General features: G+C 69.0%; 110 protein-coding genes, 3 tRNA genes and 3 pseudogenes (1 of these 116 cut by a window edge). 67 read left to right on the top strand and 49 right to left on the bottom strand.

What is annotated here, in order from left to right:
* Positions 1 to 1580: the 5' portion of a GGDEF domain-containing protein gene (locus tag SALPAC2_RS0101165; RefSeq protein WP_018214800.1), read on the bottom strand. 13 nt of this gene lie to the left of the window's left edge; 1580 of the gene's 1593 nt are visible here — the first part of the coding sequence; the start codon lies at positions 1578 to 1580; its stop codon lies off the left edge, out of view.
* Between the two features lie 257 nt (positions 1581 to 1837).
* Positions 1838 to 3625 (bottom strand): carbon starvation CstA family protein, encoded by a 1788-nt coding sequence (locus SALPAC2_RS24255; RefSeq protein ID WP_018214798.1) that lies wholly within the window; start codon positions 3623 to 3625, stop codon positions 1838 to 1840.
* Between the two features lie 110 nt (positions 3626 to 3735).
* On the opposite strand from SALPAC2_RS24255, the gene SALPAC2_RS0101150 reads away from it, so the two are divergent.
* The 3 genes from SALPAC2_RS0101150 (at position 3736) to SALPAC2_RS0101140 (ending at position 6755) form a co-directional block, all read left to right on the top strand.
* Positions 3736 to 4539 (top strand): pyridoxamine 5'-phosphate oxidase family protein, encoded by an 804-nt coding sequence (locus SALPAC2_RS0101150; protein ID WP_018214797.1) that lies wholly within the window; start codon positions 3736 to 3738, stop codon positions 4537 to 4539.
* 264 nt (positions 4540 to 4803) lie between these two features.
* Positions 4804 to 6303, top strand: a complete 1500-nt coding sequence (locus tag SALPAC2_RS0101145; RefSeq protein ID WP_018214796.1) for a SulP family inorganic anion transporter — start codon at positions 4804 to 4806, stop codon at positions 6301 to 6303.
* On the top strand, positions 6303 to 6755 hold the full coding sequence (locus SALPAC2_RS0101140) for a MerR family transcriptional regulator (protein WP_018214795.1): 453 nt from the start codon (positions 6303 to 6305) through the stop codon (positions 6753 to 6755). The genes SALPAC2_RS0101145 and SALPAC2_RS0101140 overlap by 1 nt, the downstream gene beginning before the upstream one ends.
* A gap of 57 nt (positions 6756 to 6812) precedes the next feature.
* Here the strand turns inward: SALPAC2_RS0101140 and SALPAC2_RS0101135 are convergent, their stop codons facing one another.
* The 6 genes from SALPAC2_RS0101135 to betA all read right to left on the bottom strand — a co-directional run bounded on the left by SALPAC2_RS0101135 (position 6813) and on the right by betA (position 15355).
* Entirely contained in the window at positions 6813 to 7649 is an 837-nt protein-coding gene (locus tag SALPAC2_RS0101135; protein WP_026184283.1) for an SAM-dependent methyltransferase, read from the bottom strand.
* A 199-nt stretch (positions 7650 to 7848) separates the two neighbouring features.
* Positions 7849 to 8820, bottom strand: a complete 972-nt coding sequence (locus SALPAC2_RS0101130; protein ID WP_018214793.1) for an ABC transporter substrate-binding protein — start codon at positions 8818 to 8820, stop codon at positions 7849 to 7851.
* A 77-nt stretch (positions 8821 to 8897) separates the two neighbouring features.
* The gene (locus SALPAC2_RS0101125; protein WP_018214792.1) at positions 8898 to 10892 is read right to left on the bottom strand and encodes an ABC transporter permease; all 1995 of its coding nucleotides are present in this window, start codon (positions 10890 to 10892) and stop codon (positions 8898 to 8900) included.
* Complete coding sequence (locus SALPAC2_RS0101120; protein ID WP_018214791.1) at positions 10892 to 11971, bottom strand: quaternary amine ABC transporter ATP-binding protein; 1080 nt, start codon at positions 11969 to 11971, stop codon at positions 10892 to 10894. The genes SALPAC2_RS0101125 and SALPAC2_RS0101120 overlap by 1 nt, the downstream gene beginning before the upstream one ends.
* A gap of 167 nt (positions 11972 to 12138) precedes the next feature.
* Positions 12139 to 13614: an aldehyde dehydrogenase family protein gene (locus tag SALPAC2_RS0101115; protein WP_018214790.1), complete on the bottom strand. Its 1476-nt coding sequence runs from the start codon at positions 13612 to 13614 to the stop codon at positions 12139 to 12141.
* A gap of 64 nt (positions 13615 to 13678) precedes the next feature.
* On the bottom strand, positions 13679 to 15355 hold the full coding sequence (gene betA / locus SALPAC2_RS0101110) for a choline dehydrogenase (protein ID WP_018214789.1): 1677 nt from the start codon (positions 15353 to 15355) through the stop codon (positions 13679 to 13681).
* A 743-nt stretch (positions 15356 to 16098) separates the two neighbouring features.
* Here betA and SALPAC2_RS0101105 point away from each other — a divergent pair.
* From SALPAC2_RS0101105 to SALPAC2_RS0101090, 4 genes are all read left to right on the top strand, one after another.
* On the top strand, positions 16099 to 16827 hold the full coding sequence (locus SALPAC2_RS0101105) for an ABC transporter permease (protein WP_018214788.1): 729 nt from the start codon (positions 16099 to 16101) through the stop codon (positions 16825 to 16827).
* Complete coding sequence (locus tag SALPAC2_RS0101100) at positions 16824 to 18026, top strand: ABC transporter ATP-binding protein (protein ID WP_018214787.1); 1203 nt, start codon at positions 16824 to 16826, stop codon at positions 18024 to 18026. The genes SALPAC2_RS0101105 and SALPAC2_RS0101100 overlap by 4 nt, the downstream gene beginning before the upstream one ends.
* Positions 18023 to 18808, top strand: a complete 786-nt coding sequence (locus tag SALPAC2_RS0101095) for an ABC transporter permease (protein ID WP_018214786.1) — start codon at positions 18023 to 18025, stop codon at positions 18806 to 18808. The genes SALPAC2_RS0101100 and SALPAC2_RS0101095 overlap by 4 nt, the downstream gene beginning before the upstream one ends.
* Before the next feature lie 61 nt (positions 18809 to 18869).
* Positions 18870 to 19853, top strand: a complete 984-nt coding sequence (locus SALPAC2_RS0101090) for a glycine betaine ABC transporter substrate-binding protein (protein ID WP_018214785.1) — start codon at positions 18870 to 18872, stop codon at positions 19851 to 19853.
* 38 nt (positions 19854 to 19891) lie between these two features.
* On the opposite strand, the gene asnB is transcribed toward SALPAC2_RS0101090, so the two are convergent.
* The 4 genes from asnB to SALPAC2_RS0101070 form a co-directional block, all read right to left on the bottom strand.
* Positions 19892 to 22696: an asparagine synthase (glutamine-hydrolyzing) gene (gene asnB / locus SALPAC2_RS0101085; RefSeq protein WP_018214784.1), complete on the bottom strand. Its 2805-nt coding sequence runs from the start codon at positions 22694 to 22696 to the stop codon at positions 19892 to 19894.
* Positions 22697 to 23075: 379 nt separating this feature from the next.
* Positions 23076 to 24020, bottom strand: a complete 945-nt coding sequence (locus SALPAC2_RS0101080; protein WP_026184282.1) for an alpha/beta hydrolase family protein — start codon at positions 24018 to 24020, stop codon at positions 23076 to 23078.
* A gap of 100 nt (positions 24021 to 24120) precedes the next feature.
* On the bottom strand, positions 24121 to 25533 hold the full coding sequence (locus SALPAC2_RS0101075; protein ID WP_080636987.1) for a hypothetical protein: 1413 nt from the start codon (positions 25531 to 25533) through the stop codon (positions 24121 to 24123).
* 190 nt (positions 25534 to 25723) lie between these two features.
* Positions 25724 to 26971: an MFS transporter gene (locus SALPAC2_RS0101070; protein WP_026184280.1), complete on the bottom strand. Its 1248-nt coding sequence runs from the start codon at positions 26969 to 26971 to the stop codon at positions 25724 to 25726.
* Positions 26972 to 27579: 608 nt separating this feature from the next.
* Between SALPAC2_RS0101070 and SALPAC2_RS0101060 the strand changes: the two genes are divergently transcribed.
* Positions 27580 to 28407 carry a peptidoglycan-binding domain-containing protein gene (locus tag SALPAC2_RS0101060; RefSeq protein WP_018214779.1) on the top strand — a complete coding sequence of 276 codons (828 nt, stop codon included), beginning with the start codon at positions 27580 to 27582 and terminating at the stop codon, positions 28405 to 28407.
* Between the two features lie 168 nt (positions 28408 to 28575).
* Here SALPAC2_RS0101060 and SALPAC2_RS24250 read toward each other — a convergent pair.
* Positions 28576 to 29963: pseudogene (locus tag SALPAC2_RS24250) on the bottom strand (right-handed parallel beta-helix repeat-containing protein).
* A gap of 321 nt (positions 29964 to 30284) precedes the next feature.
* On the opposite strand from SALPAC2_RS24250, the gene SALPAC2_RS0101050 reads away from it, so the two are divergent.
* Positions 30285 to 31718 carry a nitronate monooxygenase gene (locus SALPAC2_RS0101050; protein ID WP_018214777.1) on the top strand — a complete coding sequence of 478 codons (1434 nt, stop codon included), beginning with the start codon at positions 30285 to 30287 and terminating at the stop codon, positions 31716 to 31718.
* A 167-nt stretch (positions 31719 to 31885) separates the two neighbouring features.
* Positions 31886 to 32155 carry a hypothetical protein gene (locus SALPAC2_RS25585; RefSeq protein WP_026184279.1) on the top strand — a complete coding sequence of 90 codons (270 nt, stop codon included), beginning with the start codon at positions 31886 to 31888 and terminating at the stop codon, positions 32153 to 32155.
* Between the two features lie 87 nt (positions 32156 to 32242).
* Here the strand turns inward: SALPAC2_RS25585 and SALPAC2_RS0101040 are convergent, their stop codons facing one another.
* Entirely contained in the window at positions 32243 to 33502 is a 1260-nt protein-coding gene (locus SALPAC2_RS0101040; protein WP_018214776.1) for a hypothetical protein, read from the bottom strand.
* A gap of 260 nt (positions 33503 to 33762) precedes the next feature.
* Entirely contained in the window at positions 33763 to 34455 is a 693-nt protein-coding gene (locus tag SALPAC2_RS24245; RefSeq protein WP_050563151.1) for a GNAT family N-acetyltransferase, read from the bottom strand.
* Between the two features lie 129 nt (positions 34456 to 34584).
* Here SALPAC2_RS24245 and SALPAC2_RS0101030 point away from each other — a divergent pair, with 129 nt between their 5' ends.
* Together SALPAC2_RS0101030 and SALPAC2_RS0101025 are read left to right on the top strand one after the other, a co-directional pair.
* Positions 34585 to 36090 carry a sensor histidine kinase gene (locus SALPAC2_RS0101030; protein ID WP_018214774.1) on the top strand — a complete coding sequence of 502 codons (1506 nt, stop codon included), beginning with the start codon at positions 34585 to 34587 and terminating at the stop codon, positions 36088 to 36090.
* The gene (locus SALPAC2_RS0101025) at positions 36087 to 36737 is read left to right on the top strand and encodes a response regulator (RefSeq protein WP_018214773.1); all 651 of its coding nucleotides are present in this window, start codon (positions 36087 to 36089) and stop codon (positions 36735 to 36737) included. The genes SALPAC2_RS0101030 and SALPAC2_RS0101025 overlap by 4 nt, the downstream gene beginning before the upstream one ends.
* A 133-nt stretch (positions 36738 to 36870) precedes the next feature.
* Here the strand turns inward: SALPAC2_RS0101025 and SALPAC2_RS0101020 are convergent, their stop codons facing one another.
* The 3 genes and pseudogenes from SALPAC2_RS0101020 to SALPAC2_RS0101010 all read right to left on the bottom strand — a co-directional run bounded on the left by SALPAC2_RS0101020 (position 36871) and on the right by SALPAC2_RS0101010 (position 38726).
* Positions 36871 to 37353: a glycine-rich domain-containing protein gene (locus tag SALPAC2_RS0101020; RefSeq protein WP_223874049.1), complete on the bottom strand. Its 483-nt coding sequence runs from the start codon at positions 37351 to 37353 to the stop codon at positions 36871 to 36873.
* 496 nt (positions 37354 to 37849) lie between these two features.
* Positions 37850 to 38127 (bottom strand): annotated as a pseudogene (locus tag SALPAC2_RS27680) (transposase); the annotation flags it as partial.
* A gap of 17 nt (positions 38128 to 38144) precedes the next feature.
* Positions 38145 to 38726, bottom strand: coding sequence for a maleylpyruvate isomerase N-terminal domain-containing protein (locus tag SALPAC2_RS0101010; RefSeq protein WP_018214771.1), 582 nt, complete (start codon positions 38724 to 38726; stop codon positions 38145 to 38147).
* A 305-nt stretch (positions 38727 to 39031) separates the two neighbouring features.
* Between SALPAC2_RS0101010 and SALPAC2_RS0101005 the strand changes: the two genes are divergently transcribed.
* Positions 39032 to 40318: an MFS transporter gene (locus tag SALPAC2_RS0101005; RefSeq protein ID WP_018214770.1), complete on the top strand. Its 1287-nt coding sequence runs from the start codon at positions 39032 to 39034 to the stop codon at positions 40316 to 40318.
* Positions 40319 to 40768: 450 nt separating this feature from the next.
* On the opposite strand, the gene SALPAC2_RS25580 is transcribed toward SALPAC2_RS0101005, so the two are convergent.
* Complete coding sequence (locus tag SALPAC2_RS25580; RefSeq protein WP_080636844.1) at positions 40769 to 41242, bottom strand: hypothetical protein; 474 nt, start codon at positions 41240 to 41242, stop codon at positions 40769 to 40771.
* 92 nt (positions 41243 to 41334) lie between these two features.
* Between SALPAC2_RS25580 and SALPAC2_RS24235 the strand changes: the two genes are divergently transcribed.
* A complete protein-coding gene (locus tag SALPAC2_RS24235) occupies positions 41335 to 41949 on the top strand; it encodes a sigma factor-like helix-turn-helix DNA-binding protein (RefSeq protein ID WP_018214769.1) in 615 nt (204 codons plus the stop codon).
* 1897 nt (positions 41950 to 43846) lie between these two features.
* Here the strand turns inward: SALPAC2_RS24235 and SALPAC2_RS0100995 are convergent.
* The 3 genes from SALPAC2_RS0100995 to SALPAC2_RS0100985 all read right to left on the bottom strand — a co-directional run bounded on the left by SALPAC2_RS0100995 (position 43847) and on the right by SALPAC2_RS0100985 (position 46727).
* The gene (locus SALPAC2_RS0100995; protein WP_018214768.1) at positions 43847 to 44599 is read right to left on the bottom strand and encodes a dienelactone hydrolase family protein; all 753 of its coding nucleotides are present in this window, start codon (positions 44597 to 44599) and stop codon (positions 43847 to 43849) included.
* A gap of 467 nt (positions 44600 to 45066) precedes the next feature.
* On the bottom strand, positions 45067 to 46290 hold the full coding sequence (locus SALPAC2_RS27160) for a tyrosine-type recombinase/integrase (RefSeq protein WP_162561277.1): 1224 nt from the start codon (positions 46288 to 46290) through the stop codon (positions 45067 to 45069).
* Positions 46290 to 46727: a hypothetical protein gene (locus SALPAC2_RS0100985; RefSeq protein ID WP_026184276.1), complete on the bottom strand. Its 438-nt coding sequence runs from the start codon at positions 46725 to 46727 to the stop codon at positions 46290 to 46292. Before SALPAC2_RS0100985 ends, SALPAC2_RS27160 begins: the two co-directional genes overlap by 1 nt.
* A gap of 248 nt (positions 46728 to 46975) precedes the next feature.
* Here SALPAC2_RS0100985 and SALPAC2_RS0100980 point away from each other — a divergent pair, with 248 nt between their 5' ends.
* The 36 genes from SALPAC2_RS0100980 (at position 46976) to SALPAC2_RS0100805 (ending at position 68591) form a co-directional block, all read left to right on the top strand.
* Complete coding sequence (locus SALPAC2_RS0100980; protein WP_223874050.1) at positions 46976 to 47275, top strand: hypothetical protein; 300 nt, start codon at positions 46976 to 46978, stop codon at positions 47273 to 47275.
* Positions 47275 to 47466, top strand: coding sequence for a helix-turn-helix domain-containing protein (locus tag SALPAC2_RS0100975; protein ID WP_018214764.1), 192 nt, complete (start codon positions 47275 to 47277; stop codon positions 47464 to 47466). The genes SALPAC2_RS0100980 and SALPAC2_RS0100975 overlap by 1 nt, the downstream gene beginning before the upstream one ends.
* Positions 47463 to 47747, top strand: coding sequence for a hypothetical protein (locus SALPAC2_RS0100970; protein WP_018214763.1), 285 nt, complete (start codon positions 47463 to 47465; stop codon positions 47745 to 47747). Before SALPAC2_RS0100975 ends, SALPAC2_RS0100970 begins: the two co-directional genes overlap by 4 nt.
* 68 nt (positions 47748 to 47815) lie before the next feature.
* Positions 47816 to 47998, top strand: coding sequence for a hypothetical protein (locus SALPAC2_RS0100965; RefSeq protein WP_018214762.1), 183 nt, complete (start codon positions 47816 to 47818; stop codon positions 47996 to 47998).
* On the top strand, positions 47995 to 48222 hold the full coding sequence (locus SALPAC2_RS0100960) for a hypothetical protein (protein WP_018214761.1): 228 nt from the start codon (positions 47995 to 47997) through the stop codon (positions 48220 to 48222). Before SALPAC2_RS0100965 ends, SALPAC2_RS0100960 begins: the two co-directional genes overlap by 4 nt.
* Positions 48222 to 48557 (top strand): hypothetical protein, encoded by a 336-nt coding sequence (locus SALPAC2_RS0100955; protein WP_018214760.1) that lies wholly within the window; start codon positions 48222 to 48224, stop codon positions 48555 to 48557. Before SALPAC2_RS0100960 ends, SALPAC2_RS0100955 begins: the two co-directional genes overlap by 1 nt.
* Positions 48554 to 48763, top strand: a complete 210-nt coding sequence (locus tag SALPAC2_RS0100950) for a hypothetical protein (protein ID WP_026184273.1) — start codon at positions 48554 to 48556, stop codon at positions 48761 to 48763. Before SALPAC2_RS0100955 ends, SALPAC2_RS0100950 begins: the two co-directional genes overlap by 4 nt.
* Complete coding sequence (locus SALPAC2_RS0100945; RefSeq protein WP_018214758.1) at positions 48760 to 49383, top strand: pentapeptide repeat-containing protein; 624 nt, start codon at positions 48760 to 48762, stop codon at positions 49381 to 49383. Before SALPAC2_RS0100950 ends, SALPAC2_RS0100945 begins: the two co-directional genes overlap by 4 nt.
* Positions 49380 to 49658: a hypothetical protein gene (locus tag SALPAC2_RS0100940; RefSeq protein ID WP_018214757.1), complete on the top strand. Its 279-nt coding sequence runs from the start codon at positions 49380 to 49382 to the stop codon at positions 49656 to 49658. Before SALPAC2_RS0100945 ends, SALPAC2_RS0100940 begins: the two co-directional genes overlap by 4 nt.
* A complete protein-coding gene (locus SALPAC2_RS0100935) occupies positions 49655 to 49978 on the top strand; it encodes a hypothetical protein (protein ID WP_018214756.1) in 324 nt (107 codons plus the stop codon). The genes SALPAC2_RS0100940 and SALPAC2_RS0100935 overlap by 4 nt, the downstream gene beginning before the upstream one ends.
* A complete protein-coding gene (locus SALPAC2_RS0100930; RefSeq protein WP_018214755.1) occupies positions 49975 to 50310 on the top strand; it encodes a hypothetical protein in 336 nt (111 codons plus the stop codon). Before SALPAC2_RS0100935 ends, SALPAC2_RS0100930 begins: the two co-directional genes overlap by 4 nt.
* On the top strand, positions 50307 to 51353 hold the full coding sequence (locus SALPAC2_RS0100925) for an AAA family ATPase (RefSeq protein ID WP_018214754.1): 1047 nt from the start codon (positions 50307 to 50309) through the stop codon (positions 51351 to 51353). Before SALPAC2_RS0100930 ends, SALPAC2_RS0100925 begins: the two co-directional genes overlap by 4 nt.
* Entirely contained in the window at positions 51350 to 51883 is a 534-nt protein-coding gene (locus SALPAC2_RS0100920; protein WP_018214753.1) for a hypothetical protein, read from the top strand. Before SALPAC2_RS0100925 ends, SALPAC2_RS0100920 begins: the two co-directional genes overlap by 4 nt.
* Positions 51884 to 52103: 220 nt before the next feature.
* On the top strand, positions 52104 to 52493 hold the full coding sequence (locus SALPAC2_RS27670; RefSeq protein WP_397540890.1) for a hypothetical protein: 390 nt from the start codon (positions 52104 to 52106) through the stop codon (positions 52491 to 52493).
* On the top strand, positions 52490 to 52843 hold the full coding sequence (locus SALPAC2_RS0100905) for a hypothetical protein (protein WP_018214751.1): 354 nt from the start codon (positions 52490 to 52492) through the stop codon (positions 52841 to 52843). The genes SALPAC2_RS27670 and SALPAC2_RS0100905 overlap by 4 nt, the downstream gene beginning before the upstream one ends.
* A complete protein-coding gene (locus SALPAC2_RS0100900) occupies positions 52840 to 53097 on the top strand; it encodes a hypothetical protein (RefSeq protein ID WP_018214750.1) in 258 nt (85 codons plus the stop codon). The genes SALPAC2_RS0100905 and SALPAC2_RS0100900 overlap by 4 nt, the downstream gene beginning before the upstream one ends.
* 94 nt (positions 53098 to 53191) lie before the next feature.
* Positions 53192 to 53995 (top strand): helix-turn-helix domain-containing protein, encoded by an 804-nt coding sequence (locus tag SALPAC2_RS0100895; protein WP_018214749.1) that lies wholly within the window; start codon positions 53192 to 53194, stop codon positions 53993 to 53995.
* Positions 53992 to 54489, top strand: a complete 498-nt coding sequence (locus SALPAC2_RS0100890) for a hypothetical protein (RefSeq protein ID WP_018214748.1) — start codon at positions 53992 to 53994, stop codon at positions 54487 to 54489. Before SALPAC2_RS0100895 ends, SALPAC2_RS0100890 begins: the two co-directional genes overlap by 4 nt.
* A gap of 14 nt (positions 54490 to 54503) precedes the next feature.
* Positions 54504 to 54740 carry a hypothetical protein gene (locus SALPAC2_RS0100885; protein ID WP_018214747.1) on the top strand — a complete coding sequence of 79 codons (237 nt, stop codon included), beginning with the start codon at positions 54504 to 54506 and terminating at the stop codon, positions 54738 to 54740.
* 9 nt (positions 54741 to 54749) lie between these two features.
* Complete coding sequence (locus tag SALPAC2_RS26635; RefSeq protein ID WP_018214746.1) at positions 54750 to 55406, top strand: hypothetical protein; 657 nt, start codon at positions 54750 to 54752, stop codon at positions 55404 to 55406.
* On the top strand, positions 55403 to 55714 hold the full coding sequence (locus tag SALPAC2_RS0100875) for a hypothetical protein (RefSeq protein ID WP_162561275.1): 312 nt from the start codon (positions 55403 to 55405) through the stop codon (positions 55712 to 55714). Before SALPAC2_RS26635 ends, SALPAC2_RS0100875 begins: the two co-directional genes overlap by 4 nt.
* A gap of 74 nt (positions 55715 to 55788) precedes the next feature.
* Complete coding sequence (locus SALPAC2_RS27155; RefSeq protein WP_027657285.1) at positions 55789 to 56091, top strand: terminase small subunit; 303 nt, start codon at positions 55789 to 55791, stop codon at positions 56089 to 56091.
* On the top strand, positions 56081 to 57604 hold the full coding sequence (locus SALPAC2_RS0100865; RefSeq protein ID WP_223874053.1) for a terminase large subunit: 1524 nt from the start codon (positions 56081 to 56083) through the stop codon (positions 57602 to 57604). The genes SALPAC2_RS27155 and SALPAC2_RS0100865 overlap by 11 nt, the downstream gene beginning before the upstream one ends.
* A gap of 80 nt (positions 57605 to 57684) precedes the next feature.
* Positions 57685 to 60888 (top strand): phage portal protein, encoded by a 3204-nt coding sequence (locus tag SALPAC2_RS0100860; RefSeq protein ID WP_018214742.1) that lies wholly within the window; start codon positions 57685 to 57687, stop codon positions 60886 to 60888.
* A gap of 13 nt (positions 60889 to 60901) precedes the next feature.
* Positions 60902 to 61075: a hypothetical protein gene (locus SALPAC2_RS27150; RefSeq protein WP_018214741.1), complete on the top strand. Its 174-nt coding sequence runs from the start codon at positions 60902 to 60904 to the stop codon at positions 61073 to 61075.
* Positions 61059 to 61640: a hypothetical protein gene (locus tag SALPAC2_RS24220; RefSeq protein ID WP_018214740.1), complete on the top strand. Its 582-nt coding sequence runs from the start codon at positions 61059 to 61061 to the stop codon at positions 61638 to 61640. The genes SALPAC2_RS27150 and SALPAC2_RS24220 overlap by 17 nt, the downstream gene beginning before the upstream one ends.
* A gap of 3 nt (positions 61641 to 61643) precedes the next feature.
* Complete coding sequence (locus SALPAC2_RS0100845; protein ID WP_018214739.1) at positions 61644 to 62078, top strand: hypothetical protein; 435 nt, start codon at positions 61644 to 61646, stop codon at positions 62076 to 62078.
* Between the two features lie 16 nt (positions 62079 to 62094).
* Positions 62095 to 62493 (top strand): hypothetical protein, encoded by a 399-nt coding sequence (locus tag SALPAC2_RS24215; RefSeq protein WP_018214738.1) that lies wholly within the window; start codon positions 62095 to 62097, stop codon positions 62491 to 62493.
* A gap of 12 nt (positions 62494 to 62505) precedes the next feature.
* Entirely contained in the window at positions 62506 to 62814 is a 309-nt protein-coding gene (locus SALPAC2_RS27145; RefSeq protein WP_033661737.1) for a hypothetical protein, read from the top strand.
* A 174-nt stretch (positions 62815 to 62988) separates the two neighbouring features.
* Positions 62989 to 63408 (top strand): hypothetical protein, encoded by a 420-nt coding sequence (locus SALPAC2_RS0100835; RefSeq protein WP_018214736.1) that lies wholly within the window; start codon positions 62989 to 62991, stop codon positions 63406 to 63408.
* Complete coding sequence (locus SALPAC2_RS25400) at positions 63408 to 64697, top strand: hypothetical protein (RefSeq protein ID WP_018214735.1); 1290 nt, start codon at positions 63408 to 63410, stop codon at positions 64695 to 64697. The genes SALPAC2_RS0100835 and SALPAC2_RS25400 overlap by 1 nt, the downstream gene beginning before the upstream one ends.
* 1133 nt (positions 64698 to 65830) lie before the next feature.
* On the top strand, positions 65831 to 66892 hold the full coding sequence (locus SALPAC2_RS25395; protein WP_162561271.1) for a hypothetical protein: 1062 nt from the start codon (positions 65831 to 65833) through the stop codon (positions 66890 to 66892).
* Between the two features lie 13 nt (positions 66893 to 66905).
* Positions 66906 to 67370, top strand: a complete 465-nt coding sequence (locus SALPAC2_RS24200; protein WP_018214733.1) for a hypothetical protein — start codon at positions 66906 to 66908, stop codon at positions 67368 to 67370.
* An 11-nt stretch (positions 67371 to 67381) separates the two neighbouring features.
* Entirely contained in the window at positions 67382 to 67522 is a 141-nt protein-coding gene (locus tag SALPAC2_RS27425) for a hypothetical protein (RefSeq protein ID WP_018214732.1), read from the top strand.
* Entirely contained in the window at positions 67500 to 68312 is an 813-nt protein-coding gene (locus SALPAC2_RS0100810; RefSeq protein ID WP_026184271.1) for a peptidoglycan-binding domain-containing protein, read from the top strand. The genes SALPAC2_RS27425 and SALPAC2_RS0100810 overlap by 23 nt, the downstream gene beginning before the upstream one ends.
* Before the next feature lie 12 nt (positions 68313 to 68324).
* On the top strand, positions 68325 to 68591 hold the full coding sequence (locus SALPAC2_RS0100805) for a hypothetical protein (protein WP_018214731.1): 267 nt from the start codon (positions 68325 to 68327) through the stop codon (positions 68589 to 68591).
* Here the strand turns inward: SALPAC2_RS0100805 and SALPAC2_RS0100800 are convergent.
* A complete protein-coding gene (locus SALPAC2_RS0100800) occupies positions 68523 to 68897 on the bottom strand; it encodes a hypothetical protein (RefSeq protein ID WP_018214730.1) in 375 nt (124 codons plus the stop codon). The genes SALPAC2_RS0100805 and SALPAC2_RS0100800 overlap by 69 nt on opposite strands.
* Before the next feature lie 38 nt (positions 68898 to 68935).
* Here SALPAC2_RS0100800 and SALPAC2_RS0100795 point away from each other — a divergent pair, with 38 nt between their 5' ends.
* Positions 68936 to 69196 (top strand): hypothetical protein, encoded by a 261-nt coding sequence (locus tag SALPAC2_RS0100795; protein WP_018214729.1) that lies wholly within the window; start codon positions 68936 to 68938, stop codon positions 69194 to 69196.
* Between the two features lie 9 nt (positions 69197 to 69205).
* Here the strand turns inward: SALPAC2_RS0100795 and SALPAC2_RS27665 are convergent, their stop codons facing one another.
* From SALPAC2_RS27665 to SALPAC2_RS0100765, 6 genes are all read right to left on the bottom strand, one after another.
* Positions 69206 to 69817 carry a hypothetical protein gene (locus SALPAC2_RS27665; protein WP_018214728.1) on the bottom strand — a complete coding sequence of 204 codons (612 nt, stop codon included), beginning with the start codon at positions 69815 to 69817 and terminating at the stop codon, positions 69206 to 69208.
* 236 nt (positions 69818 to 70053) lie between these two features.
* Positions 70054 to 70395, bottom strand: a complete 342-nt coding sequence (locus SALPAC2_RS0100785) for a hypothetical protein (protein WP_080636984.1) — start codon at positions 70393 to 70395, stop codon at positions 70054 to 70056.
* A gap of 208 nt (positions 70396 to 70603) precedes the next feature.
* Entirely contained in the window at positions 70604 to 71131 is a 528-nt protein-coding gene (locus tag SALPAC2_RS0100780) for a hypothetical protein (protein WP_018214726.1), read from the bottom strand.
* Positions 71132 to 71287: 156 nt separating this feature from the next.
* The gene (locus SALPAC2_RS0100775; protein WP_018214725.1) at positions 71288 to 71479 is read right to left on the bottom strand and encodes a DUF397 domain-containing protein; all 192 of its coding nucleotides are present in this window, start codon (positions 71477 to 71479) and stop codon (positions 71288 to 71290) included.
* A 212-nt stretch (positions 71480 to 71691) separates the two neighbouring features.
* Positions 71692 to 71922 (bottom strand): hypothetical protein, encoded by a 231-nt coding sequence (locus SALPAC2_RS27660; RefSeq protein WP_018214724.1) that lies wholly within the window; start codon positions 71920 to 71922, stop codon positions 71692 to 71694.
* Positions 71922 to 72104 (bottom strand): hypothetical protein, encoded by a 183-nt coding sequence (locus tag SALPAC2_RS0100765; protein WP_018214723.1) that lies wholly within the window; start codon positions 72102 to 72104, stop codon positions 71922 to 71924. Before SALPAC2_RS0100765 ends, SALPAC2_RS27660 begins: the two co-directional genes overlap by 1 nt.
* A gap of 126 nt (positions 72105 to 72230) precedes the next feature.
* Between SALPAC2_RS0100765 and SALPAC2_RS0100760 the strand changes: the two genes are divergently transcribed.
* Both SALPAC2_RS0100760 and SALPAC2_RS0100755 read left to right on the top strand, forming a co-directional pair.
* On the top strand, positions 72231 to 73310 hold the full coding sequence (locus SALPAC2_RS0100760) for a helix-turn-helix domain-containing protein (RefSeq protein ID WP_018214722.1): 1080 nt from the start codon (positions 72231 to 72233) through the stop codon (positions 73308 to 73310).
* A gap of 350 nt (positions 73311 to 73660) precedes the next feature.
* A pseudogene (locus SALPAC2_RS0100755) lies at positions 73661 to 74090 on the top strand (hypothetical protein).
* A 72-nt stretch (positions 74091 to 74162) separates the two neighbouring features.
* Here SALPAC2_RS0100755 and SALPAC2_RS0100750 read toward each other — a convergent pair.
* Positions 74163 to 74234: transfer RNA gene (locus tag SALPAC2_RS0100750), tRNA-Val, on the bottom strand.
* A 51-nt stretch (positions 74235 to 74285) separates the two neighbouring features.
* Positions 74286 to 74846 (bottom strand): TIGR02611 family protein, encoded by a 561-nt coding sequence (locus SALPAC2_RS0100745; RefSeq protein WP_026184269.1) that lies wholly within the window; start codon positions 74844 to 74846, stop codon positions 74286 to 74288.
* Positions 74847 to 75138: 292 nt separating this feature from the next.
* Here SALPAC2_RS0100745 and SALPAC2_RS0100740 point away from each other — a divergent pair, with 292 nt between their 5' ends.
* Positions 75139 to 75570, top strand: a complete 432-nt coding sequence (locus SALPAC2_RS0100740; RefSeq protein WP_011905498.1) for an SsgA family sporulation/cell division regulator — start codon at positions 75139 to 75141, stop codon at positions 75568 to 75570.
* Between the two features lie 197 nt (positions 75571 to 75767).
* Here the strand turns inward: SALPAC2_RS0100740 and SALPAC2_RS0100735 are convergent, their stop codons facing one another.
* Positions 75768 to 76544, bottom strand: coding sequence for a RhlG family 3-oxoacyl-ACP reductase (locus SALPAC2_RS0100735; protein WP_018214719.1), 777 nt, complete (start codon positions 76542 to 76544; stop codon positions 75768 to 75770).
* A gap of 223 nt (positions 76545 to 76767) precedes the next feature.
* Here SALPAC2_RS0100735 and SALPAC2_RS24190 point away from each other — a divergent pair, with 223 nt between their 5' ends.
* Positions 76768 to 77805, top strand: a complete 1038-nt coding sequence (locus SALPAC2_RS24190; protein ID WP_033661740.1) for a helix-turn-helix transcriptional regulator — start codon at positions 76768 to 76770, stop codon at positions 77803 to 77805.
* Here the strand turns inward: SALPAC2_RS24190 and SALPAC2_RS0100725 are convergent.
* A complete protein-coding gene (locus SALPAC2_RS0100725) occupies positions 77689 to 78699 on the bottom strand; it encodes a hypothetical protein (protein ID WP_018214717.1) in 1011 nt (336 codons plus the stop codon). The two genes, SALPAC2_RS24190 and SALPAC2_RS0100725, sit on opposite strands and share 117 nt — an antisense overlap.
* A 123-nt stretch (positions 78700 to 78822) precedes the next feature.
* On the opposite strand from SALPAC2_RS0100725, the gene SALPAC2_RS0100720 reads away from it, so the two are divergent.
* Positions 78823 to 80436 (top strand): hypothetical protein, encoded by a 1614-nt coding sequence (locus SALPAC2_RS0100720; RefSeq protein ID WP_026184268.1) that lies wholly within the window; start codon positions 78823 to 78825, stop codon positions 80434 to 80436.
* Positions 80437 to 80470: 34 nt separating this feature from the next.
* On the opposite strand, the gene SALPAC2_RS0100715 is transcribed toward SALPAC2_RS0100720, so the two are convergent.
* Both SALPAC2_RS0100715 and SALPAC2_RS0100710 read right to left on the bottom strand, forming a co-directional pair.
* The gene (locus tag SALPAC2_RS0100715; protein ID WP_018214715.1) at positions 80471 to 81799 is read right to left on the bottom strand and encodes a sensor histidine kinase; all 1329 of its coding nucleotides are present in this window, start codon (positions 81797 to 81799) and stop codon (positions 80471 to 80473) included.
* A 149-nt stretch (positions 81800 to 81948) separates the two neighbouring features.
* The gene (locus SALPAC2_RS0100710; RefSeq protein WP_026184267.1) at positions 81949 to 82608 is read right to left on the bottom strand and encodes a response regulator transcription factor; all 660 of its coding nucleotides are present in this window, start codon (positions 82606 to 82608) and stop codon (positions 81949 to 81951) included.
* Positions 82609 to 82703: 95 nt separating this feature from the next.
* Here SALPAC2_RS0100710 and SALPAC2_RS0100705 point away from each other — a divergent pair, with 95 nt between their 5' ends.
* Positions 82704 to 83816, top strand: a complete 1113-nt coding sequence (locus SALPAC2_RS0100705; protein WP_026184266.1) for a LolA family protein — start codon at positions 82704 to 82706, stop codon at positions 83814 to 83816.
* Positions 83817 to 84087: 271 nt separating this feature from the next.
* The gene (locus SALPAC2_RS0100700) at positions 84088 to 86352 is read left to right on the top strand and encodes a HelD family protein (RefSeq protein WP_018214712.1); all 2265 of its coding nucleotides are present in this window, start codon (positions 84088 to 84090) and stop codon (positions 86350 to 86352) included.
* Between the two features lie 78 nt (positions 86353 to 86430).
* Here SALPAC2_RS0100700 and SALPAC2_RS0100695 read toward each other — a convergent pair whose 3' ends face one another.
* The gene (locus tag SALPAC2_RS0100695) at positions 86431 to 86838 is read right to left on the bottom strand and encodes a hypothetical protein (RefSeq protein WP_018214711.1); all 408 of its coding nucleotides are present in this window, start codon (positions 86836 to 86838) and stop codon (positions 86431 to 86433) included.
* Between the two features lie 273 nt (positions 86839 to 87111).
* Here SALPAC2_RS0100695 and SALPAC2_RS0100685 point away from each other — a divergent pair, with 273 nt between their 5' ends.
* Positions 87112 to 87450, top strand: a complete 339-nt coding sequence (locus tag SALPAC2_RS0100685; protein ID WP_018214709.1) for a hypothetical protein — start codon at positions 87112 to 87114, stop codon at positions 87448 to 87450.
* A gap of 78 nt (positions 87451 to 87528) precedes the next feature.
* On the opposite strand, the gene SALPAC2_RS0100680 is transcribed toward SALPAC2_RS0100685, so the two are convergent.
* From SALPAC2_RS0100680 to SALPAC2_RS0100670, 3 genes are all read right to left on the bottom strand, one after another.
* A complete protein-coding gene (locus SALPAC2_RS0100680) occupies positions 87529 to 88602 on the bottom strand; it encodes a sporulation protein (protein WP_188115866.1) in 1074 nt (357 codons plus the stop codon).
* Between the two features lie 70 nt (positions 88603 to 88672).
* On the bottom strand, positions 88673 to 88888 hold the full coding sequence (locus SALPAC2_RS0100675; RefSeq protein WP_018214707.1) for a DUF397 domain-containing protein: 216 nt from the start codon (positions 88886 to 88888) through the stop codon (positions 88673 to 88675).
* Complete coding sequence (locus tag SALPAC2_RS0100670; RefSeq protein WP_018214706.1) at positions 88885 to 89757, bottom strand: helix-turn-helix domain-containing protein; 873 nt, start codon at positions 89755 to 89757, stop codon at positions 88885 to 88887. Before SALPAC2_RS0100670 ends, SALPAC2_RS0100675 begins: the two co-directional genes overlap by 4 nt.
* Positions 89758 to 90201: 444 nt before the next feature.
* Here SALPAC2_RS0100670 and SALPAC2_RS0100665 point away from each other — a divergent pair, with 444 nt between their 5' ends.
* Positions 90202 to 90453, top strand: a complete 252-nt coding sequence (locus tag SALPAC2_RS0100665; protein ID WP_018214705.1) for a DivIVA domain-containing protein — start codon at positions 90202 to 90204, stop codon at positions 90451 to 90453.
* Positions 90454 to 90497: 44 nt separating this feature from the next.
* Here the strand turns inward: SALPAC2_RS0100665 and SALPAC2_RS0100660 are convergent, their stop codons facing one another.
* A complete protein-coding gene (locus SALPAC2_RS0100660; protein WP_026184264.1) occupies positions 90498 to 92186 on the bottom strand; it encodes an RCC1 domain-containing protein in 1689 nt (562 codons plus the stop codon).
* Between the two features lie 208 nt (positions 92187 to 92394).
* Between SALPAC2_RS0100660 and SALPAC2_RS0100655 the strand changes: the two genes are divergently transcribed.
* Entirely contained in the window at positions 92395 to 92649 is a 255-nt protein-coding gene (locus SALPAC2_RS0100655) for a hypothetical protein (RefSeq protein ID WP_018214703.1), read from the top strand.
* 308 nt (positions 92650 to 92957) lie between these two features.
* Here the strand turns inward: SALPAC2_RS0100655 and SALPAC2_RS27655 are convergent, their stop codons facing one another.
* From SALPAC2_RS27655 to SALPAC2_RS0100640, 3 genes are all read right to left on the bottom strand, one after another.
* Complete coding sequence (locus tag SALPAC2_RS27655) at positions 92958 to 93239, bottom strand: nucleoside/nucleotide kinase family protein (RefSeq protein ID WP_223874055.1); 282 nt, start codon at positions 93237 to 93239, stop codon at positions 92958 to 92960.
* Between the two features lie 91 nt (positions 93240 to 93330).
* Complete coding sequence (locus SALPAC2_RS0100645) at positions 93331 to 95007, bottom strand: RCC1 domain-containing protein (protein WP_026184263.1); 1677 nt, start codon at positions 95005 to 95007, stop codon at positions 93331 to 93333.
* A 178-nt stretch (positions 95008 to 95185) separates the two neighbouring features.
* Positions 95186 to 96304 (bottom strand): CapA family protein, encoded by a 1119-nt coding sequence (locus tag SALPAC2_RS0100640; RefSeq protein ID WP_018214701.1) that lies wholly within the window; start codon positions 96302 to 96304, stop codon positions 95186 to 95188.
* 155 nt (positions 96305 to 96459) lie between these two features.
* Between SALPAC2_RS0100640 and SALPAC2_RS0100635 the strand changes: the two genes are divergently transcribed.
* The 3 genes from SALPAC2_RS0100635 to SALPAC2_RS0100625 all read left to right on the top strand — a co-directional run bounded on the left by SALPAC2_RS0100635 (position 96460) and on the right by SALPAC2_RS0100625 (position 100648).
* Positions 96460 to 97284 carry a universal stress protein gene (locus SALPAC2_RS0100635; RefSeq protein ID WP_018214700.1) on the top strand — a complete coding sequence of 275 codons (825 nt, stop codon included), beginning with the start codon at positions 96460 to 96462 and terminating at the stop codon, positions 97282 to 97284.
* A gap of 98 nt (positions 97285 to 97382) precedes the next feature.
* Positions 97383 to 99779, top strand: a complete 2397-nt coding sequence (locus SALPAC2_RS0100630; protein WP_018214699.1) for a phosphoketolase family protein — start codon at positions 97383 to 97385, stop codon at positions 99777 to 99779.
* A gap of 2 nt (positions 99780 to 99781) precedes the next feature.
* Positions 99782 to 100648 carry a universal stress protein gene (locus SALPAC2_RS0100625; RefSeq protein ID WP_018214698.1) on the top strand — a complete coding sequence of 289 codons (867 nt, stop codon included), beginning with the start codon at positions 99782 to 99784 and terminating at the stop codon, positions 100646 to 100648.
* A 68-nt stretch (positions 100649 to 100716) separates the two neighbouring features.
* Here the strand turns inward: SALPAC2_RS0100625 and SALPAC2_RS0100620 are convergent, their stop codons facing one another.
* Positions 100717 to 102597 (bottom strand): heavy metal translocating P-type ATPase, encoded by a 1881-nt coding sequence (locus SALPAC2_RS0100620; RefSeq protein ID WP_018214697.1) that lies wholly within the window; start codon positions 102595 to 102597, stop codon positions 100717 to 100719.
* A 202-nt stretch (positions 102598 to 102799) separates the two neighbouring features.
* Between SALPAC2_RS0100620 and SALPAC2_RS0100615 the strand changes: the two genes are divergently transcribed.
* Both SALPAC2_RS0100615 and SALPAC2_RS0100610 read left to right on the top strand, forming a co-directional pair.
* Positions 102800 to 103816: an Acg family FMN-binding oxidoreductase gene (locus SALPAC2_RS0100615; protein WP_018214696.1), complete on the top strand. Its 1017-nt coding sequence runs from the start codon at positions 102800 to 102802 to the stop codon at positions 103814 to 103816.
* A 42-nt stretch (positions 103817 to 103858) separates the two neighbouring features.
* A complete protein-coding gene (locus SALPAC2_RS0100610) occupies positions 103859 to 105580 on the top strand; it encodes a sensor histidine kinase (RefSeq protein WP_018214695.1) in 1722 nt (573 codons plus the stop codon).
* A gap of 32 nt (positions 105581 to 105612) precedes the next feature.
* Here SALPAC2_RS0100610 and SALPAC2_RS0100605 read toward each other — a convergent pair whose 3' ends face one another.
* Positions 105613 to 106251: a response regulator gene (locus SALPAC2_RS0100605; protein ID WP_018214694.1), complete on the bottom strand. Its 639-nt coding sequence runs from the start codon at positions 106249 to 106251 to the stop codon at positions 105613 to 105615.
* A 277-nt stretch (positions 106252 to 106528) separates the two neighbouring features.
* On the opposite strand from SALPAC2_RS0100605, the gene SALPAC2_RS0100600 reads away from it, so the two are divergent.
* Positions 106529 to 107503: an Acg family FMN-binding oxidoreductase gene (locus SALPAC2_RS0100600; RefSeq protein ID WP_018214693.1), complete on the top strand. Its 975-nt coding sequence runs from the start codon at positions 106529 to 106531 to the stop codon at positions 107501 to 107503.
* Between the two features lie 61 nt (positions 107504 to 107564).
* On the opposite strand, the gene SALPAC2_RS0100595 is transcribed toward SALPAC2_RS0100600, so the two are convergent.
* The 4 genes from SALPAC2_RS0100595 to SALPAC2_RS0100580 all read right to left on the bottom strand — a co-directional run bounded on the left by SALPAC2_RS0100595 (position 107565) and on the right by SALPAC2_RS0100580 (position 111435).
* Complete coding sequence (locus SALPAC2_RS0100595) at positions 107565 to 108557, bottom strand: NAD-dependent epimerase/dehydratase family protein (RefSeq protein WP_026184262.1); 993 nt, start codon at positions 108555 to 108557, stop codon at positions 107565 to 107567.
* Positions 108558 to 108737: 180 nt separating this feature from the next.
* On the bottom strand, positions 108738 to 110795 hold the full coding sequence (locus tag SALPAC2_RS0100590; protein WP_026184261.1) for a galactose-binding domain-containing protein: 2058 nt from the start codon (positions 110793 to 110795) through the stop codon (positions 108738 to 108740).
* Between the two features lie 452 nt (positions 110796 to 111247).
* Positions 111248 to 111322 (bottom strand) — tRNA-Val (locus tag SALPAC2_RS0100585).
* Between the two features lie 40 nt (positions 111323 to 111362).
* A tRNA-Gly gene (locus SALPAC2_RS0100580) sits at positions 111363 to 111435 on the bottom strand.
* Between the last annotated feature and the right edge of the window lie 115 nt (positions 111436 to 111550).

Raw genomic sequence — 111550 nt, 5'->3', positions numbered from 1 at the left:
TGCCCGCGGCTCACCTGGTTGCCGCCGGCCCGCTTCGCGGCGTACATCGCGCGGTCGGCGTCAGCCAGCGACATCCCGAGCGAATGGGCGGCGCCGCTGGCGACCCCGACGCTGACCCCCGTCCGCCACGGCGTCAGTCCGCGCACGGCGGCAACGGCCCGGCGGGCAACCTGTTCCGCGGCGGCGCAGTCAGCACCGGGGAGGATGGCGACGAACTCGTCGCCGCCCAGCCGGGCCACGAAGTCGCCCCTGCGGACGCTGGTGGTCAGCGCCTGTGCCACCGCGCGCAGCACCTCGTCCCCAGCGGCGTGCCCCTGCGAGTCGTTGATCCGCTTGAAACAGTCGACGTCCAAGGCGAGCACCGCGACCCGGTGGTCGTCGGTCAGTCCCGGCGCCGCTAGGTTCCGCAGGAAGGCGTCGAGCCCACGCCGGTTCGCCACCCCGGTGAGCGGGTCGGTCCGCGCCGCCCGCTCCGCCTGCTCATGCTGCCAGCGCAGCAGGTCGTACGACTGCATCGTCACCGCCGCGTGCAACCAACGGTGCCGTTGCCGCCACAACACCTCGGCGAGCGTGTCGCCGTAGGTGAGCCCGGGCCCGACGTCGCGCGATCCGTTCTTGGCCAGCAGTATCGCGTGCGTACGGTGCAGTGCCGCCGCGGCCAGCCAGCTGGGGTCGGGTGGCAGGTCAGCAACGGCCGCCTCGATGACCCGCAGGGCCTCGTCCCGCCGGCCACACCGATTGAGCGCCAGCGCGTGGAAGGACCGACAGAGCAGGAGCTCCGGCTGCTGGACCGACACACCGAATGCCTGGAGTTGGGCAAGGTGACGGGGAATCTCGTCCGCCGCGCCGGCCGGGTCCTGACGGTCGGCCCGCGCGGACGCCGCGAAGAGCAGCGCGGTGTGTCGCCACACCTCCGCCTTGGGCCCGGATGCCTCCGCCGCCGCCCGTACCGCGTTCTCCTCGGCCGCGGTGAGGTGCTCCGCCGCCTCCGCGGCCTGGCCGACCTGGTACAGCTCCAGGGCCCACATCAGGTTGAGTTCGGCGAGGTTACACAGCCACATCGCCCGGTTGCCGTTGTCCGGGTACGACACCGGACCGGTGGTCTCGTAGGCCGCCTGGAACTGGGGCGCAGCCAGCTCGTACAGGCGCAGTTGGGCGTACCCGATCGCAATCCCGGTGTGCGCGTTGCCGGCGATCACCGGATTGGGCTCCCCGGCGAGCAGGGTGGTCTCGGCGGCGACCAGATCCCCCAGCACCACGGAGATATCGTGCTCGCGAAGGTCCAGGTCGCCGAGGCGCAGCCGTCTGGTGGCGCGCAGGGACAGCGCGCAGGAGCGCCAACCGGTACTCCGCTCCCGGTCCGCGGCGGCGAGCATCAGGTCGGCAGCGGTGACGGCGGCCGGCAGGTCACCAAGTCGGGTCAACGCCACGACCCGCACGAAGTGCATCGCCGCCGGCCCGTCGCAGATGTCACCGGTGGGCTCCCGCAGCGCGGACTCGGCGACGGCCAGCACCTGGGCCGCGGCACCGGCCTGCGCCTCCTCGAGGAGGTCCAGGGCCTGGAGGGTCACATCATTCATCCGGACTCCTCGAAACAGCCTGACGCCACGGGCAACCACCATTGTGTGGCCTCGTGACCATGGTCTCGTCAATCCTGGGGAGCGGAATTGATCCAGTTGTCGTTGCGGGGCATCGGATTCCCGTCAACCGGTGCGGTGAAGCAGGGAACCGCCCGGTGGACGCCGCGGAACCGCCCGGTGGGCAGCACTGGGAATTACCCGGTGGGATCAGCCGGACACGGCATCGGTCTCACCGACGGGGCAGCTCGACAGCCTGCTCACCGCTGTGGCGGGTCGAGGGCCTGTCGGGCGTCGGATTCGGTTCCGTGCTCGGCCCCGCTGTTATCCGGCGCGGGGCGCGGGCCGGGGATCGCCCCCGACTCGGTCCTCGGCCCGCCGGCCCGGCGCAACGCGAGCGCCGCCTCCACGATCAGCCAGACCGCGAGCACGAAGATGATCGCGTCCAGTGGCGCCAGCACCCACTCGTCGGCCCGGACGAACTCACGGAGCTGCACGATCAGCGCCCATGTCGTCATCGCCAGCAGGAAGACGAGCGGTACGACGACCGCTACCGGGTTCCGTCGGCGCCGCAGCACCCAGACCGCGATCACGGCCAACGCCAGACCGGCGGTGAGCTGATTGGTGGTGCCGAAGAGCCGCCACAGGACCCCGAAGGTGTAGCCGGCGTCCCCACCGCCGGGTAGCAACGCGAGCGCGAGCGGTGCGGCGATCGCCAGCAGGCCCGCCAGGGTCAGATTCCGCGCCACCCGCCGCCAGCCGACCAGTTCGGCGATCTCCTGGACGATGTAGCGCTGCAACCGGACGCCGGTGTCCATCGTGGTGGCCGCGAACGAGATCACGACGACCGCGGCGAAGACGGTCGCGAGTTGGAACTCCACCCCGAGGTTGGCGGCGAAGCTGGCGATGCCGTTGACGAAGTTGCGGGTCGCCCCGCCCGATGCCGCTGCGTGGGTGGCGTACAGGTTGTCCCACTCGGCCCGGCTGGCGGCCACCCCGGCCGTAACCGCGATGATCGAGCCGAGGGCGAGGCTGCCCTCGCCGAGCGCGCCGGCATAGCCCACGTACCGGGCGTCGGTCTCCCGGTCCAGCTGTTTCGCGGTGGTGCCGGAGGCCACCAGCGAGTGAAAACCGGATATCGCCCCACAGGCGATGGTGATGAACAGGAACGGGAAGATGCTCGGCGAGCCAGCCGGCACGTCGTTGACCAGCGGAGCCACGATCCGGTCCAGCCCGACCAGCACGCCGACGAAGATGACCGCCAAGGCGATGAAGAGCTGGTGCGAATTGATGTAGTCCCGTGGCTGCAGCAGTAGCCAGACCGGCAACCGCGAGGCGACGAAGGTGTACGCGAAGAGAATGATCACCCACAGGTCGCGTGGCTGGGCGAACCCGAGTTGGTCGGCCAGTCCCGTGATCTCGATCGGCCAGATGTTGCCCACCCAGATCAGCACGTAAAGGATGATCACGCCAGCGATCGAGGGCACCAGGGCGGGGCGCCGGGTTCGGTAGATGTACTGGCCGATCGCGATGGCGAGGGGAATCTCCACGAAGATCGGGATAACCGCGCCCGGGTACGCGACGAGCAGGTTCCCGATCACCACCGCGAAGACCGCGTTGACCAGGGTGAGCAGGAAAAAGATGATGATCAGGAAGAGCGCCCGGGCTCGCTTGCTGATCACGTCCGCGGCGAGGGTCCCAATGTTGCGGGCCCGATGCCGCACCGAGACCGCCAACGCCCCGAAGTCGTGGACACCGGCCGCGAAGATGGTGCCGAGCACCACCCAGGCCAACGCCGGCCCCCACCCCCAGAACACGGCGATCGCGGGACCGACGATCGGAGCGGCTCCGGCTACCGAGGTGAAGTGATGGCCGAAGAGCACGTGTCGATTGGTGGGGACGAAGTCCACCCCGTCGGTCAGCTGGTGCGCCGGAGTGACATAGGTGGGGTCCAACCCGTACACCCGGTCGGCGAGGTAGCGCGAGTAGTACCGGTATCCGAGGGCGAACATCACCATGACCACGGCGACGACGACTACGGCGGGCATTACTGCCTCCCTGCGGTCGACCTGGGCGGAAGCGCCCCTCCCTGATCAGAACCTCGACCCGTAATGTAATGGGGGTCACAAACACCCGTCAATCGACGACACTAACTGCCATGAGCGTCGACGCAGCGACCCAGCGCGCGATCCGGGCGGCAACCGTGGGAGAACTCGCCTGGCTCGACGGCGCCGGCCGCCCCCACGCCCGGCCGGTCACCCCGCTGCTGCTGGACAACGAGCCAACGATCGCGTTCCCCTACGCCGAGGTGGCACTGGCCCGCCGGCTGGCGACCGCCCCCCACGCCGCGCTGGTGATCTCGGACGACCGACTCACCGGCCGGGACTGGCAGCCGATGGTGCTGCACGGCCGAACCCGGCTGATCGAGGACCCGGACGGCACGCTCTTCGCCGACCGGCTCCTCGAGCAGGAGCTGCGCAAGTACCCGCCGGCCCGGGCGCTCCTCGACTCACCGCTGCTGCGCCGCGAGCACTGGTGGTACCTGCCCCGGCTGATCGTGACGCTTGAGGTCACGGCGAGCGCCCCGGTGGGCGTCCGCCGCGACGGGAACGGCGAGGTGCTCGTCGTCGGCACCGCGGACCGGCGGCTGGCGGTGGCGACCGTGCGCCGGCTCAGCGGAGGCGAACCCGGCATCCGGGTGGCGGGTCTCGCCAGCGGGCCACTGCCGACAGGAGCGGCGGTCCTGCTCGAGCACGACTTCTCCCGCCCGGATCTGGAGCGGTGGACACCATGGTTGACGCGCGGCCGGCTGACCGGCGACCGGCTGGCCGTCGCGGAGGCGCCCGACCGCGCCCCGCTGGCACCCCCGCTCGGGGTCTGGCAGCGGCTGACCCGGCACCGGCGGCTGGCCCGGGCGTGCCGCCGCGCCCTGGACGGCGAGGCTGCCGCCCGCCGGGCGTAGCGCACCAACGCGAGCCAGGCGCACCCGAGCGGCCAGCAGGTGATGCCCATCACGTAAGGCCAACTCTCCCCTCACCGAAGGGTAGAGTTCGGCCTCGGTCGTCGAGGTGCGGCTGCTGGCCCCTCACGACCCCTCTCGGGCAAGGTCGCCCGGATAGCCCCAGGTCTTCCCAATCCAGACTGTTTGTATACGAAATTCGGCACGTCCCGAGTAGGACGTGCCGATCTGTGTGCGCCCCATGCACACCCGAGTGGAAACGGCTGTATGTCTTCTGAGCTGCCCGCGGTCACCCGGCCGCGCCTGTCCCGCCCGTCCTGGCTGACACCGAGGGTTCTCCGTACCGAGGTGCTCGCCGGTCTGGTCGTCGCCCTGGCGCTGGTTCCCGAGGCGATCAGCTTCTCGATCCTCGCCGGGGTGGACCCCCGCGTCGGGCTGTTCGCCTCCTTCACCATGGCGGTCGTCATCGCGATCTGCGGCGGCCGACCGGCGATGATCTCCGCAGCGACCGGGGCGATCGCTCTGGTCGTGGCACCGCTGGCGAAGGAGCACGGACTGGACTACCTGATCGCCGCGGTCATCCTCGGCGGCGTCTTCCAGGTGCTACTGGCCCTACTCGGGGTCGCGAAACTGATGCGGTTCATTCCCCGCAGCGTGATGGTCGGCTTCGTCAACGCGCTGGCCATCCTCATCTTCTCCGCACAGGTGCCGTACCTGCTCGGGGTGCCGTGGCTGGTCTACCCGCTGGTCGGCCTGGCCCTGGCGATCATGATCGGGCTACCCCGGATCACTCGGGCCGTACCCGCCCCGCTGGTGACGATCATCGTCCTGACCGGGATCACCGTCACCGCCGGCATCGCCGTACCGACCGTAGGCGACCAGGGTGAGCTGCCCAACAGCCTGCCTACCCTCGGGCTGCCGCAGATCCCGTGGACCGTCGACACCCTGGCCCTAATCGCTCCGTACGCCCTCGGCGTCGCGCTGGTCGGGCTGATGGAGTCACTGATGACCGCCAAGCTGGTGGACGACATCACCGACACCCACTCCAACAAGACCCGCGAGTCCTGGGGTCAGGGCGTCGCCAACATCGTCACCGGCTTCTTCGGCGGTATGGGTGGCTGCGCGATGATCGGCCAAACGATGATCAACGTCAAGGCGTCCGGCGCACGGACCCGGCTGTCGACCTTCCTCTCCGGCGTGTTCCTGCTCATCCTGGTGGTCAGCCTCGGTGATGTGGTCGCCGCGATCCCGATGGCGGGCCTGGTCGCCGTGATGATCATTGTCTCGGTCTCGACGTTCGACTGGCACTCGGTGGCCCCGGCCACGCTGAAGCGGATGCCCTGGGGCGAGACGCTGGTCATGGTCGCCACCGTCGCCACGACCCTGGTCACCCACAACCTGGCCATCGGCGTGGTCATCGGCGTCCTCACCGCCATGGTGATCTTCGCCAACCGGGTCGCACACCTGGTGGAGGTCACCAGCGTGCTGGACCCCGACGGCGGGAGCCGCATCTACTCGGTGCACGGCGAGCTGTTCTTCGCCGCCAGCAACGATCTGGTCTACCAGTTCGACTACGCCAACGACCCGCCGCACGTGGTCATCGACATGACCCACGCCCACGTCTGGGACGCCTCGTCGGTCGCGGCACTGGATGCGATCACCACGAAGTACGCGGCTCGCGGCAAGACCGTGGAGATCATCGAGCTGAACCAACCCAGTGCCGCCATCCACGGCAACCTGGCCGGCACCCTCGGCGGGGGCCACTGATGCCCGGCTCGGTGCCCGGTGGTCCCGCACCCGGGGCCGCCGAGCGCCCGGCCGGCGCCGGTCCGCTGATGCGAATCGGCGCTGTGGCCGAGCGGGTCGGGCTGAGCATCCGCACCATCCGGCACTACGAGGACGCCGGGCTGATCATCCCGTCGGCACGCAGCGAGGGCGGCTTCCGCCTCTACACCGACGCCGACCTGGAGCGTCTCGCGGTGGTCAAGCGGATGAAGCCGCTCGGGTTCAGCCTCGACGAGATGCGGGCGCTGCTTGCCCTCCTGGACGCCCTGGTCACTGCCGGTGCCGCGGACCGGCCCGCCCTGCTTGACCGGCTCGGCCTCTTCCACACCGTCGCTGTCTCCCGGGTGGAGACGCTACGCGAACAGCTCCGCACTGCGGAGGGCTTCGCCGGCGCCCTGCGCCACCAGCTCGACCAACACCGGTCCCACCACTGACCCGGGCCGGGCCGGGCCGGACGGAACCGGCCCGTTCGGCCGGGGTGGCGCTGCTGGTCAGGGCTTGCGGGCAACCCCGCAGTAGCCGTCCACGACCTTCGGCGAGCCGTCCTCCGGCCGCCAGTGCCCCAGCGGCACGACACCCGGCTCGACCAGGTCAAGGCCATCGAAGAAGGCGGTGAAGTCGGCGACCTCGCGCAGGTGGTACGGCGCCGCACCGCTCTCGTTGTACTGCCGATGGGACTCGATCACCCGCTCACTGGTGGCCGTGCCGTCGGACATGGCCAGGAAGCTGCCCGCCGGCAGGAACGAGACCAGAGCGCGTACGGCGTCCCGCGCCTGGGCGGGATCCCCGACGTGGCCCATGACCCCCAGCATCATCAAGCCGACCGGCTGGCTGAAGTCCAGCGTCGCCCGGGCCTCCCGGATGACCCGCTCCGAATCGTGCAGGTCGGCATTGAGGTACTGGGTGGCGCCCGCCGGGTCGGTCAGCAGCACCCGGGCGTGCGCGAGAACCATCGGGTCGTTGTCGACATAGACGACGCGGGCCTGCGGTGCGATCCGCTGGGCGACCTGATGGGTGTTGTCGGCGGTCGGCAGGCCGGTGCCGACATCGAGGAACTGACGGATCCCCGCCTCGTCGGCAAGGTAGGTCACCGCCTGGCGCAGGAACGCCCGGGAGTAGCGAGCGGCCTCGACGATCTCCGGGAAGATCGCTCGAACCTGGTCGCCGGCCGCCCGGTCCGACGCGAAGTTGTCCTTACCTCCCAACCAGTAGTTCCACACCCGCGCCGAGTGCGGCACCGACACATCCAAGGTGGACGTAACGGCTCCGGTCCAGCGCAGGGCGGTCCGCTGCTGGGCGATCTGCGACTCGGCCTGGTTCTGCGACACGTCAACCCCCCGGTTGTCAGCTACGCCAACGGTCACGCCGTAGCGTAGCGGCACGGTGACCCTTGCGTGGTCCCCGCGAATCCGGGCCAGCGGACGGCGACCGCGGGGCGCTGCCCGGCGGCAGAAGGTCGAGAAAGAGCTGTGCGGTGGCGCCGGGGTTACCGGCGCCACCGCACAGGTCTTACGAGAAAACGATGTGTCAGCTCTGCGGCAGCCAGGCCTCAACCTTGTCCTGGTTGGCCTCGACCCACTTCTCAGCCGCCTCCTCCGGCGACATGTTGTCCTGGGCGATGTACCGGGCCACCAGGTTCTGGTCCGCGTTGGTCCAGTTGAAGTTGTCGACCAGCTGGTAGGCGGGCCCGTTGGCGTCGGCGAACGACTTGCTCACGATCTTGTCAAGGTCGTACACCGGGTAGTCACAGGCGACCTGCTCCGGGTCGGCGTCGCAGCCCTCCTGGTACTCGGGCAGATTCACCTTCACCAGTTCGACCTCGGAGAGGAACCACTGCGGGTCGTAGAAGTAGCCGAGCACCGGCTCCTTCTTCTCCTCCGCCTGACGGAACGCCTGGATCAGGGCCGGCTCGCTACCCGCGTAGACCACCTGGTAGTCCAGCTCCAGGTTCTTGACCAGGGCTTCGTCGTTGGTGACGAAGGACGGGTCACCGTCGAGCAGCTGTCCCTTGCCGCCGGACTCCGTGGTCTCGAAGAGGTGGGCGTACTCGTTCAGGTTGTTCCAGTCGGTGATGTCGGGGTACTCCTCGGCCATCCACGGCGGCACGTACCAGCCGATGATCCCCTCCACACCGGTCGAACCGGCGCTCACCGCGGTCTTCTGATCCTCGATGTACTTCTGCTTGAGGTCGTCGTGGCCCCAGTTCTCCACGATCGCGTCCACCTGACCGGTGCCGAAGCCCTGCCAGGCGATCTCCTCCTTGAGGTCCTTCTTGACGACCTTGCAGCCGAGTTCGGTCTCGGCGACGTGGGCGAGGACGGCCGCGTTCGCCTCGTACCCGACCCAGGGGTTGATCGCGATGTTGAAGGTGCCGCAGCCGTCCGCTTCGGCTACGTCCGTCGACTCAATCTTGGACCCACCGCACGCGGTGAGCGTGAGTGCCGCCACCGTGGACAGCGAGACACCCGCCAGAACTCTCTTGTTAACAACGGATCTCATTACGGTCACCCTCCAAAGGTGTTGTTCGTCGGTCAGCTCCGGCCCGCGGTCCCCCGCGGACCGGAGCGATGGATGAGTCAGGACTGGGCGGCCGTGGAAGCGCGGTCCGACCGTTGCCCGGCGGCCCGTGCGATCCGGTCCAGCATGATCCCGAGTACGACGATCGCTGCGCCCGCCGCCAGGCCCTTGCCGTAGAGCTGCCCCTGGGAGAAACCGGCGACGACCTCGTAGCCGAGCGCACCGGCACCGACCAGGCCACCGATGACCACCATCGACAGCACGTAGATCAGCCCCTGGTTGGTGGCGAGCAGCAACGACTGCCGCGCCATCGGCAGCTGGACCTTCGTGATGGTCTGCCAGGTGTTGGAGCCCGCGGCGGTAGCCGCCTCCACCGTCGACTCCGGAATGGCACGCACCCCGTCCGCAACGATCTTGATGGCCACCGGCGCGGCGTAGACGACACCGGCGACGATCGCGCTGAAGCGGCTCACTGAGAAGAGGGCGACGACCGGGATCAGGTAGACGAAGGCCGGCATGGTCTGCCCGGCGTCCAGGACCGGCCGGATGACCCGATCGGCCCGGTTACTCCGGCCCATCCACACGCCGACGACCACTCCCAGCGTCACCACCAACAGCGTGGCCACGAGCGTCATGGCCAGCGTGACCATGCTGGCGTTCCAGAGCCCACTGCCGACCAGCAGCCCCACGCAGACCGCGGCGACGGCGGCGGCCCGCAGGTTGCCGACCAGCGCGGCGAGCAACACGATCACCGCGCCCATCAACCACCAGGGCGACTCGGCCAGCAACGCCTCCAACGGGTTGAGCAACGCGATGGTCACGCCGTCCTTCACCGCCGAGGTCAGGTCCGCGAGGTGGTGCTGCGCCCAGGTCGTCACCGTGGTCGCCCCCTGCGACAGATACTCGCCGAGCTGGCCGCCCTCCGGGAACTCAGAGGCCCACAGGTAGGTGTAGGACAGGTACGAGCAGACCGCGGCGACCAGCCCGAACCCGGCCAGGAGCAGCCGGCGGATCCGGGGATCGACCTCACCGCCCCCCTGCTCGGCGCGGACGCTGGCCGCCGTCGTGACCCGGTCCAGGACGATGGCCATCACCACGATCGCCACCCCCGCGTTGAACGCGGTACCGACGTCGGTGGTCTGCAGGGCCTTGATCACCGTCTTACCGAGGCCGGGAGCGTCGATCAGGGCCGCGACGGTCACCATCGCCAACGCCGCCATGATCGTCTGGTTGACGCCGAGCACGATCGTCCGCTTCGACAGCGGCAGGAGCGCCTTGGTCAACCGCTGCCGCCGGGTCGCGCCGAACGAGTCGGTGGCTTCCACCGGCGGTGCGGGCACGGAACGGATCCCGTGCGCGGTGATCCGGATCGCCGGCGGCATGGCGTAGATCAGCGTCGCGATCGTCGCGGAGGCCGGGCCGATCAGGAAGACCAGGGTCAGCGGCGCGAGGTAGACGAAGGTCGGCATCGTCTGCATGAGGTCCAACACCGGAGTGATCAACCGATGGAACCGATCCGACACCCCGGCCAGAATGCCCAGCGGAATGCCGAACAACAGCGACACGAAGACCGCCACCAACGTCAGCGCCAGCGTGTCCATGCTCTCCTGCCACAGCCCCTGCAGGCCGAAGAGAATGAACCCGCCCGCGGCGAGCAGCGCCACCCGCCAGTTGGCGAACACCCAGGAGACGTAGGAGACGAGCGCGACCACACCCAGCCACCCGAGCACCGGCACCGGCCGCCCGTACGCCGGCTGCGCGATGAGCCCCTGGACGAAGGTCACCAACGCGTCCATCACCGCGCGGATCTCGTTGAAGAAGTACAGGAAGAGCGGGTTGCTGTTCCGGCTGGCGCCGACCGAGTCGTTGACGTCGTTGAGCCAGTGGTGCAGCTCGGTCAGCGTGGCCCGGGGCAGCTCCAACATGTCCTGGCCGCGCAGCAGGGTCCAGGCGACGAACCAGAGCGCGAGGACGCCCACCACCGCGAGCGGCTTGGTGATTCGTCGACGTGGGGTGGTCCGCGTTGACGCGCCGGTCATGGTCGTCGTGGCCATCAGGCGCCCGCCTGATTGCCGGCGACGATATCGAGGACCTCCTCATGGCCGACCACGCCCAACAGTTCCCCGTTCTCGACGACCCGCACCGGCCGGTCGGCGGCGAGCACCGTACGGACCGCGTCCCGCACGATCATCCCTGGACCAAGTTCGGGGCCGTCCAGCTGATCGCTGTCCCGGGACGGACGCATGATCCACCGCAGGGTGAGCACGTCAGCGCGGGGCACATCCTGGACGAAGTCGCGCACATAGTCGTCGGCCGGCGCCCCGACCAGTTCGTCCCCGGTCCCGGCCTGCACCACGTTGCCGTCGCGCATGAGCAGAATCCGGTCGCCGAGCTTGAGCGCCTCGGAGAGGTCGTGCGTGATGAAGACCATCGTCTTGCCGACCTGGCGGTGCAGCCGGATGACCTCGTTCTGCATGTCGCGCCGGATCAGCGGGTCCAGCGCGGAGAACGGCTCGTCGAAGAAGAGCACGTCCGGGTCACCGGCCAACGCCCGCGCCAACCCGACGCGCTGCTGCATCCCGCCGGAGAGCTGGTCCGGGTACGCGTTCTCGTAGCCGTCGAGGCCCACCAGGTCGATGACCTCGTTCGCCCGGCGGATTCGCTCGGCGCGGCCGGCGCCCCGGATCTCCAGGCCATACCCGACGTTGTCGACCACCGTTCGGTACGGCAGGAGACCGAAGTGTTGGAAGACCATCGAGAACTTCCGGCGCCGGAGCTCCCGCAGCCGCCTCTTGTCGGCCCGCAGGATGTCCTCGCCCTCGAAGACCACCTCCCCGGCGGTCGGCTCGATCAGCCGGGTCAGACAGCGCACCAGTGTGGACTTGCCGGAGCCGGAGAGCCCCATCACGACGAAGACCTCACCGGGCGCGACGTCGAACGACACCTCCCGTACCGCGGCGGTACACCGGGCCCGCTCCCGTAGCTCCCGCCGGGACAGCCCCGCGAGCTCGGCCGAGCCGGGCACCCGCTCCGCGTTCGGGCCGAACACCTTCCACAGGTTCCGGACCGAGATCACCGGAGTCTGGGCTTCATTGACCTGCCCGCGCGGCTCAACCGCCGTATCCGCGCTCATGCGGCCCACCCCGCCCGGTCGTTACGCCGCGACCTCGGCACGCCCGTGCAGCACCGGGGTGCGCACGCGGGGATGGGCCCGCCGGGACGGCGGTGATAGTCGGTGGGGACAGACATGGCTGACTCGTCTCTTTCCTCGGGCGACGGTTACGGGACGGCGTGGGGGCGCTAGCCGCGGAACCAGTGCTGCGGACGGGGATCGGTGTTCTGCCAGATGTGCTTCATTTCCCGGTACTCGTTGAGCCCGGTCGGGCCCAGCTCGCGGCCGTTGCCGGACTGCCGGAAGCCGCCCCACTCCGCCTTCGGTACGTACGGGTGGTAGTCGTTGATCCAGACCGTGCCGTGCCGCAGCCGCTGCGCGACGCGCTGGGCACGACTGGCGTCGCTGGTCCAGACCGCGCCAGCGAGGCCGTAGTGGGTGTCGTTGGCGATGCGCACCGCCTCGTCCTCGTCGGTGAAGGTCTCGACGGTGAGGACCGGGCCGAAGGACTCCTCGCGGACCACCGACATGTCCCCACGACAGCCGTCAAGCACCGTCGGTAGGTAGTAGAAGCCGTTGGCGAGACGGTCCTCGTCGGGGCGACGGCCGCCGCAGCGCAGCACCGCACCCTCGGCGATTCCGGCCGCGACGTACGACTCCACCTTGGACAGGTGGGTGGCGGAGATCAGTGGGCCGGTCTCCGCCTCGGTGTCGAAGGGCCCACCGAGACGAATCCGACGGGCGCGATCCACGACCGCGTCCACGAAGGCGTCGTGGATGGACTCCTCGACCACGAGCCGGGTACCCGCCGAGCAGACCTGGCCCGAGTGCAGGAACACCGCGGTCAGCGCGAAGTCCACGGCGGCGTCGAAGTCGGCGTCGGCGAAGACGACGTTCGGGTTCTTGCCGCCGAGCTCGAGCGTCACCCGCTTCACCGTCGCCGCGGCCGCCGCCATCAGGCCACGCCCGGTCTGCAGACCCCCGGTGAACGAGACCAGGTCCACGTCCGGGTGCTCGGCCAGCGGCGCACCGACCTCGGCACCGGCGCCGAGGACCAGGTTGGCCACGCCCGGCGGCAGCCCGGCCTCGTCCAGCACCCGCATCAGCAGGATCGCGGTCGAGGGGGTCAGCTCGCTGGGCTTGAGGACGAAGGTGTTTCCGGCGGCGAGCGCCGGGGCGACCTTCCACGAGGTCTGCAGCAACGGGTAGTTCCAGGGCGTGATCAGCCCGCAGACACCGATCGGCTCGTACTCGACCCGGCTGATCGCGTCACTGCGCCCGGTGTCCACGACGCGTCCGCCGTCAGTGTCGGCGAGGCCCGCGTAGTACCGGAAGCAGGCGGTCACGTCGTCGATGTCGTACTCGCTCTCCACCAGCCGTTTACCGGTGTCGAGCGACTCCGCGCGGGCGAACTCCTGCTTGTCGCGCTGGAGGAGGTCGGCGACCCGGTGCAGCAGCGCACCGCGTTCGCCGGCCGGGGTTCGCGGCCACGGCCACGGCCCCTCGTCGAATGCCTTCCGGGCCGCGCGGATCGCCGCGACCGTGTCGTCCCTGGTCCCCTCGGCAACGGTGACCACCGGGGTGCCGTCGGCCGGGCAGCGGATCTCCCGGTGCCCGCCGGCTACCGAATCCCGCCACTCTCCATCGATGTAGAGGTCCTTCACGCGCAACTCCCCGATGCACTCGTCGAGTGGTTTCCTGGCCCAGCTCTGCCTTCGCGACCCGGCATCATGCCACCGCCGACGAACCGTGGTCGTGCCGGTAGTAGTCGAGCGGCGACGGCGCCAGCGGCGTGTTGCCCAGGATGAGGTCCGCGGCCTTCTCGGCGACCATCATCACCGGGGCGTAGATGTTGCCGTTGGTGACGTAGGGCATCACCGACGCGTCCACCACCCGCAGCCCGGTCACCCCGTGCACCGACATGTCGGTGGGGTTCACCACAGACATGTCATCGGTCCCCATCTTGGCCGTGCAGGACGGGTGCAGCGCGGTCTCCCCCTCGCGGGCGACCCAGTCGAGGATCTCCTCGTCGGTCTGCACCTCGGGCCCGGGAGAGATCTCACCACCGCTGAACGGTGCCAACGCCGGCTGGCCGAGGATGTCGCGGGTCACCCGGACCGCCTCCACCCACTCCCGCCGATCCTGCTCGGTGGAGAGGTAGTTGAACCGCAGCGCCGGATGCACCCGAGGATCCCGATTTACGATCTTGACCGTACCGCGGGCGTCGGAGTACATCGGCCCGATGTGCACCTGGTAGCCGTGGTCCCCGGAGGGGGACGAGCCGTCGTAGCGGACCGCGATCGGCAGGAAGTGGAACATGAGGTTCGGGTAGTCGACGGTGTCGTTGCTCCGGACGAAGCCCCCCGCCTCGAAGTGGTTGGTGGCGCCCAGACCCGTCCGTCCGAACAGCCACTTCGCGCCGATCCACGGCGCGTACCGCCAGTTCAGGTAGGGCTGGATCGTCACTGGCTGGGTGCAGGCGTGCTGGATGTAGACCTCCAGGTGGTCCTGCAGGTTCTCGCCCACCCCGGGCAGGTTCGCGACGGTGTCGATGCCCAGGCCGGCCAGTTCATCGGCGTTACCCACGCCGGAAAGCTGCAGCAACTGCGGCGTGTTGATCGCGCCACCGCTGAGGATCACGTCGTTGGCGTACACCCGGTGCGGGGTCGTCCCCTTGCCGCGGGTGTATTCGACGCCCACGGCGCGGGTGCCCTGGAAGATGACGCGGGTGACGAACGCGCGGGTACGCACCTCGAGGTTGGGTCGCTTCATCGCCGGGCGCAGGTAGGCCTGGGCCGCGGAGAAGCGCCGGCCCCGACTTACGTTCCGGTCGAACGGGGCGAAGCCCTCCTGCTGGGCACCGTTTACGTCGGTGGTGCGCGGATAGCCGGCCTGCTCCGCCGCCGCGAGCATGGCCTGGATCACCGGATTGTCCGCGGAGCCGCGCTCCAGCACCAGCGGGCCGTCGTGGCCACGGAACGGGTCGTCCGGATCCGCCCCCAGCGCGGATTCCATCCGGTTGAAGTACGGCAGACAGTGGGCGAAGTCCCAGGTCTCCATGCCCGGGTCGGCGCCCCACCGCTCGTAGTCCAACGGGTTACCCCGCTGGAAGATCATCCCGTTGATGCTGCTGGAACCACCTAGCACCTTGCCCCGGGCGTGGTAGATACGCCGCCCGTGCATGTGCGGCTCCGGCTCCGAGTTGTACTGCCAGTCGTAGAACCGGCTACCGATCGGAAACGGCAGCGCCGCCGGCATGTGGATGAAGACGTCCCATGGGTAGTCGGGACGGCCCGCCTCCAGGACCAAAACCCGGTTGCCCGGATCGGCGGAAAGCCGGTCGGCGAGCGCGCTGCCGGCAGAACCGCCACCAACGATGACAAAATCGTAACGTTGGGTTGTCACTTCCACTCACCTCACTCAACTGGCCGCGGAACTCGTCGAACCCGGGCATGACGGCAGGACGAAGCGGCGACTTGATGGCATGGCGCACGTCACTCCACAGTCGCGTCCGTCCGGTGCGTCCGCACCGGCTCACGACCGGCCGCGCGCTCCCGACCGGTTCGGGGGTCGAACCGGATGCGTGCAGGGATGCAACCTTACCTCGCGTTTTCCGCCGCCCCGCCAACCCGCACGCCTCTGAGCTGCACGTACGGAAGAGATCACAGGACGAGCATCACAAAATAACGTTCTTGCACCTTGGCCGATCGACTCGGGACGGCACGGGACAGCACGGGACGATCGCCCCAGCCACCACGGCGGTGTACCCCTGGCCACCGAGGCAGCTCCGCGCCGCGACCACCACCCGGCGCGGCCGCAACTGCGGACACAGATCGACGGGCGCCATCCACACGTTTCGCCCGCTCTATCCCACATCCCACACTCGATGCCCTCGAGGGCGCCCAGTCCTTGGTGTGACGTTGAGTTAAGATTGTGATCCGAATTGACGAGGCGAGGGAGGACGGCGGCTTCGAACCGACGCGAGCCCGGGCTCCCTGAGCCGCGCGGCTCAGCCCCTGGTCGGGCCCCCTCGCCACCATCGGCTGATCACCACTCGCTGATGGCTGACCCGCTTTCGCTACGGCCCACCCAGCCGCTCCTTGATCTCCGGGCCCACGATTGCCACAGCAGGAGGTGACAGGTGACACATGACGTTCCTCGAATATCTACAGAGTCGGCGTGAGCTGTTACTCGCACAGACCCTCGAACACGCGACAATTGTGCTGATGTCCGTCGCCTTGGCGACGGTCATCGGCGTCTTGGTCGCCCTCTGGACCTACCGCAACCCCCGTACCCGGGCGGTCGCGACGGGCATAGCCGCGGCCATGCTCACCATCCCGTCCTTTGCGCTACTCGGCCTACTGATCGCACCACTCGGGCTGGGATACACGCCCACATTGGTGGCCCTCACCATGTATGCCCTGCTACCGATCCTCCGGAACACCATTGTGGGCCTGAGCGAGATCGACCCGGCCCTTACCGAGGCCGCGCGGGGAATCGGCATGAGCCGACTCCGATCTTTATCTACTGTGGAAATTCCGCTCGCCTGGCCGGTCATCCTGACCGGGATCCGGGTGTCCACCCAGATGACGATGGGGATCGCCGCGGTCGGGGCCTATGTCGGAGGCCCAGGGCTGGGCAACCAGATCTTCTCCGGCCTGGCCAACCTCGGTGGCGTGAACTCCCTGAACCAGGCGCTGGTTGGAACGGTCGGCGTAATTGTGCTGGCACTCACCGTCGACTTCGCCCTCGCTCTGTTGGGCAAGCTCACCCGGGCCGGGCACCGACCGAAGCTCTTCCGCCCCCGGCCGGCCCGCCGCCCGACGCTCACGCCCACCACCGCAGTCCCTTCCCCCTCCCTGGGAGGCCGAGAATGAGCCACGACGTAATGATCGACCTGCAGCAGGTCAACAAGTTCTACCGAGGACAGAAAGCCCCGGTCGTCGAGAACATGTCGATGACGATCCAGCAGGGCGAGATCATCGTCTTGGTCGGCCCCTCCGGCTGCGGCAAGACCACGACCATGAAGATGATCAACCGGTTGATCGAGCCCAGCAGCGGCCGGATTCTCATCGACGGCACCGACGTGACCGCGCTGGACGGCAACGACCTGCGCCGGCAGATCGGTTACGTCATCCAGCAGGTGGGGCTCTTCCCACATATGAGCGTCGCCACCAATGTCGGGCTGGTGCCGAAGATGCTCGGCTGGGACGCCAAGCGGATCGAGGCCCGCGCCGACGAACTCCTCGACCTCGTCGGCCTTGAGCCGGCCATCTACCGCAACCGGCTGCCCCGCCAACTCTCCGGCGGGCAGCAGCAGCGCGTCGGGGTGGCCCGGGCACTCGCCGCGGATCCGCCGGTGATGCTGATGGACGAGCCCTTCGGTGCCACCGACCCGATGACCCGGGACCGGCTGCAGAACGAGTTCCTCCGCCTGCAGGAGCAGCTACGCAAGACCATCGTCTTCGTCACGCACGACTTCGACGAGGCGATCAAGATGGGTACGCGGATCGCCGTCCTCGGCGAGAGGTCCAAGATTCGGCAGTTCGACACCCCGGAAAACCTGCTGGCGAGTCCGGCGGACGACACGGTTGCCCAGTTCATCGGCCGCGGTGCCCGGCTCAAGCAGCTCGACCTGCGCCGAGTCGACGCGATCACGTGGGAGGATGTCCCGCTGATCCAGCCGGACAAGACCACCAACGGTGCAAAGCGCCAGCTGGAGCAGACCGAAGGCTCCTCGGCGTTGACCGTCGACGCCGACAACCGGCCGCTGCGCTGGGTCAACGCCGATGAGCTGACCGCTGCCGCGGGTGCCCTTGACGGGGACGCCGGCCAGACGGTGACGACGGTCGAGCCGCAGGCGACGCTCCGCGACGCCCTGGACGCGATGCTCGCCTCCCGCGACGGCGCCGCGGTCGTGGTTGACGAGCGCGGCCGCTACGCCGGCACGGTGACGCTCGACGGCCTGATGCAGGTGATCCACCACACGCCCGAGCGAGGCACATCGGGCTCCGGGGTTCCCGACCAGCGAGTGGGCGCAGCCCCCGCCGCCGAGCTCGCCCCGGAGCAGCGATGAGCAGCGCCACCGAAGCGCAGGCCGCAGCGACGGTGCTCACCCCGCCGTCCCGTTGGCGCGGGCTGCTGCGGCGACACGCCACGATGCCGTTGATCCTCGCGGTGGTGCTGCTCGGCACCTACCTCTGGGTCAGCGCCACGAATCTGGACGACATCGAGCAGCGTTTCCTGAACGCCGACTACCTGCTGCGGACGGCCGGGGAACATGTGACGCTCGCCGCGCTGACCACCGTCCTCGTCGTGGCGATCGCCGGTGGGGGCGGCATCCTGCTCACCCGTCCATCCCTGCGGTGGCTTACTCCGTTCGCCACCGGCCTGGCCAACATCGGCCAGGCGACGCCCGCGATCGGGCTGCTCGTCCTGCTGAGCATCTTCCTCGGCATCGACTTCTCGACCGCCTTGATCTGCCTGGTCGCCTACTCTGTCCTCCCGGTACTCCAGAACACCATTGTCGGGATCAACCAGGTAGACCGCCATCTGATCGAGGCGGGTCGGGGCATCGGTATGTCACCGCTGGCCGTCCTGCTCCGGATCGAGCTTCCGTTGGCCGTTCCGGTGATCCTCGCCGGGGTACGGACCGCACTCGTCCTCGCCGTCGGCGTGGCCACCCTCGCCACGTTCATCGACGCGGGAGGTATGGGTGCGCTGATCGTGACCGGGATCAAGCTCCAGCGCGAAACGATCCTCGTCACCGGAGCCGTTCTGACCGCGGCCCTGGCGCTGACGCTGGACTGGCTGGGCGGAGTGATCTCCGACCTGCTCCGCCCCCGTGGGCTCGACTGAGCGGCGTCATCCCCGCACCTACCCACCACCCGACACTCGCACTAGCCCAAGGAAGGTAACGATGCGAAATCGAACTGCACTCACCCGCCTGGTGACCGGCTCCGCGGTGGTCGCCCTCGCGCTCACCGGCTGCTCGGTGACGACTGAGGACTCCGGCGCCGACGTCGCGGTCGGCGAGGGATCGATCAAGGAGGACGCCACCCTCAAGGGACAGAGCATCGCGGTCGGCTCCAAGGACTTCACCGAGAACATCGTCTTCGGGCACATCACGATGCAGGCGCTGACCGCCGCTGGCGCGGAGGTCGAGGACAAGACCAACATCAAGGGTTCGGTGAACGTCCGTAAGGCGCTGCTCAGCGGCGAGGTCGACGTCTACTGGGATTACACCGGTACGGCGTGGATCACCTACCTCGACCACACCGACCCGATCCAGGACTCCGCCGAGCAGTACGCGGCCGTGGTCAAGGAAGACAAGGAGAAGAACAACGTGGTGTGGGGGGCGTACGCTCCCGCGAACAACACCTACGCCATCGCGCTGCGGGAGGACAAGGCCGAGGAGTGGAACCTCACGACCGTCTCTGAGCTCGCCGAGTTCGCCAAGAGCAACCCGCAGGAAGCGACGTTCTGTCTGGAGACCGAGTTCGCGGGCCGCAACGACGGCTGGCCCGGAATGACCGCGGCGTACGGGATGGACGTCCCGGCGGACAACGTCAAGGTCGTCGACACCGGCGTCGTCTACACCGAGACGGAGAAGGGCGAGGCCTGCAACTTCGGCGAGGTCTTCACCACCGACGGCCGGATCAGCCACCTGAACCTGCGGGTACTGGAGGATGACCAGAGCTTCTTCCCGATCTACAACCCGGCTCCCACCCTCAACGGTGAGACCGCCGAGTCGTACGGCGCCATTCTGACGATCCTCGAGCCAGTGATCGCCAAGCTCGACGACGACACCCTCCGCGGGCTCAACGAGAAGGTGGACGTCCAGGGCGAGCCGGTGGCCCAGGTCGTCTCCGACTGGATGAAGGCTGAGGGCTTCATCGGCTGAGGCACCTCGACCGGCGCACCACCACCGCCGATGCCCCCCTACCTCGGGGTGGCATCGGCGGTGCCGGTTCGGCCCCCGGTGTGACACACCCGGTGGTCGCCACTGACGCCCGCTGCCCCGCGTTGATGCTGGGCCACCACCACCGCGAACGGCGTCTGCTCCCGAGCCTGGCCGAGTGGGTTGTCGACGAACGCCGCCCCCAACGCCGCGGCCGGTAGGTCGGCGTCCTGGCCCAGGATGTCCTGGCCGAGGTCATTCGCATCGATGATCACCGTGCCGCCGAACCGCTCCGCGACCTCGGCGGGCAGAGCCGCCCGGATCGCCGACGAGATGTCCCGGGCAACCCGATCCGGATCGTGCGGTGCCAGCTTCGCCGATACGTTCGCCGGATAGGCCGAGTACTCGGTGGGCCCGTCGATGGCGCGTACGGCCGGACCGGCGACCCGGTAAAACAGCCCCCGCCGCCCGACCACCTTCCCCGCTGCCCCGACCGCGGCGGCGGCCAGGATGCGGGGCAGCCCCGCCTCCTGGATGGCCAGCTGCATCGTGGCCGGATGCCCCAGCCCGATGCCGTACGGGGTGCGCAGGACACTTCGCGACAGCAGACGCGCCCAGGCCCCACTCCGGACGTCGGTCACGTGGAAGATTCGTCCCTGTGCGACCGCGACCACCTTCTCACTGACGAACAGGTACCAGGGTCCGGCGGTGGCCAGCTGCTGGATGGAGAACGGCACCTCCGCCCCCTGTTTGTAGAACTCACCGACCCGATTGACGGCGAGCGCGGGGACGTCGTCCCCGGTCGCGATGAGGTCGGTACGCAGCGGAAACCGGGCCCAGGCGCCACTGGGCGTCAGCAACTCCTTCCCCTGGTTGGGTACGAAGTCCGGCTTCGGCAGCGGCGGCGGGTCTGCACTCCGGTCGGGGTCCGAGCCGGTACCCCGCTGGGCCGCGACCCGGGCTGGCTCCACCGGTTCGGCGGTGCCTGCCGCGCTGGTCGGCTTCGGGTCGATGAACTCGCGCAGCCACAGTTCGACGTTGAGCATCCGCCAGAACGTCATGGTGTCCACACCGCCCCGACCGGCGACGTAGTCCTCGAACGCCTGGAGCACGGCTGGCTGGTCGAAGTAGGGTCGCGCACCGAACGACTGGGAGGCGAAGATCAGATACACGTCGTTCTTGATGCGCTGGAACCAGCTGTCCTCGGGCGTGGTGAAACCGATCTTGTTGCGCCGTCGATTGACCAGCCGGGGCAGCAGGTCAACGGTCGCGTCCCGCAGTGCCCGCTTGTTCCAGCCGTGGTGGATGATCGCGGACGGGTCGAACGACCACACGGTACGCACCAGAGCGGCGTCGAGAAACGGCACCCGACCCTCCACCGAGAATCGCATACTGTTCCGATCCTCGTAGCGGAGCAACGCGGGAAGGCTGTGCCGGAAGAGGTCGGCGGCCAGTCGGGCCTTGATGTCGTTGCGCACCGAGGGGAAGCGCTCGTGCCGATAGGTTTCGGCGAAGTCCCGACCCAGCAGGTTGGCGGTCGGTGTCCGGCGCCGACGACCAACGATATCGGTGAGCCGGGTGCGGCCCAAACGCCAGAGCACATCGACGGAGCGGAGCAGTTCTCCGGCCATCCGGCCACCACGCAGGCCGCGCAGGTGCACCAGATAGTAGGGCAGGTAGCCCGCGAGCAGCTCGTCGGCGCCCTGGCCGTCGAGCATCACCGTCACATGTTGACTCGCCTCCCGCATCACGCAGTACTGCGCGTATGGTCCGGTGGAGATGACCGGTTCTTCCTGGGTCCGGATAAAGTCCCGCAGATCAACCAGAAAACGGTCCGCCCTCGGGCGCACCTTGTGCACCTGGAGCGCCTCGCCGCAGGTGGCCGCGACGGCGTCGACGTAGCGTTCCTCGTCGTTTCGTTCCCCGGGGAAAACCGCGGAGAAGGTCTGTTGCGTCGCGCCAACCGGTCGGCAGGTCTCGTCGGCGAAGGCCAGCATGCGATGGATGCTGGCCACCACGGTCGAGGAGTCCAGCCCGCCGGAGAGGGCCGTACCGACCGGAACGTCGCTGACCAGTCGAGCTCGGATCGCTCGGTCCAGCACCGTCCGGAACCGTTCCTGGGCGGACCGGTCGTAGGGGGTCGGCGCAGCTGCCAGCGCGTCCATGTCGTCGTAGAGGCGGGTGTAGGTGGAGCGTTGGATCGCACCGTCCGAGGTGAGCAGGGCGATCTCTCCTGGCATCAACCGGGTGACCCCGTGGAAGAACGTCCGTGGGGTGTCGTCGTGGACCCGGAACCGTAGGTATCGGTAGATGGTGTGGTCGTCGGGTTTGGGGGTAACCGCACCGGCGGCGAAGAGGGGACGGATCTCGCTGGCGAAGAAGACCCGTCCGTCTCCGTCCTCGGCGAGGTACAGCGGTTTGATGCCGAACTGGTCCCGGGCCAGCACCACCTCGCCCCGCTCCAGGTCGGCGATGGCCAGGGCGAACATTCCATTGAAGCGGTCGAAGGCGTCCTTACCCCACTGGATCCACGCGGCGAGCACCACCTCGGTGTCACATTCCGTGGTGAATCGATGGCCGAGATCGCTCAACTCCGCGCGCAGTTGCCGATAGTTGTAGACCTCGCCGTTGTAGCTCAGCGCCCACCGGCCGTCCGCCGAGTGAAACGGTTGTTTCCCACCGGCTCGATCGATGACCGCCAGCCGCCGGTGCGCCAACCCGATCAGCCCGTCGGTCAGGTAGCCGTCGCCGTCGGGGCCCCGGTGAACCTGGGCGTCGGCCATTCGGCGGAGCACCGGCTCACCCCAGAATGCGCTGATGCCGATGTAGCCTGCTATCCCGCACATGGAAGATCACCCCTAGGTTCGCCACTGGCGCCGTCGCGCGCGGTAGCGGCAGAGACGACCAAGGCGAGCAGGAGGCCGGCCGCCAACTGTGGCCGGGTACGGGCGGGACGCTCCGGTGCACCCCCCTGGTCGTGGTCCTGAAACTGCATCGCGGTGCCGGTGCCTTCCCCTGAACGACCAGGAACTCCGCCGACCGGGGCAACCCGGCGTGGTGTCCCTCGGCTACCGGACCGGCGGTAGCCGACAGTCCAACGCTAAGCCGACACCAACCCCATACGAACATGAACCCGAAAACTCGTCCCAAAAGTCGCTCGGAGTAGCAAGTGGCACCCAACCAACCTGGTCGAACGCCCAAACCACGGAAAACGCCGCCTACTCGCTACTTCTCGACCACGCTTCCCGGAGGCGTGGGCGAGGACTCCAGCTCCCTCCTCGCCCGGCTCCAGGCATCGCCGTCGACCCCGAGCGCGGTGCGGAGGTAGGCGCCGACCATGGCTCCCACCGCCGAGACCCGGACGGGGTCCTCATCCGTGGTCTCGGCCGCACCGAAGCCGACGATTCCACCGAGGCTGTGCTCGCCCCCGAAGACGGTCAGCAGGGACTTCGGCCCGGGAGACAAGGTGTACGAGTCCCGGTGCCAGGAAGCGCCAACAACATTGAGCGGCCCGCAGTCCTGATCGCCCGCGACCACAAGCGCCGGAGTGGTCATCGTGCTGAAATCAGACGTCTGCAGCACCGGGTACTTTTCCCTCGCGTACGCGCTCAGGGCATCGCCGCCCCGGCCAAGGCCCGAGAGGATGGCTCCGGCCCGAACGCGGCGGTCGGATAGATCAACAATCGAACCGTCCTCGGGGTCGTCAACGCGACGGCCGAGGAGGAGGGAAGCGGTGTGGCCGCCCGCCGAGTGCCCGACGACCGCGATCCGTTCCCGGTCGACCCGTCCCTCGAGCGTGGGCACCGCGGCCTCGACCGCGTCGAGATTGTCGATGACGAACGACAGGTCGGTCGCTCTCGAACGCCAGTAGAGCGGAGCCTCGGCAGCGTCCGCCTCGCGTAGCCCGAGAGCCAACGAGTCCAGGTGCGTTGGCTGGACGATGACGAAACCGCAGGCCGCCAGGATCTCCACGAGCGGGTCGTACCCGCGCCACGAGGAGAGGTTGGACGGCCCGTGGTTGTGCGAGAACAGGACGACTGGTCGGCGCGAGCCAGTCACTGGCGCCGATACCCGTAGTTCGAGATCCACCCTCCGGGCGGGTGCCGGGATGACGACGGGAGCAACGGACAGGGCCGGAACGGCCCGCCCGGATCCGGACGCACGATTCATGTCGAGATACCTCTTCTCAGGACGTGAACCCGGCTGACAGCGAGGGCCGAGAGGCCGGCCACCGACGAGCACGCAAACTCGGATACGGCATGGTGGGCGGCTATCCGGCGCAGCCCGCAACAGCGACGCAGTTGTTCGGCCGGTTCTTGATCACGATGGTGCCGGTAGCGGTGTGCAGGTCCACCGTGCCGCCGTCGTTGACGACTCCCCCACCGTCGGTGACGGCGAGATTGTCGACCACCTTCGTCGCCGCGAGGCTGACCGTCCCGGAGTTGTGAATGCCGCCACCCCGGTCGGCCCGATTACCGAGGATCCGGGTACGTCGTACCACCGTCTGCCCCGCGTTGAAGATTCCACCGCCGGCGGCAGCCATCGCGGTGTTGTTCTTGATGATGCTGTCCTCGATGACGACGTAGCTTCCTCCGCCGATGTCCCCCTCGACGAAGAGGCCACCGGCCAGACCGGACAGTGCGGTGTTGCCGGTCAGGCGGACCCACCGCAGGGTCAACTGCCCGCCGAGACCAACCCGGACGCCACCGCCGTCGGAATGGCTCGAATTTCCGGTGATTCGAGTGCCGGTAACCGTGCCGACGCCACCGGAGACGAACAACCCACCAACAGACTGCGCCCAGTTGTCGGCGATGCTGCCGCCCTGAATGGTCACGCCGCTGTCGGAGGCGAAAACGCCGCCGCCGAGGTCGGCGATGTTTCCACGAACGTGAGACTGTACGAGTGCCAGCGGGCCGGCGCTGAAGATCCCACCGCCGCGCTGGTTCCCGATATTCCGTTCGACACTGGAGTGGCGGACCCGGGCGGTGCCGTTGTTGGCGATACCGCCGCCGAGGATGTCGGCGATGTTGCGATGGACGCGGCTGTGGTTGACGGTCAGCACGCCACCGGTGTGGACGAGGATCCCCCCGCCGCCCTCGGTCGCGTGGCCGCCGGTGATCGTCAGCTGGTTGAGGGTTAGCTCACCGCCGGCGGTCACGGCGAGGATCCGGAACTGGTCGACCGCGGCGGCCCGCTCGATGGTGGTGTTCCTGCCGCCGGTGAGGGTGATCGGAGTGGTGATCGCGGGCAGCCCAGCGCCACCGAGGTCGGCGGTGAGCAGGTAGGTGCAGCCCTCGGCGAGGTCGAGCACGGCACCACCGTCGGCGTTGGCCAGGGTGATCTCGGCGATCAGCCGATCCGGGTCGCAGGGGACCGGCTTGCCGGCCCGCCGCTCCCCCTGCTCTCCGTCGTCCTTACCGGCGTCACTCCGGTCGGCCGCACCACTGCCTTCGTCCCGACGGTCGTCGACGGGTGGCCCGTCAGCCGGGGTCCCGGACGCGCCAACGGCCGGCAGTGCGCGCCTGACCGTCTCGCCGACCGGCGTCACCACAACCCCGACGGTGGCGAGCGCCACCCCGGTCACCCCCGCCAACCCGACAAACCACCGCCGCCGCCATGGCCGTGCTGGCTTCTCGCCCGGCCGGTCGGACGGCTCTCCCTGGGCGTGGCGCTGATGGTTCATCGCGGTCTCGATGTCCTTCCCCGTGCACGGCAAGGAACCACCCGGTCGGGTGTCGGTCGAGGTCACTCCTCAGCTACCCGCCGGGTGATACCAGCCACCGCACGCTAAACAAAGGGAAGCGACACGAAGCCCTAAATGAGATTAAATCCACCAATCCAGATGAACGTGAATACCTCTTACGCTCTCCTGGCTACCGGCTCCGTACCGGGCTGGGACTCGGCTGGGACTCGGCCGCGACCTGGCCCGTCCGACCGCCGAGAGTCCGGCCGATCGCGACAGCTGCCGCCACCGAGCCGAGGGCCAACGTCAGTCCGGCGCAGCCGAGAATGGTGGACCGGGCGCCGAAGCTGGTGATCATTGGCCCGCCGGCAAGGGTGCCGAGCGGCACGGAGAGCGTCGCGATCGCGCTGTACGCGGCGAGCACCTGCGCTCTCGTACCCCCCTCGGTTCGGGCCTGCAACAGGGCCATCGTGGTAGCGGGAAAGGGGGCCCAGACAAGCCCACCCACAGCGAACATGACGAGCGCCACCCCCGTTGGCGCCCCGGCACCCAGCGGCAGCAGGGCAAGGCCCCAGGCCAGCACGATGGTGATGGTGACCGGCCACAGCCGCCAGCGCCGCAGGTAGCCAGCGGCGACCCCGCCGACGAGCGCGCCGGCTCCGAAGACCACCCAAAACGCGGCGAGCGTTCCCGCCGAGTCACCGGACGCCGCCCCAACGTGGACCGGCAGCGCCACCAGGATCGGCCCGTAGAGGAAGAAGAAGCCGAAGGTCAGGATGGAGAGGCCACGTATGCCGCGGTCGCGTGCGATCGCAGCGAAACCAGCAAGACCGGACGGACTCCGTGCTCCGAGCGGAGCGCGCTCCGCCTTCGGTACGGCGAGCAGGTAGGTGATCGCCAGGACGGCGAACGTCGCGGCGTCAATGGCGATGACGACGAGCGGGCCGCCCAACCCGATGATCAGTGCTGCGAGGGCCGGGCCGACCAGGACTGACGCCTCGACCAGGAGACCGATGAGCGCGTTACCCGCCAACCGGTGTTTCGGCGGGAGTAGCTCGGCGACAAGGGTGAAGCGACCGGCCGACCCCCACGACCGCAGCAGCGCGGAGAGTCCGAGCAACACCGTGTACAGCCAGATGTCCAGCACTCCGGCAAGATGCGCAACCGGAATCAGCGCCAGCATCACAGTCCGCAGAACCGCATCCCAGGCGGCCAGTTGGGCACCGCCGCGGCCGCTGAGCCACCGACCGAACAGCACCGATCCGAGCGCCCCCGGCAGGGTGTACGCGGCGATCGCCACCGCAGCCCAGGTGGCCTTACTCTCCGGCGGAGCCAACTGAAGGGCGAGCCAACTGACCGCGACCAGGCTCATGCCGTCGCCCAGAGCTGACAACACGAACCCCGGGAAAAGTCTCCGCAGAATGCGGTGCCGCAACACCGGCCAGTAGGGCGAAGCCCGAATAATAGTAGGCACTCCTTTTTGACAAACCATTCGGGAAGCATTACACCGCCAGTTACCAATCGCAAGAAAGTTAGCGCTCAGCAGAGCTGAAGCTTCGACTGAAGCGAATGCCGGCGCTGGCCCCGTCCCGGCGCCCCCACCGAACATGAAGGGAGCTACAAGCATTGCGGCTGCGACACGCCTGATGGTCACCGACCAGCCCGGCGCAGCACCCGCGACCAAGAATTGGATTCACATCTCGTATTAATGTCCGCCTGCCAGCCACAGAGCAATCTGCGACAATACTTTGATCATACCCAGAGCTACGTTGCCGCTAGAATCGATTAATCACCAGCAGGCCGATATGAATTGTCTCTAGATCGTGATTCAGCGCGGGCAATAATCTCACTGATCACGCCGCAAGCGCTGGGCGTACCCACCGATCACATTGCATCTCAATTGAGGGAGGGGCATGTCCGACACCAACCCGCACCCGGTCCCGAACGAGGACCCGGAGCAGCACATCGGGACGCAGACCCCGGATCCATGGCTCGACCCTGAGCAAACCGACTGGCCGGTCGTGGAGGTGAACATCGATGGCATGGATGGTGGTACCGAACCTGGACGAAGCCCGTGATCAACTAAACAGGCGATTCCCCAAACGGGACACCAGATCGGACGGCTCGATCGGCGACACCTCACACCAGAGCGCCCCATCGAGCCACAACCCGGACCGGACCGGTCGGCCGGAGTATCGCGACGGCGACCACCTCGACGAGGTACGGGCTCGAGATTTCGACGCCGACCTGCGCGACCCGGGCGGGGTCACGATGGAACAGGTCGTGCAGCTGTGGGTGAAGCTCGCTCGCTCGGGCGCGCTGTGGTGGGTGCGGTACATCATCTACAAGGGCCGGATCTGGCACCGCCGGCACAACTTCACCACCCACACCTACACCGGCTCCAACCGGCACACGGGCCACTGCCACGTGAACTCTGACTTCACCCAGGCCGCCGACACCGTGCGGGGCACGAACTGGCGGCTCGACCAGCTCGGCAAGCCGGGACCCGTCGAGCCCGAGAAGCCGACACCGGTCCGACCCGCACCGGGGCCAGCGGTGTCATTCCCCCTCCCCAGCGGCTACTACTTCGGCTCCCGGAGCGGAGGATATCGATCGGTGTCTGGCTACTATCGGCGGAGATTCAACGGGAAGTCGGACCGACAGTGGCTCGCCATCTGGACCAAACAGCTCACCCGCCGAGGCTGGTCCGCCGGCAAGGGCAAGCGCTACCTCCGCAGGAACGGCCACGACGGCAGGTACGGACCGGAGCACCGCGAGCTGATCAAAGCGTTCCAGGCGGATCAGGGCCTCAGCAGGGACGGACTACTGGGCCGCAAGACGTGGGATGCCGCCTACCGCAACCCCATTCGCTGATCATCCTGCCGTGACGCAACAGCACGGTGCTGGTCACGCCCCCGACCCGACGAGGAACGAAGGCAGGATCAGACGCGCGCCACGGCCGTCGGCGGAGACCGTGGGAAGGGGTTCCGCCCCACCGCGTGCTCGCGGTGGGGCGGAACCCTTGGTGCTCTGCTCGGAGTGTCAGCCGGCGCAGCCGGGGACGTCCACGCAGTTGTTGGGTCGGTTCTTGATGACCACGGTGCCGGTGGCGGTGTTCAGCTCCACCGTGCCGAGGGTGTTGAAGATACCCCCGCCGTCGGTGACCGCAATGTTCTTGACCACCTTCGTCGCGAAGAGCGTCAACGTGCCGGAGTTGAAGATGCCGCCGCCCTCGTTGGCCTGGTTACCGATGACCTTGGTGTTTCGCAATACGGCTACTCCCGAGTTGTCGATCCCTCCGCCGATGTCGGAAGCGGTGTTGTTCTCGATTAGGCTGTCCTCGACGACCGCGATGGTGTCGTCGACTTCGGTGCCCTCCACGAACAGGCCGCCGGCCACACCCGTCAGCGCGGAGTTGTCGAGGAGGCCGACCTTCTGCAGCGTCAACTGTCCGGCCTCGGCGACCCGGGCACCACCGCCGTTTCCACTGGCGGTGTTCTTCGCGACCTTGGTGCCGGTCAGCCTGCCGATTCCGCCCAGGAGATACAACCCTCCCGCGTCGGATGCCTGGTTGCCGGAGATGCTGCCGCCCTTGACGGTGACGGTGCTACCGCTTTGGTAGATGCCACCGCCCTGGTCGGCGGTGTTGTTGTCGATGTGCGACTTGACGACCTCCAAGAGGCCGGTGCTGAAGATCCCACCGCCCTGCTCGCTGGTGGTGTTCCGGTCGACCTTGGAGTGCTTGATCCGGGTGGTGCCCAGGTTGGCGATGCCGCCGCCGTCGCCGTCGCCTTCGACGATGTTGCGGGTGATGGCGCTGTGGTTGGTGGTCAGCGCTCCGCCGGGGTGACGAGGACTCCCCCACCGTTGCCGTCGGTCTGACCGCCGGTGACCTTCAGATGGTTGAGGGTGAGGTCACCACCGGTGTCGACGATGAAGATCCGGAAGTCGTCGACGGCGGCGGCGCGTTCGATCGTGGTGTTCTTGCCGCCGTTGAGGGTGATCGGGGTCATGATCGCGGGCAGACCGGCACCGTCGATGTCGAAGGTGAGCAGATAGGTGCAGTCCTTCGCCAGGTCGAACACACCGCCGCCGGTGGCGTTGGCGGACGTGATCGCGGCGATCAGCAGATCGGCGTCGCAGGGGACCGGCGTGCCCTTCGGCCTAGCCTTCTTCCCCTTGCCCCGGTCGCCCTTGCTTCTGTCGTCATGCTTGGACTTGCCGTTGTCCCGGTGACTGCCCCCAGGCTGGGTTTCGGCGCTGGTGGCGGCGCGTCCGGCAGCGCCGGCGGCCGGAGCCGTCGCGACGCCGACGGCGGTGAGGGCCAGCCCGGCTACCCCGGCCAGGCCGACCGTCCACCAGCGCGACCGCGCCCGGCGTTCGCCTGGGCGGTCGGTCCCGATTTCATGGGTGTGATGCTGCTGGTTCATCGCGGTGTCGAGGTCCTTCCCCGTGGACGGCGAGGAACGACCGACCCAGGCCAGGCTTCCTCGGCTACCAGGCAGGCGGTAGCAGCCACCTCGGACGCTAAACCGACACTCCTCCCAACCGAACATGAATGCGAAAAAAACCTCTAAACCAGACAAAGCTCGGCGAGTGGGCTTCCGGTGCCCGCCTGCGGACCCGGCCTCCGGCCGGGGCCCCGTCGTGACCTGGCCCACCCGATTACGGGACCAAATGCCCTGTCGCCCCCGGCCGGCAGGCCACAAGATTGCCAGTGCCGACAGGGCCGGCTGAAAGGCAGGAATTAGGTGGAACTTCCGATCATCATTCAGGGCGGGATGGGCGTCGGTGTCTCCAGCTGGCGGCTGGCCGCCGCCGTAGCCGCCGCCGGCCAGCTCGGGGTGGTGTCCGGGGTAGCACTCGACGCGTCACTGGCCCGCCGGCTACAACTCGGCGACGAGGACGGCACGCTCCGGCAAGCGCTGAGCGCATTCCCCGCGCCGGAAGTCGCCCAACGGGTGCTGGACCGCTACTACGTACCGGGGGGAATCCCCGACGGCAAGCCGTTCCGACCGGCACCACTGCTGAGCATGCAGCCACGACGACACGCGAACGAGCTGGCCGTGGTCGCCAACTTCGTCGAGGTCTACCTGGCCAAGCAGGGCCACAGCGGCGTCGTCGGCATCAACTACCTGGAGAAGATCCAGCTCGCCACCCCCGCCGCGGTGTACGGGGCGATGCTGGCCGGGGTCGACTACATCCTGATGGGTGCCGGCCTGCCCAGTGAGATCCCGTCTCTGATCGACGCCCTGACCCACCACCGGCCGGTCCAGTTGCCCGTCGCCGTCGAGGGCAGCGCGGCGGGGGAAGCCCACACCGTCGCCCTCAACCCGCCTGATTTGACCGGCGAGCTACTACCGCCCCTCCCACGGCCGCGGTTCCTGGCCATCGTCTCCGCCGCGTCCCTGGTCAGCTACCTTGCCCGCAGCCCCCGTACCTGCCCCGACGGTTTTGTCCTCGAAGGGCCCACCGCGGGCGGCCACTCCGCGCGACCGCGCGGCAAGCTGGTCCTCGATGACAACGGCGAACCCGTCTACGGCGAGCGGGACCGGATCGACCTGGCCAAGGTAGCCGCAGCCGGGCTGCCGTTCTGGGTCGCCGGCGGCCAGGCCGACCCGCGGCGGGTAGCCGCCGTCCAGGCGGCCGGAGCCACCGGTGTTCAGGTCGGCACCGCCTTCGCCCTCTGCCGCGAATCCGGAGTCAGCCCCCAGCTACGGCGGCAGTTGCTCCAGCGGGCCACCGAAGGGCAGCTCGCGATCCAGAACGATCCGGTCGCCTCCCCGACCGGCTTCCCTTTCAAAATTGCCCAGCTGGAGGGCACCGCCGCCGAGGACGGCATCTACCAGGCCCGCGCTCGCCGGTGCGATCTGGGCTATCTGCGCACCCCGTACCTGCGGCCGACCGGTCGGGTCGGTTTCCGGTGCCCGGCCGAGCCGGTAGACGACTACATCCGCAAGGGCGGCGCGGCGGAGGACACCACGGGTAGCCGCTGCCTGTGCAACGGGCTCATGGGCACGATCGGCCTGGGCCAACGACGCGCCGGCAACGACACCGAGCCGCCGATCATCACTATCGGCCAGGACATCGGCGTCCTCACCGAGCTGCACCGGCGCTTCGGGGAGGACTACACGGCCACCGACGTGCTGCACTACCTGCTCGCGGCAGCCCATTCCAGTAGCTGACCGCACCGGCCCACGCTGTCCCGGCCGATACAGCCAGGGCGCAACCCTGGGCGCTGTGCCGATAAAGCCAACCGCGAGCAATTGGCCGATAGATCGATGCTAAGGCGACGCCAAAAGCACCTACCTCTCCAATTCCGATCATCGATTTGAGTCGCTATTCTCCAGAGATGTCCGGGACTCACCTCGGGTGGCTCGCCCTGCCCCTGCTGATCGCACTAGTGCTGATCGTCATCGTGGCCCGGAGGCGTCGACGCCGGGCTGGTCCCCAGGCCGGCAGCAGACAAGAGACGATGGCGAGCGCCCGCAAGGCGATCCGCCAGAGTGCCCGCCAGAGCCGCCGTCGGCGATCCGGCAGCCTCCGCGGAAAAGGTGGCGGCGGCAGCGAGGGCCAGGCCCTCGACAGCGGCGCCAGCAGCGAATCCGGCGGCGCGCCATAGCTCTGGTGAGCCACCGCACGACCGAGCCCCGCCCCTACCGCGTACGGCAGGAGCGGGGCCCGGGTGAAGCTGACCCGCTCCGGGTCGCTAGCCGGCGCAGCCGGGAACATTCACGCAGTTGTTCGGACGGTTGCTGATAACGGTGGTGCCGGTGGCCGTGTTCAGGGTGACGGTCCCACCCGCGTCGTTGACGATGCCCCCGCCGTCGGTCACGGCTAGGTTGTCGGTGACCGTCGAGGCGAAGAAGGTCAGCGTCGCTGCCGCGAGATTCTGGACACCGCCGCCCGTGTCGGCCTGGTTCCCGTCGAGCTTGGTGCCGGTCAACGTGGTCATGCCAGCGTTATAGATGCCCCCGCCCTGGGCGCCGGCGGTGTTGTCGACGATGCGGCTGCCCGTTATGTCGGCTGTGGACTCCTCGACGACATTGAGGCCGGCACCGGTTTCGGCGGTGTTGCCGGCGAGGACGACTTTCTGCAGCGTCAGCTGACCCAGCAGGAAGATACCTCCACCAGCATCGGCAGCGGAGTTACTCTTGATGTGGCTGTCGGTTACCGAGCCGATTCCGCCATCAACGATGAAGAGACCAGCTCCCTGATCGGACCAGTTGCCGGAGATGGAGCTCTTGGAAACCTCGACCGTTCCTGCCGTGCTCCCGATACCGCCTCCCGCGAGGGTGCCGGTGTTCGCCTTGACCTCAGACTCGTTGACGGTCAGCACGCCCGTGTTGTAGATGCCGCCCCCTTCCAACGGGGCAGTGTTACGGCTGACGATCGAGCGCTTGACGGTGGTGGTCCCGTTGTTGGCGATGCCGCCACCATTACCACCGGCGATGTTGCGGGTGACCACGCTGTGGCTGACTGTCAAACCCCCGCCCACGTTGACCAGGATGCCGCCCCCATCGGTACCCGCCGTGGTGGTCTGACCACCGATGATCTTCAGGTGGTTGAGGGTGAGGTCGCCACCGGAGTCGACGGTGAAGATCCGGAACTGGTCGACGGCGGTGGTGGCGCGTTCGATCGTGGTGTTCTTGCCGCCGTTGAGGGTGATCGGGGTGATGATCGTGGGCAGACCGGCGCCGTCGATGTCGGCGGTAAGCAGGTAGGTGCAGTCCTTCGCCAGGTCGAACACGCCGCCGCCCGCAGCATTGGCAGCCGTGATCGCGGCGATCAACGCATCCGCGTCACACGTGACGGGAGTGCCGGTGCCGACTCCATCCCGGGCGGTCGTGACGGGCGCGGGCTTCGCATCGGCCGCCGCGGTGGAGCTGGGTACGGGCTGGTTCGGTTGAGCGTGGGCGGCGGTGGCAAGAGCGGCCGTGCTGAACGCCAGGCCGGTCAACCCCGCCATCCCGACGGCCCACCACCGTGGGGGCCGCCTATCTGTGCGGGTAGAGCTGTAGACATGTAGTTGAGATGGCATTGCGGTCTCGGTGTCCTTCCCCGTGAACGGCGAGGAGCCAACCACCCAAGGGGAACGCGGGTGGCCTGCTCCTCAGCTACCAGACAGGCGGTAGCGGCCCACCGTCGAGCTAATCCGACACCAAACCCACACGACGGCAAACACGAAGGAATTACGCGAAAGAAGCTCTCAATGTTGCTACCGGCGAGTTAGATCTCCTCGAGCCGCTGGAGTTGGTGGCCGTTCTGGTCGAAGTTCCTCGGGTCAAGCCACCGTTCGTTCCTGGCGCGAATCGCTGGCCACTCCGTATCGAGCATGGAGTACCAGTCGGTGTCGCGGTTCCTGCCCCGGACGATCATGTGCTGGCGGAACCGCCCCTCGTAGGTGAAGCCGAGCCGCTGCGCGGCTCGGGCCGACGGCTCGTTGCGGCTGTCGCACTTCCACTCCACCCGGCGATACCCCAGTTGCTGGAAGACGTAGCGGAGCATCAGATGGATCGCTTCGGTCGCGGCGGTCGACCGCCGCATCGACCGCCCCCACAGGACCCCGGAGATTTCGACCACTCCCGCCTCCGGCGCACAGGAGGACAAGGTCGCGAGCCCGGATGCGCGGTCACCCGCAGGCACGAACGCAAAGGAGGTGCACTCAGCGTGCTCCGCGAGGGGGCGCAGTACCCCCTTCTCGAACTCCGCAATGCTCTCCGGCTGGGGTACGGGCCGGTAGGTCCACAACGCCCCGTTTCCTGGTCCACAAACCGCAGCGAATAGGGCATCTGCGTGACGCAGACTGATCGGTTCCGCCGTCACGTACCGTCCTGCCAGCGTTCCGCGCCCTGGCAACGGACGGGTTGACCAATGCGGAACCGGCGCACCAACCTGCTGGCCGTACTGGTTTCTCTCCATGCCGTGAACCATAGGCGGGAAGCTGTTCACGACGTGGTTCCGTCGAGACGCCCGGTCGGCGAGACCCCGGGCCCACACTCATGCTGGCTACCCTGTCCTCAACAGCAGCGGGCTTGGCACGGGGGCGATGTGAACGCAGCGCGCGGAAGACGGGAGTGGATCCTCGACACCCTGCTCCTGGCCGCGCTCAGCATGCCGGTCGTCTACAACCAGATCAGCAACGCGGCGGTCGGCTCGCTCCTGATCGCCTGCGCCACCCTCGCCGTCGCCGTCGGCTTCAGTCGCCGGCTGCCCCTGGTGTCAGTCATCCTCGTGGTGGCGGGCACCCTGGTTGACGGCAACTTCTTATTCGGCATCCCGGTCATGGGCTACCTCGCGGGGCGGCGTACCGATCGAATCGCCCCGGCAGTGGTCGTCCTCCTGCTGCTGACCGTCGGCGGCACCGTGGTCAACCTGGTGGTTCTCGACACGACCCCGGCCCAGATGTTCCTGCTCGTGGTCACCCTGCTCAGCTGCGGCGCCTTCCCGTGGCTTGTCGGTCGCTACCAAACGCAGCACGCCGAGCTGGTCAACGCCGGCTGGGAGCGGGCCGCCCAGCTGGAACGCGAGCGGCAGATGGTGGCCGACCAGGCACGACTACGTGAGCGGACCCGCATCGCCCAAGAGATCCACGACTCGCTGGGGCACGAACTCGCCCTGCTCGCCCTGCGGGCCAGCGCGCTGGAGACCGCAGCCGACCTGGCCGCCCAGCACCGGGCCGCCGCGCGCAGCGTGCGAAAGAGCGCGGCCGACGCGACGGACCGGCTGCAGGAGGCCATCGACCTACTACACGGGAACGGCACCGCGGCGCCCCTCTCCCCAAGCGGCCGCTCCCCGGAGGATCTGGTGGCCCGCGCCCGCGACTCCGGCATGGCGGTCACGCTCTCCCGTACGGGTCCCTCCGACGACCGGTCGCAGCTGGCCGACCGGGCCGTCTACCGGCTCGTTCAGGAGTCCCTCACCAACGCCACTCGACATGCGCCCGGGGCGGCCGTGCACATCACCCTCCGATACACCGCGAACGCCACCACAGCCGAGGTGGTCAACGATCCGCCGCCGGCCGGGCTGCTGCCCGACGCGCGGCAACCGGACCGCCTCGGGGTCGGCCTAGTCGGGCTCCGCGAACGCGTACGCCTCGTGGGTGGCACCTTCCGTGCCGGTCATCGCCACGATGGGAGCTTCGCCGTCGAGGCGTGGGTTCCGCATCATGCCGTACCGCCGGCCGGCGAGGAGGTGGCCGTCGCCACCGAGTTACAGCAGGCCCAGCGTCGACTGCGACGCCGGCTCGGGGTCGCGGTAGCCGCACCGGTGGCGGTCCTGGCCCTGGTGGTGACCGGCTACTACCCGTACGTCGCGTTGAACTCGACACTCCCCGATGGGGACTATGCCCGGATCTCCCTCGGCGCCACGCGCACCTCCCTCGCCGGGGTGCTACCCACGCGACAGACCCCGGACCGGCGGAACGAAGCCTTCCCGCCCACCCCCACCGGCGCCCGGTGCGAGTTCTACACCGACGGAAGCTTCCCGGTGGCCCGCGCGACGTATCGGCTCTGCTTCAATGAGGACCGGTTGGTCGCCAAGGACGCGGTGAGATGACGATCAGAGTGGTGTTGGCCGATGACGAGGCCCTGATCCGGGCCGGCGTATGCGCCGTCCTGGCCAATGACCCCCGCATCGAGGTGGTGGCGGAGGCCAGCGACGGCCACGAGGCCGTGGAACTGGTCCGGCGGTACCGGCCCGCGGTGGCGCTGCTGGACATCCGGATGCCCCGCCTGGACGGGCTCGCCGCCACCGCCGAGATCCGCCGGCTGGTACCGGACACGGCGGTGATCATTCTGACCACGTTCGGGGAGGACGACTACATCTCCCGCGCCATCACCGAGGGCGCCAGCGGTTTCCTCCTCAAATCCGGCGACCCGAGGGAGCTCACCACCGGGATCCGGGCGGTTGCCGAGGGGGCGGCCTATCTGTCGCCGAGGGTCACGTCGCGGGTCCTCACCCGGCTGGCCGCCGGTCGCCTCGGCGCGGAAGCCGGCGCCCGGGACAAGGTGAGCACCCTGACGGATCGGGAGCGCGAGGTGCTTACGCTTCTCGGCAAGGGACTGTCCAACGCCGAGATCGCCGATCGGCTGTATCTGGTCGAGGGAACGGTCAAGGCGCACGTGAGTACGCTGCTCACCCGGCTGGGTGCCCGCAACCGCGTACAGGCGGCGATCGTCGCCCACCAAGCCGACCTGGTCTGACCGACAGTTCGGCACGACTAGGCCGGCCCGGGGCGACGAGGTGCGGTCAGGTGACCCGAGGTGGGCAAGCAGCTGGAAGTTGCCGGGGCGACCTGGCGCTGGTGGCCGCCGCAGTCAGCACGGGCAGATGCGTTCAGTATGTCGGTATATCGTTGCCGCCGCCTCCAGGCCGGCACGAGCTACAGGAAACACAGTCGGCGGTGGTGTTCCACAGCGCCGAGTCCACCTGATAGCCGGCGGCGGTAATCGCGTCGATCGCCTGGGACAATAGGACAGGTTCACCGTCTGGGTTGGTCGGCTTCTCGCTGCCCGCCGCCGGATCGTGGTGGATGAAGCGTCCCGCGACCCGATCGCAGAAGGCCGCGTAGTCGCGCGTATACAGGATGAACGTGTGCCAACCGATGTCCACCAGGTCGGACGGGCCGATCGGCACGGTGGTGACGGCGGCGGCGCCAAGGAAAGCCAGGGCCTGGTCCAGGATGCGATCCGCCATACCCGTCGGCAAATCCGGGTGGTCCTTAGCGATCCGAGTAGTTAACCGAACGAACAGCTCGGGAGAAACCAGTGAGGCGCCTTGCTGTAGCGCGACTGTGGGCTTGGGCGTTGTCGTGTACATGTCAACTCCTTCGTTGTCCGGCCCGGCCGTCAGCTACGGCCGGAAATCTATAAGGACGACAGGGGCTGTTCGGTAGCTTGGGCGGTGGAGACGTGCGCAGCGCGGCATGGCCCGCTGTTTCTCGCTTCCGGTTGGTGGAAAGCGCCTTGGCCGTAGCGGAATGCGACGTCCAGTTGTCGCAAGGTCCGGCCGCGGGCTTCGCGCCGCTGAGGCAGCTCAACATCAAACCGCGAGTCCACCATGGTGCGTACCGGTGCAGGCATCAGTTCTCCCGGCAGCGATCTGGGTGAAGGCGCCGACCGCTACAACCAGCACCCTCCCTCCATCGACAGTACTCTCTACTCGAACGTCCCGCGTCACCTGCCCGGGTAGCGTTCCTGGCCACCGCAGACACCTCCGAGATCGTCGGAGGCAGAGCGTCACCACTTGCAAGCCCAACGGGAAGCCACCTGATCTATCGGCATCAGGACCTGCGTGACACTCCGCGGAGTGTTAGCGGCGATGAGCGTGAGAACTGGCGCCAGCTCTCGCGCGGAAGCCGGTGAAGGCCAGTACGTCGTCACGAGCCTGATCGAGATGCTCGGACGGCGGCCGGGACTTTGCCTCGATCGCGGTCACGACCCAGGTGAACTGCGCTCGGACAGCTTCGGCGGTGGGCTGGTCGAAGATCCTCCGCGCGAGGGCGGCGATCCACGGCTGCGCCGACTTCGGCACCTTCAACAGCAGATTCCGCAGATAGTGGGTTCGGCACCGCTGCCACGACGCCCCGGGCAGGGCCGGCGTGAACGGCGCTAGCCGGCAGATTGCTGTCCGGCGTCGGCCTTCGGGACCCAGGAGGTGGGTCGAGGACGGCCAGGAAGGTCAGTACGGCCGGTGGACCAGAGCAGCGCCTGGACCGGATCCCCGGCTGGCGCGCCGGGAAAGAGCCGGGCGAGTACGGCACGGCAGAGAGCTTTCGGCGGCTGCCAGTCGATGCCGAGCCCTTCGGTGATGTCCCAGGTGTGCACCAGCGTCTCGTTGACGCCCAGCGCCGCGAAGCCACTCGGATCGGTCGGGCCCCAGTGCCAGGCTCGCACCGACGGGTCGGACGCCGCCAACACAACGCTGAGCAGCCTTCCCGCTCCGGCGGCTACGCGCAGCAGGTCGTGGGGAGACGCATCGTCGCTGACGACCAGGTCGAACGGAAGGTAGGCGGAGTCGGGCAGGGCAGCGAGCTGCCCGGCGTAGGCGAGGAGATCATGCGCGACATGTGCGGCTGTTTCCCAGCAGCTCCAGTCGAGCTCGCCGGCCTGGCGTCGCCAGTCCGCGCGCGCGTGCGGTGTGAGTACCCGAACCATCTCGGCCACGGCTTCGTCGAGATCACGGCTGCCCATCGGACGCATGACAAGCAGGCTGTCAAATCTCGCACCGCCCGGCCAGGCCTTTGCTCGCCCCACGAGGTCCTCGTCGGCGCCAGCAACTCCACCGCCACGGTCACTGCACGAGCGCCCAGCTACCGCAGCTGACCTACCGTTCCAACCCTAGAGTGAACGGCTGTGGATCTCGCTGAATGCCTGGAATGGGTGCTCGAGCTCAAGCACCAGCCGCTACCGGATCTCCACGCCACTGTTGCCGGCGCGGCAGGTCCGAGCTGCCGGACCTCTTCGCCCACCATGGACGACCACCTGGGGCGGCGGGGGTGAACGAACGCAACAGGCGAGGAATAGCGCTGGGCGCCGACTACCGTCGGATTTGGTTCGGTAACGCGTCGTCGAACCTGGCTGACGGGGTCACGTTCATCGCGCTGCCGCTGTTGGCGACAACGATCACCGACAGCCCGGTCGCGGTCGCCGGCCTGTCGATCGCGTACTCGTTATCGCGCATCCTCTCGGTTCTCGGCATCGGTGTGCTCATTGATCGCAGCGACCGCCGCCGCCTGCTCTACCTCGCGAACTTCTCCCGCGCCGGGATGTTCGCCGTCATCACGGGCCTCGTACTCCTGGATGCCGCACCGATCGTCGCGCTGTACCTCGTCTACGCCGTGATGGGCATCGTCGAGACGTTGGCGGACAGCGCGGCGGTCGCCGTACTGCCCCAGGCGGTGCCCCCGGAGCGGCTAGACCGAGCGAACTCGCAGATCGCGGGGACACAGCTGGTCATCGACGAGTTCGTCGGCCCGCCGCTGGGCGGGTTCCTATTCGCCATGGCCGCCTTCGCTCCCTCGGCACTCAACGTCGTTGCCCTCCTGGCAGCCGGGTTCGCCTACTGGCAGCTGCGCGGTCGCTACGTCGTCGCTCCGGCTGATCCGGGCGACTCGCCCGGCGGCATCCTCGCAGATATCCGCGAGGGCGCGGTGTGGGCGATGCGGCACCAGGTCGTACGACTGCTCATCGTCGTCGGCGGCATCGCCTGCGTCGGCTACATGATCCCGTTCTCCTACCTCGTCCTCTACACGCGCGACGAGTTGGGGCTAGACGCGACCGGCTACGGATTGCTGCTCTCGTTTTCCGCGCTGGGGGGACTGCTCGGTAGCTTCGTCGCCGCCAGGATGCGCAAACGGATCGGCTACGGGTGGTCCATCGTCGCCGCGCTCATCGTCGGCGCCGCCTCGTTCGTCGTGATTTCGCTGTCGACCAACGTCGTCGTCGTGGCGATCGCGCTCGCCGCCTACATCGCGCACGCGGCCGTCTGGAACATCATGGCCACCTCGGTGCGCCAACGGGCCACTCCCGCCGCGATGATGGGGCGGGTCGGGTCGGTGGGGCGACTGATCGGCCTGATCGGTCTCGCGGTGGGAGCGGGCGCAGGTGGTTTACTCGCCTCGGGCTTCGGCTACCGCATGCCATTCGCGATCGCAGGCGGGTTCTTCGCCGTCGCGACGGTGCTGTGCCTCGCCTCGATCGGTAGCCTCCGCAGCTGGGAGGAGAGCGAAAAGCGGGCGGCGACGTCGAGTGCGGGCGAGTGTCGCGTGTCTGAGTTCTCTTGACGAAACGCGATGTACGTTTGCCGATGCGACCGCCCTTCACCAGGGCATACACCCCTATCCGGCGAGCAACGCTCCTGATTATTCCGTGCATCTTCCGGAACACAGTGAACGGCAGTAGCGAACCTGCGGCAGCAACTCTCAGCTGCCGTGCTGCTCGATCCACTGCGGATACCAAGCACTGCTCGGCTACTTGTCACACCGGCGCCGTACCGTTACCGCGTGACGCTCGCCGACATCACCCACGCCGCAGTGCTCGCGGCTGCCACCGCATGATTCATCGCGCCAAGCCCTGGCTTACCGTGGAAGAACTATGCTCCATAGTTAAGCCGTAGAAGCCGTTTCCATCTGGGCGAAACGGCTTCTACATAGCGTGGCCAACCACCCGATCCCGGCTGTCGTCGTTGTTGTCCACGGCCGGCGAGTGCAACCAAAACTGCCGGGCGAGGGCGTTTAACGAGGACCGCCCGCTTTCCATCTCTCGAGATCGGCAAGCAGCCCCTCGTAGCGATCCGATGCAAGATCCGTGCCACCGTCGCGAAGGCGGTTAACGATAGCGTGGCGTCTCCGAACCGGCGTGCGAACCTTGGTTCCATCGCAGAGCTGCAACCAGAGCCGCTCCGGAACCAGCCAATCGGGAGCGCTGTAGAACCCTCGAACCTGCCCCCATGCGACCGTGCGCGTTCGCCACAGCCAACGCACCCGAACCCCCGATCGGCTGACCACTAGCGCAGTGCGGTGAAGCCGCCATACGAAGGTAAGCCATACCGCCGCGAATCCGGTGAAGGCTGACACCGCAGCGAGCGGAACCTCCTGCCATCGGGTGGCCATTTGGAAGGCGATGAACGCAAAGAATGACGAACCGAGCACTGCTAGTGTGCCGGTGAAGAGCCGCATCGGATCCTCATACGGCCGGGTCCAGAACATCACAGGGCTATGATCGCAGCCCAGATCCAGCCGCCAGACGCCAGACGCCCGACGCCCGACGCCCGACGCCCGACGAGATCAAGCGTCAGTTCATGGCGCGAGAGACGATCGAACTCGCCTTCCTCGTGGCGATTCAGCACCTACCCCCGCAGCAGCGGGCGGTGCTGATCCTGCGCGACGTCCTCAATTGGACCGCCATCGAGGCCGCCGCGATGCTGGACATCAGCGTCGCGTCCGCCAACAGCGCACTGCAACGCGCCCGGGCGACACTGAAGGACCGCCTGCCCCCTCGGCCGAGCGACTGGGGCCCCGCAGCGGATCCGGCAGCGGCCGAACGCGCCCTCGTACAGCGCTGCATCGAGACGCTCGAAAACGCCGACGCCGAGAACTTCGCGAAATTGCTCCGCGAGGACGTACGGGTGACGATGCCACCGGACCCGCTCTGGTTCGTCGGCCGAGACGTCTTCGTCGCAGGTCTCGTCGCACAGTTCGATCCGGCCTCGCCGGCCTACTTCGGGGCATGGCGAGCCCTACCGGCACACGCCAACGGGCAACCGGCCATCGCCGGTTACGTGCGTCGCCCCGGCGAGTCGATCTACCGTCCGCAGGTGCTCAACGTCTTCCGAATCGACGAAGGCATGATCGCCGAGATCACCGCCTTCCCCCCCGAGGTCTTCGCCTCCTTCAACCTGCCTGAGTCGCTCTGAACCGCCGAAGGGGCACTCCGCACCGGCGGGATGCCCCTTCGGGGCGGCACCTGGCCAGCGTCTGAGCGCGACGGTGAGCCCGTCGGCCAGGGCAGCATGCGGGCCTCGAGCCGCTCGTCGGCCGCCACTGCGGCGTCACCTCACGGAGCACGCCGCACCCGCGATTCGGCAGCACCACCGCCGGCTACGCTCCCGCCTCCCCGTCGCCCCACGCCGCGTCCGGGCAACCGGGTCGTGGCGGATCAGCCCGATCGTCGCCGCGCGTAGTGCGACGACTCACCTACCTTCGTGCGTCGGGCGCGACCGACAGCACACGCAGGAGGACGAGATCCGCAGCGCACCGGTGCCACACTGACGGCGGAAGCCTATGGATCGACTCTCCGGGAGCGCGGATGCGAGCAATGTGAAAGGGGCGCGATCGCCATAGGTTTGATGCCGATTACCGTTCGGTTGTACGCCGCGACGGAGGACGGTCGGTTCAGCTTCAGGCAGGTTCACCGCGACGACGGCGGCAGGGTTTCGATCCGCCGACGTTGTGACACCCCCGCAACGTCTACCTGCGCGAGGACGCTCTCACCGACCCACTCGACACCTGGCTCGACTAGTCCATCGATACACGTTCTGGGTCTGGCCGCCCGGGGGTACGTTCCGTATCAGCAGGTGGAGCCATGCTTCTACGTGCGGAAGCCAACGCGCCTCCCGCGTCATCCTCTCTCGCCGCAAGCAAACGCCCCAGCAACGGCCCCCAGACCAAATGGCGACGCCAGCCGAATCTGTACCTCACGGCATTCGAAAACACCTGCACGTACGCCCATGCGGACACAATCATCACAGATGATGAGTCAGCCGCAGAGCCCTTTCGGATGTTCATCTCTGCACCCGTGAGGCGCGGCGGTTGGTTCCAGGCATAGCGCGCGTGATCCGCCACGTCAACTCGAAGCCTCTTCACGAGGCGCATGTAGAATCCACCCATTTCCGGACTGTCTGCACTAATCCAACCTGAATAATACGCCAGCCGGTCTGTGATGTCGGATCCAAGGTCGACCAGCGCCTTCCGGGTTTCCGCATCATCCGCCACGCGCCGTTCAATTCGATAAGGGAAATTACTCCATTCAGCTAAAGCCTTGGCAGCTTCGGCATACCCCTCTCGCAATCGGTCGACACGCGTTGAACCCCTTTCTAAGAGCTTTCCCACTATTGCGGTAATAACGGACGAGGTGAATATAATTGTCGACAAAATCGCCCATGTGTCCGCGCTAACACTTCCCTTCATACTCCCCCTTCAGGCATTACGTGGTCGAGATGAGGACTCCCACCTCAGGAAACACGCAGCACGCGAGAACCCGCCCCGATCCGCAGCACACCTGGCCGGTACGCCCGTGGCCATCGGTGAAGAGACAACTCATGCAGGTCCACCGACCTCAGCGTTGGGAGGTCATCACCATAAACCGCCCGGATCCCATCCGGCTTATACAAGATATCGACCCAACTAGACATCGCTACCGCCCATCATCGAATACCGGCAGCATACTGAACCGCGGGTCACGGCCTCAGAATGGAGGAGTGAGCAGAGCCTCCACGTCCCGGTTGCGGGCAGCACTCCTGGCCACGCGCTGCATCGCCAGCCCACCAGGATCGTTGCCAGATCCGAGGCGTCGGACGACGCGCGCCGTGAGCCCAGCGGCGTCGCGCCCCGGGTCAGCCGGACGGCTTCCGGATCGCCATCCTCGTTCAACTTCCCGAACGCTGGGCACTCATCCACCTCACCTGGAAAGGCGCCCCGGAGACACCGCCTTGGCCAAAGACCGAGTTCTACGGCACCATCCACACTCTCGTGCAGGCCCTCCAAGAGACAGCCTGAACACCAAGGAAGTCAAGATCGTCTAGCCCGGACCTATCACCCACGTCCCGGAGCAACGTCCTCCGGTACGTGAAGGCACTCCGCCAGCAGGGCCACGATGTCGAGCCAGGCCCGCTGGGCGTGCCGCTGGTGGTAGCCGACGCCGGGGAGCACAGTCTGGTCAGCCCCCATCGGTGGGTGATGGAAGGCGTGCAGGGCGCCGCCGTAGACAACGAGACGCCAATCGACGTCCGCGGCCTGCATCTCGGCGGCAAATGCGTCCCGTTGGGCCGGCGGTACGATCGGGTCTTCCGACCCGACCCCGGCCCACACCGGGCAGCGAATATGCGCCGCCTCGCCCGGCCGGCCGGTGGTCATTGCGTTAATCGTTGCGATCCCGCGCAGATTGGCGGCGGCGCGGCCGAGTTCCAGCACGATGGCTCCCCCGATGCCGTAGCCGATGGCGGCGATCCGCTCCGGGTCGGTCCGTGGTTCGGCGCGCAGCACGTCAAGCGCCGCGTGGCCGATGCCCCGCATTCGGTCGGGATCAGCGAGCAGCGGAGTAAGGCGCGCCAGCATCTCCTGGGGATCGGTGAACCACCGTCCGCCGTGAATGTCGAAGGCCAGTGCCACGTACCCCAACTCCGCGAGGACGTCGGCCCGGCGGCGCTGAAAGTCGTTGAGCCCCGGCCCCTCGGGTCCGACCAGGACCGCTGGCCGACGGTCGACGCCGACGGGCAGGGCGAGGTGCCCGATCATCGTCAGGCCGTCGGCCGGGTACTCGACCGAACTCGTCGTGATGGACGTCATGAAGCCGGACTATAGCGATCATCGAGCCCGGACCGGCAGATGTTTCGCCGCTGGCAGATCAGCCGAGACCAAGAAGGAAGCCCCTCCAAGTCCCTGACCTTTGAAAGAGATCGCGGAGCTGTGCGGTCGTCCTGCCGCCACTGCCACGGAGAAGGTCTACCGGCACCAACTCCGACCAATCCTGCTTCAAGGGCGGCTGCCATGGATGAAATTTTTCGAGGCCGTGAGGGCGTGGCCACTCAGTTGGTCACTCAGGACGAAAAGAGGCCCAGATCATCGATGTGATCTGGGCCTCTACCTGCGTGGGCGATACTGGGATCGAACCAGTGACCTCTTCGGTGTGAACGAATTCCAGCCGATTCCCCGACCTGCAACGGAGCGGCGATCATGCGTCTGACCTGCACCTAGAGTTAAGCCAAGTTAGGCGGTTTCAACATGACATATCAAGATCATGACTCATGGGCGACTCACCAAGATCCACCACGCGCCCGGCGCAACGCCTGACGAGCCCGGTCGAACCTTTCCTCCCGCGAGTGCAAATACCGCTGCGCTGACCGCACATCCTCATGCCCCATCAGCGCCATGATGTCGTGCAACGGCACCCCCTCGTCCGCGAGCCGGGTGCCAAACGTGTGCCGCAGGTCGTGCGGAGTCGGCTGCGGGTCGTCCAAGTCTGCGCCCGTGACCGCTGGCCGGAACTTATGCCCCTTTACCATCTGCCGCTCTGGCATGCCTTGCAGCGCCGGTTTCCACACTCGACGATGCCAGTTTGAATATCGCAGTTCCTTACCATTCTCTGAGGTAAAGATCAGTCTGCCCGGGTCGTCACCAGGAAACACGCCCTTCACTTCCCGAGCTGCAACCTTCGCCTCTTTCATCCGCACGGAAAGGTGGTCCCCGTAGGTCACCGAGCGATTACCAGCAGCAGATTTTGCGTATGGCCGCGCCGTGCCATCTCGCTCCATTACCCAAGCGATGTGGATACGCTGCCGCCGTGTATCGACCAGTGACGGTGGAATTGCCGATGCCTCTTCCCACCGCATTCCCGTATCGGCTGCCAACTCGACAAACAGGCGCGCGTCGACACGATCGGAGAACATGCGATCGAGCGCGTCCAGGAGCGCTGTCTCCTCGTCGGGGTCGAGGACCCGGTCAACGTGAGCGTCGCGTTTCGGCTTCCGAACACCCCGGGCTGGGTTATCGCGGATCAGCTTGGCCTCCACGGCTAGGTCGAGAACCGCGCGGAGCACACCGACCGCGCCCTCGATTGTGGCCGCGCCGACTGGTGCCTTACACCCGGGACAGGCTTTCGGGCTGCGGCAGCTCGACGCGTGCGCACCCTCCATCTCGACCACCCACGCTGTCACATCCGGTTTGAGGATCGATCCGACGCGCACGTCCGCCCACCGTGGTGCTACATGGCACCGGTAGTGGGATGCGTCCCGCCGTCGGCTGGCCTGTTCAAGCCGGCGGGACGTGGTTCCCCACTGCTCCCAGCACTCCCCCACGGTCTTCTTGCCGGCGCGCGGGTCAATCCAGTCACCCCGCCGCAGGCTGGCTTCCTGGTCAGCGGCCCACCTGGCGATGACCACCTTGGACCTGTCGGTCTCCGTGAGTCGATCATTTGGCCCGGATCCGTATCGGATCGTAGCCGCCCACTTACCCGAGTCGAGCTGGCGGATCCACGCCATCACGCCTCCTTGGCGTGATCAATCCACCACTGCACCTCTTCGACCTCCGCAGCCTGACGCTGGCGGCGCAACTCGTATAAACGCTCCCGCATCCGGGCCTTGACCCGAGGCGGATGAACACTCTCCTCGATCACCCGCAGTGCGGCATCCTCCGCGATCTCGAGCGGGGTTGGCGCCGGTTTGAGGGTGAGATCGGCTGCACGGTAGTACCCGACCCTCGTAAGTAACCCCATCGGGTCACGCCCGGTGGTCCGGGCAACGAGGCGGACGTACTCCTCGGAGACATCTACTTCCTCACCCAGCCACCGGTTGAGCGTCTTTGAGTTGATCTTAAGGAGCCGCGCGAGCGGCTCCTTTTTGCCGCCGGTCTCCGTCTCCAGCACCTCTCGGACCACCGCAGCCCACTCGGCCCGATCGATCCGGTGCTCACTGTCCATCGGGACATGGTAGGCGACATGCGTGTCTGAGGACGCGGGCAGGCGCGGCAATGGTGGCAGTAGTGGCGGCGGGCGCATGGGCCGGTTGGTCATCGCCGACCTCCGCGCCCTGCGTAGCACTCGCTGAGACATACAGGTAACGGTAACCAGACATGCATGTCCGGGTCTAGTCATACGTCCGGGTTGACTTGGACATGCGTGACCCGTAGCGCTTGCTAGCCCATGCATGTCCAAGTAATCTCCGACACGTGAATACGGACATGCAAGTCAGGACACGGCCAGACGTTGGTGGGGTTACGCGCCCACACGTCCGGCTACGTCTCGACCGATTCGACCTCTACACGCGCATCGTCGGAGCCACATCCGACCAAGCGCGCGCACGACTACTCGGCATCGCATCACGCACCATCACCCGCCTCCGTCGCGACCAGCACGCCGGAGAGGCCGTTATCGCGGCGACCCTCGCGGCGCTCCAGCACCACAGCGAGGCGCTGGGCCAACTCGGGCTATCAGTCAGCTTCGAAGACCTCTTCGAGGTGGCCGAGTGATGGACACCTACCTGACCGTCAAGGAAGCCGCCGCAGTCATGCGCACCCACAAGCAGACGGTCTACCGGCTCGTGTGGGCCGGCCTACTCCCCCGCATCGACATCGGCCAGGGCAAGTCCCGGCCCCGGTTTCGCGTCCGCCGGTCTGCGGTCGACGCGCTGATGCGGCAGCGGGAGAAGGGCAACGCATGACGCATCCTCCCGCCGGGCCGAGCAATCCGACTCCACCTCCCGGCCCCGGCCGCCGCGCCGATCGCATAACCACCGCCGCCCTGCTCGCCCGCGCGGTCGCCCTCATCGCGGTCGGCCTGGCCCTCATCGCCATCGGCCTGGCATCACTGTCCGCACCGCCGGCACCGGCCCCGGAGCGGGAGCCGCGGTGGATGCGGCCAGCCACGCCCGCCGAGGAGCGGGAGTGGCAGATACGGCGCCTCGTCGACCTCATTGACGAGGCACACGCCGGAAGCAAGTGAGCCCCCCGCCGATCTGCGGTCGGCGAAGGGCTCGACACCCGGACAACCCAATTCACGAAGGAGTCCAGATGCACACCGATCGTACCGACACCACCGAGCGGCAGATGTCCGCCGCCTCGCCGACAGCAGAGCCGCAGACCACCCCGGAGTCGGGCTACATGTCCTGCCCGCGTGAGTGCGGGGTAGACGTGCGTGAGCACGCCTCGTCCGGCCTGATCGATGGCCGATGCGACACGGGGGGCGCCCGATGAACGCCCCGACCTGGTCGCCCTCGGCCGATGCCGATCCGATCACCGTCCCGGACCTCGGTTGCGGGCACCTGCCCGGGGAGAGCTGCGACGAGGCGTGCGCCTACTGGCGGGGTGTCGCGGCCGGCGAGTACCCGCCGCCGCCGGAGATGCCGGTGACGCTGCCGCCGCACTGCCCCGGCCTGACACCGCTGCCGGATCCGGCGCTGCTGCGGGAGGTGGCCTGATGGCCTTGCTGCCCGTGGCTCTCACGGCCGCCCTGCTCGCTGTGACTCTCGTCGCCGTGATCCTCGCCCTGGTCTGCCGCACCATGGACCGGGAGCTGATGGCCCGGTCCCGCCGCATCCGCCACCAAGCCGAGCGGATCAGGGACTACCGCGCCGAGCTGGCCGACCGGGAGGCCGAGTTGGTCCTGCTGCGGGAGGCGTGCGACCGGTTTCGCGCCGCCGCAGCGCTCACCCCGGACAGTCTGCCGGAACCGCCGCTGCTGCCGGGATGGGCGCGGCGGACCGCGCTGGAGATCGCCCGCTCCGAGGCGACGGATTTCGAGGATCCCCGGTGAGCGCCCACCCGGGCCCCGGGGTGTGCCCCGGCTGCCTGACCGTCCCCGGGCGTGACCACGGCGTGGCCTGCCCGGCGGTGGAGGGCCCCCGGCACGCCGTCGAGGCCGTCCCGGAGTTCGTCCGCATCGCCCTCGGCCTGCTCGTCGGGCTGCTCATCGGCGTCGGCCTGTGGGTCTGCGCCCAGTTCGTTTGGAGTCTCACATGAAAAACCTGCTTGATGTGCTGACTGCCGACCGGGGCCTGCCTGCCGGCTGCGACCGGTGGGGTATCCGTACCGTCCACCCTGATCTGCGCTCGCGGCACGGCTACCGGTGGCCGTGGCCCGGCCAGTGGGCTCACGCGCCGGGGCCGATCATCAACGGCAACGGCAACGAGTACCCGATCGAGGTCGGGGACGGGATCTGTCTGGCCCGGACGTGGGCCACGATGGCGTTGGCCGGCGTGCCTGCGGTGACTCTGCTGCTGTGTGCGTGGTCGAGCGCTGACCTGCTCTCCAGCGCCCGCGGCGATCGGTGGCGGCTGCGGCGGGCATACGTCGTGGACATCGCGGACGGTGCGCGTCTGGTCCGCGATCACGGACGCGACGCGGACCTGCGGGGCGCGGACTTGGAGGGCGCGGACCTGGAGCGTGCGGACCTGCGGGGCGCGAACCTGCGGGGCGCGAACCTGCGGCGCGTGCACATGCGGGGCGCAAACCTGCGGGGCGCGGTCCTGCGGCAGGCGATCCTGCAGGGCGCGGTCCTGGAGCGCGCGGACCTGCAGGGCGCGGACCTGCAGGGCGCGGACCTGGAGCGTGCGGACCTGCGGGGCGCGGTCCGGTCATGACCGACGACATGGTGCGGGATCTGACCGCCGCTCTCAACGCGGCCGACGCCGAGCGGGCCCGCCTCCAGGACGCGTTCGACGTGACCACGGCCGCCTACCAGCGGCGTACCCGGCAGCTCGGCCAGTGGCGGGACATGGCCCAAGGTCTGTCCGCCGACCTGCGGCAGGCCCGTGACGATCGGGACCGGGCGATCAGCACCTCCCAGCAGTTGCGGGTGGGTTTGGTTGCCGCGCGGGAGCGGCTGGCGGCCAGCCGCGAGGAGGCGGGCCGGTGAGCGACGACCTGCGAGACGAGATCGTCGGCATCCTCGGCCAGCCCGACGTCGACGCAACGCATCGCGCCGACCTCATCCTGTCCGCCGTGGCGGACTGGCTGGGCAGCCCCGTCGGATGCGATGTGCGACTCAGCCTCGCCCTGGACGCCGCCGCCCCCGGGGTGTTTGGCCACGGCGTCTGGGCGGACGCCGGACTCACGGACGCCGCGCTCGCGGTCGCCCGTGAGCTGGCCGCAGCGATCCGGCCGCCGGACCCGAGCGGGCCGCGGCCGGCGCTGGCCGACCGGTACGCCGAGCTGCCGTCCGGGGGCGCGTCATGACCGTCAGTCATCGGCTCACCTGCACCGCCGATTCCCGTACCGAGAGCATCCCGGTAGAGCAGGCCCGGGTAGCCGGCTGGCGCAGTGGCGTCACCGCTGGCGGGCGGTGGGTCGCCTACTGCCCCGAGTGCACCGGGGTGGACGCCGGCTACTGGGACCGGCGGACCCCCGACATTGCCAGCTGTGTCACCTGTGACCTGCCTGAGCACCGGTGGGATCCCACCGACCGGCTGTACCTGTGCGGCGGCGCCCAGTGTCCCGACTGCACCCGCGTCGACCTCGACGAGGACCGGCGCCTCGACCATCTCGACGAGCAGGAGGCGGCGGCGTGACTGAGCTGCGTACCCGTAAGCCCACCGGCCGTGTGCCGTGGCCGCTGATCCTGATCGAGGGCGGGGAGAAATCCGGGAAGTCCTGGGCCTGCGCCCAGTTCAGTACCAGTCCGCGGATCGGTCAGATGTACTGGATCGACCTCGGCGAAGGGGCCGCCGACGAATACGGCGCTATCCCGGGCGCGGATTACCTCGTCGTCGAGCATGACGGCACCTGGGGGCAGATCCAGGAGTCTGTCGTGGCGGTCAAGGCCGAAGCCCAACGCGCGGCCGACGCCGACGAGCCGCCGGTGGTGTTGGTCATCGACTCGATGACCGCTGAGTGGGACATGCTCAAGGACTGGGCGTCTGACAAGGCCCGCCGGCGGCACAACGCCAAGGCCAAAAGGTACAACCGGCCGCAGTTGGCCGCCGATGACGAGCCGACCATTTCTATGGATCTGTGGAACGAGGCCGGCACCCGGCACCGCAGGTTGATGACCACGTTGATGACCTTCCCCGGCATCGTCGTGGTGACCGCGCGCGGTAAGGAGGTTGCCGCGCTCGATGAGGCCGGTCGGCCGATCGAGCGGCAACGTGACTACCGGGTCGAGGGTCACAAGACGCTCGGGTTCGACGTGTCGTGCTGGATCCGTCTGGACCGGTCCAAGCCGGGAACGGTGATCGGCGTCAGGTCGGCGCACGTCGGCATCCGACCCGGCTACGACCAGCCGCTCGAGTTGGCCGCCGATTGGTCGATCGAGCGCATCGTGTTCGACACGCTGCGATGTTCGCCGGTCGCTCGGGACCTGGTGGCGTTGCAGCCGGCCGAACCGGATACCGACGAACAGCCCGGTCTGTCGGCCGCCGTGACCGGCCTGCTCGAGGACCTGGGGCAGGCCGTCGATGAGGCCGGGCTGCGCCGAGTGTGGCGGGCCGCCGGCCAAGCGCAGAAGGACAGCCGGATCAGCCCCGCCGAAGGCGCCCATTTCGAGGCCCGCTGGAAGGCCCGCAAGCACGAACTGTTCCCGCCTGAGCAGACCGAGACGGAGATGGCCGGATGAACCGCACCGAACGCGTCCAGGAAGTCCTACGCCTCGAAGGGCTCGCCGACGCGGCGAAGAAACGCGCCGCCGCGCACCGCGGTGTCCTCGACACCGAGGCCCGCACCGAACTGGAGCAGCACGGCACCGCCCCGTCCTGGCGGCTACCCGACATCGGCACCGTAGCCCTGGCCGTGTCAAAAGAGGCCCCCGTTGTCTCCGACCTTGCCGCGCTGACGCAGTGGTGCCTCGTGCGGTACCCGTCCGAGGTGGAGACGGTCCCGCAACTGCGGGCAGGGTTCCCGGCCGCCCTTGCGCAGCGGGTGGTGTGCGACGGGGACGTGGTCGTTGACCCCCGCACGGGAGAGATCGTGCCGGGGATGACGGTCCGCCCTGGCGGCGTACCTCAAACGCTGTCGATCCGGGCATCCCGAGACGCCCGGGCGGTGTGCGCCGCCGCCGCCGAACACCTCCTGGAGGGACTGGCGCTGGTAGCGGCGGAGGTGCCGGGCCACCTGGACCCGTCCGATGTCCCGGACGGTGACCAGTGACCCACGCAGATCCGTACTACGGCAACGCCATCGAGGTAGAGCACACGTGGGCCCGCCCGCCGTCGCCTGACTGCGCATCCTGCGGATGCTGCTCCGCTCCGCTGTGCGCTACCGCCGCCGAGCGGGAGTTGCCGTGCTGGGCGGCGGTGTCTTCCGGGCCGGCGGTGATGGATGTCAGCGGGTGCCCGTGCGCCCCGGTGGCCGGCAAGGGCCGGTCGTGATCCGCGACCGAGATGCCGCCCTCGGCGGGCCGGTGCGGGAGCCGGGCTGGTGCGTGTGCGGGCACCTGGAGCCGCTACACACACTGCGGGCAGGCCGCCGGGGCGGCTGCTCCACCTCGACGTGCGGATGCGGCGGCTACGAGCCCGGGGCCGGTGTCATGCCGGCCCCGGGCCCCCGGCCGGCACCGGCCGACCTGAACACCATGACCAGCCGGTACACGGCGTACGCCGACGCCCGCGACAGTGGCCGGCAGCCAGACGTCGCACTGCTCGCTGCCGCCGTGGCCGACGACGTACCTGGGTGGGTCGCCGAGGTGCACCGGCTGGAGGCGCTGCGGCGGGAGCTGGCCGCCGAGCTGGACCGGCTCCGCGATGGGAGCGACCAGTGACCTGCCACCTGTACCGGGCTGTGTGGCCCATCCTCGACGACACCCGCACCCGCTCGGCCCTGATCGCTGAGGCGTCCGCCGGCCTCGACGCCATGGCCCGCACCGACGGCGCCCGCATCACCGGACAACCAACCTGGACCGTCACCGGGGACCGGCTCGTATGCGAGGCGCCAGCCCAGCCCCTACCCGCCGACGAACCAGTGGACGTCGCCGGGCTGGCCGACAACGACACCGTCGTACGCCGACTGGCCGGCCTGCACTGGTCACACCGGCAGATCGCTGCCACGACCGGCATACCCGCGTCCACGGTCCGCGGCATCATCGCCCGAATCAAGGAGACACACGTATGAGCACATTGGACATCAAACAGTGGTGTGCTGACCGTGCCGATCACTTCAGGGCCTACGCAACGCGCAAACCAGCGCTGCACGAGGACCGCGACGCCGCCCTCGTCGCCTGGACCATCCACTGCCTCGGCGACCCGAAGCAGGACATCTCCCGCGACGTCCTGGCCGCCATCGCTGCCCGGCACGGCCTCGCTCTGACGGCCATCCACCGGCCCACGCCCCACGAAATCATCACCCGCCTCCGCGCCACCCCCTGACCGGTCGGGCGGCCCCGGGAGGGGCGGGGCCACGACCACCCCCGCACAGAACAGCGCACAGATAGGACGTCGAGGATCGATGAGTGTCCGGGTAATGACCTGGGTGTGGGAACAGTCGCGGTCAACCAAAACTGACCGTCTGGTCCTGCTCGCCATCGCCGATTGCGCCGCGGATGACGGCAGTAACGCCTACCCGAGCATGGCCGAGCTGGTCCGCAAGACCGGGCTGACCGACCGGGGTGTGCAGAAGGCCATCGCCCGCCTGGTCGAGCTGGGCGAGTTGTTTGTGGGGCGCAACAGCGGCCCGAAGGGCTGTAACCGGTACCGCGTCGTCATGCCTACCCCCGAACACCGTTCACCCCCGAACACCGTTCACCCCCCGAACGATGTTCCCCCGAACACAGTTCGGCCCCCCGAACACGGTTCACCCCTACCCCCGAACGCCGTTCGGGTCACCCCCGAACGGCGTTCACCCGGAACCGTCCTTGAACCGTCAATAGAACCGTCAGTAGAACCTTCTCCTTCGCCGCACCCGACGAAGGACGTCGCGATCCCCGACCGAATCGACGTCGAGCAGATCTGCCGCCACCTCGCCGACCGCATCGAAGCCAACGGCTCCAAACGCCCCACGATCACCAAAGCGTGGCGCGACGCCGCCCGACGACTCATCGACCGCGACGGCCGCACCGTCGACCAGATCACCCGCTGCATCGACTGGTGCCAAGACGACCAGTTCTGGCGCTCCAACATCCTCTCGATGCCCAAACTCCGCGAAAAGTACGACCAACTCCGCCTCACCGCCCAACGCAGCCAGGCTCTCCGACCATCCACTACCGACCAGCGGGTCAACGCCGCCCTCGAACTCGCCGCCCGCTACGCCGCAGAGGAGGCGTCATGACCAAAGCCGAAACAGCGCTCATCCTCGCCGCTGCCGCAGCCCGCGACCTACGCACCGTCGGAGACGCCGACGTCCTCGCCTGGCACGAAGACCTCCACGACATCACCTACCCCGAGGCCCGCGAAGCCCTCCGACGCCACTACCGCGACAGCACCGACCGAATCATGCCGGCGCACATCCGCCACCACACCCGCACCATTCGCGACGAACGGCGCCGCCAGGTCGCCCACCAGGTCCGGGCCCTGCCATCGCGATACGAGGACGACGCCACCCGCGACGCACGGGCCGCCCGCGGCGCCGAACTGTGCCGACAAGCCATCGCCGCCGCGAACACACCAACCGACGAAGAACCGCCCCAGCCGCTGACGCCATCTGACGAGATCCGCCAACGGGCACTCGACCGCGCCCACGCCGAACGAAAAACCGGCCGCGTGCCGGGCCTGTCGTCCGTCGGCGACGTCCTGAACCAAATCGTCCGCCGCAAGTCCGCCTGAGAAGACCCGCCGCCATGTCTGAGATCCACACCGTCCACACCGCCCGCACCGCCCACGACTGCCAGGCAGAGCCCTGCGCGAACACCATCCGCCCCGGCGACCGGTACCTTGCCGCCGCCCTGCCCCCCGGTGACGAGCATGTCGGTAACGAGCACTGGGGACGGCTGCGCATCTGCGATCCCTGCGCCACCCGCTGGGGTCAAACCCTCGACGAGCAGGCCACCCCACGCCGACACGCCCAGCACACCTGAGGAGACGCCATGACCCACGCCCGTCTACCCATCCACCGCGACGACAACGGTGCCACCATCACCATCGAGCGCGACGCCGCCCTCGACCGGCTCTCCGAGGTGTGGGCAGCACTTAACCGGGCCCGGACCACCGGCCCCGCCGGAGCCGCCGAGCGGATTGACCAGCTCGCAGCAGAGCGGGACCAGGCCCGCGCCGCCCTCGGCGAGACCCGCGAGCTGATCGACCAGCTCGCCGCGCAACGACACCGCGCACGCGCCACCCTCACCACCGCACGCGACCTGATCGCCACCCTCGACGACGTGGTCGAGCAACTCGACGAGGTACAGGCGCGATACGCCACCCGCCCCGGTTCCACGGCCGGCGGCGCGCAGGATGCCGTGCCGCCCGCTGAGAGCCACGCACAGCCCCGCGTAGGCCCCGAGCGGGATACATACCCCCCAATCGACATGCAGGCGTTCCTCGACTACTCCACGGCGGAGTTCGCCGCCGCGCGCACCGCCGACGAACGCTGGGCAGCCATTCGCGACCTCTTGGAGGGCTGGCATGACCGCTGGGACGCGGCCTATCCCGGGGCCGTCACCGACGAGTACGACGGCATCGCCCGCCACCTCGTCGCCCTCATCAACATGGCCGCCGCGGCGTGCCCCCTGGAGGCCGCGCCGTGAGTAGCGCATGGCGCGGCGGCAGCACCAGCGCCTGGAGACGACTACGCGCACACGTGCTCGCCCGCGACGGCTACCGGTGCCGCGCCCACGCCGACGGCTGGTGCGACCGAGTGCCCGGCCAGCACACCTGCACCAGGCTGGCCCTGCCCGGCGGGCCCAACGCCGGACACGCACACCACACCCACGGCCGCACCGTCACCGGTGACGACCCGCAGCACATCGTGGCCGCGTGCCGGGCCTGCAACCTGCACATCGGAGACCCGACAGCGCACGCGGACCCGCCGAATCGGGCGGTAAGCCGATGGTGAGCGCCGCTTTTTCCGAGGTGGGGGGCCGGCGACACCCGCCGCCATGTTCTTTTTTTGCGCGCGACCACTGAGGGATGGTGATCATTTTGTCTGGTAGTGGTGGCTCAATCTCTGAGGCGTTGGCGGATTCGTTGACGGATGCCGAGTTGCTGCCCCGTGACGGTGCTGCTGTGCGGTTGGCGCAGCGGTACGCGTCCGAGCTGGACGACGGCGACGGGGACACCGTGGATCGGTTGGGGCCGAAGTTGTTGGCGGTGTTGACGGCGTTGGGGATGAGCCCGGCCGGTCGTGGGGTGAAGGGTGGCAGTGGCGGTGATGGTGTCCGGAGTCGGCTCGATGAGTTGCGGGAGCGTCGGGAGCGGCGTGGTGCTGGGTAGCACGGTCGCGCGGGTGTTCACGCCGCCGCTGGCCTCGGGTGCGGCGGGTGAGTGTGGGTGTGGGTGTGCGCTGACCGCGGCATTGTCGTACGGGTTTGATGTGGCGTGGTTCGCCGAGCATGTGTTGGGTCGGCCGTTGGACGCGTGGCAGCGGTGGGCGGCGATTCATGGTGGGGAGTTGCTGGCCGATGGGCGGCCGAGGTTCCGAAAGCTGTTGATCATCGTGGCGCGGCAGCAGGGCAAGACGTACCTGTGTCAGGTGTTGACGCTGTTCTGGCTGTTCGTGGAGCGGTGGCCGATGGTGTTGGGCACGTCAACGAACCTGGGGTACGCCAAGGAGTCGTGGCAGACGACGGTGGAGGTAGCGGAGACCGTGCCGGACCTGGCGGCGGAACTGCCGGCGAATGCGGTGCGCAAGGCGGCCGGTGAGGAGTGCCTGACGACGGTGCACGGATCCCGGTACAAGATCGCGGCGAGTAACCGTAAGGGGGGCCGGTCGCTGTCGATCGACCGGTTGGTGCTCGACGAGCTGCGCGAGCATGCGGATTGGTCGGCGTGGGGTGCTGCGTATAACGCGATGTCGGCCCGTCCGCGCGGTCAGGTGGTGGCGATCACGAACCAGGGTGATACGTCCAGCGTGGTGCTGGACTCGCTGCGCAGGGAGGCCGTGGCGTTCATCGCCTCCGGTGAGGGTGATGAGCGGCTGGGGCTGCTGGAGTGGTCGGCGCCGGAGGGTTCCGATCCGGAGGACCCGGCCGCACTCGCTCAGGCGAATCCGAATCTGGGGCGCCGTACCGAGCTGGGTGATCTGCTGGCGGATGCTCGTCGGGCGACACGAAACGGTGGTGAGGAGCTGGCGACGTTCCTGACCGAGATCCTGTGCGTGCGGGTCAACAAGCTGGATGCGGCGATCGACCCGCGGCACTGGGCAGCGTGCCTGGACCCGGCGCCGGTCGACGTGGCGCAGCGGCAGCGTCTGGCGGCGTGTGTGGACCTGTCCCCGGACGGAAACCACGCAACCCTCGCGGTGGCGGTGCTTGAGGATCAGCGGGTGCGCGTGGAGACGGTGCACGAGTGGTCGGGCCCGGACGCGGCCTCGCAGTTGGAGCGGGAACTCGCCGGCTGGGCGCAGCGGGTCCGGCCGACGACGCTCGGGTGGTTTCCGGCCGGTCCGGCGGCAGCCGTGGCGGCGAAGCTCGCGGACCGGCGCCAGCACGGTGTACGTGGTTGGCCGCCGCGCGGTGTTGCGGTGGCGGAGATCCGTGGGGAGACGACCGCGGTGTGCATGGGCCTGGCCAAGGAGATCACCGCAGGCACGTTGGCGCACTCGGGTCAGGCCATGCTCGACGCGCAGATCGGGGCGGCGGAAAGGCTGGCGCGGGGTGATGCGTGGGTGTTTGGTCGGGCCGGGGATCAGCCGGTTGACGCGGTGTGGGCGGTGGCGGGGGCGGTGCATCTGGCGCGGACGGCTCCGGTATCGCGCCACGTGTCTCGTCGCGCACGTAACGCGTAGACAGCGAGTTGAACCGAAGATTCGAAGGTTTGAGCCACCCCAAACCGATGATTCTTCGGGCGGGCGGGTAGGGTGGGGGCGTGGGATGGCTGAGCGCGGCGAGACAGCAGCTATGGGAGCTGCTGTCCGCACCCCGCCCGCTGGCCCTGGACGAGATGCCGCAGGCCACCTTCGATTCGACGGTGCGGCCGGTTGATCGGGTGGTCGCGGACATGCACGCGGGCACCCCGGGACGGGTTAGTCGGGAACAGGCGCTGTCGGTCGCGGCAGTCCAGCGGGGCCGTAACTCGTTGTGCTCGATTGCGACGTTGCCGTTGCGGTCGTACAAGGGCCTAGAGATTGTTCGTAGCCCGTTTCTAGAGCAGATCGACCCGGACCTGCCGAACGTCGTCACCCTCGCTCAAACGATCGAGGATTTGGCGTTCGACGGGATCTCATGGTGGCTGATCACCGCGCAGGACTTCGCCGGTTTCCCAGTCGCCGCACGGCACCTCGACGTGCGCACGGTGAGCCTGACCGAGCCGACGGGCGCGGTGAACCCCTTCCCATCCGGTGTGGACGCGCGTGGTGTACGGGTCGTGTGGGTTGATGGTGAGCCGACCCCGGTTGACCGGGTGATCCGTTTCGACTCCCCGAACCCGGGATTGCTGTCGGCGAACGCGCGGGCGATCCGACGAGCCTTGCTGTTGGACCGGCTGGCCGCCACCTACGCCGACAATCCGCGCCCCACGGACTATTTCACCGACGGCGCTGATCCGTCGGTGGATCCGATGGGCGACGACGAGATCGACGCCTTCCTCGCCGAATGGAAGGCGGCGCGCAAGGCGGGCGGTACCGGCTGGATCCCGTCGAGCGTGCAGCGGGTCGACGTGGCCACCCCGTCGCCGGCCGAAGTGCAGCTGGTGGAGCTGCAACGCCAGGTCACGCTGGAGATCGCCAACGGGCTCGGGGTGGATCCCGAAGACCTCGGGGTGTCGACGACATCGCGGACGTATTTCAACGCGCAGGACCGCCGGACCTCGAAGATCAACGAAACGTACGCGCCGTTCATGCAGGCCATCACACAGCGGCTGTCGATGGGCGACGTAACCCGTCGTGGTCACCGCGTCGCCTTCGACCTGACCGACTACCTAAAGCCTGACGCCGCCGCCCAGGCCTCCTACTGGAAGGCGCTTAAGGACATGGGTGTGGTCGACGAGCAATGGATCGGCGAGCAGGCCGGCATCTCGGCTGACGTGGTAGCCCGAGCCGCCAGCTCCGCACCGGTCGAACCGCCGCCGGCTGTAGGGGACATTAACCAGAGAAACGTCGATGCGTCTCGGCTCGCCGGTGCCCGCTTCACTGACGATGGTCCGGCTATGACGTTCGCCGGTGGCGACTTCGCGGGCGGCGCCGAGCCGGCAAAGGTCGACGTCGAGAAGCGCACGATTACCGGGCTGGCCGTGCCGTACAACAAGGTTGTCCGTAAGTACGGGCTGGCGTTTCGGTTCAAGCCAGGGTCACTTCAGTACGCGAATGTGTCACGGATCAAGCACCTACGCGACCACCACCTACCGGTCGGTGTGACCGCGTCAGTGACAGAGACCCGTAATGGCCCGGTCGTCAAGTTGCAGGTACTCGACGGGCCGGACGGTAGCCCGGCCAAGCTTGAGCGTGACCAGCTGCTGTACGACGCCCAGCACGGTCTCTACGACGGGCTCTCCGTCGGCGTCGACTTCTCGATCAACCCCACCGACGGCGATGTCGTGTGGGACGACAAGGACCAGGTCTACGACGTGTTGCGGGCGCACTGGCGGGAGACATCCTCAACGCCCATGCCCGCGTTTGACGACGCCCGCGTGACCAAGGTGGCCGCGAGCAGAAACGTACATGGAAAGGGGCGATCCGGGATGCCGGACGAGCAGGAGCCGACCGAGGCTCAGACCACGCCGCCGGCCGCCGGTGTGCAGCTGGACCAGGACCAGATGACCGCGCTACTGACCCGGCCCGGCGCGATCCAGGCACTGGTGGCCGCGCAGTCACCCCCGGCGCGGCCGGAGGCACCAGCAGTGCCCGACGGCGGACTCGTGCTGTCAGCCGAGCAGGTCGACGGGCTGATCCGTGGCGGGCAGCTCGGTGCACTGCTCGGCGTACCGCAGCTAACCCCCGCCCCGCAGGGCGGGCAGGAGCAGGAGCGGCAGCCGGTCGACCCGACCCGCCGCACCATCACCGCCAGCCAGGTTCGCGAGGAGTTGCCGTACCGGTTCGACCGGGCCGGCAACCTCACCCGCGGTCAGCACGACTTCTCGACTGACCTGATCGCGGGTTCACGTGGTGACGGTGAGGCCCTGGAGCGGGCGCAGGCGTTCATGCGGTCGCAGTTCGACGGAGCGATGCGCGCCAAGCCTCCACTCGGACGCACGGAGTTCACGGTCGACACCAGTGACGCGGCGGCGGTGAACCCGCCCCGACAGCGGCCCGACATGTACGTCGATGACCTGGAGTACGCGACACCGCTGTGGGACTTCGTCCACCGGGGCACCCTCGGCGACGTGACCCCATTCGTGGTACCGAAGTTCGCCACCAGCGGCGGCCTTGTCTCCGATCACACCGAGCGTGTGGAGCCGACCTCCGGCACGTTCAAGGCGACCAGCCAGACCATCACCCCCACCCCGCTGTCCGGGAAGGTAGAGATCACCCGGGAGGCGTGGGAGCAGGGCGGAAACCCGCAGCTGTCCGGGCTGATCTGGCGGCAGATGCAACGCGAGTGGTACGAGGAGCTGGAGACCGCAACCGGCGCCTTCCTCAACACCCTTACCGCGGCCGTGGACATCAACCTCGGCTCATCCGGTGACACTCCGCCCGTGGTCGACGACGTGCTCGACGGCGCCTGGTCCGCGGCGATGGCAGGGTTGCAGTTCGTCAAGGGTGGGCACCGTTTCCGGGCGTTCGCCGTTCACCAGAACCTGTATCAGGCGTTCGTGGCCGCGGTCGACTCCACCGGCCGCCGGCTGTACCCGCCGCTGGCCCCGCGTAACGCCACCGGCACCGCCGCCCCCCGCTGGGGAACTCTCGACCTTGGGGGCGTCACTGGTGTCCCCTCGTGGGCGCTGGGCGCGGCCGGTCCTGGCGCGATGAACAGTTGGCTGTTCAACCCCGACGACGTGCACGGTTGGGCATCTGCCCCGCAGCGACTCCAGTTCGAATACCGCGTCGCGTTCGTCGATGTCGGGATTTGGGGCTACAAGGCGTTCGCGAACACCCGCATCGACGGTGTCCGTCAGGTCATCTACACCACGGTCTGATCCGGAGGCAGCGATGGCCAACGACAAGACGCGGTCAACGGCCACCCAGGTGGCCGACGAGGTGGAGCAGCTGCGCGCCGAGCTGGCTCGGCTCACCGAGCAGGTGACCGAACTGTCCCGCGCTGTCTCCCGGATCGACCGGCGGTACCGACTCGACCCGAGGGGTAGCCGTGGCCTGGACGCCTGACTACCTCACCGCCGAGGACGCGGCGGAGTTCGTCCGCGCCCCCGGCGTTGACCTGGCGGAGCTGGCGATCTGGTGCACGGCCGCGTCCCGCGCCATCGACAAGCGGTGCAACCGCCAATTCGGGCGCACCGACGCGTTGACGACCCGCACCTACCGGCGGCCGGCGGTGTATGACGCGGTATCCGCGCTGTGGCTGCTGGAAACCGACGACGTGCACGACCCGACCGGACTGACCGTCAACGGCCAGCCCTACGCCGACGCGGGGGCGGTTTTGCTGCCCGACGACGCGCCCGACAGCGGGCGGCCGTACGAGCGGCTGGGCTTCACCGACTGCCCCGACGCTCCCGTGGCCGTGGCGACCTCCGGGTGGGGCTGGACGGCGGTACCGACGCAAGTCTCCGCTGCGGCCCGGTTGCAGGTGTCGCGCTGGTCAACGCGCCGAGACAGCCCCTACGGAATCGCAGGTAGCCCGGAGGCCGGCTCCGAGATGCGGCTGCTGGCCCGCCTGGACCCGGACGTGTCCACGACCCTTGCCGGCCTGGCCCGGCGCCGGAGGGTGGGGTGAGTCGTGGATTTGGATGATGTCGCCGCCGAGTTGCGTACCGCGCTCCAAACCATCACCGGATTGAACGTGCCGCAGTGGGGCACCGAGCGGATCGCCTCACCCGCGGCGGTCATCGGGCTACCGGAGCGCATCGACTACGACGGCACCTACCAGCGAGGCTCCGACCGCTACCCGGACCTGCCGGTGATCGTGCTCCTCGCGCGGCCGAAAGACCCGATCACCCGCCGCGCCATCGCCCCCTACACGGCCGGGGCCGGACCCGCCTCGGTCAAACAGGCGATTGAGGCATACCCGTACACCAGCTGCGATGTGGTGGCCGTGGACTGGGCCGAGTTTGAGGACGTCACCCACGCCGGAGTCGACTACCTCGCCGCCATTTTCCACCTTTCTATTACTGGCCAAGGGGCATCACTCATGGACGCATCACCCTCGGCGTAGGCGTAAGGAGACCACAATGGCATTTGTTCACGGCAAAGACACATATCTATCGCTGGACGGAAACGACCTATCACCGTTTACAAAAACGAGCAGCATTGAACAGGAGTCCGACGAACACGACGTCACCACCTACGGCAGAGACGACTACGTGTTCACCGGCGGACTTCGTAAGGGTTCGTTCAGCATGGGCGGCGTGTACGACAACACCGACAGCGGCCCCAAGGCGGTCATTGAACCACTAATAGGTGCCGTCGTCACGCTCATTCGCCGCGCGGAGGGCACTGACGTCGGCCTGCCAGAAGAATCCGTCGATGTCTTAGTAAAAAAGTACACCGAGACTAACCCGGTAGCAGACATGATCACGTGGTCTTGCGAACTGACAATATCCGGCACCATCACCCGAACCGTACAGTAAGTAGGAGTCGACGTGAAAGAGAAGCTGATTAGCCCTCGGATCGCCGAAGACGACGTGGAAATCAATGGTGTAGGTACGGTACGCGTGCGGGCGGTTTCGCGGCACTCGCTGCTAACCGCAGGCAAGGGAGTGAACGAGGACAGGGACCCGGCGCTGGTTGAGCGGCGGATGCTCGTCGCCGCCCTCGTAGACCCGCCGCTAACGATGGCGGAGGCCGAACAGTGGCAGAAGAATGCGTCGGCGGGGGAAGTCGGCACGGTTTTGCAACGGGTCCGGGAGCTGTCGGGCTTGACCGAGGGGGCCGCCAAAAGCAGCCTATAAGGACTTTGATTCTGACCCGGAGCTGGAGTTCGAGTTCTACCTCGCCGACCGCCTCGGATTGACTATTGAGAAACTGCGGCACTCAATGACGCAGGACGAGTTTGTTCGCTGGGTGGTCTTCCACGGGCGTAAGGCGCAGCGTCGGGAGTTGGCGATGAGAAACCCAGGACGGAGGTGAGCACGTTGGAGCCAAAAATCGCGGTCCTCGGCTTGCGGGATTTTTCCCGCAAGCTGCGGCAAGTCGATGGGGAAGCCGTGAAGCAGCTACGGATCGTCTTCAACGAGGCCGCAGGACTCGTGGTTGCCGACGCCCGTCCTAAAATTCCAAGGCGATCCGGCCGTGCCGCCGGATCGCTGAAGATGCGGTCGAGCCGGACGGCCGTCCGAATCGCTATGGGTGGAAAACGGGCACCGTACCTGCCGTGGCTCGATTTCGGAGGCCGGGTCGGCCGCAACCGGTCGGTAGCGCGGCCCTTTCTGCGAGATGGGCGTTACCTCTACAAGTCTTTCCGTGATCGGCGGCCGGACGTGCAGGACGCAATGGAGTCCGGTGTCCGACGCATTGCCCGTGCCGCTGGCCTGGAGGTGGACTGATGCCGTCTCAGGTCACGCTGACATTCGGTGGGGATGCTGACGCCCTGGTCAAAGAGGCCGCGCGGGCTCGGGCGGCTACCGAGAAGGTGGGCAAGTCGGCAGTCGTGGCTGGGGGCGACTTTAGCCGAGCGGCTGGGCAGTCGTCTGGGCTCACTGACCGTATGGCTAAGCTTGGCAACATTGTGGATGGTGCGTCCACGGCGATCGGTGACGCGGCTGGCACTATGCAGGCCCTCGCCGACGTCGAGACCTTCACTGCACGTAAAGCCCAGGAGCACGCTCGGGCGCTTAACGACCTGGAGCAGGCGCAGGCCGACGTCAACCAGGCGTTAATTGACGGCAAACAGGCGACGCTTGATGTGGGTCAGGCGCACCTTGACGCGGAGCAGGCTGTCCTGGATGCGGAGACCGCGCAGCAGGAGTACAACGAGTCGATCAAAGAGCACGGCAAGGGTAGTGCTGATGCTAGGCAGGCATCCATTGACCTGCGACAGGCACAGGAAGACCTCAAGCAGGCGAACCTTGACGTGGAGCAGGCGACACAGGATGCCACTCAGGCCACCATCGACGCCGAAAGCGCGCAGCTTGACGCCAATGATGCGATGATGGCCGCAAATCCGCCGGACCTGCAAAAGTGGGCTGACCAGATAAATTTGGTCGCGCCACTGTTGCAGGGACTGGTGGGTGTGGTCGCGTTGGTAACTGCCGCTCAGTGGGCGTGGAATGCTGCGCAACTTTCCAGCCCCACTACGTGGATCATCATTGGCATTGTCGCGCTGGTCGCCGCCATCGTCATGATTGCCACGAAGACGGATTGGTTCGCTCGGGCGTGGCGCGCCTCCTGGAAGTGGATTAAAGATGCTGCGGCGGACGCCTGGAATTTCATCAAGAAGATCCCCGGGTGGACAGCCACCGCATTCGGCAAGATTGCCTCAGTGATTTCGTGGCCGTACCGACGGGCATTCAACCTCATCTCTACAGCGTGGAACGCCACCGTCGGTCGCCTGTCATGGACAGTGCCGACATGGGTGCCGGAATTCGGAGGAAACAGGATCAGCGCGCCGACCCTGCCTACATTTCACGCCGGAGGCCGAGTGCCCGGGGCTCCTGGACAAAACGTGCTGGCGCTACTCCAAGCGGGCGAGACAGTCACCTCCGTCGCCGGTAGAGCTGGCACCACCCTCACCATCGACTCCGCCGGGGCGCAGCTGGATGACCTGCTGGTGGAGGTGCTGCGGCGGGCGATCACGGTCCGCGGTGGCAACGTCCAAACGGTACTGGGCCGATGAACAGAGTATTTGCGTACACGGTGGAGTTGCGGTGTGGCCCGCTCGGTTGGGTCGACATCACCCCTGACGTGCGTGCGGAGCCCGGCCTGACGGTGCGGCGCGGTGTCCGCCGGCCGGGCCACCACGCGGACCACACCACACTGCATCTGCGGGTCGACAACGGCTCCGGCCGGTACTCGTGGCATAACCCGGCCTCGGATCTGCACCCGTACCTGGGGCGCAACACGCCTATCAGGGTGTCCGCTGGTCGGGCGGATGGCCCGTTGGTGGGCCGATTTTGGGGTGAGGTGTCGTCGTGGTCGCGTGGCTGGTCAACCACCGGGGCGGACCGGTGGGTGGACCTGGAGTGCGCGGGCCTGCTGCGTCGCTGGGGCCAAGGCGCGTCGCCCTCGTGGTCGGCGGTGCGCCACGCCATCGAGGCCACTAGCCCAGTGGCGTATTGGCCACTGGAGGATGGAGAGCTGGCGGAGTCGGCCGGCGCGGCGGTATCCACGGCACCGCCGATGACCGTGATTGGGGAGGTCGAATTTCGGCCACTGGATAGCCGACGCATTACGAGTTTTGGTGGCTACACCGTGACATGGGCCGTTGCGGCGTTGGCGGACCTGGCCGCAGGTGGATCACTGTCGGCGCAGGTACCCGCTGAGGCGACCGCGGCTACGGGTGCCGCTAAGGCGCACACCGTACATATCACGTGGCAAACAGAGTTGGCGCCATCGCGGCCGGATGTAGATCACGTGCTGCTGGAGTGGACCACCCAGGGCGGGACGTTGACCCGCTGGCAGATGCGCATCACAGCGATACCTACTCGCACGCAATTCGTCGCCATCGATAACAATGGCGCGGAGTGGATAGTGTTCGAAAGGTTCGGGTACACGTCCAGTCTGGAGGATCTGTCAATTTGCCTCAGCGAAGTAAACGGTATCGCGTATTTAGAGGTTTATGAAAAGTGGCCGGCCCCGAGATACTCCGGGTCGGTTTTGGGGACGCTGGGAGGTGTGACCTCGATTTCGGTTAATCCGGACCGGGCCCCATCTGACTCGATATTCCCGGTAGGCCACCTCGCGCTTTGGGCGTCTGGGCCTCCACCGGTGTTGCCGGCATGGTCCGTGCGCGACCTATACGGCGAAATTGTGCTAGCACACATTAGGGGGTATGAGCGTGAGGATGCCGCCGACCGTATCGTCCGGACCGCCGCCGCAGCTGGTGTCACCGTCGCCGTCTCGGACGTGTCGGACGCGCACTCGACGCGGATGGGGGTGCAGCAGATCGGCACCGCCGCCGAGGTGATCGCCGCCGCGATCGAGGTCGACGGCGGGATACTGGCGGAGTCCCGGGACTCCGAGGATCTGCGGTACCTGCGCCGTATCAGCCTCTACAACCAGGCGCCGCTGACGCTGGACTACAGTGCCGGGCTGCTGATCCCGCCCGTGGCACCGGTCGACGACGATGGTCTTATCCGGAATGACGTCACGGTCCACCGTACCGATGGTGGGTCAGCCCGGGCCACGCAAACGACCGGACCGCTGGCCGCCCTGCCGCCGCCGGACGGGGTGGGCGTCTACCAGGATGAGCGCACCCTGCTCCTGATGTCAGACGCGCAGCTCGCCGACCACGCCGGGTGGACACGTCATCTCGGCACTGTGGACGAGCCACGTGTACCGGGGCTCACCGTCCAGCTCGCCGCCCCGGGCTGGCAGGCCGACCCGGGGCTCTTGGATGCGGCCCTAGCCGTCGATGCCGGCGATGTCATCGACGTTGTCGGCCTGCCAGCCTGGCTGGCCGCTGACCTGCTCCAGCTACGCCTGCTGATCACCGGGTATACGGAGACGATCACCGAGCGCGAGTGGCGGATCACGTGGACGGGTGAGCCTGCCGCGCCGTGGGACGTGGCGGTCGCCGGCGGCCCGCAACGTGTCGCGGCGGACGGCTCCACCATCGCGGCCGTAGACGCCGACACGCTGACACTCGCTCTGACCTCGCCCCCCGCAAATGGGCCCTGGACCGTCGACCCCGCGGACTTTCCGATGGATCTCCGGATCGGCGTCGAGGAGCGCGTGACCGCCACCGGGATCACCGGCACCGGACTCACCCAGACCGTGACCCTGGCCGCCCGCGCCGTCAACGGGGTGAGTAGGTCCTGGCCGGACGGCACGGAAGTGCAGGTATGGGACCCCGCAGTGGTGCCCCTATGAGGAGGACGAAAGCATGACGTGGCAATCGGGGATGTTCCTCACCCCCGCCCGACTCGGCGGCGCGACCTGTGTCATGGCGACGCATGAGGCGGTGTCGATTCCGAATGCCTTCTATACCAAAGTTGCGCTCCCTGTCGAGGTCGAGGATTCGGGTGGTATGGCGGATCCGGCCGAGGGCCGGATCTTCTGTCGCCGAGCAGGGCTCTATCGCGTGTCGGCGGCGGTCGGGTTCAGCCTCAATTCGGTCGGGTCGCGCGCTCTCGCCGTGTATCGCTTCAGCAGCCCCTCCGGCATCGGGACCGCGGTCCCGGCGACGCCCTCCGGGATCAGTGCGCGACTATCGGCGTCCGGGCTCATCCGGCTAGCCGTCGGCCACCACCTCGAGGTATTTGTGTGGCAAAACAGCGGTGGCGCGCTCAATTTATATAACCAATTTGGTGTCGCAGCACGCCTCGATGTCGAATGGGTGTCCCAATGACAAGGAGCAAGATGTCCAACAATCTGCACCCAATCCCGGAGCATCCGGAGCAGCACATCGGGGAGCAGATCCCCGACCCGTGGTCGGACCCCGCCGAGACCGACTGGCCAGTTGTGGAGGTGAACACCGATGGCATGGACCGTGGTGCCTAACCTGGATGAGGCGCGAGACCAGCTCAACAGGCGATTCCCCAAACGGGACACCAGATCGGACGGCTCGATCGGCGATACCTCACACCAGAGCGCCCCGTCGAGCCACAACCCGGACCGGACCGGCCGACCCGAGTATGGCGACGGCGACCACCTGGACGAGGTACGGGCCCGGGACTTCGACGCCGACCTGCACGACCCGGGCGGGGTCACGATGGAACAGGTCGTGCAGCTGTGGGTGAAGCTCGCTCGCTCGGGCGCGCTGTGGTGGGTGCGGTACATCATCTACCAGGGCCGGATCTGGCACCGCCGGCACAACTTCGCCACGCACGCGTACACCGGCTCTAACCGGCACATGACCCACTGCCACGTGAATTCTGACTTCACCCAGGCCGCCGACACGGTACGGGGCACGAACTGGCAGCTGGACCAGCTTGCCGGGACAGCACCGGTGCGGCCGGCGCCCGGGCCCGCAGTGCCGTACCCGCTGCCAGCCGGGCACTACTTCGGCCCCCGTAGCGGAGGGGATCGGTCGGTGTCGGGCTACTACCGCAGGAGGTTCAACGGCAAGTCAGATCGAGAGTGGCTCGCGATGTGGACCAAACAGCTCACCCGCCGGGGCTGGCCCGCTGGCAAGGGCCGCCGCTACCTGCGCAGGAGCGGCGCCGATGGCCTGTACGGGCCGGAGTACCGAGAGTTGATCAAGGCATTCCAGGCCGACCAGGGCCTCACCCGCGATGGGCTGCTGGGCCGCAAAACCTGGGACGCCGCCTACAACAACCCGATCCGTTAGCCAGGAGAACCAGTGAGCACCACCGGACCACCACCAGGCGGCACCTCGCCACTAGTCGTAGAGATCGGCTTGAAAGAGATCTACGACCAGTTGGTCGCGCTAAACACGAACGTCCAGGTCCTGGCCAAGGACCTCAAGGACCTCACCCAACAAGGCGACGACCATGAGCGCCGCCTACGCGCCCTGGAAAGCGCGCGATGGCCGCTGCCCTCACTGGCCGCGGTGGTCTCCATCATCGCCCTGGTGGTGTCGATCGTCGGCTACAACGCCTTCGGCTGAGGTGGCAATACCGGACCGATCCAACCGCTGTCGCACCTCGACCGCGTGCTCCCGGGCCACGGCCATGTCCGCACCGGCCGCCTGGAGCAGCTCCACGATCGGTCCGTTGATGCCGTGCGGGTCGACCAGCGCCACTCCGGCCTGGATACCCAGCAGCACGGGATCCTCGGTGACCGCCCGCACCGCAGCAACCGCCACCTCGCGGGGCGCGTCCCGCATGCCGTCGGTGCCGTACCGGCGGGCTGTGCCGGACAGCTCGGCCAGGACAAGCCGCTGTGGCTGCGGCAGCGACGGCACATCCACCATCCCCCGACCGTACCCAAGGAGCCCAAGGAGGCACCCCGATGACTCACGACTACCTGGTCTCACTCATTCGTACCGCTGTCCCCGCCGCCGTCGGCGCCCTGCTCGCGTGGCTGGCCTCGACGGCGGGCATCGTGCTCGACGCCGACTCGGGCACCGCGCTGACCGCGGGCGTGGTGGCGCTGGCGATGGCCGGCTACTACGCGCTCGTCCGGGTCGCAGAGGCGCGGTGGCCGCGGCTGGGGGTACTGCTGGGCACGCCGGCAGCGCCCCGATATGAGGCGCCGGCCGGGCGGCAGTAACGGTCAGGGCTAGCGGCGTCCGTCGCGGATCTGGTAGAGCCGGGCCCGCGTGACGCGGGCGGCTGCGGCGATATCGTCTCGCCGCAGCTCGGTCTGTAGCCCTGAGCGCACCAGCTCGTCGCGGCGGGCAGACAGGCGGTCGATCTCGCCTGTGACCTCCTCCAGCTCGACGAGGATTTGTGCGGCGCGTGTTGCGACGGCTCCGATACTGTACGACTCGTCAATCGCCGCGGTGATCATCTCCACTCCTGCTGGAGTGGCGGTGTGGGTCACGGTGTCCCAAAGGTCGTCGTCGTCGCGGATCTGGCCCGCGTGTACCTCCGCGGCCTCGACCGCGGCCTCAAGGGCGATGCCGTGCCGGTCGGCGATCTCCGCCGCCAGGTCGTCGATGCTGGTTCCGGCGACGTGCTCGCCGTCCGGCTCGCTGCCGGTATCGGCGTCGGAGCCACGCCAGACTCTCACCCGCCAGTTGCTGCCGTCGGCGATGGTCTGGTGTGCGGCGACCTCGGCGGCGACCTCGGCGGCAGTGTCGTCGCTCTCGACGTTCTCTGAGGGGGCTAGGGCCTGCCAGATGCCGCCGTCGTGGTTGCTGGCCTGGATTTCGATGGTGTAGGTGGCCATGGTTTGCTCCCGTATTCGGTTCCGCTGATGACATCATCATATAGCGCGCTACACCTTGATGTCAAGCAAACTGTATAGCGGAGAGTCGCAGCACTCGCCCGGACCAACCGAAGACGATGACCTGACCTGGACACGCAAACGCCCCTCCCCGCCCAGCCCCGCACGGGGTGCCGGCCTATAGACGAAGCGCCCCGCCTGGCCTCACGGCCGGGCGGGGCGCTTCGTCGTGTCCGGGGCTATTCCGTGCGGTCTTCGAGGTCCGCGCACAGCTCGGCGTACGCCTCCGCCAATGCCGCGTCCACGGTCCCCGGCGCCCACTTCCGGCCACAGCCGAGTAGGGCCCGGGTCTGCGCGTCCTCCCGGGACAACTCCACCGCGCCCGCCGGGGCCAGGTCCAGGTACACCTCGTACGGGTCGGCAGGCGTGTCTGCTGCCGGCTCTGCCGAGGGCGCCGGCGCCTGCGATGGTGTCGAGGTCGGCGTGTCCGTCTCGCTGTTGCGGTAGAGGGCCGTGCCGGCGATGCCGGCACCCAGTGCAGCAACTGCTGCAGCGGTGATCACGATCGGTGTGCGGGTCACTACCGCACCGTACGCCCGGCCGTCAACGTCCCGCCGCCGTGACACGCCCTGACCTGGGGGCGCACCAGTCGGGACCACGACACGACGAGGCCCCACCCTCCCAGGCCGGGAGGGCGGGGCCTCTGCTGTTACATGGTGGGCTGTCCGGAGCCCGGGCAGCGGGCCCGATCACCCATCGCCTGATGCGGCGGGCAGGACCGGCCGGGGCTCACACTGACGCGGGCTCCGCATGCGGAACATTGAGACGATGCCATGACTGGACTCCCTGGGGGATTTGGTAGTCCGGATACGGGTCGGTCTCGGGCTCGGACGTGCCCCCGGATGCGGCGGTAGCGCGGAGGTAGACCACTGATCCGTCACCGCACTTGAGCCGCAGCGCTGACAGTGGCGGGTCACCGGCGGTCCAGTCGCCGACGCCTGGGGTGGCGCACAGCTCCCACGAGCTGATCACCTCGGGTCGGGCGACGTCCAGGAGCTGATGGGCGAGCACGAGCATCCGCTGTGCGCGGTACCGCGGCGGCGGCATGTCGCCGGGCGGCACAGGCCGGGCGTCCCGGTGTGGGACGGCGGCCCAGAGCATGGCGTAGGACCCGGTCTGGTGAACCGCTTTGATCCCCGGGGGCGACTGTCCGCCCGGCTGGGTATCGGCGCCGTAGCGCGACACCGACACGATGTCGGGGTGCTCGGCTACGCGCAGGATCGCTTCCATCATGTCCAGGGCCTGGGTTACCTGCACGGGCGCTCTCCTGATCAATCCGGGGATCGTGGCTGCTCACGGGCCGGGCCAGTGTACCGGCGGGGTGGGCGGGGCGCGGCTCCAGCGCATCGTGGTCGCCTCCCTGATAACGAGGGTGGCCCGGGGCCAGCGTGATGCTGGCCCCAGGCTGCGGGATCAGAAGGTCTGCCCGCCGCGGATCGAGCCCTCGAACGCGTCCCACTCGTCCGCGCTGAAGGCGAGGGCGGGGCCGGTGGGGTTCTTCGAGTCGCGCACGAACCGGCGGCCGGTCTCGTCCGAGGCAACCTCAACGCAGTTCGGGCTGCTGTTGTCGCAGCGCATCGGCTTCTTCCAGGTCAGCTCGTTCATGAATCAACCTTTCGTTTGCCGGCCGCCTGCCGGCCGGACATCCGTAGGGGGTGGTGGGGGTGAGCCGAGCAGGTCATAGGTGAGCAGCCCTGCGTACGCCTCCGCCCACGGCCAACAGCGGCGTGGGGTGCCGCACACGGGACAGCGGCCGTCGACCTGGTGATGCTCGGCCAGGTCCCGCCACCATCGGCTGATGGTGGCGTCGGCCGGCGTCAACGCCGGCTCCCGGCGCGCTGCGGGGGTGCCCAGTTGCCCTGACCTACCGAGGTCAGGTAGCCGTAGGCGGTGTCGGTGGGCCGGCACGGCCAACCGCAACCGCAGACCGGGCACCGGTCCACCCGCGGCCAGTGCCTGGTGATGATCCGCCGGGCGGACAGGACCATCCGGTTGCGTAGCTGGACCGCCGACAGGCTGGCCGGGCTGGGCCGGGCGCCCGTGGCCATCACCGCTGGCAGGCCCGCTGACGGGCCAGCCGGGTCAGCAACGGTCGCGTATCGAGGATCACCGTCGGTTGGTCCCAGAGCGGGCGGTAGGCGCCGGCCCGTGCCGCGTACACGGTGGCGGGGCCGACCGCGTCCAGCCGTGCGGGCCCGCGGCGGCGGAGTCGGCGGAGTCGGCGGACCATGCGTGTGCTCCCTCACCCTGGCGCCTCGGACATCCATCCGGCCGCGTCGTGTGATTTCAGCGTGCGACTACGGGACTACGCTCGGAAGGAGGTCGATGTTTTCAGGCTTTTTCAGCAGGGGGACGTGTGGACGATCTCGGCGCCCAACTCCGGCAGACTCGCACCGAGGCCGGGGTTACGTTGGCCTCAATGGCCGCTCGAACCTCGTATTCGGTGTCACATCTGAGCAATGTTGAGGCTGGGCGGAGGACAGCGACGCCCGACATCGTGCTCGCCTACGCGCGGCTCCTCGGGGAGGGTGAGATGAGGCGTCGACAGATGTTCGGCTTGGCGGCCGGCGTCGTCGGCCCGGTCGTGGCCGGCGAACTGATCCGGGCCGGGTTCAGCGCTGCGCTACGCGGCCGGACTGCTGAGGAGGACTGGCGGGAGCGGGTCGACCAGTACGGTCGGGACTACATGGCGGTGGGAGCTGCGGCGCTTCAGTCGCGCCTCGCCAGTGATCTCGTGGTCCTGCAACAGCACCTGGATACGCCGGTCATGTGGTCACATGCCGCGAGGGCGTTGGTGACCTACGGCAAAACCACTCCCAACCCCACTGAGGCTATCCGCTGGTACGACCTAGCCGGGGTGGCCGCCGACCGCTCCGACGATCTCGCCGTGCGGGTGTGGGTCCGGGGCAGGGCCGCCATCGCGTTGGCCTACGAGGGGGCGGCGCTGACCACGGCGCGGCGGTACGCCGATCAGGCTGTCGCGCTGTCGGACCGGGCGTCACTCGGACGCGTTCAGGCGCTGATGGCGCAGGCACACGTGGCGGCGGGACGCGGGGACCGCAGTGGCGCTGTCGCGCTCGATACCGATGCTCGGCGGGTGTTCGACCAGGTTGCATCGCCGGATGGCGAGGTGTCTGATACCGCCGTCCCGCCGTGGCGGATGGCCACGTTCCGAAGCATGTTGTATGCCCGCCTCGGGATGCCCGGCCCCGGGTCCGAGGCCCAAGATGAAGCCGACCGCACACGACCTGGTGATCTGCCGCGTTTCGCTACTCATATCGAGCTGCATCGTGGACTCACGATGGTCAAATCTGGTGATAGCGCGGACGGGGTCGCCTACGCCCAGCGGGCAATGGATGCCCTACCAGCCGACCGTCGGTCGCAGAGCTTGGTGCTCATGCTGCGTGAGGTGGAGCAGGCCGCATCGCGGCGTTAACCCCCGGCGCCCTGCCGTCATCGACGGTACTCCCTGCCCGCATGTCACGCCGTCACCTGTCCGTGTGGGTCGCCTCGGGCGCGTCGCGCCGTACGAATTCCCGTACATTCGCGCTCTTGGAGCTGGCGGATTTCGTCGCAGCCTATGCGTGTCGGACATCCCACAAGTCACAAAAGGCGCAAATACCATTAACTATCTTTACTTATCGATTGTGGGACCGCTATTACCATTAGTCGCCCAGTGATCACAGTGACGGGGGTTCGCGCCGCATGGGTTGCGGCGATCTCGTCGCGCACATCAATCGACAGAGCCGTCGACACGCCACGAAAATCCTTCCCATCCATCCGTACGTGTGTTCGACTAGCTCGCTTCTGACCGGCACTCACCGGAGGCCACCGAGACGTCATGAACTATCCCTTCCACCCCCACCGTCGCCCACCCGTGCCGCTGGTCGCCCGCGTGTACCAGCAGGAAAATCAGCGGCTCAGGCAGGAGAACGCGTGGCTCCGGAACGAGATCCGGCACTACGCCAACGTCATCGAATCGATGGGCCACGACATGGAAGCGCGGCGCCGGGAATTCGTCCTAGGCGAACTCTCCCGAGTAGACACCCACGGGCGCACGGTGGTCGTCGATCAGCGGCGCCTGCTGGAGGTACACCTCCGCGAACAGCTCGCCGCCGAACTGGAGGATGCGCTGCTGTCGGGCTTCGAGACCGGATACAAGGCTGGACTCGCAGACGGTCCGTCTCAGCGGCGCCGACTCACAGGCGACTCATGATCTCTACCGTCGGATAGTAAGAGGGCCGGCTGGAGTTCTCCAACCGGCCCTCTTACCTGCCTATATTCAACGTGGGCGATACTGGGATCGAACCAGTGACCTCTTCGGTGTGAACGAAGCGCTCTCCCGCTGAGCTAATCGCCCGTTGGCTCGGATGACTCTACCTGATCGCCGATGCCGACCCCAAACCGAGGCTCAGCTCGCCTTGAGGCGGTCCAGCACCCAGGCCACCACGTCGATGCCGACGCTGTACTTGAGCGACAGCCACACGACGGTCGACACGAAGACGATACCGACCGCACCGATAACGAACCGCACTGAGAGTGACTGCCGCGTAACCCAACTGGTCCAGCTGTAGACGTGCCGGCGGGTGAAGGTGAGCAACCGCCGCGCCCAGTGAAACTCCACCGCCCAGATCCCGAGGCCGGCGATCACCAGCAACCAGCCGGGACCCGGCAACGGGATCAGCGCGATTCCGACGGTGACGACGATGGCACCAGTGACCGCGACAAAGACCTTCAGGGCAAGTCGCCCGGTGGGGTTGGCCCGAATCAACGCGAGGGTGGTCGAGACTCGCTGGCGCCACCGCGGCCGTTCTCCCCGGGTATCGACCAGCGCCGCCCCTACTGCCGGTGCACCCATGTCCGAGCCGGATCGGCCTGGCCTACTCCGCTGTTCGTTCGACACCCCGTACCCCCGCCATTCCGCCCTCTGGGCCGCGATGATCGGCCGACCCGACGGCGTGACGCGATCCACTAAGGATCACTGTGTCACATTCTTCCCCCCAGTGTGACGCGCGCCCGTCACTGCGACCGTCGACTGGACGTTACCGGAGTAAGTCGACGACTGAAGCACCTGATGCCAAGCGGCACCGGGGACGGGCGGAACCGGAAATCCTACAGGAACTTTCACATTCTGGGGGACACTCCGAAGACCTTCCCACCACTGGGTGAAGTCAGCGTATGGCGGAGCGTAGCTAGGGGCAGCACCTGAGTATGGGAAAAGCGGGACACGCGCGTTCCGCAGCGGTGCCGGGGGGAGAACGTCCATGAGTGTCATCCGACCGACGACCGTAGAGGTCGAGACGTCGCTAAGGCTCGTCGCACCTGACGCCACGGCCTTGCCGGTGCGTGCCAGTCTGCGCTACGACCCTGCTGATCCGTACGCGGTCCACGTCCTGTTCCATGCGGAATCGGCCGGTGGCGAGGCGGTCAGCTGGTCGTTCGCACGGGAACTGCTGGTGACCGGCCTCGATGAGCCGGCCGGCATCGGCGATGTGCGGGTCTGGCCCTGGGCCACCCCGCGCGGGGACTTCGTCGCCCTGGCGTTGTCGTCCCCGGACGGCAACGCCCTGTTTGAGGTGCCGCGGAGCGTCCTGGTGCGCTTCCTGCGGCGGACCTACGTCGTCGTCGCGCGCGGCCGCGAGGCCGAGCACCTGGACGTCGACACGGCGGTGAACCGGCTACTCGCCGGACGCTGAGATCGAAAGGCCGGAATCTGGATCGAAGGACCGGAGTCTGGTGACCGGTCAGCCGGGGCCGCGCGGAGCTGCCGAGTCCGCGCGACCCCGGCCAAACCCGGTCGGTACGCGAAACGCCAACTGCCGGCCACGCGAAAAGCCAACCGCCGGGCCACCCCGGTCGGTACGCGAATCGCCTACCACCGGCCAACGCCGGCTCAGCCGTGGGTGGTGATGCCGCCGTCGACCGGGATGACCGCGCCGGTCAGGTATGCGCCGGCGCGCGAGGACAGGTAGATCGCGGTGCCCGCCATGTCCTCCGGTCGGCCGATCCGGCCCAGCGGCACCTGCTTCTCGACGGCGGCCCGAGAACCGGGATCGTCCAGGGCGAACGCCATCATTTTGCTCTCGAACGGGCCCGGGGCGATCGCGTTGACGGTGACGTGTTCAGCGGCGAGCTGGTGGGCGAGGCTGCGGGTCAGCATGTGCACGGCCGCCTTCGTGGCGGAGTACGCGTACACCTCCATCGACGGGACCCGGATCCCGTCCACCGAGCCGATGTTGATAACCCGGGCGGGGTCGTCTGCGGTGCCGGCGGCACGCAGTACGGGCAGCAGCGCGGTGGTGAGCCGGAAGACGGCCTTGACGTTGACCGCCCAGAGCTTGTCGAACGCGCTCTCCGGATATGCCTCCAGTGGTGCGCCCCAGGTGGCGCCCGCGTTGTTGACCAGTACGTCGAGTCGGTCGTGCCGCTCCCCCACGGTGGCGGCGAGCGCCTCGGCGCCGGCAGCGCTGCTGAGGTCGACCGGGACCGCCGTGCATTCGCCCAGCGTTGACAGTTCGGCGGCGACCGCCGTGCAGACGTCCGCCTTCCGGGCAGCGATGATCACTTTGGCGCCGGCCCGTACGAAACCTTCGGCGATCATCCGGCCGATCCCGCGCGAGCCGCCGGTGACCAGGACGGTCTTGCCGGTAACCGAGAAAAGGTCAGTCATGCCCGTCCCTTCGCCATCCACCCCTACCGCTCGGTAACGTAATCGCCTCACTCTGTCCCCACAACCCTGCCGCCGGCACGACGGAGTCGAGGCGACGGGTTCGGGGCGGAGTCGGGGCAGCCCTCTATCGGGAGCCCGTTGGTGCTGGTCTGCCGCGTGCGCGGAGGCCGCGCGGCGAAGACGGTGGTGCGCGAATCGGCGTACCGGGCTACCGTCGCGGGTGATGTTCTCTGCTGTTCATCGCACCCCGGACGCCGCCGTGAGCGCGGCGCTCGGCTTCGGTGGTGTGGTGACCGATCCGGCGTGGCGGCGTCCGATCCTGCTGACGGAGGATCTGCTCATCCTGGTCGTCGCGGGGCATGGCAGCGCTGAAGTGGACTTCCGCCCCTTCCCCTGCCACCCGGGCACACTGCTGCGGGTCCGGGCGGGCCAGGTGCTTCGGTGTGGGCCATCCGACCTTGATGCGATCGTGGTGCGCTGGGCCTCGGCGGCGCTGCGCGGCTTCGGCATCGACTCCGAGGCGGCCCCGACCCGGCTTGAGCTGACCGGTGCGGACGGGGTGGCCATCAGTACCGGGGTCCATCAGCTCGCGGTGGACTGCGAACGACATCGCCGGGAGTCCGCCGCTCTGCTCCGCCACCAGCTGGCGGCGCTACTGCTTCGGCTGGCCCTGCTGTCCGACTCCAGTGAAGGGCCGCAGCCAACGCCGCAGGCCCCGTCACCGTCGGCGTCGCGGTCGGCGTCACCGTCGACGTCACGATCGGCGTCGCGCACCGAGACCGGCACGTTCCGCTTGCTCTGCCGCGAGTTGGAGCAGGGCTACCACCGCACTCGCCGGGTGGAGGACTACGCCGACCGGGTAGGTTGCTCGGTTCGTACCCTGACCCGCGCCTGCCTGGCGGTCACCGGGCGCAGCGCGAAGCAGGTGGTGGACGATCGGGTGGCGTTGCAGGCCCGCCGCCTGCTCGCGGCGACCGACGAACCGGTGGCGCGAATCGGCCAGCGACTCGGTTTCGCCGAGCCGACCAACTTCGGCCGGTTCTTCACCCGGGAGGTCGGGGTCAGCCCGGGGGCGTTCCGCGCCGCCCGGGACATTCCGCCCCTGGTACGCCCGCGCCCGCCCGCCGATGCTGGCGGCGGTCAGCTACGGACGCCGGGCCACAGCGATGACCACGTCGCCGCCGAGCCGACCGTGCTCGGGGTCGCGCACGGCGGCGCCGCACCGCAGCAGCCCGGTGAGCGCCCGCTGCACGTCGACTGACCGGTACGCGGTCGCGGTCAGCGCGTGTCGGCGCAGCTCGGTGACGGTACGGGGGCCGGAGCGGGCCAGCTCGGCGAGGAGTTCCTGGCCCAGCGACTCGGGGTCGGGTGCGATGTCGAGCAGTTGCCCGCTCGGGTCGGCGGGGTTCCGATAGCGAACCGCGGTGTCGGCGTCCACCGCCCACAGGTTTTCCTTGAACGCCTCCAGGCTCCGGTCGTGGCCGGTGCCGAAGGCGAGCCGCCGCGCGACTGACCCGTCCGCCGCGACCAAGTCGACCTGGGTGGTGAGCGGGAAACCGACACCGGCGAGACCAGCCCGCACCGAGCCGGCAGCGCCAGGAGATGCAGCCGTGGAGCCCGCCGGGCCAGGAGATGCAGCCGTGGAGCCCGCCGGGCCAGGAGATGCAGCCGTGGAGCCCGCCGGGCCAGCGGATGCAGCCGCGGGCTCCGCCTCGGTGACCAGCAGGAGTTCGGCGGGGCGACCGGCGGCGCTGGCGGCCAGCACACCGGGGTCGGTGGCGCCCGCCCCGTCCAGGTACGACAGCAGCGGCGCCCCCGTGGCGCCGGCTGCCCTCACCGCGACCGGCAGCCGGGCGGGCCCGCCGGGCACCAGGTGTACGGCTATCTCGGCCGGCAGGGTCGCCTCGATCGCGCCCAGCCGGGCGGGGAGTTCCTCACCTCCGTCGGCGAGCACCAGCACGGTGAGCTGCCGTCCGCGAAGCTGGCCGGCGTGCTCGGCGAGCACGCCGAGTACCGCTGCGGCGGAGTCGGTGGCCGCGAGCAGGGCCCCGGGCCCGTAGGCGAGCGCCACAACGCTGGGCCGCCCCCGCGCGACTGCTCGGGGCAACCACGCTTCGAGCTGCCGGCCGAGCAGTTCCCGTACCACCCCGTCCATCACGCCATCGGTTCTACCGTACTGGGCTGGACCGGAGGCGGCGGGGCCAGCAAAAGCAGCGCGGCGGGAATCCCAACCGGCGCGGGGCTTGTACATACCGTCGCTGGTTAAGCACGATGGGGCGTGCCTTCTGGCTTCGGTGATCTGACTGACCACGCGCTTCATCTGGTGGCTACCGGCGACCTCGCCGGTGCCCGGCGGCTCCTCTCCGACGCGTTGGCCGATGCCGACCCACGGCCGACCAACGCCAGCGCCGAGTTGGCCGAGTTGGCGAGCCTGCAGGCGCGGGTGCTGGTGGGGCTCGGCGACCCGCCGGCCGCGCGGGGTTGGGCCGCCTACGCGTACGCGGCCAGCAATCACCTGCACGGCCGTTCGGACGAACGGACTGTCGCGGCTGCCGCCACCCTGGCCACGGTGCTGCACCGGGTCGGTAGTTGGTCCCGCGCGGCCCGAACCTACCAAGAGGTGATCATCGAGCTGACCGCCCTGGATGGACCGGAGTCGCTTCGTGTTCTCGCCGCGCACGCCGATCTGGCCACGCTGGAGTACGCTCGCGGCCAGTGCCAGGTGGCCCGCGACCGGCTCGCCGACGCGTGGGAGCTGCACCGCGAGGTGTACGGCGATGGGCATCCCAGCGGCATCAAGATGCTCGCCCGGCTCGGTGCGATGCAGCGCGACTGCGGGTTGGCCGGTTCAGCACAGGAGAGCCTGCTGCTGGCCGAGGAGTTGTGCCGCCAGCATCTGACCGTCGAGGACCCGCTGGCGGTGCAGGTGGCCGCCCTGGGCCGGGCGGACGCCGATCCGGAGCACCGCTGCCCATCCCACGAGCGGGGGGCCCCGATCGTGCCGGCCGCTCGGACGCCCCCGGCGGGAGACCGGCCGCTCCCCGAGGACCGGCCACAGCATCCAGCGCAGCCCGGGTATCGCCCGACCGAACTGTATTTTCCGCCGGAACCGGAACCGGAACCGGAACCGGAGCCCGAACCGGACCGATCGGTGGCCGAGGAGCATCCGGCAGCTGGATATGCGCCGCCACCCACGGTCCCGACGCCCCGGTTACCACCGGAGGGCGCCGCGTTCCCCGAGCCACCTGAGCTCTTCCCGCCGGACTTTCCGGCCGACGAGCACGAACCGTGGTGGCGCGAGTCGTCAACCGCACAGTGGGGTGGCGCCGTACCCCCCGCGGTGTTGCCCCTGACCCACCTGGAGGAGGCCGACGGGGTCCACCGGGTCGAGCCCCACGGGGTGCCTGATGCGCCGACGGAGCAGCCGTCGCGCCTATTGCCAGTGCCGGTACCGCGCGCCACACCGCCGCCCCGGAAACGGCTGCCGCTCGTGGTGGGCGCGGTGGTGGTGCTGCTGGGGACGGCCGCGGTGATCGCCGGGGTTTCCCGATTCGACGGGTCGGCACCGCCGTCGGCGACGGACCCGGCAACCGAGGCTCCGGCTGCCCCGGAGGCGTCGCCCAGCGCTCCGCCCGATGCGGTGACCCTGACCGACAACCAGGACAACGTCGCCCTGCGCTGGACCTACCCGGAGGGCGGAGCGGGCCCGGTGGTGGTCTCGGGGGGCCAGCCCGGCGAGTCGCAGACCATATTCGCCAACCTGCCCGCCGGCAGCACCGAATTCGTCGTGCACGGGCTCAACGGTGGCGTTGACTACTGCTTCGCGGTGGCGGTGGTGTGGTCAACGGAGACCATCGCCCGGTCCGAGGAGGTCTGCACCAATCGCGATTAACGCCACGTCCGGCTGGTCGGGGTGGGCCCGTCCGCTACTCGGGGGGCAGCGCGGGCAGCGTCACCCGGACGCGTAGGCCCGGCGGCGGATCGGCGTCGGTGAGCTCGACCCGACCGCCGGCCCGCCGCACCAGTTCGCGCACGATGGCGAGTCCCAGGCCGGCGCCGCCGGCGTCCCGGTCGCGCGCGGCGTCCAGCCGGGTGAACCGGCCGAAGACCCGTTCCCGATCGGCCACCGGGATGCCGGGCCCGTCGTCGGTCACCACCACCCGGTGGTACGCGGGCCCGTCCGGCTCGGCGCCGAGCAGCACCCGACTGCGGGCGTGCCGTACCGCGTTGTCGACCAGATTGACCAGCACCCGCCGCAGTTCCTCCGGGTCGCCGAGCGCCCAGAGCGGCGTCGCCGACGGTGCCAGGTGGACGCTCTTGGCCGGGTAGCGAGCGGCCACCTCGGCCAGCAGGGCACCCAGGTCGACCGGCCCGGTGCCGCGGGCCGGCGCGGCCTCGTCGAGGCGGGCGAGCAGCAGCAGGTCATCGACGAGCCGGCCGAGCCGTTCGGTGTCGGCCAGCAGGTCCACCGAGACGGCTGGCCAGTCGGTCCGCTCCCCCAGCCGCTGCGCGACCTCGAGTTCGGTCCGCAGGTTGGTCAGCGGGCTACGCAGTTCGTGCGCGGCGTCGGCGACGAACGCCCGCTCCCGGTCCCGGCTGGCGCGCAGCCGATCCAGCATGTCGTTGAGGGTCGCCGCGAGGCGGTGGATCTCGTCCTGCGACGCCGGTACGGGTAGCCGGCCGCGTCCGTCCCGACCGGTGATCTCCTCGGCGCCCCGACGCAGCGCCTCCACCGGGCGCAGCGTCGCGCCGACGGCCCGCCAGGCCACGAGGGCGAGCAGACCCACCAGCGGCGGGAAGCTGACCAGCAGGATGGTCTGGACGACGTGGATGCTCTGCCGCACGTCCACCAGCGAGCGGGCGACCAGCACGGTGAGGGGGTCGCCGTCGGTGCCGGCCGGGACGGCCACCACCCGCATCGGCCCGGTCAGCCCCATGCGTTGCCCCGGCACGGTGATGCCGACTCGGGCGCTGCGGTCGACCTGGTCCGGCGGGACCATCGGCACCAGCCGGTCGGCGTCGATGGAGGCGGCGCGGACCCGTCCCTGGGCGTCGATCACCTGTACCCGCACCTGACTGCCGGCGACGGGCAGGGGGTCGGGCAGGGCGTCTTCGGCGGCCAGCAGGGCGATGGCGTCGGCGGTGCGTAGCGCCTCCGTGTCGACGTTGCGGTGCAAAGTCCAGTTGAGCACGGCCAGCAGCACCAGGCCGCCGACGGCGAGCCCCGCCGACACGCCGAGTAGTCCGATCGCCATCAGCCGTCCGCGCAGGCCGAGGGGCGCCCAGGGCCGTCGGCGCGCCCTGCGCGCGCTGCCGGGTGGGGCGTTGGTGCCGGGTGGAGGGCCGGTGTCGGGTGGGGGGTTGGTGCCGGGGCGGGGACGATCGGCGGGGGCGGCGGGTTCGGTCATGCGGCGACGAGGCGGTAGCCGGCCCCGCGGACGGTCTCCAGGCGGTCTCGGCCGAGCTTGCGGCGCAGGTAGCCCACGTACACCTCCACCGCGTTCGGGGCGGTCTCGATGCTGGCGTCCCAGACGTGGTCCAGGAGTTCGATTTTGGAGACCACCGTGCCGGGGCGGCGCATCAGGTAGTCGAGCAGGGCGTACTCCCGGCCGGTCAGGGCGACCTCGACGCCGTCGCGGGTCACCCGCCGCCGGGCCGGGTCCAGCCGGAGGTCCCCCACGGCCAGCACGGCGGGCCGCTCCGGTGCGCCGCGGCGCAGCAGGGCGCGCAGCCGGGCCAGCAGCACCACGTACGAGAAGGGCTTGGTCAGGTAGTCGTCGGCCCCGCAGTCCAGCCCGTCGGCCTGGTCGTACTCGCCGTCCTTGGCGGAGAGCATCAGCACCGGCAGCCAGCGCCGCTCGGCCCGCAGCCGGCGGACCACCTCGTAGCCGGAGAGGCCAGGCAGCATCACGTCGAGGACCATCGCGTCGTACTCGCCGTGCCGGGCCGCCTCCAGTCCGGCCGGCCCGGTCGCGGCCACGTCCACCACGAACCCTTCTGCCTGCAGCCCCCGGTGTAGGGCGGCCGCCAGCCGCGCCTCGTCCTCCACCACCAGCACTCGCACGGGTCAAGAGTGCCATCGGGCTACCCGCGCCGGAAACGGCGTCCTCAGCGTCCGCACAGGGTACGTTCGGCAGGATGGTCGACAGGAGGTGCCCGATGTCCGTTCTGACAAGCCGTCCCGCCTTACGGTGGCTGGTCCCAGTGGCCGCCGTCGTGACCGTCATCGGCGGCGGCGCCGCGCTGGGCCGTTTCGCCGCCGAAGCCGAGCCGAGCCTGCCGCCCCGTTCCGCCGCCCAGCTTCTGGTCGATCTCCAGACCGCCCGCTTCGAGGGTCTGTCCGGCACCGTCGTGCAGCGGGCTGACCTCGGTCTACCGCCGATCGCCGGGTTGCTCGCCGAGGAGGGTCCGGCCAGCCTGCTGACGGGCTCCCACACGTTGCGGGTCTGGCACTCCGGGCCGGACCAGCAGCGGATCGCCTTCGTGGACACGCTTGGGCAGCGAGACGTCATCCGCAACGGACGGGACGTGTGGCTGTGGAACAGCCGCACGAACACGGCTACCCACCGGGTGCTACCCGAGGGCGAGGAGGTGGCGACGCCTCCGGAGGTGCTGGCGACGCCGCAGGAGGCCGCCGCGCAGGCCCTCGCCGCGGTTGATCCGACGACCGAGGTGAGCGTCGGGCGGTCGGCAACGGTCGCCGGGCGGGACGCCTACGAGCTGGTGCTCGAGCCCCGGGACGCGGCCTCCCTGGTGCACCAGGTCCGGATCGCCATCGACGCGACCGAGCACCTGCCGCTGCGGTTCGAGGTCTTCGCCGAGGGTGGGGGTTCTCCGGCCTTTGAGCTGGCGTTCACCCAGATCGACTACGGGCGGCCGGATGCCGACCAGTTCGCCTTCAACCCGCCGCCGGGTGTTCAGGTCACCGAGCAGAAGGACGGCTGGGAGCACCCCGAGCGGCCAGAGCACCCCGAGCAGCCGAAGCGGCCGGGGCCGACCAACGACGGTGGGCACCCCGGCCTGCGTACGGTCGGCACGGGCTGGGCCACGGTTTTCGTCGCGGAGGTCGACGAGGTGGAGGGTCCCACCGCTGCCGCCGAGGAGGCCCCCGACCTGGACCTGCTCGCCGGTCAGCTGCCGGCGGTCCAGGGTGACTGGGGCAGCGGTCGACTGTTCCGCAGTGAGCTGGTGACGGCGCTGCTCACCGACGACGGCCGGCTGATCGTGGGGGCGGTCGCTCCGGAGCGACTGTACGAGGTGGCTCGGGGCTGACGTTTCGTCGCCGACAAGCCGGGGGCCGCGCGGCGCGCGGGCTCCGGCTTGTCGTTGCCCACGCCCTGGAGTTGTTTTGGCCACGCCCGGACCTGCCGCCGAATCACCATGGGCACCCCGGCGGTCGCGCCGCCCGGTATCCTGACCAGTTCAGGGAACAAAAAAAGAACGGCACGAAGCCGTTCCTTCGGGCAAGGGTAGCGAATTGCGAGATGGCTTGTCAAGCAACTCCGGCGTTTCACCGCACTCCGGCGGTCCCGACGATTCGCCGATGAACGACGACGAGCTCGGCCAGGAGCAGGAGTACGTCTCGATGCTCTACGGCCGGCTGGACGCGCTGCGGGAGCAGGCCAGCCACCGGCTGGCCGAACAGCTCCGGGCGACCGGTGGCACCCTCCAGGCCCGCTCCCAACGCGACAGCGCGGTGGGGATGTACGGCGAGCAGGTGGAGCAGTACTCGGCGGTCGAGCAGGGCCTGTGCTTCGGCCGACTGGACACCGACGACGGCGGCCGGCACTACATCGGCCGGATCGGCATCTTCGACACCGACGGCGACTACGACCCGCTACTGATCGACTGGCGCGCCCCGGCGGCGCGCGCCTTCTACCTCGCCACCGCCGCGAACCCGCAGGGCGTCCACCGACGGCGGCATCTGCGGACCCGGCAACGCAAGGTGACCGGCATCAACGACGAGGTGCTCGACCTGGCCGCCGCCTCCCCCACCGGCCACGAGGAGCTGACCGGCGAGGCGGCGCTGCTCGCGGCCCTCACCGCCGGCCGTACCGGCCGGATGCGGGACATCGTCGAGACCATCCAGGCCGAGCAGGACACGGTCATCCGGGCCGAGCTGCCGGGCACGCTGGTGGTGCAGGGCGGTCCGGGCACCGGCAAGACCGCGGTGGCGCTACACCGGGCGGCCTACCTGCTCTACACGCACCGGCGGGAACTCGCCACCCGGGGCGTGCTGCTGGTCGGGCCGAACGCGACCTTCCTGCGCTACATCTCCCAGGTGCTGCCCGCCCTGGCCGAAACCGGTGTGTTGCTGCGTACCCAGGCTGACCTCTTCCCCGGGGTCACCGCGCGACGCACCGAGGCGGCCGAGACCGCCGCGCTGAAGGGCCGCGCGGTGCTGGTGGATGTCCTCGCCGCCGCGGTCCGGGACCGGCAGTGGGTGCCGGACGAACCGCTGGAGATCGCGCAGCCGCAGCGGGAGATCCTGCAGCTGCACCCGGAGACCGTTTGGGCCGCCCGGGACCGGGCCCGCCGGTCCGGCCGGCCACACAACCTCGCCCGGGCGGTCTTCGATGTCGAGGTCGTGCACGCGCTCGCCGCGCAGGTCGCCGAGCGCATCGGCGCCGACCCGCTGGGCGGGGAGAACCTGCTCGAGGAGGCCGACCGCGCCGAGATCCGCCGGGAACTGCGGGACGACCCGGAGGTACGGGCGGCGCTGGACCAGTTGTGGCCGCTGCTCACCCCGCAGCAGCTACTCGCCGACCTGTACGCCGACCCGGCGCGGATCGCCACCGCCGCGCCGATGCTGACCGGGGCCGAGCAGGCCCTGCTGCACCGCCAGCCGGGTGGTTGGACGCCGGCCGACGTACCGCTGCTGGACGAGGCGGCCGAGCTGCTCGGCGAGGACGACCGCGCCGCCGCGGCCCGCCGGGAGCGACTGCGGACCCTGCAGCGGGAGTACGCCGAGGGCGTGTTGGAAATCGCCCGGGGCTCCCGGTCGATCGACGTGGAGGACGAGGCGGACGGGGGCGAGATCCTCGGCGTCACTGACCTGCTCGACGCCGACCGGCTGGTGGAGCGGCAGGAGGAGGGGGACCGGCTGACCACCGCGCAGCGGGCCGCCGCCGACCGGAGCTGGGCGTTCGGCCACATCATCGTGGATGAGGCGCAGGAGCTGTCGCCGATGGCGTGGCGGCTGCTGATGCGCCGCTGCCCCAGCCGATCGATGACCATCGTCGGTGATGTGGCGCAGACCGGCGCGTTGGCGGGCACCGCGTCCTGGGCTGATGCCCTCGAACCGTACGTGGCGCAGCGTTGGCGGCTGGCGGAGCTGGCGGTCAGCTACCGTACCCCCGCCGAGATCATGGCGGTCGCGGCGGAGGTGCTCGCCCAGATCGACCCGACGCTGCGCCCACCCCGGTCGGTCCGGTCCACCGGGGTGCCGCCGACCGAGCGGGCGGTGGCGCCGCAGCGGCTGGCGGCCGAACTGGTGGACGCGGCGACCGCCATGGCGGCGGCACACACCGACGGCCGGCTCGGGGTGATCGTGCCGGCCGCCCGCGTCGCCGACCTGGGTCCCGCCCTGGCGGATGCCATCCCGGAGGCCACCATCGGTGAGCAACCCGACCTGAAGAGCCGTACCGTCCTGCTCACCGTCGCCCAGACCAAGGGGTTGGAGTTCGACGCGGTCCTGGTGGTCGACCCCGACGGGATAGTCGCGGAGTCCTCTCGCGGTCGGAACGACCTGTATGTGGCGCTGACCCGCGCCACCCAACGGCTGACGATTCTGCGCCCCACCTCCTGACCGCTCCGCGCCCCGCCTTGAGCGGGTACGCGACCGACGGCCTGGCCCGAACCGGGCCAGGCCGTCGGGGGCGGGCTGTCAGTCGTCGGAGAGGTTCGCTACGTGCACGCCGGGCCCGGCCGCGTCGCTCGTGGAGCCGGCGGTCGGGGTGCTCAGGCCGCCGGTGGTGGCGTCCCCCGTCGTGGTCGGGGCGACCCGGCCCCGGTGCCGTTCCGGTTGCCGGGCCACCCGGCGAACACTGGCCGGGCCGGCGGTCCCGCCAGTCGTCGTGATCGCGCCCTGGCCCCGGGTCGGGCCACCGTCGCGCAGCACCTGCGGGTCGATCCGGTTGTGTGCCGGGTCGCCCGGGTCCTCGTCCTGGATTACCCGCTGTACATCGGTCTGCGGCACGGTCACCTCGTCCAGGACACCCTCGCCGTACTGGTCGCCGGCGATCCGCTCCTCGGCCCGCCGGGCGGCCTCGTTCCGTGTGTCGTCGGTGCGCATGTCGCATCACCTCGCAGACTCGTCGGAAGTCTCCTTGGGTTCCCGCCCCTGGGCCGGCCAAACCCGCCGGTGTGGCTGGGGCGGGGTTACTGCCCCCGGCCGGTCGGGTAGACCCAGGGTGCCCCCGCCACGAACCGTGCCGTGGCCGAGACGCGGTAGCGGGGCGAGGGATCGCAGGTACTCATCAAATCCGAGGAGGACCAGATGAGCACGCAGGCTGCATCCACCAGGCCGCAGAACCGGCCCTCGGCGGACGCCCAGGGCAGGGAGCGCATGCGGGAGGTCCAGAACCGGGACCGCCTGCAGGACGCCCCGACCCGCCCGATGCGGGCGATGGACAACGGGCGCCGGGAGCAGATGTCCGCTCCGGACACGGAGACGAAAAACTCGTTCCTGACCACCGAGTTCTGGGTCTACGCCGGCGCGGTCGTCCTTGTGTTGATCTCCGCCTTCTGGCGTGGGTCGGGCACCAACGGCTTGAACATCAACGATCCAACGTTGGCGTGGTGGTTCCTCTCCGCCCTGACCGCCGCGTACCTGATCAGTAGGGGGTTGGCGAAGGCCGGCTCGGATCGGCGTCTCACCAATGAGCGGGGCTTGGCCCAGCGTTAGCCGATAATGACGCGAGGGTGCCCACCGGGATCTACGTCCCGGCGGGCACCCTCTCGCCTGGGTGACTCGCAGTCGGGGTTACTCGTCGAAGCCGAAGTCCCCGAAGTCCCCTTCCATCGCGTCCTCGATCATCTCACCGGCGATCATCCCGCCGGCCACGCCGAGCGCGGCACCGGCGATCATGCCGCCCATGCCCATCCCCCGCTGGCCGTGCTGCTGCGGGACGCCGAAGCCCTGCGCCCGCAGGCTGCCGTAGCGGGCCGTCGTCTCACGCAGCCACCCGTCCACCACCTGCATCCAGTCCACCCGGTCGGCGTCCTGGTGGGCGACCTGGTAGCGGCCGAAAACGTCCTGCCCGGAGGTGAAGAAGCCGCCGCGCTTGTCGCACTCCAGGATCACGTCGACACCGTGCGGGTTGGTGACGAACGTGAGCTCCACCTCGGTGATCGTCTGCGCGTACTGCGGGGAGGCGAAGAACTCGATCTCCTGGTAGAACGGCAGCGTCTGCTGCACCCCGTAGAGGGAACCGCGCTCCAGGTCGGCGTTCTTGAACCGGAAACCGAGCCGGGTGAACGCCTCCAGGATGCGCTCGTGCACCGGCAGCGGGTGCACGTTGACCTGGTCCAGGTCGCTCTTGTCCACGGCACGGGCGATCGCCAGCTCGGTCCGCAGCCCCATCGTCATGCCGTGCAGGCGCTGGCCGTACACGTCGGTGATCGGAGTCTCCCACGGCACCGGCAGCTGGAACGGGATCGACAGCTGCTGCTTGGGAGCCAGTTGCAGCGGCCCGGAGACCGGCATCCGCTGGAACTCCATGAGCCCCGCGTACTCAGTGTTGTGGCCCTCGATCTCGACCCGGGTGACCAGGCCGACGACGATCTGCTCGATGGCCGCCGTCGACTCCCCGCCGATCAGGTTGACCTGGCCGTCGAGGGCCAGGCCAGGCCGGGTGTTCGGGTTCGTGAGGACGGTGTCCACGCTGGGTCCGCCTACGCCTAACGCGCTCAACATTTTCTTGAAGACCATCGGAACTCCCGCTGGGTCTGGTGTCGCACTCTCCTGGAGCCGACGGTGACGGTGTGCACCGTACCGGACGCTGCTGAAAGGCTGTTGGAAGTTTCCCATCAGCGCCGGGTCGGTCGCCACCTCCACCGGACACTCCCATTGCTGTGGACGCTACCCGGACCCGGCAACCGCACCACCGGTCCGGCTCGCCGACGGGCTAGGCGAAATCGAACTCACCGTCGCGCACGCCCCCGACGAACGCCGCCCACTCCTCAGCCGTATAGATGATCGTGGCAGCCTCGGGGGCCTTGCTGTGCCGCACCGCCACCCGCCCCGACCCGTCCAGCAACGGCCCCGCCTCGACGCAGTTACCGCCGTGGTCCGGGCTCCTGGTGCTGATGTGCCAAGCAACGTCGGGCATGGTGTCGCTCATGACAGCTCCTCCGCAAGTGCAGAAATCAGCCTCGCCGACTCGCGCACGGTGAGTGCGGCCTCCCGGAGGCGATCGTACGCGCGGACATATCGCAGCGCCTTGCCCGACTCCATGAAGAGCCGTCCACCAAGCGTCTCGGCATGCGCGACATCGGTGTAGGGCGGAGGCATCTTGAAGAGCCAGAACGTGCCGTCCAAGCCCGCATGCAGACCGAGGGCTGTGGACAGGACCCGGATCTCGACCGTTGGCTTCCGCAGCGCCTGCACCAGGTGGTCGAGCTGGGCCGCCATGACCTGTCGGCTCATCACCGGACGCCGTAGGGCCGACTCCTCGACGATCACGGCGATTCGGGTGCCGGTGGGCTGTTCCAACAGGCGCTGCCGGTCCATCCGGAGCTCAACCCACTTCCGGATCTGCACCTCGCTGGTGGAGCTGGCCTCCGCGTTCCGGATCACCGCCTCGGCGTAGTCCCGGGTTTGCAGAAGGCCGGGTATGAGCAAGGAGGCGTAGGTGCACACCTGCTCCGCTTTCGACTCCAGCCAGGGAAAATCTATAAATGATGTGTCATAAATCGTCTGGTCGAAGTCGTTGTCCCAGCGGTCAACCCGCCAGGCGTCCTGCGCAAGCTGGATGATCCGGGTTCGTTCCCGCTCGTCGTAGACCCCATAGAGATCCAACAGTTCCACGACGAGATCTCGACGGAATGGCCACTCGGCTCGCTCGTACCGCGCCAGCGACGAGAAGTCCCGCTCAAGGAACTGGGCTACGTACTTGAGCGTCAGGCCACGTCGCTCGCGCAGCTCCCGCATCTGTTGGCCGAGCCACTGCGCCCGAAGCGTCCGCACGAAGGCTTCTTTCTTGACGGCCATGCTCACCTCTCCACGCATCCTGCCGAAATGGATCCGTTGGTGTCGTTGCACCAATGCCGAGGCCACTGGAAATGTGGCCTTCGGGTGAGGGTGATCACCGGCCCCCGGGGACGCCCGGTGCAAGCACGGCAACCGCGGCTGTGCCAACAGCCGAGAAGGTGACGAGAGACGGCCTGGCGTGTGGCAGACGCATACCGGCTCTCGTCGGGTCTCAACATGGAGCCGCGATTAGCGCGCATTCCGGCTCCGACCGACTTGACGAATACCTATCACGGAAAGGCGGGTCTCCGCGACCCTGCCTCGCCGCGAACTGACACCACCCACCGACAGCCCGGTGGCCGTACCGCCAAGGAGGGCTGCGGTCGTCGGGCGGGGCGGCCCTGCGCCGGAAATGTCCCCTCCGACCGGGGCCGCCCCTTCCAAACCAACGAAGGGAACCGATCAATGCGTCACGGCACTGTCTACGGCGGCACCGAGCAACTCCATCCCCGCCTCGTACGCGAACGGAACTTCGCCACGGTGGGCCTCGGCCGACGGGGCCTTGACCCCCAGGAGGTACGACACTTTCTGCACCGGGTCGCGCACGAGCTGGCCACGCTGCGACAGGAGGTGGTTCGGCTCCACGACGAGAACACCCGGATCAAACGGGCGCTGCGTGACTGGCAGAGCGCCCAGGCCCGACGACGCACGCCCTGACCGCCCCAGCCGGCCCTCCAATCCACGCTCGACAGACCTTACCTCTAGATCATCTTTGTGCCCCTGGTGTCGCGGTTCTTGCGAACGCCCGCGACCAGGGCCGCGCCAGTGAGGGTAAGCAGGAGTCCGACCGCGATCATGGTGGGAAGACTGGCGCCGGTCACTGGGAGGATGGGCTTTCGGAGTATGACTGTCGCTGGGTTGGAGGTTGAGACTGGACAATTGCCGTCACCGTCGTAGCGCGCCTGGATGCGGTGCTTACCAGGTGTCAGCCGGTTGACCGTGAGGCTTGCGGTGGCGGTGGGGCTGCCGGCCAGGGATTCGGTGCCCAGGATCTTCGTGCCGTCCAGGAAGGTCACGGCCCCCGTGGGGGCGCTGGCGGTGCAGGTCACGGTAGCGGTAAGAGTGACGGGTTGATCCGGTTCCGGATTCGGCGGGGACACCTGCAACGTCGTGGTTGAGTTCGAGGGAACGTTAGCCAGACTGTGGAAGCCGCCGCCGACGACGGCGGCGACCGTGGTATCGGTCGGCAAATGCACCGCTACAGGGGTACTGCTGCTGGTGGTAGTCCCATCACCCAACTGGCCCAAGGCGTTGGAACCCCAGGCCAGCACAGCACCGGTCGCGCTCAACGCCAGACTGTGGACGGATCCAGCGGCGACGGCGGTGATTGTGATGCCGCCGGGCACATCCACCGCAACAGGAGTGCTACTGCTGACGGTCGTCCCATCACCCAACTGGCCCGAGACGTTGAGGCCCCAGGCCAGCACGGTGCCGGCGGGGGCCAACGCCAGACTATGGCGGTTGCCGGCAGCAACGGCGGTGATCGTGATGCCGCCGGGCACATCCACCGCAACAGGAGTGCTGCTACTGACAGTCGTCCCATCACCCAACTGGCCTGAGTCGTTAAGGCCCCAGGCCAACACGGTGCCGGCGGAAGCCACCGCCAGACTATGGAAGCGGCCGCCGGCAACGGCGGTGATCGTGATACCGGTCGGCACATCCACCGCAACAGGGGTACTGCTACTGACGGTCGTCCCATCACCCAACTGACCGGAACCGTTGGCACCCCAGGCCAACACGGCACCGGCGGAGGTCAACGCCAGACTATGGAAGCCGCCGCCGGCAACGGCGGCGATCGTGATACCGGTCGGCACATCCACCGCAACAGGAGTGCTGCTACTGACAGTCGTCCCATCACCCAACTGTCCCAAGTCGTTGAATCCCCAGGCCAGCACGGTGCCGGCGGAGGTCAACGCCAGACTGTGAAAGTTGCCGGCGGCAACGGCGGTGATCGTGACGCCGGTCGGCAAATCCACCGCAACAGGGGTACTGCTACTGATGGTCGTCCCGTCGCCCAACTGACCGGAACCGTTGGCACCCCAGGCCAGCACGGTGCCGGCGGAGGTCAACGCCAGAGTGTGGAGGCCCCCGCCGGCAAGCGCGGTGATCGTGGTGCCGCCGGGCAAATCCACCGCAACGGGGGTGCTGCTGGTGGTGGTGGTCCCATCACCCAACTGGCCGGAACCGTTGTCGCCCCAGGCCAGGCCGATACCAGGAGGGCCCGCTGCCGCCGCCAACCCGCGCTGCGCAAGGACGCGCGCCGCACCGACCGAGGTTATGCCCAGCACGATCGCCAACATCAGCAGTACCGCGAACAGCCCTCGCAGACTCGCGGGCTGAACCCAGCTTCTTCTCGCGTCCGCAACCTTGCCGGTCCAAAAACTCGCCACTTAGCCCTACCCCAGCAACTTGTCGAAAGCTCACCCGCCGCAAGGTATAAGCGAACGAAGTAGGCATAGGTGACGAAGGACCCAGGCCGACGATGACCCAGAACGGCGACCAGCAGCCGGAAAAGCAGCTCGGGACAGCGCGGTTCGTCTCTGGCTGAGATCGTGGGACCGTTCGACCTGCATCTGCACTTACCAGAGAGGTGACGGCATGGCGTTCAAGCTAGCCCTTGGCCTAGCGTTGATCATTTTTGGGTTGGTGCTCAGACTGTTCTTCCCAGACACCGAGCTGCTCTGGTTCCGGGGTGAACCGCTCGGGCTGGCGCTCATCCTGGTGGGTGTGATCGACTTGTTCCAGGCTCTCCGCCCTCGCCGCAGGCCAAAGCCGAAGGGGATTCTTCGCGAGCTCGCCGACGATCTGGGCATCAGCTCCCGGGATCGTCAGCGCGAGGACCGACCGCACTGACGGGTCCAGGCTCAGCGCTGGCAGAAAGCACCGTCGGCGCGACATTCGACGGGACCCCGGACGGCAAGACCCGGGAAGCCCACCGACGCACCTGTCGACGGCCGCGCAACCGCACCACCATGACCGACGGACCCGCTGCTGGAGCAGTCGGGTTACGCGCTCACCCGGACCTTTCTGCGTTCGCCACGCCCATCGGATCGCGTGATCGGGATCAGTCAGGACGGTCCGCAGCGGCGGCTCGACGTTGCCGTTCCACAGCGCCTCACGCCGCCAACTGCGGGCCACGGTGCGGGCGATCACCTGCCGCATCACCAGCTGCCGGGGATGGTCCAGCCACACCACCAGATCGGTCTTGCCGGAGAGAATGTCGCCGAGTTTGGTGGTGCGGCAAATCGACTGACCTCGGCGACGAAGCTCGGACGCGGCACCCAATGCTCACCGTGGTGCAGTGCGTCGAGCTCCACCCGAGGGAGCTGCCATGCCTCGGCGAGCGAGGTCGCCAGGCTCGTCTTGCCCGCCCCGGAGGTGCCCGCGACCAGGACCCGGGTCGGCCGCCAGAGTAGCGGGTCACGCCAGCTCAGTAACGGCATGGCGGCATCCTACGGGTCCCGGCCAGGCCGCCCTCCGCCGTTGTCGGGCCGGGCCGGATTCCGCCCGGTCCCAGCGGGTCGCCTCCCCGGCTCATGGGCGCTGGTGGGGTGGCCGACGTCGGTGGGTGAGGCGGATGAGGATGACTCCGGTGACGATGAGCAGGCCGGCGGCACCCACGGCGCTAGACACGTTGGGGCCGGTGATGGGCAGGTCCGGGTCGGTGGGGATGTCGGGCTCGGTGGGGATGTCCGGGTCGGTGGGGGTGCCGACGGTGATGGTGGTGGCATCGGACCGGCTGCTGGGGCAGGTGTTGGTGCTGGTGTAGTGGGCGGTGAGGGTGTGGGTGCCGGGCGGGAACCCGGTGGTGTGGGTGGCGGTGTTGGTGCCGCCCAGCGGCACGGTGGCGAGGTCGGTGGCATTGCTGCGGAAGGTGACGCTGCCGGTGGGGGTGTCGGTGGTGCAGGTGACGGTGGCGGTGAGGGTGACGTCCTGATCGGCCGTCGGGTTTCGGGGCGAAACCCGCAGGGCTGTGGTGGACGCTGATCGCGCTTCGACCAGGGCCAGGCTGTGGCCGCTGCCGGTGGCGATGGCGGTGATCGTGGTTGCCGTGGGCAGGCTGGCCGCGACGGGCGTCCGGCGAACGGTGGTGGTCCCGTCACCCAACTGGCCGAGGACATTGCTGCCCCAGCCGAGGACGGCACCGACCGAGGTGATCGCCAGGCCGAAGAGATTACCGGCGGCGACAGCGGTGATCGAGACATCGGCGGGCAGGCTCACGGAGCCTGGCGTGTTCCTTTCTCTGGTGGTCCCGTCACCCAACTGGCCCCAGGAGTTGCTGCCCCAGGCGAGCACGGTGCCGACCGAGGTCAACGCCAGACTGTGGTTGAGCCCACCGGCGATGGCGGTGACCGTGGTCCCCGGCGGCAGGCGGACGGGAACGGAAGCGTTGCGATTCACATTGCTTCCGTCGCCCAACTGGCCGACGAAATTGTTGCCCCAGGCACGGGCGGCGCCAGCCGACGTCACCGCCAGGCTGTGCGAGCGACCGCCGGCGACAGCGGTAACCACCGTGCCGGGCGGCAACCCCACCGCCACCGGCCTACTGCGGTTCGTCGTGGTCCCGTCACCCAACTGACCGGAGGAATTGTCACCCCAGGCGAAGACGGTGCCGGCCGACGTCAACGCCAGACTGTGCATGCCACCGCCGGCGACAGCGGTGATCACTGTGCCGGGCGGGAAACTCACCGCCACCGGCGTACTGCGGTTCGTCGTGGTCCCGTCACCCAACTGACTGGAGGAATTGTTACCCCAGGCAAGGACGGTGCCGGCCGACGTCAACGCCAGACTGTGGGTGAAGCCGACGGCGACGGCGGTGACCGTGGTGCCCGGCGGCAGGGAAACGTCGACGGGAGTGCTGCGATCGGTGGTGCTCCCGTCACCCAACTGACCAACGCGGTTTCTGCCCCACGCGAGAACAGCGCCGGCCGAGGTCAACGCCAGACTGTGCGCATCACCGGCGGCGACAGCGGCCAGCTCAGCGCCCGTTGGCAGGCCCACGGGGATGGGTGTGGTGCGGTAGTTGTTGGTGGTCCCGTCGCCCAACTGGCCGTAGTAGTTGTCGCCCCAGGCGAGGCCGGCATCCGACGCGACAGCGGTCGGCGACGACGCCTGCGGCGCGACCGAGGCGCGCTGCGCGACCGCGACCGACGTACGGTGCGTGGTCGTGGGCGACCCGCCCGCCGCCGGGGTGGCTGTCACGGCCACCAGGAGGGCGAAGCAACCCCCGGCGGTCCTTCCTCGCCAGCGCGTACGGGCACCGCAGCCTGCCTGCTGGCGGGATCTTCGCACCGCCCAACACCTCCGAGCACACCACGTCCGCAAATAGGGCTAAAGTCATCTTTACCGCCCTATTGCTGGAAAGGCGAGGCGAAACGCCTCGAAGGCGTCAGAGGCGTACCAGAACCTTCTCATCGACCACGTCGAAGGCGGTGTTCATCCCCGCCTCGGCCGTGATCTCCGCCAGGTAGTCGCGGATCGCGCGCCCGTCGGGAGTGTCCACCCGGTACGGCACCGGCTCGTCCTTCTCATTGATCAGCACGGGTACAACCTCAACCCACCTGATGCTGCCGTCGGCGATGTGGAACCGGGCGATCGCCGACTTCCGCCCCTCGGCCCTCAGATCCCGGCCGGGGGCGCGCGACTGGTGGAACCTCTGGGCTGTTTCGAACCATTCCCGGTTGAACGAACGCCACCAGCGCTCGTTGAGGTCGAGGGCGAAGTTGCCGAGGCTGTAGAAAATGACTTTGCCCTGGTAGACCTCGACCGGCTTCAGGATGTGCGGGTGGTGCCCGATCACGGCGTCCGCGCCGGCCTCGATCGCGGCATGGGCCACCACCGGCTGATAGTCCGCGAGCCGCGAGCGCTGAAAGTGCAGGCCCCAGTGGAGCGACACAAACAGCACATCCACCTGCTCCCGCAACCGGGAGATGTCCGCGATAAGGGCGGCCAGATCGGCGTCGTTGGTGTGGGTGGAGATCAGGGGCGGCCCGCCGGGCTGGTCGGGCTCGAACGCCTCGTAGTGCGTCATCGCCCGCATCGGCGCCACCCCGTGCTTGTGCCGCCCGGCGTAGTAACCCTCCGGCGCGACGGAACAGTAGGCCAGGAACCCGACTCGGGTGCCGTCACGCTCGATGATCCCCGGCCGACGGGCCTCTTCGATGTCCGCCCCCGCACCCACCACCGTGATGCCGTCGCGCCGAAACCGTCCGATGCAGTCGAGCAGGGCGTCGGCACCCCAGTCGCCGGTGTGGTTACTCGCCATCGAGATGACATCGAACCCCGCGTGCGGGATCGCGGCGTAGTTCGCCACGTCGTGTGGGACGGCGCCGCGCGGCCCGGAGGAGCCCCGGGAACCCTCTTCGGAGTACGCGGTCTCCAGCTGGCCGAAGGTGATGTCGGCCCCGACCAACTGGTCCCGCACGTGCCGAAAGATGTCGTGCGGACGGTCCCGCACGATGAGCAGGTCCCCAACGGCGGCGACGACGAGCCCCTCAGCATCACCCACAGAATCGAAGCTAGCACCGTCGGTAACCGGTCACCGGTTGCTCGTCACGATCACACCCGGCCACGCGCGCTGCCCCGATCCCGCCCCAGCGCCGCGCTGCCCGGACTAGCCTCGGGACGGAGGCCGGGGGCGACTCCCGCGGAGGTGATACCGACATGGCCGCAGCCAACGACGCGCCGGCGCTCGTCGGGGTCGGCTCGGAACGGGACCTGCCGCTAGTCGAGCTCGCCGCGCGGGAAGCGGCCGCGTTCGGGCACCCCCTCCATCTGATCCACACCTTCGACTGGGGGGTAGCTTTCGCGGCGGAGTCGGTCGCCGGCACGCACGACGAGGCCGCGGACCTCCTCAATCGTGCCGTCGAGGTCGCCCGGGAGGTCGAGGAGACGCTGCCGGTAGGTCACGAGATCGCCGAAGGCTCGCGGGTGCAGCCGCTGATCCGCGGGTCGGAAACCGCCTTCCTGGTCGCCGTCGGCGACAGCGGCATGAGTACCCGACAGCCCGGCTGCACTCTCCCCGCCGACACGCCGGCGGTGCAGCTCGTCACCCAGGCCGGCTGCCCAGTGCTGGTGGCCCGCCGCGAACCGCCGACAAAGGGGCCGGTGCTGGTCGGAGTGGACGGCTCGGTCGGCTCCCGGCAGGCCCTGAAGTGGGCGTTTGACTGCGCCGTCCGTCGGACCGGCCGCCTGGTCGCCGTCCGGGTGGTGGAGCGCGGCTACGACGACGCACCGGCGATCCTCGCCGACACGGTGGCGGAGATCGGCAGTTCGGAGCCGGGAGTGCCGGTGGAGTGCCACACCATCCGGGGTGCTCCGGGCGATGTCCTGGTGGAGCAGTCCCGGTCCGCACAGCTGGTGGTGGTGGCCGCGCGCGGCCAACAGCCCGGCCGCGGAATGATCGGCTCAACCTGTCAGGCCCTGCTCTACCACTCGCCCACGCCCACGGTTGTGGTGCGGGGACTCCCCCCGGCAGAGAGTCCGTGAGACCCGGGACCAACGCCTCTTAACCCGACGGTAGCCGTCGGCGAGGCTAACCACAACGCCCCGGATGCGCCATACCCGACCGAGAGGCTCAGGCGAACATGAACATCGCAACCACCCAGCACAGCCCGCTGACCGAAGACGAACTACGCCGACTAGACGCGTATTGGCGGGCGGCGAACTACCTCACGGTCGGGCAGATCTACCTCCGGAGCAACCCGCTGCTGCGTGAGCCGCTCACCGTGGAACACATCAAGCCGCGGCTCCTCGGGCACTGGGGCACCAGCCCCGGCCTGAACCTGCTCTACGCGCACCTCAACCGGGTCATCGTCGCCCGTGACCTGGACGCCATCTACATCACCGGTCCCGGCCACGGCGGTCCCGCCCTAGTGGCGAACACCTGGCTGGAGGGCACCTGGAGCGAGCTCTACCACGGCACCTGCCAGGACGAGGCCGGCATGGCCCAGCTCTTCTGCCAGTTCTCCTTCCCCGGCGGCATTCCCAGCCACGTGGCCGCGGAGGTGCCGGGATCGATTCACGAGGGAGGTGAGCTCGGGTACGCGCTCAGCCACGCCTACGGTGCCGCGTTCGACAACCCGGACCTGCTGGTCGCGTGTGTGATCGGCGACGGTGAGGCGGAGACCGGGCCGCTGGCCGGTAGCTGGCTGTCGAACGTGTTCCTGAACCCGGCCCGCGACGGCGCGGTGCTGCCCATCCTGCACCTCAACGGTTACAAGATCGCTAACCCGACGGTGTTGGACCGGCTCCCCGAGTCCGACCTGCTCAATCTGATGCGCGGGTACGGTCACGAGCCGTACCTGGTGGCCGGGGACGATCCGGCCACGGTGCACCAGGCGCTCGCCGCGACCATGGACCGGGCCCTGGACGAGATCGCCGCCATCCAACAGCGGGCCCGCTCCGGTGGCCAGGTCGAGCGCCCGCGCTGGCCGATGATCGTGCTCCGTACGCCGAAGGGCTGGACCGGCCCGGCCGAGGTCGACGACAACCGGGTGGAGGGCACCCACCGCGCGCACCAGGTGCCGCTGCCACAGGTGCGCGAGAACCCGCAGCACCTGGCCGAGTTGGAGCGCTGGCTTCGCAGCTACCGCCCGGAGGAGCTCTTCGACGCGACCGGGGCACCGGTGACCGAGCTGTTGGACCTGCCCCCGAAGGGCGACCGCCGGATGAGCGCCAACCCGGTTGCCAACGGCGGGCAGGTGCTGCGTGATCTGGTCCTGCCCGACTTCCGCGACTACGCGGTTGACGTGCCACGCCCCGGTACGGCGGTCACCAGCGCCACCGGCACGCTCGGCAGCTGGATCCGGGATGTCATCTCCGCGAACCCGGAGACGTTCCGGCTCTTCGGCCCGGACGAGGTCGCCTCCAACCGGCTCGGCGCCGCCTTCGAGGTCACCGACCGGGCCTGGGTGGCGGCCACCGTCCCCGGGGACGAGAATCTCTCCCCCGACGGCCGGGTCATGGAGGTGCTCTCCGAGCACCTCTGCCAAGGCTGGCTGGAGGGGTACCTGCTGACCGGCCGGCACGGCCTCTTCACCAGCTACGAGGCGTTCATCCACATCGTTGACTCGATGGTCAACCAGCACGCCAAGTGGCTGAAGGTGACCCGGGGCATCCCCTGGCGGCCGCCGGTGGCCTCGCTGAACTACCTGCTCTCCAGCCACGTCTGGCGGCAGGACCACAACGGCTTCTCGCACCAGGACCCGGGCTTCATCGACCACGTGGTGAACAAGAAGGCCGAGGTGGTCCGGGTCTACCTGCCACCGGACGGGAACACCCTGCTCTCCACGATGAGCCACTGCCTGCGTAGCCGGCACTACATCAACGTGGTGGTCGCGGGGAAGCAACCCACACCGAGCTGGCTGTCGATGGACGAGGCGGTCCTGCACTGCCGCCGCGGGATCGGCATCTGGGACTGGGCCAGCAACGACGGCGGTTCGGAACCGGACGTGGTGCTCGCCTGCGCCGGGGACGTCCCGACGCTGGAAACCCTCGCGGCGGTCGACCTGCTGTACCAGCACCTGCCCGAGCTGAAGGTCCGGGTGGTCAACGTGGTTGACCTGATGCGGCTGCAACCGTCGAGCGAACACCCGCACGGGCTGCCGGACTCGGAGTTCGACACCATCTTCACCACCGACAAGCCGATCATCTTCGCCTACCACGGCTACCCGTGGCTCATCCACCGCCTGACCTACCGGCGGAGCAACCACTCCAACCTGCATGTTCGCGGCTACAAGGAGGAGGGCACCACCACCACTCCGTTCGACATGGTGATGCTCAACGACCTGGACCGGTTCCACCTGGTCATCGACGTGATCGACCGGGTACCCGGGCTCGGCGCGCGGGCGGCGCACCTGCGGCAGGAGATGGTGGACGCCCGCCAGTCGTGCCGGGACTACACCCGCAAGCACGGCGCCGACGACCCGCGGGTGGCGCAGTGGCGGTGGGCCCGCGAGACGAACGCCGGTCTGGACGACTAGCAGTGAACGGAGCCGAGATCCTGGTCGGCTACGACGGCTCGCCGGACGCGGTCCGGGCCCAGGAGTGGGCCCGGGCCGAGGCCGCCCGGAGTGGGCGGTCGGTGCACCTCGCGTACGTCTTCGAGTGGCTCACCATGGCCGGGTGGACCGGCCCGGGTGGGGGGCCCAGCATCTGGCCCGACGACACCGCTCGGCGGCAGGCGGAGGAGCTGGTCCGGCAGGCCGCCGCGGACGCGACCAGCCCGGAGCTGACCGTTACCGGTGCGCTGTACGAGGGGCCGCCCGCGCTGGTGCTCCAGGACCTCTCGGCGCGGGCTGGCCTGCTGGTACTCGGTACGCGCGGACTTGGCGGCTTCGCCGGCCTGCTGGTGGGCTCGACGGCGGGATCGGTGGCCGCGCACGCCCACTGCCCGGTGGTGGTGGTCCGGGGCGACGCCGACCGCCGGGGGCGGACCGGCCACGTCGCGGCCGGGGTGGACGGCTCGGAGCAGTCGCTGCTCGCCCTGGGCTTCGCCGTCGAGCAGGCCGCCGCCCGAAAGGTGCCGCTGCACGTGCTGCGCGCCTGGCATTCGCCGCCGGGTCAACGTCCACCACCCGCCCCGGACGCCGAAGCGGATACGCGGGCGACCCGCTCCGAGTTGGAGGAGTCACTGGCCCGCTGGCGGCGAGCGTTTCCGGATCTCCAGATCACGGTGGAGGTGGCCGAGGGTAACCCGACTGAGCTGCTCGTGACGGCCAGCCGCAACGCCCAGCTGGTCGTGGTCGGCAGCCGAGGCCGCGGTGGCCTGGCCGGGATGCTGCTCGGCTCGGTCAGCCAGCAGCTGCTGCACCACGCGCACTGCCCGGTCGCCGTGGTCCGCGAACGCTGAGGCTGGTCACCGCCGGCGGGGGCTGGTCACCGTCGGCGGAGGCTGGTCACCGCCCGGGCGGGGGCTGTTCACCGTCGTAGGGTGCCCGGGCCGAGTAGGGCGCGCAACGCGTTGAGGATCACCAGCACGTCGATGCCCTCCTGAAGGAAGGCACCGGCCACCGGCGGCACCCGTCCGAGGGCGGCGGCGAACATGGCCAGCACGGCGAGCCCCATGCCCACCGTGGCGCTCTGCACGGCGATGCGGCGCGCGTACCGGGCTATCTCCACCGCGTCGGCCAGGCGCTCCAGCCGGTCCACGGTGAGCACCGCGTCGGCGACATCCGCCGACGCGGTGGCCCCGGTGGCGCCCATCGCCACGCCGACATCCGCGGTGGCCAGGGCGGGAGCGTCGTTCACCCCGTCCCCCACCATCACCGTGACCGCCCGGTCCACCTCGGCGCGGACCCGGTCCGCCTTCTCGGCCGGTGCGCAGCGGGCGAGGACGTCGTCCACCCCGACCTCCCGGGCAACCCGGTGGGCGGTGGCCGGCCGGTCACCGGTGACCATGACGATCCGGCGCAGCCCCGCCTTCCGCAGCCGGCCGACCGTCCGCGACGCGTCGGACCGGACCGGGTCCGCCAGCAGGATCACGCCGAGCGGCTCGTCGCCCGCACCGACCCAGACCAGCGAGTGCCCGGCCTCCTCGGCGCGGTCCCGGGCCGAGGAGGCCCACTGTGGCGGCGTGTTGTCGAGCTGCCCCACCCACAGGTCACGGCCCGCCACCCGCCCGCGTACGCCCCGGCCCGGCTCCTCGGTGACCCCCTCCGGCTCGGCGAGGCCGAGCTCCCGCTCCCGCGCCCCCTCCACCAGGGCGCTCGCCAACACATGTGGGGAGAGCTGCTCCACGGAGGCGGCGAGGCGCAGCACCTCGTCGGACGTGGTCCCCGGCCCCGGCACCGTCTCGGCCACCTGGGGCCGGCCGGCGGTCAGGGTTCCGGTCTTGTCCACCAGCAGGGTGCGGGCCCGGCCGAGCAGTTCGAGCGAGCCGCCGTCCCGGACCAGGACCCCGTGCCGGGCCGAACGGGACAGCCCGGAGACGATGGCGATCGGGGTGGCCAGCAGCAGTGGGCAGGGCGTGGCCACCACCAGGACCGCCACCGCCCGGACCAGGTCGCCGGAGACCAGCCAGCCCAGCCCGGCGAGCAGCAGGGTGAACGGAACGAAGGCGACGGCGTACCGGTCGGCCAACCGGACCGTCGGCGCCTTCTGCGCGGTCGCCTCCCGGGCCAGCCGCACGATCCCGGCGTACGTGCTGGAAGCCGCGTCCGCGGTCGCCCGCAGCCCGAAGGCCGCACCGGCGTTCACCACGCCGCTGCCCACCCGATCCCCCGAGGCACGCTGGACCAGCCGCGACTCTCCCGTCACCACCGACTCGTCGATCGTGGCCGCCGCCGTTAGCTGCCCGTCGACCGGTACCACGTCGCCGGGCCCGACCAGCAGATTGTCGCCGGCGACAACCTGGTCCGCCGGGACCACCTCGATCGTCCCGTCCGGGGCGCGTCGGCGCGCGGTACGCGGGGCGTGCGCGAGCAGTGCACGGAGGTCGCGGGTCGCCCGCCCCTGGGCGTACGCCTCCAGCGTCCGGCCGGTGGCCACCATCACCGCGATCACCGCCCCGGCCAGGTACTCCGCCACGACGAGCGCGCCCGCCAGCGCGAGGACGGCGATCACGTCGACGCCGTACCGCCGGTGCCAGAGCTCGCGCAGCATCGACCCGGCGGCCGGCACCAGCGCGGCCACCGTGGCGGCGGCCCAGAGCAGGTCAGCGAGGCCGGACCGGTCGGCGAGCCACGCCACCACGCCAGCCAACACCAGCGCGGTCAGCCCGCCCAGCGGCACCCAGAGCAGCCGGCCGCCCGGCCCGGACCGCGCCGGTTGCTCGGGCACGCACTCCGGCTCCGCCGCCATCCCCGAAATCGTCCCAGCGGGTCGGCCGGGGTGGGCGGCGGATCGCCGAGGTGGGCGGTACATCACCCGGGTCAAATGGTCTGGCGGCGACGGGACCTGCGCCCCGTGCGCTCGGCGGGCGAATGTCACAGGATGGATCGACAACCGCACCCGGGTGCCCGCCGGGTGCGGCACGATGTGTTTCGAGGGAAGGGTCGAGAGCATGAGCCAGACGGACCACGCGCTGACCACCGCGCTCGCGCAGGCCGCCGCTACCGCCGGCCGCGCCCCCTCGGTGCACAACACCCAACCGTGGCGATGGCGGGTCCTGCCCGACGCGCTGGAGCTGCGGGTGGTCCGGGACCGGCAGCTCACCGCCACCGACCCGGAGGGGCGGCTGCTCGTCCTGAGCTGCGGTGCGGCGCTGCACCACGCCCGGGTCGCGTTGGCCGCCGAGGGGTGGCAGGCGGTGGTGGAGCGAATCCCCGACCCGGATGCGGTGGAGCGGACCCCCGACCCGGATGACCCGGACCTGCTGGCCCGGCTCACCGGCCTGAACCGGGTGGGGACGGACCCCGAGGCGATGCACCTGGTGCAGTGCATGCGAATCCGGCACACCGATCGCCGGCCGGTTGGTGACGAACCGATCACCGACTCGGCCCTCACCGAGATCACCGAGGCGGCCACCGCCGAAGGGGTCCGGCTCCAGCAACTCGACCGGGACCAGGTGTTGCAGCTGGCGACCGCCGCGTCCCAGGCCGACACCGTGGAGTCGGAGGACCCCCGGCTACGCGCGGAGCTGGCGTACTGGACCAGCCGGGCCGACGATGTCGGTCTGCCGGCGGCGGTGTTGCCGGAGTCGCCCCCACAGACCACCGTGCCCGGCCGGGACTTCGGCCGAGCCGGCACGCTGCCGGTGGGGCCCGGTCATGACCAGGCGGCCGCGTACGCGCTGCTCCACGGCGACGAGGACGAGCCCAGCACCTGGTTGCGGGCCGGTGAGGCGCTGTCGGCGAGTTGGCTCACGGCGACCCGGCTCGGCGTCTCGGTGGTGCCGTTGAGCGGGGTGATCGAAGTTCCGGGCACCCGGGCGGAGCTGCGCGGGGTACTGGCCGGCATGGGACACCCGTATCTCGTGCTGCGCCTGGGCCGCGCGGACCCGACGCACGCCGGCCCGCCGCACACGCCGCGGCTCGCGATGGAGCAGGTGGTGGACACCACAGCTGTCCGCGGAACCTGACGGGCGTGTAACGCCGCTGGTCGTCGGCGCTAGCATCGGCCGGTGACACCCAGTCCCGAACACGAACCGCACGCCACCCCTTCGCTCGGGTTGACCCCGCTGTCCCGGGTCGACCTGGACGAGCTGCTGCAGGAGATGCTGGAGCGGGTCAGCCAGGTGGTCACCAGTCGGGAACGGCTGCGGGCCCTGCTCGACGCGGTGGTCGGCATCAGCACCGACCTGGACCTGCGCAGCACGCTGCAACGCATCGTCGAGTCGGCCGCCGAGCTGGCCGGGGCCCGCTACGGCGCGCTCGGCGTCCTCGGCCGGGACCGGACGCTGCACGACTTCGTCACCCACGGGGTGACCGACGAGCAGCGCGCCAAGATCGGTGAGCTGCCGCACGGCCGAGGTGTCCTCGGCCTGCTGATCGACGATCCGCGCCCGGTGCGGATGCCCGACATCACCCAGCACCCCGCCTCCTACGGTTTCCCGCCGCACCATCCGCCGATGCACAGCTTCCTCGGGGTCCCGGTGCGGATCCGGGACCAGATCTTCGGCAACCTCTACCTGGCCGAGAAGCGAGACGCGGCCGAGTTCACCGAGGACGACGAGGAGATCGTGGTGGCGCTGGCCGCGGCGGCCGGGGTCGCGATCGAGAACGCCCGCCTCTACGAGCTGGAGCACCGGCGGGAACGGTGGCTGGCCGCCGCCGCCGAGATCACCACGCTCCTGCTCGGCGAGGTCCGCCGTACCGACGCGCTGTCGCTGGTGGCGCGGCGTGCCCGGGAGGTCGCCGAGGCGGAGCTGGCGCTGGTGTTGCTCTACGACCCCGGCGTGGACACCTTCACCGTTGACGTGGTTGACGGCGCGGGTGAGCAGGCCGCTGCCCTGGTCGGCACCGTCCTGCCCGCCGCCGACACCAGCTTCGGCGCCGCCGTCACCCACGGCCAGCACGACCGGGTGGCGGACCTCGCCCACGCCGCGCCCTGGCCGGCGCTGCTGGACACCGGGCCGGCGGTGCTCTCCCCGCTGGCGACCGCGGACACCCTGCACGGCGTGCTGGTGGTGGCGTACGGCGCTGACCACGATGAGACCAGCGACGACGATCTGGCGCTACTCGGCAGCTTCGCCGCGCAGGCCGCGCTGGCCATGGAGCGGGCCCGGGGCCAGGAGGAGCGGGAGCTGCTGGTGGTCCTGGAGGACCGCGAGCGGATCGCCCGGGACCTGCACGACGTGGTGATTCAGCGGTTGTTCGCCACCGGTCTGCAGTTGCAGAGCGCGGTGCCGATGAGCACCCGCCCCGAACTCGCCAACCGGATCAACGCGGCGGTGGACGACCTGGACGCCACGATCAAGGACATCCGTCGCACCATTTTCGAGCTGCGCACGCCGATGACCGCGCAGCTACGCTCGGAGATCCGGGAGGCGGTCGAGGACGCCGCCGAGTCGCTGGGTTTCCGACCCGCGTTGGAGTTGGCGGGCCCGATCGACAGCGCCGTCTCGGACGAGCTGCGTCCCGACCTGACGGCCGTGCTGCGGGAGGCGTTGTCGAACACGGTGCGCCACGCGCGGGCCCAGCGGGTCGCGGTCACCGTCCGGGTGGCGGCCGGTCAGGTTTCGGTGACCGTCACCGACGACGGGGTCGGCTGCGATCCGGCCGCCGCCCGGGGCGGGCTGGTCAACCTACGTGAACGTGCCGAGCGCCACGGCGGGGTGTTCGAGGTACGACCGGAGCACCCGCACGGCACCCGGCTGCACTGGTCTGTGCCGCTGGACAGCTGAGCCGCCAGCGGCACCGGATCACCCCCGCGGGGTCAGTGGGTCTTACCGAGCAGGCGGGTGGCGAGTACGGCTGCCTGCGTCCGCCGTTCCAGACCGAGCTTCGCCAGCATGCTGGAGACGTAGTTCTTCACCGTCTTCTCGGCGAGGAACATCCGGCCGGCGATCTCCCGGTTGGTGAGCCCCTCGGCCACGTACTCCAGGATCCGCCGTTCCTGCTCGGTCAGGGACTTCAGCTCCCGTGGCTGCTCGACGCCGCTGCGAATCCGCTCCAGTACCCGGGTGGTGATCGCGGGGTCGAGCAACGACTGCCCGGCGGCCACCCGCCGGACCGCGTCCACCAGGTCGGTGCCGCGGATCTGCTTGAGCACGTAGCCGGCCGCGCCGGCCATGATCGCCGCGAAGAGCGCCTCGTCGTCCTCGTACGAGGTGAGAATCAAACCCTTGATCGACGAGTCCAGGGCCCGGATGTCCCGGCACACGTCGATGCCGTTGCCGTCGGGTAGCCGCGCGTCGAGAATCGCGACGTCGGGCCGGAGCGCCGGGATGCGGCGGGCCGCCTCCTGGGCCAGGCCGGACTCGCCGACGACCTCAATGTCACCGCTGGCCGTGAGCAGGTCGGCAAGGCCACGACGGACGACTTCGTGGTCGTCGAGTAGGTACACGCGGATCATCCCTTGTTTCTACCCTGCCGGCGGCTGTTCTGCAGGGGTCGAAGGTCCCGACCCGCCCCGGCGGGCGCCCGCTCGGCGATTCCCGCTCCCCAAGAACGGACAAGAGGGACAATGCCGACAGTGCAGGCTGATAGCACGAACGCCGGGAAGCGGTGAGTCCGGGGCAGGACAGTCGGTCCCGCTGGGAAGGGACATCCGGCCCTGGAATTTCGAGCCCCGCCTGGGAGACGGTGGACGAAGCAGCAACCGTGGCGCGCCAACGGAGGGGAGCGACACCATGGACGCCTACTACAGCCTAGCGCAGCTACGTGCCGCCGCAGCCGACGCCATCCGCGCCCCATCCCTGCACAACACGCAGCCGTGGCGGTTCCGCCTACGCGACGGCGGAATCGAGGTGCTGGCCGACCCGTCCCGACGGCTGCCCGCCACCGACCCGAACGGCTGGGGCATCCGCATCGCCGCCGGGGCGGCGCTGTTCAACCTCCGGCTCGCCCTGGCCGTCGCGGAGACACCGGCCGCCGTACGGCTGCGCCCGTACCCGGCCGAGCCCGACGTGGTGGCCCGGCTGGTCCCGGACGTGCCACGCCGCCCCGCCCCGATCGAGCAGGCCCTCCACGCGGCGATCCCCCGCCGGTTCAGCAACCGCGCCCCCTTCCAGCCCGACCCGGTGCCCGCCGACGCCCGGTGGCGGCTCACCGAGGCAGCCCGGGCCGAGGAGTGCTGGCTAGAACTACTGGTCGGCACGAGCGCGGTGAACGCGTTCGCTGAAATCGCCCGGGGCGCCCACCGGGTGCTGGAGCGCGACCCGTCATACCGCGCCGAGCGGGAGCAGTGGGTCCACTACGACGAGGCCCCCGACGGGATACCCGCGACCGCCGGCGGCCCGCCGTTCGAGCCGCAGGACCTGCTGCCCGCGCGCGCCTTCGGCGGCCGGGAACGCGCCCCCGGCCGCGACTTCGAACCGGAACCCCTCGTCGCGGTGCTCGGCGGCCCCGGCAACACCGCCGTCGATCAGGTCATCGCCGGGCAGGCCCTACAACGCACGCTGCTCACCGCCACCGACGCCGGGCTCTCCGTGTCGATGCTGTCCCAACCCATCGAGGTACCAACCGCCCGGGAGCAGCTGCGGCTCTCGCTGGGCCGCTACGGCACCCCGCAGATGGTGATGCGGATCGGGTACGGCCAGCCCGGCTGGCCCACCCCCCGCCGCGACGTCAACGAGGTGCTCGACCTGACCGTCCCCCAGCCCTGACCGTCCGGCCGCGCTGACCGGCTGGCCGCCCTGACCATCCGGCGCGCCGCGCGGCGCACGGTCAGCGTCCGGTCGTCAGCAGCGCCGCCTCCCGGGCCGGGTCCAGGCCCACCGGGGCGCGTTGCGGACGGCCCGCGCGGGGCGGCACCACGCCAACCGCCCGCAGCCAGGACCAGGTGTCGGCCACGGTGGCGGTCACCGGGCGGCACACCAGCCCGGCGGCGTATGCGGCCCGCACGTCGCACTCCTGCATCCAGCGGTAGGGATGACCGGCCGGAATCCAGATCGGCAAATCGTTCCAGGGCACCACGCCCGCTGCCAGAATCCGCTCCGGTTCGATCCAGCGCAGCTGGGCATCAGCCCCCGTCACCGCCACACAGGCGGCGAGCAACTCCCCCATCGTCGCGTGCCCGGTACGGCTGACCACGTTGAACGTCCCACCGGGCACCTTCGGGTCGAGTAGGAACGCCGCCAGGTCGCGCACGTCAACGTACTGCAGGGCGAGGTCGGCCGGGCCGGGCGCCAGCACGGCACCACCGCGGGCGGTCCGCTGCAGCCACCACGGCAACCGACCGATGTCCTCACCCGGTCCGAGGATCAGACCGGCCCGGGCGATCAGCGCCCGCTCGCCGTAGACCTCCCGGACGGCCCGCTCGGCGCCGGCCTTGTTGGGCGCGTAGTCGCCCTCGACCGCGTCGGACGCGGCGTCGACCACCGGAGCGTCCTCCGCCGACCCCAACGCCACCGGCTCGGCGTAGACCGACTCGCTGGAGACGTAGCCGTAGCGTCCGACCTGCCCGGCCAGCGCCCGGGCCGAGTCCTTGGCGGCCCGCGGCGCCCCGTCCCAGGTGTCGACGACCAGATCCCACTCCTGACCGGCGAGCGCGGCCAGCCCGCCCGGTGCGGTCCGGTCACCCCGGAGCCGCCGCACACCGGCCGGCGTCGTCCCGTGGCGGCCCCGGTTGAACACCGTCACCTCCCACCCCCGACGCAGCCCCGCACCGACCACCGCCCCGCCGACAAATCCCGTACCACCCAACACCAGCAGTCTCATGCCTCCACCGTGCCGGCCCGCGCCGGCCGCGCCTACCGGGTTCTGCCGCCAGCAGATCTGCTGACGGCAGAAGCGGTCCCGGGCACGGGCCACGCCCGACGTGACCCGTGCCGGGTGCGGCCCGTGTCCGGCGCGGCCCGTGTCCGGCGCGGCCCGTGTCCGGCGCGGCGGACCGCGATGTCAGCTGGCGTGGACGCCGACCTCCTTCAGCGAGTAGCCCAGGTCGGTTCCGCGCTCCTGACCCTGGACGCGGACGTAGCGAACCGACGTCGGGTCGAAGAACGCCGTATCCAGACCACCGTCACCGTCCGATATAGAGGCCACGGTCTGCCAGGAGCTGCCGTCGGCGCTCACCTCGATCCGGTACGCCTTGGCGTACTCGCCCGCCCACTCCAGGGTGATCCGTCGAACCTGCTGTGCCGAGCCGAGATCCAACCGCAGCCACTGGTCATCACTCCACCAGCTCGCCCAGCGGGTCGACCGGTCGCCGTCCACGGCTCGACGGGGGGCGTAGGTGGTGAACGGATACCACGCGGTCGAGCTGGCCGAGGCGGACGACCCGGTGGCGAGGTTGACACCGGGGACGTGGCCCTCCGTGGCGCCCCACGTGCCGAGGTACGACTCGGCGCCGCGCAGCAGGTCGTCCACCACCTCCTGACCGCCCAGGACCCGAATCTCCTCCACCCAGTCCGGCACCAGTCCGTAGTGGGCGGCACCGTCCGCATTGATGTCCCAGGTCCGGTCACCGGTAGTCTGCCGGTCCATGATGGCACCGCCGTGCGCGGACTGGTACGGGTACTCGACCGGGTTCGGGGTGTCCACACCCCGGGGTCCGGGCCAGCTGCCGAAGCCGTTCATGTCGGTGCCGAAGCCGTACCCGACGTCGTAGCTGTCACGCAGCTCCTTCGTCCGGTCCGCGTCGGCGATGAACCGCTCGGCACCGTGCATGTACTGCGTGATGAACCCGCCGAGTCGGTAGACCCGCTCGCTCCAGAGCAGGTCCATCCAGCTGTGCGACGAGACCACACCGGGGTACGACACGGACTCGAAGATGTCCAGGGCCCGGCCGGTGGCCTTGACACTCATGTGGTCGATCTCCACCATCATGTTGCGGTCCATCAAGCCCCGCAGGGCGTACTCGCCGAGGTTGGTCAGCCCGCGGACGTTGCACCGCGCGTCGGACGAGTACGACGGCAGCTCGACGTCGGACGGGAGCAGATCCCCCAGCCCGGGTAGGTCGTCTATGGAGGCGATGGGGTTGTCCTGCTGCGGCCCCCGGCACTCCTCCGTCGTCCAGAAGGTCCCGGTCGACAGGAACTGCCCGGCGTTGACGGCGATCCCGGTGGTCCCGGTGTCGAATCGGACGCCACAGAGCGCGTTGTCGAACTTGTGGCACAGGAACACACTGCGTACGCCGAGGTCGTGCAGCTCGTCGAGCCCGCGATCGATGTCCTCCTCGTCGCACTGGGCGATGTCCAGGATCTGTTTACAGCCGAACGGCTCGGAGGTCTCCACCCCCAGGACGACGGCGAGCTTGCCCTGCGCGATAACCTCTCGGGCCTGGTCGCTGTCGGTGACGACGCGGAACCATCCCTGACCCGCACCGCCGTACATCTGGTCGATGTAGTCCTGCATCTCGTACGTCTTGGCGGCCTGGAGCCGGATCGAGGTCATCTCGTCGCAGCTGCGGTCCTTGAAGAAGTAGACCGAGCAAATCACCCCGTTGGTGACCAGGTGGTTGACCATGACCCGCTGGCCACCACGCCAGGCCCGCTCGATCCAGGCGTAGTAGTTCTGCTGGTGGGTCTGCGAGTCGTGGGCCGGCCAGTCCGCAAACGTCGGCCAGCCGTCGGGGTCATGCTGGCCGTCACCACCGTTGGTGAGGAAGTCGAACAGGGCCAGGGAGCCGTCGGGGTAGTGCTCCGGGCAGTCCTTGAGCGCGTCGGCAATGCCCTCGTCGGAGAAGGGCTTGCCGCAGAGGAGCCGCCCACCGAAGGCCTCGTTGGACATGATGTGGTTGTGCGCATCTACGAAGCCGCGCACCTGACCCTGGGCGTCGGTGCCGGTGAACGGCGCTCCGGTGACGCCGATCGCGGAGTCGGGCGCCGGCCGGTCGGTCGGCGTCCACCAGTCGGGCTCCTCCGCCGCGCCGGGTGCCGCCGTGCTGAGCAGCAGGGTGATCACGGCCAGCAGGACGGTCGCCACCACGGATCGTTGCCGGGTCGCTCGGCTCGCCATCAGCGGTCGTCGCCGCCGGGTCAGGAGTGACATTGTTCCTCCAGGGCAGAACTCGGATCGGTGTGCGCAACACCGAAAGGCGATCCGCCGTGGCCGGCTCGGAGGGTGGGACCGAGGTGCGGCCGAACTGGTCGTGGCGGGCCGTTACCGGCAGGTCTTCCGGTGCTGCCCAACCGGGCGTTCCGGCGAGATTACGGACCACGGCCGGACAAGTTACCAAGGAGTAACTGATTTATTGCAAGATTTAGAACCAACTATTAACAGATCGGCGACGACCCGCCACCACAGTCGACACAGCGAGCAGGCCATCCCGCCCGCCCGCCACACCCAGGTCGACCGGAATGCCGGAACCATCCCTTGCCGCAGCTCACGAAAAATAAACGAAGATCTATCCATGGGAGCCCTGGACGGCGAGCTGGATACACCCGGCTGACCTGATCCTGCACATTCAATGGTGGGCGATACTGGGTTTGAACCAGTGACCTCTTCCGTGTCAAGGAAGCGCGCTCCCACTGCGCCAATCGCCCTTAATCACCGCAACCCAGATTTCCTGGCTGCCAGTGAACGAGCGGACGACGGGATTCGAACCCGCGACCCTCACCTTGGCAAGGTGATGCGCTACCAGCTGCGCTACGTCCGCGTGCCGCCAATACCGCGTCGGCGACGGGTTTACTCTACCCGACGGCAAGATCGCCAAGTTCGGACCCCCCGGGCCCCGTCGGATCGACTCGTACAGTCCACAGCAAGCGACACTG

The sequence above is a fragment of the Salinispora vitiensis genome, from assembly GCF_000378825.1.
Classification (GTDB): Bacteria; Actinomycetota; Actinomycetes; order Mycobacteriales; family Micromonosporaceae; genus Micromonospora; species Micromonospora vitiensis.
This window is presented reverse-complemented; position numbering and strand designations above follow the sequence as displayed.

What these genes read in the sequence shown, in the direction of transcription:
- SALPAC2_RS24255 (WP_018214798.1), bottom strand. Translation starts at nt 3,625, where the DNA reads ATGCCCGCCGTAGTCGTCGTCGCCGTGGTCATGGTGATGTTCGCCCTC.
- SALPAC2_RS0101150 (WP_018214797.1), top strand. Translation starts at nt 3,736, where the DNA reads ATGAGCGTCGACGCAGCGACCCAGCGCGCGATCCGGGCGGCAACCGTG.
- SALPAC2_RS0101145 (WP_018214796.1), top strand. Translation starts at nt 4,804, where the DNA reads ATGTCTTCTGAGCTGCCCGCGGTCACCCGGCCGCGCCTGTCCCGCCCG.
- SALPAC2_RS0101140 (WP_018214795.1), top strand. Translation starts at nt 6,303, where the DNA reads ATGCCCGGCTCGGTGCCCGGTGGTCCCGCACCCGGGGCCGCCGAGCGC.
- SALPAC2_RS0101130 (WP_018214793.1), bottom strand. Translation starts at nt 8,820, where the DNA reads ATGAGATCCGTTGTTAACAAGAGAGTTCTGGCGGGTGTCTCGCTGTCC.
- SALPAC2_RS0101125 (WP_018214792.1), bottom strand. Translation starts at nt 10,892, where the DNA reads ATGGCCACGACGACCATGACCGGCGCGTCAACGCGGACCACCCCACGT.
- SALPAC2_RS0101120 (WP_018214791.1), bottom strand. Translation starts at nt 11,971, where the DNA reads ATGAGCGCGGATACGGCGGTTGAGCCGCGCGGGCAGGTCAATGAAGCC.
- SALPAC2_RS0101105 (WP_018214788.1), top strand. Translation starts at nt 16,099, where the DNA reads ATGACGTTCCTCGAATATCTACAGAGTCGGCGTGAGCTGTTACTCGCA.
- SALPAC2_RS0101100 (WP_018214787.1), top strand. Translation starts at nt 16,824, where the DNA reads ATGAGCCACGACGTAATGATCGACCTGCAGCAGGTCAACAAGTTCTAC.
- SALPAC2_RS0101095 (WP_018214786.1), top strand. Translation starts at nt 18,023, where the DNA reads ATGAGCAGCGCCACCGAAGCGCAGGCCGCAGCGACGGTGCTCACCCCG.
- SALPAC2_RS0101090 (WP_018214785.1), top strand. Translation starts at nt 18,870, where the DNA reads ATGCGAAATCGAACTGCACTCACCCGCCTGGTGACCGGCTCCGCGGTG.
- asnB (WP_018214784.1), bottom strand. Translation starts at nt 22,696, where the DNA reads ATGTGCGGGATAGCAGGCTACATCGGCATCAGCGCATTCTGGGGTGAG.
- SALPAC2_RS0101080 (WP_026184282.1), bottom strand. Translation starts at nt 24,020, where the DNA reads ATGAATCGTGCGTCCGGATCCGGGCGGGCCGTTCCGGCCCTGTCCGTT.
- SALPAC2_RS0101075 (WP_080636987.1), bottom strand. Translation starts at nt 25,533, where the DNA reads ATGAACCATCAGCGCCACGCCCAGGGAGAGCCGTCCGACCGGCCGGGC.
- SALPAC2_RS0101060 (WP_018214779.1), top strand. Translation starts at nt 27,580, where the DNA reads ATGGTGGTACCGAACCTGGACGAAGCCCGTGATCAACTAAACAGGCGA.
- SALPAC2_RS25585 (WP_026184279.1), top strand. Translation starts at nt 31,886, where the DNA reads ATGTCCGGGACTCACCTCGGGTGGCTCGCCCTGCCCCTGCTGATCGCA.
- SALPAC2_RS0101040 (WP_018214776.1), bottom strand. Translation starts at nt 33,502, where the DNA reads ATGGCGGGGTTGACCGGCCTGGCGTTCAGCACGGCCGCTCTTGCCACC.
- SALPAC2_RS24245 (WP_050563151.1), bottom strand. Translation starts at nt 34,455, where the DNA reads ATGGAGAGAAACCAGTACGGCCAGCAGGTTGGTGCGCCGGTTCCGCAT.
- SALPAC2_RS0101025 (WP_018214773.1), top strand. Translation starts at nt 36,087, where the DNA reads ATGACGATCAGAGTGGTGTTGGCCGATGACGAGGCCCTGATCCGGGCC.
- SALPAC2_RS0101020 (WP_223874049.1), bottom strand. Translation starts at nt 37,353, where the DNA reads ATGTACACGACAACGCCCAAGCCCACAGTCGCGCTACAGCAAGGCGCC.
- SALPAC2_RS0101010 (WP_018214771.1), bottom strand. Translation starts at nt 38,726, where the DNA reads ATGGGCAGCCGTGATCTCGACGAAGCCGTGGCCGAGATGGTTCGGGTA.
- SALPAC2_RS25580 (WP_080636844.1), bottom strand. Translation starts at nt 41,242, where the DNA reads ATGTTCTGGACCCGGCCGTATGAGGATCCGATGCGGCTCTTCACCGGC.
- SALPAC2_RS24235 (WP_018214769.1), top strand. Translation starts at nt 41,335, where the DNA reads ATGGCGCGAGAGACGATCGAACTCGCCTTCCTCGTGGCGATTCAGCAC.
- SALPAC2_RS0100995 (WP_018214768.1), bottom strand. Translation starts at nt 44,599, where the DNA reads ATGACGTCCATCACGACGAGTTCGGTCGAGTACCCGGCCGACGGCCTG.
- SALPAC2_RS27160 (WP_162561277.1), bottom strand. Translation starts at nt 46,290, where the DNA reads ATGGCGTGGATCCGCCAGCTCGACTCGGGTAAGTGGGCGGCTACGATC.
- SALPAC2_RS0100985 (WP_026184276.1), bottom strand. Translation starts at nt 46,727, where the DNA reads ATGGACAGTGAGCACCGGATCGATCGGGCCGAGTGGGCTGCGGTGGTC.
- SALPAC2_RS0100975 (WP_018214764.1), top strand. Translation starts at nt 47,275, where the DNA reads ATGGACACCTACCTGACCGTCAAGGAAGCCGCCGCAGTCATGCGCACC.
- SALPAC2_RS0100970 (WP_018214763.1), top strand. Translation starts at nt 47,463, where the DNA reads ATGACGCATCCTCCCGCCGGGCCGAGCAATCCGACTCCACCTCCCGGC.
- SALPAC2_RS0100965 (WP_018214762.1), top strand. Translation starts at nt 47,816, where the DNA reads ATGCACACCGATCGTACCGACACCACCGAGCGGCAGATGTCCGCCGCC.
- SALPAC2_RS0100960 (WP_018214761.1), top strand. Translation starts at nt 47,995, where the DNA reads ATGAACGCCCCGACCTGGTCGCCCTCGGCCGATGCCGATCCGATCACC.
- SALPAC2_RS0100955 (WP_018214760.1), top strand. Translation starts at nt 48,222, where the DNA reads ATGGCCTTGCTGCCCGTGGCTCTCACGGCCGCCCTGCTCGCTGTGACT.
- SALPAC2_RS0100945 (WP_018214758.1), top strand. Translation starts at nt 48,760, where the DNA reads ATGAAAAACCTGCTTGATGTGCTGACTGCCGACCGGGGCCTGCCTGCC.
- SALPAC2_RS0100940 (WP_018214757.1), top strand. Translation starts at nt 49,380, where the DNA reads ATGACCGACGACATGGTGCGGGATCTGACCGCCGCTCTCAACGCGGCC.
- SALPAC2_RS0100930 (WP_018214755.1), top strand. Translation starts at nt 49,975, where the DNA reads ATGACCGTCAGTCATCGGCTCACCTGCACCGCCGATTCCCGTACCGAG.
- SALPAC2_RS0100920 (WP_018214753.1), top strand. Translation starts at nt 51,350, where the DNA reads ATGAACCGCACCGAACGCGTCCAGGAAGTCCTACGCCTCGAAGGGCTC.
- SALPAC2_RS0100900 (WP_018214750.1), top strand. Translation starts at nt 52,840, where the DNA reads ATGAGCACATTGGACATCAAACAGTGGTGTGCTGACCGTGCCGATCAC.
- SALPAC2_RS0100895 (WP_018214749.1), top strand. Translation starts at nt 53,192, where the DNA reads ATGACCTGGGTGTGGGAACAGTCGCGGTCAACCAAAACTGACCGTCTG.
- SALPAC2_RS0100890 (WP_018214748.1), top strand. Translation starts at nt 53,992, where the DNA reads ATGACCAAAGCCGAAACAGCGCTCATCCTCGCCGCTGCCGCAGCCCGC.
- SALPAC2_RS0100885 (WP_018214747.1), top strand. Translation starts at nt 54,504, where the DNA reads ATGTCTGAGATCCACACCGTCCACACCGCCCGCACCGCCCACGACTGC.
- SALPAC2_RS26635 (WP_018214746.1), top strand. Translation starts at nt 54,750, where the DNA reads ATGACCCACGCCCGTCTACCCATCCACCGCGACGACAACGGTGCCACC.
- SALPAC2_RS27155 (WP_027657285.1), top strand. Translation starts at nt 55,789, where the DNA reads ATGGTGATCATTTTGTCTGGTAGTGGTGGCTCAATCTCTGAGGCGTTG.
- SALPAC2_RS27150 (WP_018214741.1), top strand. Translation starts at nt 60,902, where the DNA reads ATGGCCAACGACAAGACGCGGTCAACGGCCACCCAGGTGGCCGACGAG.
- SALPAC2_RS24215 (WP_018214738.1), top strand. Translation starts at nt 62,095, where the DNA reads ATGGCATTTGTTCACGGCAAAGACACATATCTATCGCTGGACGGAAAC.
- SALPAC2_RS25400 (WP_018214735.1), top strand. Translation starts at nt 63,408, where the DNA reads ATGCCGTCTCAGGTCACGCTGACATTCGGTGGGGATGCTGACGCCCTG.
- SALPAC2_RS24200 (WP_018214733.1), top strand. Translation starts at nt 66,906, where the DNA reads ATGACGTGGCAATCGGGGATGTTCCTCACCCCCGCCCGACTCGGCGGC.
- SALPAC2_RS27425 (WP_018214732.1), top strand. Translation starts at nt 67,382, where the DNA reads ATGTCCAACAATCTGCACCCAATCCCGGAGCATCCGGAGCAGCACATC.
- SALPAC2_RS0100810 (WP_026184271.1), top strand. Translation starts at nt 67,500, where the DNA reads ATGGCATGGACCGTGGTGCCTAACCTGGATGAGGCGCGAGACCAGCTC.
- SALPAC2_RS0100800 (WP_018214730.1), bottom strand. Translation starts at nt 68,897, where the DNA reads ATGGTGGATGTGCCGTCGCTGCCGCAGCCACAGCGGCTTGTCCTGGCC.
- SALPAC2_RS0100795 (WP_018214729.1), top strand. Translation starts at nt 68,936, where the DNA reads ATGACTCACGACTACCTGGTCTCACTCATTCGTACCGCTGTCCCCGCC.
- SALPAC2_RS27665 (WP_018214728.1), bottom strand. Translation starts at nt 69,817, where the DNA reads ATGGCCACCTACACCATCGAAATCCAGGCCAGCAACCACGACGGCGGC.
- SALPAC2_RS0100775 (WP_018214725.1), bottom strand. Translation starts at nt 71,479, where the DNA reads ATGAACGAGCTGACCTGGAAGAAGCCGATGCGCTGCGACAACAGCAGC.
- SALPAC2_RS27660 (WP_018214724.1), bottom strand. Translation starts at nt 71,922, where the DNA reads ATGGCCACGGGCGCCCGGCCCAGCCCGGCCAGCCTGTCGGCGGTCCAG.
- SALPAC2_RS0100765 (WP_018214723.1), bottom strand. Translation starts at nt 72,104, where the DNA reads ATGGTCCGCCGACTCCGCCGACTCCGCCGCCGCGGGCCCGCACGGCTG.
- SALPAC2_RS0100740 (WP_011905498.1), top strand. Translation starts at nt 75,139, where the DNA reads ATGAGTGTCATCCGACCGACGACCGTAGAGGTCGAGACGTCGCTAAGG.
- SALPAC2_RS0100735 (WP_018214719.1), bottom strand. Translation starts at nt 76,544, where the DNA reads ATGACTGACCTTTTCTCGGTTACCGGCAAGACCGTCCTGGTCACCGGC.
- SALPAC2_RS24190 (WP_033661740.1), top strand. Translation starts at nt 76,768, where the DNA reads ATGTTCTCTGCTGTTCATCGCACCCCGGACGCCGCCGTGAGCGCGGCG.
- SALPAC2_RS0100725 (WP_018214717.1), bottom strand. Translation starts at nt 78,699, where the DNA reads ATGGACGGGGTGGTACGGGAACTGCTCGGCCGGCAGCTCGAAGCGTGG.
- SALPAC2_RS0100715 (WP_018214715.1), bottom strand. Translation starts at nt 81,799, where the DNA reads ATGGCGATCGGACTACTCGGCGTGTCGGCGGGGCTCGCCGTCGGCGGC.
- SALPAC2_RS0100705 (WP_026184266.1), top strand. Translation starts at nt 82,704, where the DNA reads ATGTCCGTTCTGACAAGCCGTCCCGCCTTACGGTGGCTGGTCCCAGTG.
- SALPAC2_RS0100700 (WP_018214712.1), top strand. Translation starts at nt 84,088, where the DNA reads ATGAACGACGACGAGCTCGGCCAGGAGCAGGAGTACGTCTCGATGCTC.
- SALPAC2_RS0100695 (WP_018214711.1), bottom strand. Translation starts at nt 86,838, where the DNA reads ATGCGCACCGACGACACACGGAACGAGGCCGCCCGGCGGGCCGAGGAG.
- SALPAC2_RS0100685 (WP_018214709.1), top strand. Translation starts at nt 87,112, where the DNA reads ATGCGGGAGGTCCAGAACCGGGACCGCCTGCAGGACGCCCCGACCCGC.
- SALPAC2_RS0100675 (WP_018214707.1), bottom strand. Translation starts at nt 88,888, where the DNA reads ATGAGCGACACCATGCCCGACGTTGCTTGGCACATCAGCACCAGGAGC.
- SALPAC2_RS0100670 (WP_018214706.1), bottom strand. Translation starts at nt 89,757, where the DNA reads ATGGCCGTCAAGAAAGAAGCCTTCGTGCGGACGCTTCGGGCGCAGTGG.
- SALPAC2_RS0100665 (WP_018214705.1), top strand. Translation starts at nt 90,202, where the DNA reads ATGCGTCACGGCACTGTCTACGGCGGCACCGAGCAACTCCATCCCCGC.
- SALPAC2_RS0100655 (WP_018214703.1), top strand. Translation starts at nt 92,395, where the DNA reads ATGGCGTTCAAGCTAGCCCTTGGCCTAGCGTTGATCATTTTTGGGTTG.
- SALPAC2_RS27655 (WP_223874055.1), bottom strand. Translation starts at nt 93,239, where the DNA reads ATGCCGTTACTGAGCTGGCGTGACCCGCTACTCTGGCGGCCGACCCGG.
- SALPAC2_RS0100635 (WP_018214700.1), top strand. Translation starts at nt 96,460, where the DNA reads ATGGCCGCAGCCAACGACGCGCCGGCGCTCGTCGGGGTCGGCTCGGAA.
- SALPAC2_RS0100630 (WP_018214699.1), top strand. Translation starts at nt 97,383, where the DNA reads ATGAACATCGCAACCACCCAGCACAGCCCGCTGACCGAAGACGAACTA.
- SALPAC2_RS0100620 (WP_018214697.1), bottom strand. Translation starts at nt 102,597, where the DNA reads ATGGCGGCGGAGCCGGAGTGCGTGCCCGAGCAACCGGCGCGGTCCGGG.
- SALPAC2_RS0100615 (WP_018214696.1), top strand. Translation starts at nt 102,800, where the DNA reads ATGAGCCAGACGGACCACGCGCTGACCACCGCGCTCGCGCAGGCCGCC.
- SALPAC2_RS0100605 (WP_018214694.1), bottom strand. Translation starts at nt 106,251, where the DNA reads ATGATCCGCGTGTACCTACTCGACGACCACGAAGTCGTCCGTCGTGGC.
- SALPAC2_RS0100600 (WP_018214693.1), top strand. Translation starts at nt 106,529, where the DNA reads ATGGACGCCTACTACAGCCTAGCGCAGCTACGTGCCGCCGCAGCCGAC.
- SALPAC2_RS0100595 (WP_026184262.1), bottom strand. Translation starts at nt 108,557, where the DNA reads ATGAGACTGCTGGTGTTGGGTGGTACGGGATTTGTCGGCGGGGCGGTG.
- SALPAC2_RS0100590 (WP_026184261.1), bottom strand. Translation starts at nt 110,795, where the DNA reads ATGGCGAGCCGAGCGACCCGGCAACGATCCGTGGTGGCGACCGTCCTG.